At 68.9% G+C, this 108,247-nt stretch carries 111 protein-coding genes, 1 tRNA gene and 1 pseudogene (2 of these 113 running past the window's edge); 57 read left to right on the forward strand and 56 right to left on the reverse strand.

Annotation, left to right across the window (positions count from 1 at the left end):
- Positions 1-347 carry the 3' portion of a DEAD/DEAH box helicase gene (locus tag K0H49_RS22430; protein ID WP_219217220.1) on the forward strand. The gene continues 2,251 nt to the left of window position 1, outside the view, so only the last 347 of its 2,598 coding nucleotides appear in the window; its start codon lies off the left edge, out of view; its stop codon occupies positions 345-347.
- A gap of 366 nt (positions 348-713) precedes the next feature.
- Here the strand turns inward: K0H49_RS22430 and K0H49_RS22435 are convergent, their stop codons facing one another.
- The 8 genes from K0H49_RS22435 to K0H49_RS22470 are packed head-to-tail and all read right to left on the reverse strand — an operon-like array spanning position 714 to position 8,023.
- Positions 714-1,718 (reverse strand): tripartite tricarboxylate transporter substrate binding protein, encoded by a 1,005-nt coding sequence (locus K0H49_RS22435; protein WP_219217222.1) that lies wholly within the window; start codon positions 1,716-1,718, stop codon positions 714-716.
- Positions 1,719-1,738: 20 nt separating this feature from the next.
- A complete protein-coding gene (locus tag K0H49_RS22440) occupies positions 1,739-2,731 on the reverse strand; it encodes a Bug family tripartite tricarboxylate transporter substrate binding protein (RefSeq protein WP_374122400.1) in 993 nt (330 codons plus the stop codon).
- A 40-nt stretch (positions 2,732-2,771) separates the two neighbouring features.
- Positions 2,772-3,245: a hypothetical protein gene (locus tag K0H49_RS22445; RefSeq protein ID WP_219217231.1), complete on the reverse strand. Its 474-nt coding sequence runs from the start codon at positions 3,243-3,245 to the stop codon at positions 2,772-2,774.
- 5 nt (positions 3,246-3,250) lie between these two features.
- A complete protein-coding gene (locus K0H49_RS22450) occupies positions 3,251-3,829 on the reverse strand; it encodes an FAS1-like dehydratase domain-containing protein (RefSeq protein WP_219217233.1) in 579 nt (192 codons plus the stop codon).
- 2 nt (positions 3,830-3,831) lie between these two features.
- The gene (locus K0H49_RS22455) at positions 3,832-4,503 is read right to left on the reverse strand and encodes a nitroreductase (RefSeq protein WP_219217235.1); all 672 of its coding nucleotides are present in this window, start codon (positions 4,501-4,503) and stop codon (positions 3,832-3,834) included.
- Between the two features lie 28 nt (positions 4,504-4,531).
- Positions 4,532-5,713: a CaiB/BaiF CoA transferase family protein gene (locus tag K0H49_RS22460; protein WP_219217236.1), complete on the reverse strand. Its 1,182-nt coding sequence runs from the start codon at positions 5,711-5,713 to the stop codon at positions 4,532-4,534.
- Positions 5,710-6,813, reverse strand: a complete 1,104-nt coding sequence (locus K0H49_RS22465; protein ID WP_219217239.1) for an acyl-CoA dehydrogenase family protein — start codon at positions 6,811-6,813, stop codon at positions 5,710-5,712. Before K0H49_RS22465 ends, K0H49_RS22460 begins: the two co-directional genes overlap by 4 nt.
- A 19-nt stretch (positions 6,814-6,832) precedes the next feature.
- Positions 6,833-8,023, reverse strand: coding sequence for an acyl-CoA dehydrogenase family protein (locus tag K0H49_RS22470; RefSeq protein ID WP_219217248.1), 1,191 nt, complete (start codon positions 8,021-8,023; stop codon positions 6,833-6,835).
- Positions 8,024-8,208: 185 nt separating this feature from the next.
- Here K0H49_RS22470 and K0H49_RS22475 point away from each other — a divergent pair, with 185 nt between their 5' ends.
- The 6 genes from K0H49_RS22475 (at position 8,209) to K0H49_RS22500 (ending at position 15,352) form a co-directional block, all read left to right on the forward strand.
- Positions 8,209-9,435: an ABC transporter substrate-binding protein gene (locus K0H49_RS22475; protein ID WP_219217250.1), complete on the forward strand. Its 1,227-nt coding sequence runs from the start codon at positions 8,209-8,211 to the stop codon at positions 9,433-9,435.
- Positions 9,436-9,449: 14 nt separating this feature from the next.
- Entirely contained in the window at positions 9,450-10,682 is a 1,233-nt protein-coding gene (locus tag K0H49_RS22480; RefSeq protein ID WP_219217253.1) for an ABC transporter substrate-binding protein, read from the forward strand.
- 34 nt (positions 10,683-10,716) lie between these two features.
- Complete coding sequence (locus tag K0H49_RS22485) at positions 10,717-12,354, forward strand: 3-(methylthio)propionyl-CoA ligase (protein ID WP_219217255.1); 1,638 nt, start codon at positions 10,717-10,719, stop codon at positions 12,352-12,354.
- A gap of 160 nt (positions 12,355-12,514) precedes the next feature.
- Entirely contained in the window at positions 12,515-13,015 is a 501-nt protein-coding gene (locus tag K0H49_RS22490; protein ID WP_219217257.1) for a hypothetical protein, read from the forward strand.
- A 137-nt stretch (positions 13,016-13,152) separates the two neighbouring features.
- Complete coding sequence (locus K0H49_RS22495; RefSeq protein ID WP_219217259.1) at positions 13,153-15,021, forward strand: putative bifunctional diguanylate cyclase/phosphodiesterase; 1,869 nt, start codon at positions 13,153-13,155, stop codon at positions 15,019-15,021.
- Positions 15,022-15,148: 127 nt separating this feature from the next.
- Positions 15,149-15,352: a hypothetical protein gene (locus K0H49_RS22500; RefSeq protein WP_219217261.1), complete on the forward strand. Its 204-nt coding sequence runs from the start codon at positions 15,149-15,151 to the stop codon at positions 15,350-15,352.
- A 12-nt stretch (positions 15,353-15,364) separates the two neighbouring features.
- Here the strand turns inward: K0H49_RS22500 and K0H49_RS22505 are convergent, their stop codons facing one another.
- Positions 15,365-15,598 (reverse strand): hypothetical protein, encoded by a 234-nt coding sequence (locus K0H49_RS22505; RefSeq protein ID WP_219217263.1) that lies wholly within the window; start codon positions 15,596-15,598, stop codon positions 15,365-15,367.
- 526 nt (positions 15,599-16,124) lie between these two features.
- Here K0H49_RS22505 and K0H49_RS22510 point away from each other — a divergent pair.
- Positions 16,125-16,397 carry a hypothetical protein gene (locus K0H49_RS22510; protein ID WP_219217265.1) on the forward strand — a complete coding sequence of 91 codons (273 nt, stop codon included), beginning with the start codon at positions 16,125-16,127 and terminating at the stop codon, positions 16,395-16,397.
- Between the two features lie 120 nt (positions 16,398-16,517).
- On the opposite strand, the gene K0H49_RS22515 is transcribed toward K0H49_RS22510, so the two are convergent.
- A complete protein-coding gene (locus K0H49_RS22515) occupies positions 16,518-16,901 on the reverse strand; it encodes a hypothetical protein (protein WP_219217268.1) in 384 nt (127 codons plus the stop codon).
- 142 nt (positions 16,902-17,043) lie between these two features.
- Between K0H49_RS22515 and K0H49_RS22520 the strand changes: the two genes are divergently transcribed.
- The gene (locus tag K0H49_RS22520) at positions 17,044-17,412 is read left to right on the forward strand and encodes a hypothetical protein (RefSeq protein ID WP_219217270.1); all 369 of its coding nucleotides are present in this window, start codon (positions 17,044-17,046) and stop codon (positions 17,410-17,412) included.
- 56 nt (positions 17,413-17,468) lie between these two features.
- On the opposite strand, the gene K0H49_RS22525 is transcribed toward K0H49_RS22520, so the two are convergent.
- The 4 genes from K0H49_RS22525 to K0H49_RS22540 form a co-directional block, all read right to left on the reverse strand.
- A complete protein-coding gene (locus K0H49_RS22525) occupies positions 17,469-17,645 on the reverse strand; it encodes a hypothetical protein (RefSeq protein WP_219217272.1) in 177 nt (58 codons plus the stop codon).
- A gap of 155 nt (positions 17,646-17,800) precedes the next feature.
- Positions 17,801-18,223, reverse strand: coding sequence for an RNA-binding S4 domain-containing protein (locus K0H49_RS22530; RefSeq protein WP_219217274.1), 423 nt, complete (start codon positions 18,221-18,223; stop codon positions 17,801-17,803).
- A gap of 8 nt (positions 18,224-18,231) precedes the next feature.
- Positions 18,232-19,638 carry a sensor histidine kinase gene (locus K0H49_RS22535; RefSeq protein WP_219217276.1) on the reverse strand — a complete coding sequence of 469 codons (1,407 nt, stop codon included), beginning with the start codon at positions 19,636-19,638 and terminating at the stop codon, positions 18,232-18,234.
- Complete coding sequence (locus K0H49_RS22540) at positions 19,638-20,324, reverse strand: response regulator (protein WP_219217286.1); 687 nt, start codon at positions 20,322-20,324, stop codon at positions 19,638-19,640. The genes K0H49_RS22535 and K0H49_RS22540 overlap by 1 nt, the downstream gene beginning before the upstream one ends.
- A gap of 118 nt (positions 20,325-20,442) precedes the next feature.
- On the opposite strand from K0H49_RS22540, the gene K0H49_RS22545 reads away from it, so the two are divergent.
- The 3 genes from K0H49_RS22545 (at position 20,443) to K0H49_RS22555 (ending at position 23,639) form a co-directional block, all read left to right on the forward strand.
- Positions 20,443-21,402, forward strand: a complete 960-nt coding sequence (locus tag K0H49_RS22545; RefSeq protein WP_219217289.1) for a tripartite tricarboxylate transporter substrate binding protein — start codon at positions 20,443-20,445, stop codon at positions 21,400-21,402.
- Positions 21,403-21,586: 184 nt separating this feature from the next.
- Entirely contained in the window at positions 21,587-22,123 is a 537-nt protein-coding gene (locus tag K0H49_RS22550) for a tripartite tricarboxylate transporter TctB family protein (RefSeq protein ID WP_219217291.1), read from the forward strand.
- 1 nt (position 22,124) lies between these two features.
- Positions 22,125-23,639, forward strand: a complete 1,515-nt coding sequence (locus K0H49_RS22555) for a tripartite tricarboxylate transporter permease (protein ID WP_219217292.1) — start codon at positions 22,125-22,127, stop codon at positions 23,637-23,639.
- An 82-nt stretch (positions 23,640-23,721) separates the two neighbouring features.
- On the opposite strand, the gene K0H49_RS30760 is transcribed toward K0H49_RS22555, so the two are convergent.
- From K0H49_RS30760 to K0H49_RS22605, 11 genes are all read right to left on the reverse strand, one after another.
- Positions 23,722-24,597: a TonB-dependent receptor gene (locus tag K0H49_RS30760; RefSeq protein WP_374122401.1), complete on the reverse strand. Its 876-nt coding sequence runs from the start codon at positions 24,595-24,597 to the stop codon at positions 23,722-23,724.
- Between the two features lie 48 nt (positions 24,598-24,645).
- Complete coding sequence (locus tag K0H49_RS30765; RefSeq protein WP_257625076.1) at positions 24,646-25,836, reverse strand: TonB-dependent receptor; 1,191 nt, start codon at positions 25,834-25,836, stop codon at positions 24,646-24,648.
- 252 nt (positions 25,837-26,088) lie between these two features.
- The gene (locus tag K0H49_RS22565) at positions 26,089-27,627 is read right to left on the reverse strand and encodes a tripartite tricarboxylate transporter permease (protein ID WP_219217294.1); all 1,539 of its coding nucleotides are present in this window, start codon (positions 27,625-27,627) and stop codon (positions 26,089-26,091) included.
- Positions 27,627-28,049 (reverse strand): tripartite tricarboxylate transporter TctB family protein, encoded by a 423-nt coding sequence (locus tag K0H49_RS22570; RefSeq protein WP_219217295.1) that lies wholly within the window; start codon positions 28,047-28,049, stop codon positions 27,627-27,629. Before K0H49_RS22570 ends, K0H49_RS22565 begins: the two co-directional genes overlap by 1 nt.
- Positions 28,050-28,289: 240 nt before the next feature.
- Complete coding sequence (locus K0H49_RS22575) at positions 28,290-29,777, reverse strand: sensor histidine kinase (protein WP_219217297.1); 1,488 nt, start codon at positions 29,775-29,777, stop codon at positions 28,290-28,292.
- Positions 29,758-30,444 (reverse strand): response regulator, encoded by a 687-nt coding sequence (locus K0H49_RS22580; protein WP_219217298.1) that lies wholly within the window; start codon positions 30,442-30,444, stop codon positions 29,758-29,760. Before K0H49_RS22580 ends, K0H49_RS22575 begins: the two co-directional genes overlap by 20 nt.
- A gap of 29 nt (positions 30,445-30,473) precedes the next feature.
- Positions 30,474-33,587, reverse strand: a complete 3,114-nt coding sequence (locus tag K0H49_RS22585; RefSeq protein ID WP_219217301.1) for an efflux RND transporter permease subunit — start codon at positions 33,585-33,587, stop codon at positions 30,474-30,476.
- A 15-nt stretch (positions 33,588-33,602) separates the two neighbouring features.
- Positions 33,603-34,865, reverse strand: coding sequence for an efflux RND transporter periplasmic adaptor subunit (locus K0H49_RS22590; RefSeq protein WP_219217303.1), 1,263 nt, complete (start codon positions 34,863-34,865; stop codon positions 33,603-33,605).
- Complete coding sequence (locus K0H49_RS22595) at positions 34,862-36,409, reverse strand: efflux transporter outer membrane subunit (RefSeq protein WP_374122402.1); 1,548 nt, start codon at positions 36,407-36,409, stop codon at positions 34,862-34,864. Before K0H49_RS22595 ends, K0H49_RS22590 begins: the two co-directional genes overlap by 4 nt.
- On the reverse strand, positions 36,406-37,155 hold the full coding sequence (locus K0H49_RS22600; protein WP_219217305.1) for a TetR/AcrR family transcriptional regulator: 750 nt from the start codon (positions 37,153-37,155) through the stop codon (positions 36,406-36,408). Before K0H49_RS22600 ends, K0H49_RS22595 begins: the two co-directional genes overlap by 4 nt.
- Positions 37,156-37,294: 139 nt before the next feature.
- On the reverse strand, positions 37,295-38,194 hold the full coding sequence (locus K0H49_RS22605) for a LysR family transcriptional regulator (protein WP_219217307.1): 900 nt from the start codon (positions 38,192-38,194) through the stop codon (positions 37,295-37,297).
- A gap of 103 nt (positions 38,195-38,297) precedes the next feature.
- Between K0H49_RS22605 and K0H49_RS22610 the strand changes: the two genes are divergently transcribed.
- The gene (locus tag K0H49_RS22610; protein ID WP_219217309.1) at positions 38,298-39,182 is read left to right on the forward strand and encodes an aldo/keto reductase family oxidoreductase; all 885 of its coding nucleotides are present in this window, start codon (positions 38,298-38,300) and stop codon (positions 39,180-39,182) included.
- A gap of 404 nt (positions 39,183-39,586) precedes the next feature.
- Here the strand turns inward: K0H49_RS22610 and K0H49_RS22615 are convergent, their stop codons facing one another.
- The gene (locus tag K0H49_RS22615) at positions 39,587-40,069 is read right to left on the reverse strand and encodes a GreA/GreB family elongation factor (protein ID WP_219217311.1); all 483 of its coding nucleotides are present in this window, start codon (positions 40,067-40,069) and stop codon (positions 39,587-39,589) included.
- 533 nt (positions 40,070-40,602) lie between these two features.
- Positions 40,603-41,271 carry a glutathione S-transferase family protein gene (locus tag K0H49_RS22620; RefSeq protein WP_219219094.1) on the reverse strand — a complete coding sequence of 223 codons (669 nt, stop codon included), beginning with the start codon at positions 41,269-41,271 and terminating at the stop codon, positions 40,603-40,605.
- Positions 41,272-41,719: 448 nt separating this feature from the next.
- Between K0H49_RS22620 and K0H49_RS22625 the strand changes: the two genes are divergently transcribed.
- Positions 41,720-42,562 carry a dienelactone hydrolase family protein gene (locus K0H49_RS22625; RefSeq protein WP_219217313.1) on the forward strand — a complete coding sequence of 281 codons (843 nt, stop codon included), beginning with the start codon at positions 41,720-41,722 and terminating at the stop codon, positions 42,560-42,562.
- Between the two features lie 49 nt (positions 42,563-42,611).
- On the opposite strand, the gene K0H49_RS22630 is transcribed toward K0H49_RS22625, so the two are convergent.
- From K0H49_RS22630 to K0H49_RS22640, 3 genes are all read right to left on the reverse strand, one after another.
- Positions 42,612-43,838, reverse strand: coding sequence for a PQQ-dependent sugar dehydrogenase (locus K0H49_RS22630; protein ID WP_219217315.1), 1,227 nt, complete (start codon positions 43,836-43,838; stop codon positions 42,612-42,614).
- Between the two features lie 89 nt (positions 43,839-43,927).
- The gene (locus tag K0H49_RS22635) at positions 43,928-44,251 is read right to left on the reverse strand and encodes a hypothetical protein (protein WP_219217317.1); all 324 of its coding nucleotides are present in this window, start codon (positions 44,249-44,251) and stop codon (positions 43,928-43,930) included.
- Between the two features lie 104 nt (positions 44,252-44,355).
- On the reverse strand, positions 44,356-45,375 hold the full coding sequence (locus K0H49_RS22640) for an aldo/keto reductase (protein WP_219217319.1): 1,020 nt from the start codon (positions 45,373-45,375) through the stop codon (positions 44,356-44,358).
- A 104-nt stretch (positions 45,376-45,479) separates the two neighbouring features.
- On the opposite strand from K0H49_RS22640, the gene K0H49_RS22645 reads away from it, so the two are divergent.
- Together K0H49_RS22645 and K0H49_RS22650 are read left to right on the forward strand one after the other, a co-directional pair.
- On the forward strand, positions 45,480-46,439 hold the full coding sequence (locus tag K0H49_RS22645) for a LysR family transcriptional regulator (RefSeq protein WP_219217321.1): 960 nt from the start codon (positions 45,480-45,482) through the stop codon (positions 46,437-46,439).
- A 70-nt stretch (positions 46,440-46,509) separates the two neighbouring features.
- A complete protein-coding gene (locus K0H49_RS22650) occupies positions 46,510-48,045 on the forward strand; it encodes a sigma-54 interaction domain-containing protein (RefSeq protein WP_219217323.1) in 1,536 nt (511 codons plus the stop codon).
- Between the two features lie 264 nt (positions 48,046-48,309).
- Here K0H49_RS22650 and K0H49_RS22655 read toward each other — a convergent pair whose 3' ends face one another.
- Genes K0H49_RS22655 through K0H49_RS22690 form a run of 8 tightly spaced genes read right to left on the reverse strand, consistent with a single transcriptional unit; the run spans position 48,310 to position 55,897 of the window.
- Positions 48,310-49,380: a CaiB/BaiF CoA transferase family protein gene (locus tag K0H49_RS22655; protein WP_219217325.1), complete on the reverse strand. Its 1,071-nt coding sequence runs from the start codon at positions 49,378-49,380 to the stop codon at positions 48,310-48,312.
- A gap of 24 nt (positions 49,381-49,404) precedes the next feature.
- The gene (locus tag K0H49_RS22660; RefSeq protein WP_374122403.1) at positions 49,405-50,211 is read right to left on the reverse strand and encodes an enoyl-CoA hydratase/isomerase family protein; all 807 of its coding nucleotides are present in this window, start codon (positions 50,209-50,211) and stop codon (positions 49,405-49,407) included.
- Entirely contained in the window at positions 50,208-51,359 is a 1,152-nt protein-coding gene (locus K0H49_RS22665) for an acyl-CoA dehydrogenase family protein (protein WP_219217327.1), read from the reverse strand. The genes K0H49_RS22660 and K0H49_RS22665 overlap by 4 nt, the downstream gene beginning before the upstream one ends.
- A gap of 4 nt (positions 51,360-51,363) precedes the next feature.
- Entirely contained in the window at positions 51,364-52,194 is an 831-nt protein-coding gene (locus tag K0H49_RS22670) for an SDR family NAD(P)-dependent oxidoreductase (RefSeq protein WP_219217330.1), read from the reverse strand.
- A gap of 31 nt (positions 52,195-52,225) precedes the next feature.
- Positions 52,226-52,645 carry a MaoC family dehydratase gene (locus tag K0H49_RS22675; protein ID WP_219217333.1) on the reverse strand — a complete coding sequence of 140 codons (420 nt, stop codon included), beginning with the start codon at positions 52,643-52,645 and terminating at the stop codon, positions 52,226-52,228.
- 16 nt (positions 52,646-52,661) lie between these two features.
- Positions 52,662-53,102 (reverse strand): MaoC family dehydratase N-terminal domain-containing protein, encoded by a 441-nt coding sequence (locus K0H49_RS22680; protein WP_219217335.1) that lies wholly within the window; start codon positions 53,100-53,102, stop codon positions 52,662-52,664.
- 10 nt (positions 53,103-53,112) lie between these two features.
- Complete coding sequence (locus K0H49_RS22685) at positions 53,113-54,297, reverse strand: lipid-transfer protein (RefSeq protein ID WP_219217337.1); 1,185 nt, start codon at positions 54,295-54,297, stop codon at positions 53,113-53,115.
- A gap of 40 nt (positions 54,298-54,337) precedes the next feature.
- Positions 54,338-55,897 carry a long-chain-fatty-acid--CoA ligase gene (locus K0H49_RS22690; protein WP_219217339.1) on the reverse strand — a complete coding sequence of 520 codons (1,560 nt, stop codon included), beginning with the start codon at positions 55,895-55,897 and terminating at the stop codon, positions 54,338-54,340.
- Positions 55,898-56,167: 270 nt separating this feature from the next.
- Between K0H49_RS22690 and K0H49_RS22695 the strand changes: the two genes are divergently transcribed.
- Positions 56,168-57,178, forward strand: a complete 1,011-nt coding sequence (locus K0H49_RS22695) for an AraC family transcriptional regulator (protein ID WP_219217341.1) — start codon at positions 56,168-56,170, stop codon at positions 57,176-57,178.
- 140 nt (positions 57,179-57,318) lie between these two features.
- Here K0H49_RS22695 and K0H49_RS22700 read toward each other — a convergent pair.
- Both K0H49_RS22700 and K0H49_RS22705 read right to left on the reverse strand, forming a co-directional pair.
- Positions 57,319-58,448: pseudogene (locus K0H49_RS22700) on the reverse strand (porin).
- A 361-nt stretch (positions 58,449-58,809) separates the two neighbouring features.
- On the reverse strand, positions 58,810-59,769 hold the full coding sequence (locus tag K0H49_RS22705; protein ID WP_219217343.1) for an AraC family transcriptional regulator: 960 nt from the start codon (positions 59,767-59,769) through the stop codon (positions 58,810-58,812).
- Positions 59,770-59,993: 224 nt separating this feature from the next.
- Here K0H49_RS22705 and K0H49_RS22710 point away from each other — a divergent pair, with 224 nt between their 5' ends.
- Positions 59,994-60,827, forward strand: a complete 834-nt coding sequence (locus K0H49_RS22710; RefSeq protein WP_219217344.1) for an oxidoreductase — start codon at positions 59,994-59,996, stop codon at positions 60,825-60,827.
- A 9-nt stretch (positions 60,828-60,836) separates the two neighbouring features.
- On the opposite strand, the gene K0H49_RS22715 is transcribed toward K0H49_RS22710, so the two are convergent.
- A complete protein-coding gene (locus tag K0H49_RS22715) occupies positions 60,837-61,652 on the reverse strand; it encodes an SDR family oxidoreductase (protein WP_219217346.1) in 816 nt (271 codons plus the stop codon).
- Positions 61,653-61,710: 58 nt separating this feature from the next.
- On the opposite strand from K0H49_RS22715, the gene K0H49_RS22720 reads away from it, so the two are divergent.
- On the forward strand, positions 61,711-62,091 hold the full coding sequence (locus K0H49_RS22720; RefSeq protein ID WP_219217348.1) for a winged helix-turn-helix transcriptional regulator: 381 nt from the start codon (positions 61,711-61,713) through the stop codon (positions 62,089-62,091).
- Here the strand turns inward: K0H49_RS22720 and K0H49_RS22725 are convergent.
- Genes K0H49_RS22725 through K0H49_RS22735 form a run of 3 tightly spaced genes read right to left on the reverse strand, consistent with a single transcriptional unit; the run spans position 62,080 to position 64,358 of the window.
- Positions 62,080-62,511 (reverse strand): RidA family protein, encoded by a 432-nt coding sequence (locus K0H49_RS22725; protein WP_219217349.1) that lies wholly within the window; start codon positions 62,509-62,511, stop codon positions 62,080-62,082. The genes K0H49_RS22720 and K0H49_RS22725 overlap by 12 nt on opposite strands.
- The gene (locus K0H49_RS22730) at positions 62,498-63,376 is read right to left on the reverse strand and encodes a PhzF family phenazine biosynthesis protein (protein WP_219217352.1); all 879 of its coding nucleotides are present in this window, start codon (positions 63,374-63,376) and stop codon (positions 62,498-62,500) included. Before K0H49_RS22730 ends, K0H49_RS22725 begins: the two co-directional genes overlap by 14 nt.
- Before the next feature lie 4 nt (positions 63,377-63,380).
- Positions 63,381-64,358 (reverse strand): Bug family tripartite tricarboxylate transporter substrate binding protein, encoded by a 978-nt coding sequence (locus tag K0H49_RS22735; protein WP_219217354.1) that lies wholly within the window; start codon positions 64,356-64,358, stop codon positions 63,381-63,383.
- Positions 64,359-64,462: 104 nt separating this feature from the next.
- Between K0H49_RS22735 and K0H49_RS22740 the strand changes: the two genes are divergently transcribed.
- The gene (locus K0H49_RS22740) at positions 64,463-65,314 is read left to right on the forward strand and encodes a helix-turn-helix domain-containing protein (RefSeq protein ID WP_219217356.1); all 852 of its coding nucleotides are present in this window, start codon (positions 64,463-64,465) and stop codon (positions 65,312-65,314) included.
- A gap of 233 nt (positions 65,315-65,547) precedes the next feature.
- Here K0H49_RS22740 and K0H49_RS22745 read toward each other — a convergent pair whose 3' ends face one another.
- Positions 65,548-66,132: a BPSL1445 family SYLF domain-containing lipoprotein gene (locus K0H49_RS22745; protein ID WP_219217358.1), complete on the reverse strand. Its 585-nt coding sequence runs from the start codon at positions 66,130-66,132 to the stop codon at positions 65,548-65,550.
- A gap of 339 nt (positions 66,133-66,471) precedes the next feature.
- On the opposite strand from K0H49_RS22745, the gene K0H49_RS22750 reads away from it, so the two are divergent.
- From K0H49_RS22750 to K0H49_RS22780, 7 genes are all read left to right on the forward strand, one after another.
- On the forward strand, positions 66,472-67,659 hold the full coding sequence (locus tag K0H49_RS22750; RefSeq protein WP_219217360.1) for a substrate-binding domain-containing protein: 1,188 nt from the start codon (positions 66,472-66,474) through the stop codon (positions 67,657-67,659).
- 128 nt (positions 67,660-67,787) lie between these two features.
- Entirely contained in the window at positions 67,788-68,552 is a 765-nt protein-coding gene (locus tag K0H49_RS22755; protein ID WP_219217362.1) for an ABC transporter ATP-binding protein, read from the forward strand.
- 130 nt (positions 68,553-68,682) lie between these two features.
- On the forward strand, positions 68,683-69,414 hold the full coding sequence (locus K0H49_RS22760) for an ABC transporter ATP-binding protein (RefSeq protein WP_219217364.1): 732 nt from the start codon (positions 68,683-68,685) through the stop codon (positions 69,412-69,414).
- Between the two features lie 148 nt (positions 69,415-69,562).
- Complete coding sequence (locus K0H49_RS22765; RefSeq protein ID WP_219217365.1) at positions 69,563-70,549, forward strand: branched-chain amino acid ABC transporter permease; 987 nt, start codon at positions 69,563-69,565, stop codon at positions 70,547-70,549.
- Positions 70,550-70,559: 10 nt separating this feature from the next.
- Entirely contained in the window at positions 70,560-71,624 is a 1,065-nt protein-coding gene (locus K0H49_RS22770) for a branched-chain amino acid ABC transporter permease (protein WP_219217368.1), read from the forward strand.
- Entirely contained in the window at positions 71,621-72,502 is an 882-nt protein-coding gene (locus tag K0H49_RS22775) for an alpha/beta fold hydrolase (RefSeq protein WP_219217370.1), read from the forward strand. Before K0H49_RS22770 ends, K0H49_RS22775 begins: the two co-directional genes overlap by 4 nt.
- 93 nt (positions 72,503-72,595) lie before the next feature.
- On the forward strand, positions 72,596-72,925 hold the full coding sequence (locus K0H49_RS22780; RefSeq protein WP_183026787.1) for a DMT family transporter: 330 nt from the start codon (positions 72,596-72,598) through the stop codon (positions 72,923-72,925).
- A 15-nt stretch (positions 72,926-72,940) separates the two neighbouring features.
- On the opposite strand, the gene K0H49_RS22785 is transcribed toward K0H49_RS22780, so the two are convergent.
- Positions 72,941-74,461 (reverse strand): helicase HerA-like domain-containing protein, encoded by a 1,521-nt coding sequence (locus K0H49_RS22785; protein WP_219217373.1) that lies wholly within the window; start codon positions 74,459-74,461, stop codon positions 72,941-72,943.
- 101 nt (positions 74,462-74,562) lie between these two features.
- Here K0H49_RS22785 and K0H49_RS22790 point away from each other — a divergent pair, with 101 nt between their 5' ends.
- The 10 genes from K0H49_RS22790 to fabG all read left to right on the forward strand — a co-directional run bounded on the left by K0H49_RS22790 (position 74,563) and on the right by fabG (position 83,998).
- Complete coding sequence (locus K0H49_RS22790; protein WP_219217375.1) at positions 74,563-74,874, forward strand: phosphopantetheine-binding protein; 312 nt, start codon at positions 74,563-74,565, stop codon at positions 74,872-74,874.
- Between the two features lie 71 nt (positions 74,875-74,945).
- Positions 74,946-75,593 carry a hypothetical protein gene (locus tag K0H49_RS22795; protein WP_219217377.1) on the forward strand — a complete coding sequence of 216 codons (648 nt, stop codon included), beginning with the start codon at positions 74,946-74,948 and terminating at the stop codon, positions 75,591-75,593.
- A 23-nt stretch (positions 75,594-75,616) separates the two neighbouring features.
- Positions 75,617-77,323, forward strand: a complete 1,707-nt coding sequence (locus K0H49_RS22800; protein ID WP_219217379.1) for an AMP-binding protein — start codon at positions 75,617-75,619, stop codon at positions 77,321-77,323.
- Positions 77,323-78,294, forward strand: a complete 972-nt coding sequence (locus tag K0H49_RS22805; protein ID WP_219217381.1) for an acyl-CoA synthetase — start codon at positions 77,323-77,325, stop codon at positions 78,292-78,294. Before K0H49_RS22800 ends, K0H49_RS22805 begins: the two co-directional genes overlap by 1 nt.
- Positions 78,284-78,862 (forward strand): LolA-related protein, encoded by a 579-nt coding sequence (locus tag K0H49_RS22810; RefSeq protein WP_219219113.1) that lies wholly within the window; start codon positions 78,284-78,286, stop codon positions 78,860-78,862. The genes K0H49_RS22805 and K0H49_RS22810 overlap by 11 nt, the downstream gene beginning before the upstream one ends.
- The gene (locus tag K0H49_RS22815) at positions 78,859-81,222 is read left to right on the forward strand and encodes an MMPL family transporter (RefSeq protein WP_219217383.1); all 2,364 of its coding nucleotides are present in this window, start codon (positions 78,859-78,861) and stop codon (positions 81,220-81,222) included. Before K0H49_RS22810 ends, K0H49_RS22815 begins: the two co-directional genes overlap by 4 nt.
- 16 nt (positions 81,223-81,238) lie before the next feature.
- Positions 81,239-82,057: a polysaccharide deacetylase family protein gene (locus K0H49_RS22820; protein WP_219217385.1), complete on the forward strand. Its 819-nt coding sequence runs from the start codon at positions 81,239-81,241 to the stop codon at positions 82,055-82,057.
- The gene (locus K0H49_RS22825) at positions 82,054-82,800 is read left to right on the forward strand and encodes a methyltransferase domain-containing protein (RefSeq protein WP_219217388.1); all 747 of its coding nucleotides are present in this window, start codon (positions 82,054-82,056) and stop codon (positions 82,798-82,800) included. The genes K0H49_RS22820 and K0H49_RS22825 overlap by 4 nt, the downstream gene beginning before the upstream one ends.
- On the forward strand, positions 82,797-83,261 hold the full coding sequence (locus K0H49_RS22830) for a hydroxymyristoyl-ACP dehydratase (protein WP_219217390.1): 465 nt from the start codon (positions 82,797-82,799) through the stop codon (positions 83,259-83,261). Before K0H49_RS22825 ends, K0H49_RS22830 begins: the two co-directional genes overlap by 4 nt.
- Positions 83,262-83,266: 5 nt before the next feature.
- Complete coding sequence (fabG, locus tag K0H49_RS22835; RefSeq protein ID WP_219217392.1) at positions 83,267-83,998, forward strand: 3-oxoacyl-ACP reductase FabG; 732 nt, start codon at positions 83,267-83,269, stop codon at positions 83,996-83,998.
- On the opposite strand, the gene K0H49_RS22840 is transcribed toward fabG, so the two are convergent.
- From K0H49_RS22840 to K0H49_RS22870, 7 genes are all read right to left on the reverse strand, one after another.
- The gene (locus tag K0H49_RS22840) at positions 83,995-85,197 is read right to left on the reverse strand and encodes a beta-ketoacyl-[acyl-carrier-protein] synthase family protein (RefSeq protein WP_219219115.1); all 1,203 of its coding nucleotides are present in this window, start codon (positions 85,195-85,197) and stop codon (positions 83,995-83,997) included. The genes fabG and K0H49_RS22840 overlap by 4 nt on opposite strands.
- Positions 85,198-85,199: 2 nt before the next feature.
- Positions 85,200-85,439 carry an acyl carrier protein gene (locus K0H49_RS22845; RefSeq protein WP_219217393.1) on the reverse strand — a complete coding sequence of 80 codons (240 nt, stop codon included), beginning with the start codon at positions 85,437-85,439 and terminating at the stop codon, positions 85,200-85,202.
- Positions 85,436-86,140, reverse strand: coding sequence for a phosphatase PAP2 family protein (locus tag K0H49_RS22850; RefSeq protein WP_219217395.1), 705 nt, complete (start codon positions 86,138-86,140; stop codon positions 85,436-85,438). Before K0H49_RS22850 ends, K0H49_RS22845 begins: the two co-directional genes overlap by 4 nt.
- A 92-nt stretch (positions 86,141-86,232) precedes the next feature.
- Positions 86,233-87,009, reverse strand: coding sequence for a glycosyltransferase family 2 protein (locus K0H49_RS22855; protein ID WP_219217397.1), 777 nt, complete (start codon positions 87,007-87,009; stop codon positions 86,233-86,235).
- Positions 86,976-87,773: a lysophospholipid acyltransferase family protein gene (locus K0H49_RS22860; protein WP_219217398.1), complete on the reverse strand. Its 798-nt coding sequence runs from the start codon at positions 87,771-87,773 to the stop codon at positions 86,976-86,978. Before K0H49_RS22860 ends, K0H49_RS22855 begins: the two co-directional genes overlap by 34 nt.
- A gap of 16 nt (positions 87,774-87,789) precedes the next feature.
- Positions 87,790-88,821: a chorismate transformation enzyme, FkbO/Hyg5 family gene (locus K0H49_RS22865; protein ID WP_219217400.1), complete on the reverse strand. Its 1,032-nt coding sequence runs from the start codon at positions 88,819-88,821 to the stop codon at positions 87,790-87,792.
- 37 nt (positions 88,822-88,858) lie between these two features.
- Positions 88,859-89,629, reverse strand: coding sequence for a class I SAM-dependent methyltransferase (locus K0H49_RS22870; RefSeq protein ID WP_219217408.1), 771 nt, complete (start codon positions 89,627-89,629; stop codon positions 88,859-88,861).
- 108 nt (positions 89,630-89,737) lie between these two features.
- On the opposite strand from K0H49_RS22870, the gene K0H49_RS22875 reads away from it, so the two are divergent.
- The 8 genes from K0H49_RS22875 to rng all read left to right on the forward strand — a co-directional run bounded on the left by K0H49_RS22875 (position 89,738) and on the right by rng (position 96,722).
- Positions 89,738-90,463: a YebC/PmpR family DNA-binding transcriptional regulator gene (locus K0H49_RS22875; protein ID WP_219217410.1), complete on the forward strand. Its 726-nt coding sequence runs from the start codon at positions 89,738-89,740 to the stop codon at positions 90,461-90,463.
- Between the two features lie 82 nt (positions 90,464-90,545).
- Entirely contained in the window at positions 90,546-91,835 is a 1,290-nt protein-coding gene (gene purD, locus K0H49_RS22880) for a phosphoribosylamine--glycine ligase (RefSeq protein ID WP_219217413.1), read from the forward strand.
- On the forward strand, positions 91,835-92,749 hold the full coding sequence (hemF, locus tag K0H49_RS22885) for an oxygen-dependent coproporphyrinogen oxidase (protein ID WP_374122427.1): 915 nt from the start codon (positions 91,835-91,837) through the stop codon (positions 92,747-92,749). The genes purD and hemF overlap by 1 nt, the downstream gene beginning before the upstream one ends.
- Positions 92,740-93,372 carry a nicotinate (nicotinamide) nucleotide adenylyltransferase gene (nadD, locus tag K0H49_RS22890; RefSeq protein ID WP_219217416.1) on the forward strand — a complete coding sequence of 211 codons (633 nt, stop codon included), beginning with the start codon at positions 92,740-92,742 and terminating at the stop codon, positions 93,370-93,372. Before hemF ends, nadD begins: the two co-directional genes overlap by 10 nt.
- Positions 93,372-94,052 carry a ribosome silencing factor gene (gene rsfS / locus K0H49_RS22895; RefSeq protein WP_219217418.1) on the forward strand — a complete coding sequence of 227 codons (681 nt, stop codon included), beginning with the start codon at positions 93,372-93,374 and terminating at the stop codon, positions 94,050-94,052. Before nadD ends, rsfS begins: the two co-directional genes overlap by 1 nt.
- Positions 94,049-94,516, forward strand: coding sequence for a 23S rRNA (pseudouridine(1915)-N(3))-methyltransferase RlmH (gene rlmH, locus K0H49_RS22900; RefSeq protein WP_219217420.1), 468 nt, complete (start codon positions 94,049-94,051; stop codon positions 94,514-94,516). Before rsfS ends, rlmH begins: the two co-directional genes overlap by 4 nt.
- A gap of 56 nt (positions 94,517-94,572) precedes the next feature.
- The gene (locus tag K0H49_RS22905; protein WP_219217421.1) at positions 94,573-95,181 is read left to right on the forward strand and encodes a Maf family protein; all 609 of its coding nucleotides are present in this window, start codon (positions 94,573-94,575) and stop codon (positions 95,179-95,181) included.
- Between the two features lie 17 nt (positions 95,182-95,198).
- Positions 95,199-96,722, forward strand: coding sequence for a ribonuclease G (gene rng / locus K0H49_RS22910; protein ID WP_219217423.1), 1,524 nt, complete (start codon positions 95,199-95,201; stop codon positions 96,720-96,722).
- Positions 96,723-96,844: 122 nt separating this feature from the next.
- Here the strand turns inward: rng and msbA are convergent, their stop codons facing one another.
- Positions 96,845-98,629, reverse strand: coding sequence for a lipid A export permease/ATP-binding protein MsbA (gene msbA / locus K0H49_RS22915; RefSeq protein ID WP_219217425.1), 1,785 nt, complete (start codon positions 98,627-98,629; stop codon positions 96,845-96,847).
- 243 nt (positions 98,630-98,872) lie between these two features.
- On the opposite strand from msbA, the gene tolB reads away from it, so the two are divergent.
- From tolB to K0H49_RS22960, 9 genes are all read left to right on the forward strand, one after another.
- Positions 98,873-100,114, forward strand: coding sequence for a Tol-Pal system beta propeller repeat protein TolB (gene tolB / locus K0H49_RS22920; protein WP_257625078.1), 1,242 nt, complete (start codon positions 98,873-98,875; stop codon positions 100,112-100,114).
- Between the two features lie 19 nt (positions 100,115-100,133).
- Positions 100,134-100,658, forward strand: a complete 525-nt coding sequence (gene pal / locus K0H49_RS22925) for a peptidoglycan-associated lipoprotein Pal (protein WP_219217427.1) — start codon at positions 100,134-100,136, stop codon at positions 100,656-100,658.
- Complete coding sequence (ybgF, locus tag K0H49_RS22930) at positions 100,658-101,413, forward strand: tol-pal system protein YbgF (protein ID WP_374122404.1); 756 nt, start codon at positions 100,658-100,660, stop codon at positions 101,411-101,413. The genes pal and ybgF overlap by 1 nt, the downstream gene beginning before the upstream one ends.
- 15 nt (positions 101,414-101,428) lie before the next feature.
- Positions 101,429-102,244: a tRNA threonylcarbamoyladenosine dehydratase gene (locus K0H49_RS22935; protein WP_219217431.1), complete on the forward strand. Its 816-nt coding sequence runs from the start codon at positions 101,429-101,431 to the stop codon at positions 102,242-102,244.
- Between the two features lie 59 nt (positions 102,245-102,303).
- Positions 102,304-102,379: transfer RNA gene (locus tag K0H49_RS22940), tRNA-Lys, on the forward strand.
- Positions 102,380-103,066: 687 nt separating this feature from the next.
- A complete protein-coding gene (locus K0H49_RS22945; protein WP_219217433.1) occupies positions 103,067-104,029 on the forward strand; it encodes an OmpA family protein in 963 nt (320 codons plus the stop codon).
- 70 nt (positions 104,030-104,099) lie between these two features.
- Positions 104,100-104,486, forward strand: coding sequence for a hypothetical protein (locus K0H49_RS22950; RefSeq protein ID WP_219217435.1), 387 nt, complete (start codon positions 104,100-104,102; stop codon positions 104,484-104,486).
- A gap of 651 nt (positions 104,487-105,137) precedes the next feature.
- On the forward strand, positions 105,138-105,665 hold the full coding sequence (locus K0H49_RS22955; protein ID WP_219217436.1) for a GAF domain-containing protein: 528 nt from the start codon (positions 105,138-105,140) through the stop codon (positions 105,663-105,665).
- Between the two features lie 368 nt (positions 105,666-106,033).
- Positions 106,034-106,600 carry a GAF domain-containing protein gene (locus K0H49_RS22960; protein WP_219217438.1) on the forward strand — a complete coding sequence of 189 codons (567 nt, stop codon included), beginning with the start codon at positions 106,034-106,036 and terminating at the stop codon, positions 106,598-106,600.
- 47 nt (positions 106,601-106,647) lie between these two features.
- Here the strand turns inward: K0H49_RS22960 and K0H49_RS22965 are convergent, their stop codons facing one another.
- Both K0H49_RS22965 and K0H49_RS22970 read right to left on the reverse strand, forming a co-directional pair.
- A complete protein-coding gene (locus K0H49_RS22965) occupies positions 106,648-107,352 on the reverse strand; it encodes an alpha/beta hydrolase family protein (RefSeq protein WP_219217439.1) in 705 nt (234 codons plus the stop codon).
- Between the two features lie 15 nt (positions 107,353-107,367).
- On the reverse strand, positions 107,368-107,616 hold the full coding sequence (locus K0H49_RS22970; RefSeq protein WP_219217441.1) for a DUF2934 domain-containing protein: 249 nt from the start codon (positions 107,614-107,616) through the stop codon (positions 107,368-107,370).
- A 180-nt stretch (positions 107,617-107,796) separates the two neighbouring features.
- Between K0H49_RS22970 and K0H49_RS22975 the strand changes: the two genes are divergently transcribed.
- The 3 genes in view from K0H49_RS22975 to K0H49_RS22985 are tightly spaced (at most 38 nt apart) and all read left to right on the forward strand, a layout consistent with a single transcriptional unit that may run on beyond the window.
- On the forward strand, positions 107,797-107,964 hold the full coding sequence (locus tag K0H49_RS22975; RefSeq protein WP_219217443.1) for a hypothetical protein: 168 nt from the start codon (positions 107,797-107,799) through the stop codon (positions 107,962-107,964).
- Positions 107,964-108,158 carry a hypothetical protein gene (locus tag K0H49_RS22980; RefSeq protein WP_219217444.1) on the forward strand — a complete coding sequence of 65 codons (195 nt, stop codon included), beginning with the start codon at positions 107,964-107,966 and terminating at the stop codon, positions 108,156-108,158. The genes K0H49_RS22975 and K0H49_RS22980 overlap by 1 nt, the downstream gene beginning before the upstream one ends.
- Before the next feature lie 38 nt (positions 108,159-108,196).
- On the forward strand, positions 108,197-108,247 hold the 5' end (the start) of the coding sequence (locus K0H49_RS22985; RefSeq protein WP_219217446.1) for a hypothetical protein. It continues 180 nt past the right edge of the window; only the first 51 of its 231 coding nucleotides appear in the window; the start codon lies at positions 108,197-108,199; its stop codon lies beyond the right edge, outside the window.

Consider the following 108,247-nt stretch of genomic DNA (forward strand, 5'->3'; position numbering starts at 1 on the left):
AGGCGCGCCAAGCAGGGTCACACCCGGACTGGCTGCGCGCACATGTCCCCGCGTCGGTCGGCGCGGACATCCTGCCTGTGCTGGTCACGCCAGCGAAGAAAGCCAAAGAAGGCGCCATGCCGCATTTGGGGAAGGTTGCTCATTGGGACCTGGACGACTTTCGTCGGTGGGCCGAGGAAGCTCTGGTCGTCGTTCGGGATTTGCGTCGGGACTTCCAAGAGCCTGGAGACCTAGCATGGCGCGCGCAGGCAGCTCAAGCGCTCAGCGAGTGCCGTGCGGCCGCGCCCGGCCTAGCCGCTTGGCTGGTTGCACGACCTGCTCGTGACCACCTCGTTGCCGTTCCCTGAGCCCGACGAATTGTGAGGGGCGGCTGGCGGCCGAGGCCACAGGACTCGGCTGCGTTCGTGAGCAACGGTTGCCGCACTCAGCCGGCCGGCAGCAATCAGTCTTAAGCAGTCGTCCAACTCGACTTCGCTCCCCTAGGCCAATAGCCGTCATCTCCTGTTCTGTCCGCAGTTGAAATGGCGGTTTTGCATAGGTGGCGAGCAGAGATCGCGGCCTTTCTAGCGTCGGTCCTTGGTGAGGAAGAAATAGAGAATCGAGGTGGCGGCCCCGCTGCCGTCGGTGCTGCAACTCCGAACCGGTGCAGCCGGTCGTGAATGGCAGCGCCGACCGATGTTGAACTCGGCCGCGCCTTGAGATCCTCGACCCCCTCACTCCTCCACCCGAATCCCCGTCCTCTCAATCACCCGCCTCCAAGTCCCCGCATCATCCCGCAGCACCACCGAGAACTCCGCCGCTGTGCTCCCCACCGGCTCGATGTTCATCTCCCGCATCTTCTTCTGCATCTCCGGCTTGGCGATGATCGCGGCCACCGTGGTCGACATCTTGTCGATGCGGGCTTGCGGCGTGCCGGCGGGCAGGAAGAGGCCGATCCAGGCGTAGGGCTCGAAGCCTGCGTAGCCGGCCTGCTGGAAGGTGGGCACCTGGGGCAGGGCTTCGGAGCGGCGCGTGCCCAAAGCCGCGAGGGCGCGCAGCTTGCCGCTTTGCAGGTAGGGCAGCGCGGTGCCGGTGTCGAGCACCGCGACGCGGATGTGGCCGCCGAGCAGGTCCGTCACCATCGGCGCCGCGCCCTTGTAGGGCACGTGCGGCATGTCGACGCCGGCTTCCTTCTTGAACAGCTCGCCATAAATGTGCGAGGTGGTCGCGACGCCGGTCGAGCCGTAGGCGTATTTGCCAGGCTCGGCCTTGAGGACCGTGACCAGTTCCTTCAACGTGGTCGCGGGGAAATCAGGTGTCACGACCAGGGCCGAGGTCGACATGCCGATCTGCGAGACCGCCGCGAAATCTTTGACCGCGTCGTAGGGCAGGGCGCGCCGCAGTGCCGGCATCTGCACGTGCGTGGTGATGGTGAAGAGGGCCGTGTGGCCGTCCTTGGGGGCGCGGGCCACGGCTGCGGCGCCGATGGTGCCGCTGGCGCCGACGCGGTTGTCGACCACCACGGGCTTGCCCCAGGCCGTGCCCAGTTCCTGGGCGACCAGGCGAGCGATGTTGTCGGTGATGCCGCCGGCGGGGAAAGGCACGAGCAGCGTGACGGTCTGCGTGGGGTAGTCGGCGGCAGCGGTGGCCTGCGCGGCTGCGGGTAGGGCGGTGACGGCGGTCAGCGTGCCGAGGGCCAATGCCAGGCTGAGGCCAAGGGTGAGCGAGCGGTGTGCCATCGGATGCCTTTCTCGTTCTTTCATTCGAGCCGGATGTTCTTCGCCTGGATCACCTCGCGCCAACGCTCGTGATCCGCGCGCATGGTAGCGGTCAACTGCGCGGGCGTGCTGCCCACGGGGATCACGCCCATGGCCTCGAGCCGTGCCTTGGCGTCGGCGCTCTGCACAACCTCCGCGACATCGGTCGACAGGCGCCTCGCGATCTCGGGCGGCGCGCCCGCGGGCAGGTACAGGCCGAACCAGCCCACCGAATCCATGCCGGCGTAGCCCAGTTCCTTGAAGGTCGGCACCGTGGCGGCCAGCGGCGCGCGCGCCGTGCCGACGGCCGCCAGCGAGCGGGCTTTGCCAGCCGCCACCTGTTGGGCCATGCTCCGGGCCGAGACGAAGACCGCGTCGACGTTGCCGCCCAGCATGTCGGTGATGGCCGGTGCCTCGCCCTTGTACGGCACGTGCAGCAGGCGGATGCCGGCGGCGTCCTGCAGCACCTCGGCATAGAGGTGCGCGCTCGAACCGTTGCCGAAGGAGCCGTAGGAGTACTTGCCGGGCGCGGCCTTCGCCAGCTTGATGAAGCCATCGAGCGTGTCCACGCCGAGCTTCTCGTTCACGGTGAAGACGATCGGTAGGCGGCCGACCTCCGACACCGGCACGAAGTCCTTGAAGGGGTCGAAGCCCACGTTGGGGTAGAGCAGCGGGTTCTGGATGATCGAGGTCAGCGAGAACAGCAGGGTGTAGCCATCGGCCGGTGCGCGCTGCACGGCCGTGATGCCCAGCATGCCGTTGCCGCCGGGGCGGTTGTCGACGATCACGTTCTGGCCCAGCTTGCGACCCAGGCCCTCGGCCACGAGGCGCGCGAAGACGTCGGTCCCGCCGCCCGCGGCGTAGGGCACGATCATGCGGATCGGCTTGTTCGGCCAGGCGGCCGGCTGGGCCCATGCCGGCAACGCGGCGCTGGCGGCCAGGGCGATGCCGAGCGCGAGCATGCGGCGGCGGCTGAGGGTCTTGTGTTCTTGCACGGGATGTCTCCGGTTTTTTCTTGGGGTGTGGAACGGCAACTCAGGCGGGCAGGCTCACCTCGACCACGCCAGGCCCGACCGAGACACCGTGGCGGTTCTCGCTCCAGACCTGGAGTTCGAGCCGGTGCCGATGCGCTGGGTCGGCCGCCTCGTCGATCCATTTGCGCTCGACGCGGCCCTGCACCACCACGGTGTCGCCCGCGGTGTTGAAGGACCTCATGCGAAAGCCGCGGATGGCATGCAACGTGCCGGCCAGGCCGATGTACTCGCGCACCGTGCGCTCCCACATGCCCTGCAGGAACATCACGTTGGCGTACATCTCGGGCGCGCCGGTGGACTGCGCATGTTCGGTGTTGTGGTGGATCGCGTTGAAGTCGCGGTTCGCGCCCGCGGCCATCACCATGCGGTAGACCGTCAGCGGAAAGCGCAGCGGGGGCAGCGTGTCGCCGACCGCGACCTCGCCCCAGGTGCGTTGCAGGCGCCAGTCGATGACGGGGTTCTGTTCATGGCTCATGAGCTTCATGCGACGGCGTGCGGGTTGTAGTGGTACATGCTGAAGCGGCAGCGCGCCACGACCTCGGCGTGCTGGTCGACGATCTCGTATTCCCAGGTGGTGAAGGCGCCGCGGCCGACCTGGGTGGCCTTGGGCTGGCAGCGCACCAGGCGGTTGCCGCGCCGCATGAGCCGGTCGCCCACCTGCACCGGCCGCAGGTAGTCGACCTCGTAGTCGGTCGCCATGTAGGCGCTGGTCGGCGGCATGCCGGGCGGCCGCACGCCCTTGAGCGGGCTGCGCTCGGGCTCGGCGTCGCGCGCGTCGCTGGTGAAAATCGGCGGCTGGCCGGGCGACCACATGGGCGGCAGCGTCCAGCTCATGAGGCTGGTCGACGGCACGGTGGGCGCCGCATGGCCGTGTTCGCGTGCCACAGCCGCATCGGTGTGCAGCGGGCAGTCGAACTCCAGCACCTCGAGGTAGCGGCGCACCGCGCTCGGGTCGATGGCGTCGGCGCCGTGGAAGGTCTCGGCGCTGCCGAAGTCCTCGCCCACGCGGGCGACCAGGGGCTGCCAGGCGGCTTGCCAGTCGGTGTCGGGTGCGGTCATGGCTAGATTCCGATGAACTCGGCGACTTCGGACAAGGGCGCGCGCTCGGTCATGAAGCCCTCGAGCGCATGGTCCGGGTCCGCGTAGCCGATCGACATGCCGGTGAACAGCATGCGCTCGGCCGGCAGCGAGAGAAAGCTGCCGATGGTCTTCGGGTAGATCGCCCAGCACTCCTGCGCGCAGCTGTCCAGGCCCTCGCCGCGCAGCAGCAGCATCACGTTCTGCAGCAGCATGCCCAGGTCCGACCATTGGGGCGGCCCCATGCGGCGGTCGACGCTGCAGAACAGCGCGAGCGGCGCGCCGAAGAACTGGTAGTTGCGAGCAAACCATTGCAGCCGCGCGGACTTGTTCTCGCGCGGGATGTCGAGCCGTGCGTACATCTGCTCGCCCACCGCATAGCGCCGGTCGCGGTAGGGCGACACCAGCTCGCGCGGGTAGATGTCGTACTCGCTGCCTTCGCCGGTGGGGGCCTGCTGCACGCGCTCGCGCATCAGCGTCTTGAGTTCGGCCAGCCGCTCGCCGCCCACGACGTGCAGGTGCCAGGGCTGCAGGTTGCCGCCCGAAGGGGCGCGCAGCGCCTGTTCGAGCACGCGCCGGATGGCGTCGGCCGGCACCGGCCGGTCGAGGAAGTGGCGCACCGAGCGGCGGCTGGCGATCGCGTCCTGGATGTTCATGGGATGTCCGATGGTGGAAGAGGGGAGCTCAGTGTGCGTCGCGCTTCGGCATCACGACGCCCAGCTCGGCCGCGACCTCGGCGCTGTGCTGGCCCGAGGCGGCCGCATGGCCCAGCTCGGCGTAGTCGAAGGCCGAGAACTGCACCGGCGGGCGCACCTCGAGGTATTCGCCCTCGGTGGGATGGGTGCGCTGGCGGAACAGGCCGGTGGCCTGCAGGTGCGGATCGGTGGGCAGGTCGTCGATGTCGTTGACGCGCATGGCCGGGATGTTGGCCAGGCGCAGGATCTCCAGCCACTCGTCGGTGCCGCGCTCGGGCAGGATCGCGGCCGCGGCCTCGTACATGCGGCTGGTGTTCTTGCGGCGCAGCGCCTTGTCGGCGAACTGCGGCTGCTGCAGCACCTCGGGGTGGCCGGTGGCCTCGAAGAAGCGCACCCAGCGTTCGTCGAGGTAGGGCGCGAGCGCGAGGTAGCCGTCGCGGGTCTTCATCGGCTGGCGCGTGGGGTCGACCTGGCGCGGGTAGCACGAGGGGCCGGTGGGCGGCACGAAGGTCATGTCGCACAGGTGCTCGACCAGGTTGAAGCTGGTGACCGACTCGAACATCGGCACCTCGACCTTCTGGCCCTCGCCGGTGCGCAGCCGGTGGATCACCGCGGCCAGCACCGCATAGGCCGCGTGCAGGCCCGAGACCTTGTCGGCCATGGTCATCGGCACGTAGCGCGGCTGCGGGTTGCCGTCGACGCGCGGCGGCAGCGAGGCCACGCCCGAGGCGGCCTGGATGATGTCGTCGTAGGCCTGCAGCTTGGCGTAGGGGCCGCGCTGGTCGAAGCCGGTGCAGTGCACGTAGATCACGTCGGGCCGGATCGCACGCACCTCCTCGTACGACAGGCCGGCGCGCGCGATGGCGTCGCTGCGCACGTTGTGGATGAAGATGTCGCTGGTCTCGATCAGCCGGTGCATGGCGGCGCGGCCGGCCTCGCTCTTCAGATCCCAGTCGACCGAGCGCTTGCCGCGGTTGAGCCGCAGGTGCACCGGGCTCATGAGCGGCGTGTGCGGCGGCGTGCCGATGATGCGGATGCTGTCGCCCTCGGGCGGCTCGACCTTGATCACCTCGGCACCGAGGTCGGCCAGGATCTGCGTGCAGTAGGGGCCGAAGATCACCGTCGTGAGGTCGGTGACGCGCAGGCCTTCGAGCATGCGGGGCGATGTCATGTTGTCTCCTTCATTGCTGCTGAATCTTGGAGTTGCGCGGCGTGCTGCCGCAGGCGCTCGGGGCCGCCCAGGACCTGGCGGTTGAAGCCGATGCGCTTGAACCAGAAGTGCAGGCCCAGCAGGTCGGTGATGCCCATGCCGCCATGCACCTCGGTGGCGGTGCGCGCGACGAAGGTGCCGGCCTCCGACAGGTGGGCCTTGGCATGCGCCGACAGCAGCTCGGCCTCGTCGGGCAGCGCGTCGAAGGCATGGGCCGCGTACCAGACCAGCGCGCGGCCGGGTTCCAGGCCGGCGGCCATCTCGGCGCACAGGTGCTTCACCGCCTGGAAGGAGCCGATCACGCGGCCGAACTGGCGGCGCTCCTTCGCATAGGCGACGGCCTGGTCGATCATGGCCCAGCCCGCCCCCAGCGTGTCGGCCGCGAGCAGGGCCCAGGCGGCGCTGCGCAGCCGCGCCAGCGTGGCGGGCGTGGCGCCGGGCAGGGGCTGCGCGGGCACGTTCTCGAACACCAACTCGCCCAGCGGGCGGGTCGCGTCGATGCTGCGCAGGGCTGCGCGTTGCAAACCAGCTGCATCGGCGGCGACCAGGTGCAGGCCGCCGCTGCGGTCGGCCACGACGAACACATCGGCCTGCGCCGCGTCGAGCACGAACAGCGCGCTGCCGTTCAGCCGGCCAGCGTCGGCCTGCAAGCCCGCGCCGTCGCGCGCACCGGCCACGCGCTCGGCGATGGCCACGCCGGCGATGCAGTCGCCGCGGGCCAGGCGCGGCAGCCATTCGGCCTGTTGCGCCGCGCTGCCGGCCTCGCGCAGGGCCAGCGGCGCAAGCACCGCGCTGCCGAGGAAGGGCACGGGCGCCACATGGCGACCCAGTTCTTCGGCGACCAATGCGGCATCGAGCAGCGACAGGCCCAGGCCGCCGTGCGCCTCGGGCACCAGCAACGCGGGCACGCCGATCTCGCAGAGGGTCTGCCAGACCGCGCGGTCGAAGGGCTGGTCGGTGGCGGCCACGGCGCGCACGCGCTCGAGCGGGCAGGCGCGTTCGAGGCTGCGGCGCACGCTGTCCTGCAGGGCGCGCTGGTCGGGGGAAAGTGCGAATTCCATGAAGGGGTCTCCGTGCGCGTCAGGCGGCCAGGCGTGGCTCGCGCGGCATGTCGAGGCCGCGTTCCGCGATGATGTTTTTCTGGATCTGCGCGGTGCCACCGCCGATGATCAGTCCGAGGTCGAACATGTAGCGCTCCTGCCAGATCGCCTGCGCGCGCAGGTGCGGGCTGCCGTGCATCAACAGGCCGAGCTCGCCCAGCGCGTCGATGGCCAGCCCGGCCAGCTGGTGGCGCAACTCGCAGCCCTGCAGCTTGACCACCAGCGCGGCCAGGCCCAGGTCCTCGCCCGCGGCGGCCGCGGTGAGCAGGCGCAGGCCGTGGCACTTCTGCGCCAGCACCTGGCCCTGCAGCCGCATCAGGCGGTCGCGCAGCACCGGCAGGTCGATCAGCCGCGTGCCGTCGACGGTCTCGGCCTGCATCAGCTCGACCAGCTCCTGGTAGCGCTGGGTCGTGACCGCGGCATTGCCCAGCGAGCCGCGCTCGTGCTTGAGCGTGGCGTTGGCCACCTTCCAGCCTTCGCCACGCTGGCCGACGATCTGCTGCTGAGGCACGCGCACGTCGGTGAAGAAGACCTCGTTGAACTCGGCGTGGCCGGTCATGGTCTGGAGCGGGCGCACCTCGATGCCGGGCGTCTTCATCGAGAAGAGCAGGTAGCTGATGCCCGCGTGCTTGGCGGCGCCGGGCTCGGTGCGGACCAGGCAGAAGATCATGTCGGCCACGTGTGCGGTCGAGGTCCAGATCTTCTGGCCGTTGACCAGGAAGTCCTCGCCGTCCTCGGTGCCGCGGGTCTGCAGCGCCGCCAGGTCGGAGCCGGCGCCGGGCTCGGAGTAGCCCTGGCACCAGAGCACCTCGCCGCGCAAGGTGGGCGCGATCCATTCGCGCCGCTGCGCCTCGGTGCCCAGCTCGAGCAGCGTGGGCACCAGCATCGAGATGCCCTGGTTGCCCAGGGGCGGCGCGGCGCCGGCGCGGGTGAACTCCTCGGTGATCAGGTAGGCCTCCATCACATCGGGCGCAGCGCCGTAGCCACCGTACTCGCGCGGCACCGTGCGGCCCGCGTAGCCGTGCTCGAGCAGCAGGCGCTGCCAGGCCAGCGCGGCGGCGGGCGGGCGTTGCGCGGTCGGGGCGGTGGCCGAGCGATGGCCGTGGGTCTGGAGGAAGGCGCGGATCTCCTGGCGGAAGGCTTCGTAGCGCGGGGTCGAACTGAGGTTCATCGGCTGTGGCTGCCGGCAGGCGCGGGCCTGCGGCTTGTCTCCGGTCTGGCTGTTGTGCGGCCCATGCTAGGACCAAGGCCCGGGCCTCTCAATCGTCTCTTCCGACGATGCCGCCGGCCGGAGCGGCTGCCTACGATCCGTCCCGACGCCGACCGTGGCGCAACAGAAAAACCCAGGAGACCGTCATGCCCGTATTCCCCTCCCGCCCGTCGAAGGGCTTCCTGCGCACCGGTGCCGCGCTGCTGCTCGGCGTGGCCGCGGTGTTCGCCGCGCAAGCGCAGAAGCGCTACGACACCGGCGCCACCGACACCACGATCAAGATCGGCCATATCGTCCCGTACTCGGGCCCGGTCTCGGCCTACGGCACGATCGGCAAGACGGCCAGCGCCTGGTTTGCCAAGATCAATGCCGAAGGCGGCATCAACGGCCGCAAGGTGGAGTTCATCTCGCTCGACGACGCCTACACGCCCTCGAAGACCGTCGAGCAGGCGCGCAAGCTGGTCGAGCAGGACGAGGTGCTGGTGCTCTTCGGCCCGCTGGGCACGGCGCACAACATGGCGATCCGCCGCTACATGAATGCCAAGAAGGTGCCGCAGCTCTTCGTGGCCACCGGCGCCACGCGCTTCGGCGATCCCAAGGACTTCCCTTGGACCATGGGCTGGCAGCCGACCTACCAGACCGAAGGCCTGATCTACGCCGAGCACATCCTCAAGACCAAGCCCGACGCCAAGATCGCGATCCTGATGCAGAACGACGACTTCGGGAAGGACTTCCTCAAGGGCTTCATGGACGGGCTGGGCGACAAGGCCAAGCGCATGGTGGTGGCGCAGTCGACCTACGAGGTGACCGACCCGACCATCGACAGCCAGATGGTCAACCTCAAGGCCTCGGGCGCCGACACCTTCTTCAGCATCACCACGCCCAAGTTCGCGGCGCAGGCGATCCGCAAGGCGGCCGACATCGGCTGGAAGCCCACGCAGTACCTGTCGAGCGTGTCGGTGTCGGTCTCGGCCGTGATCAAGCCGGCCGGCTACGAGAACGCCCAGGGCGTGATCTCGGCCACCTACCTGCGCGACCCGGCCGACGATCGCTGGAAGAACACCAAGGAGTTCGACGACTACAAGGCCTTCATGGCCAAGTACTACCCGGGCGGCGACATGACGGATTCGCTCAACGTGCTGGGCTACTCCTCGGCGCAGACGCTCGAGTACGTGCTGCGCAAGGCGGGTGACAACCTCACGCGCGAGAACATCATGAAGATCTCGGCCAACCTGCAGCTCACGCTGCCCATGCTCTACCCGGGCATCGACATCAAGACCGCCGCCGACGACTTCTACCCGATCGAGCGCATGCAGCTGCTGCGCTTCACCGGCACGCACTACGAGCCCTTCGGCCCGGTGATGGGCCGTTGAGCCCGGAGCACGACATGACGCAACAGAACCACACCCTCCCTCGGCGCACCGCGCTGCTGCTGACCGGCGCGGCCCTCCTGCTGGGCAGCACCATGGCGCTCGCCCAGAAGAAGTACGACACCGGCGCCTCCGACACCGAGATCAAGCTCGGCATGGCCATGCCCTACAGCGGCCCGGTCTCGTCGTACGGCATCGTCGGCAAGGTCAACGAGGCCTACTTCAAGATGATCAACGAGAAGGGCGGCATCAACGGCCGCAAGGTCACGCTGATCAGCTACGACGACCAGTACACCCCGCCGCGCACCACCGAGGTGGTGCGCAAGCTGGTCGAGCAGGACGAGGTGCTGGCCGTCTACGGCAACCTCGGCTCGGCGTCCAACGCGGCCATCATGCGGTACATGAATGCGAAGAAGGTGCCGCACCTGCTGCTGGGCGTAGGCGCGGACCGCTTCAATGACCCGAAGAACAATCCCTGGACCACGCCCTACATGCCCAGCTACGAGGGCGAGGGCAGCCTCTACGCGAAGAACATCCTGAAGACGATGCCCGGCGCGAAGATCGCCGTGCTCTACCAGAACGACGATTTCGGCAAGGACCTGCTCAAGGGCCTCAAGAAGGGGCTGGGCGACAAGGCCGCGTCGATGATCGTGGGCGAGGCCTCGTTCGAGATCGCCGACCCGACGGTCGACTCGCAGATCATCAAGCTGCAGGCCTCGGGCGCCGACGTGTTCGTCAACTTCGCCACCGCGCGCTTCGCCGCGCAGGCCATCCGCAAGGTCTACGACATCGGCTGGCGCCCCAAGCAGCAGTACCTGACCTATGTGTCGGCCTACGTGAAGATGACGCTGGAGCCGGCCGGCCTGGACAAGTCCAACGGCATCATGGCCATGGCCTTCTTCAAGGACGCGACCCAGCCGCGCTGGGCCGACGACCCGGCGACCAAGGAATTCCTGGCCTTCATGAAGAAGTACGCCCCCGACCAGGACGTGACCAACGCCGCCGGCGTGTACGGCTACGGCGTGGCGCAGGCGATGGAGCAGGTGCTGCGGGCGTCGGGCGACAACCTGACGCGCGAGAACGTGCTGAAGCAGGCCACCAGCCTCAAGGCGGTGAGCACGGGCATGCTGCTGCCCGGCGTGGCGCTCAACACCTCGAGCACCGACTACTGGCCCTTCAGCACGCTGCAGCTGGTGCGTTTCAACGGCAAGGAATTCGAGCCCATGGGCCAGTCCATTGCCGTCAAATGAGCGCCATTTCCAAAGAACCACCGGAGACACAAGAATGCTCGGACTGATGCAGGACCGCCCGCTGATGATCTCGTCGCTGATCGATCACGCGGCCACCTTCCACCCGGAGACCGAGATCGTCGCGCGCACCGTCGAAGGCCCGGTGCACCGCACCAACTACCGCGAGGTGCAGCGCCGCGCCAAGCGCGTGGCCAACGCAATGCAGGCGCTGGGCATCACGCCCGGCCAGCGCGTGGGCACGCTGGCCTGGAACACGCACCGCCACCTCGAGCTGTACTACGGCGTCTCGGGCACGGGCGCGGTGCTGCACACGGTGAACCCGCGGCTGTTCCCGGAGCAGATCGACTACATCGTCAACCATGCCGAAGACCAGGTGCTGTTCTTCGACATCTCCTTCGCCGCGCTGGTGGCGCAGCTCGCACCTGCGCTCAAGACCGTGCACACCTTCGTGGCCATGACCGACCGCGCCCACATGCCCGCGATCGATGTGCCGAAGCTGCTGTGCTACGAGGAGCTGATCGCCGCGCAGAGCGAGGACTACACCTGGCCCGAGTTCGACGAGCGCACCGCCTCGTCGCTGTGCTACACCTCGGGCACCACCGGCAACCCCAAGGGCGTGCTGTACTCGCACCGCTCGACCGTGCTGCATTCGCTGATGGAATGCGCGCCCGACACCTTCAACGTCAACTCGGGCATGACGCTGCTGCTGGCCGTGCCCATGTTCCACGCCAACGCCTGGGGCATGCCGTACTCGGCCGCGATGGCGGGCGCCAAGCTGGTCATGCCCGGGCCCAAGCTCGACGGCCAGAGCCTCTACGAACTGATGCGCGACGAGAAGGTGACCTTCTCGCAGGCCGTGCCCACGGTCTGGCTGATGCAGTTCCAGTACTTCGATGCGCACCCCGAGATCGACACGCTGGCCCTGGGCCTGAAGCGCATCGGCGTGGGCGGCGCGGCCACGCCGCGCAGCATGATCGAGCGCTTCGAGCGCGACTTCGGCGCCGACTTCGTGCAGGGCTGGGGCATGACCGAGACCAGCCCCATCGGCGTGATCGGCAACCTGCTGCCCAAGCACCGCGGCCTGTCGAAGGAGGCGCAGACGACGGTCAAGATGAAGCAGGGCCGCGGCGTCTGGGGCGTGGAGCTCAAGATCGTCGACGAGGCCGGTCAGCGGCTGCCGCACGACGGCCAGGCCTTCGGCCACCTGCATGTGCGCGGCCCGTGGATCGCGAGCGGCTATTTCAAGAGCGAGGGCGGCCCGGTGCTCGACGCCGAGGGCTATTTTCCGACCGGCGACGTGGCGACCGTCGACACCGACGGCTACGTGCAGCTGGTGGACCGCGCCAAGGACGTGATCAAGTCCGGCGGCGAGTGGATCTCGTCGATCGACCTCGAGAACGCGGCCAACGCGCATCCGGCGGTGGCCGAGGCTGCGGTGATCGGCATCCCGCACCCCAAGTGGCAGGAGCGGCCGCTGCTGGTCATCGTCAGGCGCGCAGGCGCCGAGGTCACGGGCGCCGAGCTGCAGGCCTTTCTTGCGCAGAAGGTCGCGAAGTGGTGGCTGCCCGACCACGTCACCTTCGTCGATGCGCTGCCGCACACCGCGACCGGCAAGCTGCTCAAGACCAAGCTGCGCGAGCAGTTCAAGGACCGGGTGTTCGACGCCGCGTGAGGAGGGCGCCTCCGGCCCGGCGGGGTCGGCGCGCGCGCCTGTGTCTCTATAGAATCGTTCATCGTCCAGGCCTTGCGCTGGATGCGGGCGTGCAAACGATCTCTCCGCTTCCGGGGTTGCCGATGTATGGTGGCACCACGGACTTTTTCGGAGAACCACGATGATGAACTCTTTCAGTCGACGCGCCTTTCTCGCGGGATCTGCCGCGTTGGCGCTCGGCGTGTCGGGGCCATCGATCGCCGGCAATCCGATCCTGCTGGTGCGCGGCGCCATCGAGGGGGCCGATGCCGGCGGCAACCGACGTTTCGACCTCGAAGCGCTGCAGGCCATGCCGCAGACCTCTTTCAAGACGGCCACACCCTGGAACAAGACACCCGTCACCTACAGCGGCGTGGCGGTGGGCACCTTCCTGGCGGCGCTCAAGGCCAAGGGCACCCGGCTGCGGCTGATCGCGCTCAACGACTACGCGGTGGTCGCCGATGTCGAGGACCTGGCCGACAACGGCGCGATCCTGGCCATTGCCAAGGACGGCGCCCCCTTGCCGATCTCGGACAAGGGACCGATCTTCGTGGTCTTTCCCTTCGACCGCGATTCCAAGCTGCGCTCGGACAGCTTCTATCTCTATGCGGTCTGGCAGCTGTGCCAGATCGATGTTCTCTAGGGCCGCGCGGATGCTGTTGCCGCGTGCCTCGACGCCTGCTCCGCGGTCTTCGGGTCGGGTGATCGGCGCGCGGCCTGTCCTTGCGGAGGCGGCGCGCGCGCGACGCGTTCCGCGCCCGGTCTAGGCAGGGGTCCGTCTTGACAGCCCCGCGCCGCTTCCGAACCGTGTTGATGGTGGTGGTGGCGCTGGTGGTGACCGGCATCGCGGTGACGGTCACGCTGGCCAACTACCTGATGTGGACCTCGCAGTCCACGCGCTTCAACATCACGATCGAGAGCGGCCAGCTGTCGGCCGAGCTGTTCCGCTTCGAGGTGTCGGTGGCCGACCGCTTCCTCGCGGATTCGCAGACCACGCAGGCCGAGGTGGAGCTGCGCTACCAGATCCTGCTCAACCGTCTCGAGATCATCCGCAACAGCGAAACCTTCGCGGCGCTGACCCAGACGCCCGACGGGGCCCGCGAGTACGCCGCCGCCGTGGCGACGATCCGCGGCGTGGAGCCGCGGCTCGCGGACCTGGGCGATGCGGCGACCGCGCGCGCGGTGCTGGGCGAGCTGCTGCCGCTGAACGGCCGCATCCTGCGCCTGGCCTCCAGCGCACAGACCGTGCTGACCGACAACATCTCGCGCAAGCAGGAGAACCTGGGCCGCGTCATCGTCGGCGTGTCGGCCATCGTCGTGGTGCTGGTGCTGATCGGCCTGGCGCTGATCGGTTTCGTGCTGCGGCTCAACCGCCGTTCGGACCGCGATGCGCGGCACGATGCGCTGACCGGGGTGCTCAATCGGCATGGCTTCAACGTGGCGCTGGCGAGCCAGCCGCCGGGTGGGGCCTGCGCGATCGTGCTGCTCGATGTCGACCATTTCAAGGACATCAACGACCGCTTCGGGCATGACGCCGGCGACGTCTTCCTGATCCAGTTCGCGGCGCGCCTGGCGGGCGTGGTCGAAGGGGCGCAGCTCGTGGCACGGCTGGGCGGCGACGAGTTCGCGATCGTGTTCATGGGCAGCCATGCGGGCCGGCAGGCCGAGGCCTGCTGCGAGCGGATCGCACAGGCGCTGGCCGCACCTTTCGATGTGGGCGACGCGCACCTCATGGCCACGGCCAGCATGGGCATCGCCTTCAAGCAGGAGGGGCAGCTCGACGATGCCGGGGCGCTGATGAAGAGCGCCGACATCGCGCTCTATGCGGCCAAGGGCGCGGGGAGGGCGCGTCATCTGGTCTTCGATCCGGCGATGCGCGAGCGGGCCCTGCGCGAGCAGAAGCTGCGGCAGGGGCTGGCCGAGGCCGAGAAGCGCGCCGAATTCCATCTGCGCTTCCAGCCCATCGTCGACATCGACAGCGGCCGCACCGTCGGCTTCGAGGCGCTGCTGCGCTGGACGCATGCCGAGCTGGGCCATGTGTCGCCGGGCGATTTCATCCCGATCGCGGAGCGCAGCGGGCAGATCGTGTCCATCGGCCGCTGGGTCATCGAGGAGGCCTTCCGCGACGCCGCCACCTGGCCCGACGACGTCTTCATCTCGATCAACCTCTCGGCCCGGCAGTTCGCCGACACCACCCTCGGCACCTTCGTGGAACGCGCGCTGACGCGCTTCGCCATCCGGCCCGAGCGGGTGATCTTCGAGATCACCGAGAGCGTGCTGCTGCACAACGACGCGGCCGGCATCATCGCCCGCTTCCGGCGGCTGGGCGTGCAGGTCGCGCTCGACGATTTCGGGACCGGCTTTGCATCGCTGAGCTACCTGCGCCGCTTCGAGCTCGACAAGATCAAGATCGACCAGTCGTTCATGCAGACCGGCCACAGCGATCCGCGCAACGCGGTGGTGGTGCGCTCGATCTGCAGGCTGGCCGAGGAGCTCGAGCTGGAGATCATCGCGGAGGGCGTCGAGACGGCCGAGCATCTGGCCTTCGTGCGCTCCATCGGCTGCCGGCTGGTGCAGGGCTTCTACTTCAGCCGCCCGCTGCTGGCGCAGGACTGCGCCAGCCGGTGGCAGGCCGCGCCGGTCGCCTGAGCGCCTGCCGGCGGGCATATCGCAAAAGCTTGATCCAGCGCAATACAAGGCCTGAAAAGCCGCTCGGCCCTTGCTCGCGCGCCCGCTTTTGCGCGGACACTCGGCGACCTAGTTACGAGGAGATGCCATGCAGTTCGTGGTCAGCAAGGTCGAGGGGGATCAGTGGTTCTGGGAACTTCGCTCGCGGCTGGACGACGAGCTCTTCGCGCGCAGCGCGCAAGGGTTCGGCGACCATGCGGCCGCGGTGGCATCGGTGCTTGCCGTGCAGGCGGCGGCGGGCGTGGCGCCGGCCTATGACGAGGCCGGGCGCCTGATGCCTGCAGCCACCTGAGTTCGCACCGGCTCAGGCGGCCTGCGGCACGCCGGCGCCGCGCGGTTCCTGCGGGCTGTCGTGCGGCATGAGGTAGGGCCTGGCATGCGCGCGGTACAGCGCGGCCTGCTCGGCATCGAGGGCGCCCTCGCCGAGTTCGATCGCCTTCAGGGCAATGCCGAACACGGGGCTGCGCAGGCCGATCTCGCCACGGTCGACGGCTTCGTCCAGGCGCTCCAGCAGCTGGCTCTGCGCCAACGGGGTCATCGTCGGGTGCGGATGAAGGGCGGGTCCACCAGCCATTTGAAGCTCCTCAAGAGGGAAGGCCCCGCTCGGCGTTGCGGGAGGGCCTTCGTGATGGGTATTTGAATTTCAAATAATCGTAATACGAGAAATTGTAATTTCATCCTCCCGACCACGCCATTGAAAGAAGCCCGGTCTGCATCGGCCGGTGCCGATGCGGGACGTGCCCGCCCGAGGTCGCGCCGCCGTTTTGAGGCGCGCCGCTCGCGCCGATCGCCGCCCGATGCGTCCCTGGCCTTCCGAGGGAAGCCCGGCGGCGGCGGAAGATGGTTTTTCCCGATGGAAAGAGAACTAAGGTTTGTTAAAAAGCCGGAGATTTTTCACCAAACGGAGCGCAAGCTGCGCGCGAAAGCATGCAGTCCAGGTGAAAACGCGGCCTAATCGAGCCATCGACAGAATGTGACATTGATTTACAAACGTGTACCAAGCACCTCACTGAATCAAGCCGTCCTTTCCCCACCTGCCTACCGCGTTCCTGCTGGAAAAAGACATGACGACTGACCTGCGCCGCATTGCATTGACCGTCGACGAGCCGTGGCCCGGCATGTACTTCTGGGTGCTTCAGGAGGAAAACGACGACGCCGGCATCTACGAGCCCATCGACTCCGCGGACGCCCCCGCCACCAGCTACCACTCTGCCCTGGCCGCGGGCTACATCGCGCTGCAGGCGGTGTGCGGCCAGACCGGGCCGCGTCGCGGCGGCGCCGTCGCGCCCTTGTTCATCAGTCCGTCGATCGACCTGCAGCACACCACGCTGCAGTAGTCCCGCGGCATTCCGCACCGATTCACCGGCACACCGTCACGTGTCGGACCCCATCGAAAAGGCCGACCAACTCCTGAGAGTGGGTCGGCCTTTGTTCATGGGGCCTGGCGGGCAGGGCGTTCAGGCATTCGGCGGCGTGGGGGAGTGACCGTCGGGCGACTGCCGAACCGACACCGAGAGTTCACCGGCCGCGGACACTTCGCCGGTCGAGGTCTGTGCGAAGGCCCGGTTCTGGTACATCGTCTGGCGCCGCGCGCGCGTGTTGCGTACCGCGATGCTCTGGCGCCGGACCAGTTCACGCACGCCGTCTTCCGCCGCGATCAGTGCATTGCGTGCCTTGAGCATCAGGCCCACGCGGTCCGGTTCCGGCCACATCCATGTCGGCAGCAGCGCCCAGGACGCCTTCAGCGGGTCGCGCAGATCGTCATAGGCGCGCTGGTCGGCCTTGTACGCCGCTTCCAACTTCGCCACGGCCTCCGCAAATTCCAATTCCCACTGACTCATAAGATCTCCGGTTGACACACCAGTATGGATGCGCCGAACTGTTACCCAATGTTAACTTCTTCACGGGTACGCGCTTTGTTCACCGGAGGATTGCAGGCTTTTTTCGATGCGCCACGCGATGCGACGCGAGTAGGCGCAAAGGTTGAATGCTTTGGTATTCGTTGCTTCCGGCGGGGACGACAAGGAGGCCGTCAACCGGTGGAATTTGCCTCGGCGGCCGAGGATTCGTGGCGCTGCCGAGGCGCAGCGCACGTGGGCGCGGCGCGATACTCACCGCGTGTCACTTGCCTTGCTCCACCAACTCGCCCAGGCCGAACTGCCTGTCACGGTCTTCTCCGGAAAGGAGGTCGACAGCTTGCGTGTCCTCCTGCTCGCCGGCCACATCCAGGCCCATATTCCCTTGCCGGTACGGACCCTCTCGGGTCATGACCAGCCGCCGGCCACGGTGAAAGCCGTCACCTCGCTGGGACGGCAGATGGTGCACCGTTTCCCGCTGAGGCGCGCCGGCTGATCTCGCACGTCACGGCGTTGGCGGTGGGAGCGCGCGGTGCCGGCGCCGCGGCGGGTTCAGGGAGACGGCGTCGACGCACCTTCCTGCAGTGCGGCGATCGACTGCCTGACGCGTCGAGCCAAGGCGTCCGTCAGGGGGCCGTTCGGTCGCGCGAAAGCGATCACCGCGCCCAACCCCAGCACGGCCAATGCAAACCAGAGGGCCAGAAACTCTGCGTGCGTAAGCGATTGCATGGTGTATTCCTCCAACGACGCCCTGCATGGGGCCGGGAGCGCAGTCTGCGCTGGCTTTTTCCTCGCTTCAATACGCCGTTTGGCCTAACAAAAGAGACATTTGGTGACCATCGATCGCCGCGCATCCGGACTTGCGTCACGAATCGGCCCAAAGTTCAGGCGTCCTTGTCGTCGATGGCCGCGCTCCAGCGCGAGCCCCAGCTGCGCGAGGCGTCGTCGAGATGGCGCCGATCCTTTTTGGTCGGGCGGCCCTGCTCGATGCTCAGCGCCGGTTCGCTGCCCATGCGGCGCTGCTCGCGTGCGGCGGCCTGCGCCGCCAGGCTCTCGGGCGTTTCTTCGTAGAGCTGCTGCGCCACAGGCGCCGGTCCGCGCTGGCCGCTGATGCCGAGCACCCGCACAGTGCGCAGGGCGGGCCCCTGGCGGAAGGCCACGGTGTCGCCGGCCTTGACCTCACGCGAGGCCTTGGCCACGTCGCCATTGACCTGCACCCGGTTCTTGCCGATCTCGTCGGCCGCCAGCGAGCGGGTCTTGTAGAAGCGCGCGGCCCACAGCCATTTGTCGATGCGCAGACGGTCCATTCCTGTCCTTATCCTTTGTCCAGCGGCAGATGCACGATGGCATCCAGGCCGACGACGCGGCCGTCGGTGACCCGATTGTCCAGTGTGATCCGGCCGCCCAGCGCGTGCACGATTTCCCGGCAGATCGTCAGCCCCAATCCCGAACCGCTGGCCATGTCGCCGGCCGCGAAGGGCGCGAACAGGCGCTGGCGCAGTTCCGACGAGATGCCGGGCCCGGCATCGCGCACCCGCAGCACGGCATGCTCGCCGTCGGCGTGCACCCGCACCGAGAGTTCGCCGCCGGCCGGGCTGTGCTTGATGGCGTTGTGCAGCAGGTTGCGCGCGAGCTCCTGCAGCATCCATCGGTGCGCGTGCACCGGCACGGCCATGGCGTCGAGGTCGAAATCGAGCGCGCGGTCGGCGATCAGCGGCGAGATGTCGAGCGCCACCTGGCGCACCATGTCGCCGAAATCCAGCGTGCTCGACTCGGGCTGCTGGCGCAGCTGCTCCACCTTGGCCAGCGACAGCATCTGGTTGGCCAGCAGGGTGGCGCGGGTCACCGTGTCGGCGATCTCCCCCAGGGCCTGGTCGGCCGGCACGTCGCCGCGGCGCGCCGACTGCACCTGGGCCGTGAGCACCGCCAGCGGCGTGCGCAGCTGGTGGGCGCTGTCGCGCACGAAGCGCTTCTGGTGGTCGAGCAGCGCCTGCAGCCGGCCCATCACGCGGGTGGTGGCCTCGACCAGCGGGCGCAGCTCGCGCGGTGCGCCGGCCGCATCGATGGGCGAGAGGTCGTCGGCCGGCCGGGCCTCGATGGCCTCGCCCAGCGTGCGCACGGCGCGCGTGGCGCGCTGCACCACCAGCGCGGTCACCGCGGCGATCACGCCCATCAGCACGGCCTGGCGCCAGAGCGTGTCCAGCAGCAGCTTGCGCGCCAGCGTCTCGCGCAGCTCCAGGGTCTCGGCCACCTGCACCACCGCCATGCCGCGGCCGACCGAACTGGCCACCGGCTGCAGCAGCACCGCCACGCGCACCGGATGCGCGCGGAACTCGGCGTCGTAGAAATCGACCAGCGAGGCATAGGGTGGCCGGATCGGCAGCTCGCCGCGCCAGAAGGGCAGTTCCTCGAAGCCCGAGATGAGTTCGCCGCGCATGCTCGAGACGCGGTAGTACATGCGGCTCTGGTTGTCGACCTCGAAGGCCTCGAGCGCGGAGTAGGGCACCATCGCGCGCAGCACCGAAGCCTCGTCGTAGCCCACCACGTCGAGCTGCTCGCCGATGGTCTTGGCCGAGGCCAGCAGCGTGCGGTCGTAGGCCAGCGTGGCGGCGGCCAGGCTCTGGCGGTAGAGGCTCACGCTGTTGATGGCGATCACGACCGCCACCGGCACCAGGATGCCGAGCAGCAGGCGGGCGCGCAGCGAGGACGCGCGGTCGGCCATCAGGACGTCTCTTCGCGCAGCAGGTAGCCCAGCCCGCGCAGCGTCATGAGCGCGGCGCCGGTGCCGGCGAGCTTCTTGCGCAGGCGGTAGACCACCACCTCCACCGCCTCGTACTGCACGTCGGCCTCGCCCGGGAACACCAGTTCGAACAGCCTTTCCTTGGCCACCGCATGGCCCGGATTCGTCATCAGCGCCTTGAGCAGCGCGAGCTCGCGCGGCGTGAGTTCCAGCACTTCGGCGCGGTGGTAGATGGCGCCGCTGTCGGCCTCGTAGCGCAGGCCGCCCACCGGACGCGGGCCGTCGGGCGCCGCGCCCGCCTCGGCGCCCTGATGGCGCCGGCGCAGGGCGCGCAACCGCGCTTCCAGTTCGTCGAGGTCGAAGGGCTTGGGCAGGTAGTCGTCGGCCCCGGCATTGAGGCCGAGGATGCGGTCGCCCACGGTGCCGCGCGCGGTCAGCAGCAGCACGGGCGTGCGCAGGCCGGCGGCGCGTGCCCGCGCCAGCACCTGCAGGCCGTCGAGGTTGGGCAGGTTCAGGTCGAGCGCCACCACGTCGGGTTCCAGCGCCTGCCACTGCGCCACCGCGAGTGCGCCATCGCCGCACACGCGCACGTCGATGCGGCGGCGCCCCAGCGTGCGCTGGAGCGTGGTTTGCATCGTGGGGTCGTCTTCGACGAGCAGCAGCTTCATGGAGGAGGGGGGAGAGCGGTGTTTACCCCAGTGTGCCGGACAGCCAACTGACAGCGGGGCGGCGCATCATAGCGGCGTTCAGGTTCTACTCAGCTTCCATGGCATAAGGAGACATACGATGCGTCGCGATACCTTTTTGAAGTCACTGGCCGCACTGGCCGCGGCGGGCGCCTTGCCCCTGTCGGCCCATGCCGCACCCAACGTCAAGATGATGATCCCGGCCAACCCCGGCGGCGGCTGGGACACCACCGGGCGTGCACTGGGCAAGGCCCTGACCGATGCCAAGGCCGCCGACACCGTGACCTACGACAACAAGGGCGGCGCCGCCGGTGCACTGGGCCTGGCGCAGTTCGTCAACGGCTCCAAGGGCGACGCCCACGCGCTGATGGTCATGGGCTCGGTCATGCTGGGCGGCATCATCACCGGCAAGCCGCCGGTCAAGCTCGAGCAGGCCACGCCGCTCGCGCGCATCACCACCGAATACAACGTGTTCGTGCTGCCGGCCAATTCGCCGCTCAAGACCATGAAGGACGTGGTCGACCAGCTCAAGAAGGACCCGGGCAGCGTCAAGTGGGGCGGCGGTTCGCGCGGTTCCACCGAGCACATCGCCGCGGCCATGATCGCGCAGAAGGTCGGCGCCGACCCGTCGAAGATCAACTACGTGGCCTTCCGCGGCGGCGGCGAGGCCACGGCCGCCATCCTGGGCGGCAACGTCACGGTCGGCGGCAGCGGCTACAGCGAGTTCGCCGAATACATCGCGGCCGGCAAGATGAGGCCCATCGCCGTCACCTCGGCAAAGCGCCTGCCGGGCATCGACGTGCCCACGCTCAAGGAACTGGGCATCGACGTGGAGATCGGCAACTGGCGCGGCGTCTACGGCGCACCGGGCCTGACGGCCGACCAGCGCAAGGCGGCGATCGACATGCTGCAGGCGGCACTCAAGAGCACGGCCTGGGCCGAGGCGCTGAAGAAGAACGACTGGACCTCGTCGGTGCTGACCGGCGACGCGTTCTCCAAGTTCGTCGACGACGACTTCGCGAGCCTGCGGGCGATCATGGCCAAGTCCGGGATGATTTGACTCGCCCCCGAGGGGGCGCGCACTTCGTGTCGCTTCCCTTCCCCCATCCGGGGGCGACACCAGCGGCCCGGCAGAGCCGGTTCCGCGGTGTCCCTGGTGTTCTTCGGGCTCGCGCACTTCGTGCGCATTGCCTTGGCTTCTAGCGGGAGCCTTTCTATTTTTTCCACGACTGTGGGAGTAAAAAATGACAACTCCAGAATCCTCGGTCGCGTCGCATCCTGCGGCGCTGTGGCCGCAGACGCTGGTCGGCGCGGGTGTGCTGCTGACCGGCATGGCGCTGGCCTTCGGGGCCATCGACATTTCTTCCGAGGCCGGCTACGGCGGCGTCGGGCCCAACTTCCTGCCCTGGCTGGTCTCGATCGTGCTGATGCTGTGCGGCGGCTGGATCCTCTGGGAAGCGCGCACCGGCGGCTTCCGCGAGCTCGACGCGCCCACGGGCGCCGACCGTGGCAACTGGCCGGGCTTCGTCTGGGTGTCGGCGGGCCTGCTGCTCAATGCCGCGCTGATCACCTCGCTGGGCTTCATCCTGAGCTGCACGCTGTGCTACGTGATGGCCGTTCAGGGCCTGCGCCGCGCGAGCGGACAGCCGGGCGTGAATGCGCCGCGCACCTGGGCGATCGATGCCGTCACCGGCGTGCTGATCGCCACGCCCGTGTTCTGGACCTTCACGAAATTCCTGGCGATCAACCTGCCAGGCCTGACTTCCACCGGGTGGCTCTGACATGGACATCTTCAACGCCCTCATGGCGGGTTTCGCCACGGCGATCACCCCCGTCAATCTGCTCTGGTGCCTGGTCGGCTGTGCCCTTGGCACGGCCGTCGGCGTGCTGCCCGGCATCGGTCCGGCGGTCGCGGTGGCGATGCTGCTGCCGATCACCGGCAAGGTCGACATCACGGCCTCGATGATCTTCTTCTCGGGCATCTACTACGGCGCCATGTACGGCGGCTCGACCACCTCGATCCTGCTCAACACGCCCGGCGAAACCGCCAGCATGGTGACCGCCATGGAGGGCAACAAGATGGCCAAGAGCGGGAGGGCGGGCGCCGCGCTCGCCACCGCGGCCATCGGCTCCTTCGTGGCCGGCACCATCGCCACCGTGATCGTCACGCTGTTCGCGCCCTTCGTGGCGGAGTTCGCTGTCAAGCTGGGTCCGCCCGAGTATTTCCTGCTGATGCTGCTGGCCTTCACCACGGTGAGTGCGGTGCTGGGCAAGAGCACGCTGCGCGGCATGACGGCGCTGTTCATCGGCCTGGCCGCGGGCTGCGTCGGCCTCGACCAGATCTCGGGCCAGGGCCGCTACACCGGCGGCATCCCCGAGATGCTCGACGGCATCGAGATCGTGCTGGTCGCGGTCGGGCTGTTCGCGGTGGCCGAAGTGCTCTATGCGGTGTTGTTCGAAGGCAAGGTGGTCGAGGCGCAGAACAAGTTCAGCCGCGTGCACATGAGCAAGCGCGACTGGAAGCGTTCGATCCCGGCCTGGCTGCGCGGCACCGCCATCGGCACGCCCTTCGGCTGCATCCCGGCCGGCGGGACCGAGATCCCGACCTTCCTGAGCTATGCGATGGAAAAGAAGCTGGTCAAGAACCCCGAGGACAAGGCCGAGTTCGGCACCAGCGGTGCGATCGAGGGCGTGGCCGGCCCCGAGGCCGCCAACAACGCGACCGTGACCGCGGCGCTGATCCCGTTGCTTACCCTGGGCATCCCGACCAGCAACACCACGGCGATCCTGCTCGGCGCGTTCCAGAACTACGGCATCCAGCCCGGCCCGCAGCTGTTCACCACCTCGGCCGCCTTGGTGTGGGCGCTGATCGCCTCGCTCTACATCGGCAACGTGATGCTGCTGGTGCTGAACCTGCCGATGGTGGGCCTGTGGGTCAAGCTGCTGAAGATCCCCAAGCCCCAGCTCTATGCCGGCATCCTGATCTTCGCCACCGTCGGTGCCTACGGCATGCGCCAGAGCGCCTTCGACCTGTTCCTGCTGTACGCCATCGGCGTGATCGGCGTGATCATGCGGCGCTTCGATTTCCCGACCGCGCCGGTGGTGGTCGGCATGATCCTGGGTCCGCTGGCCGAGGCGCAGCTGCGCAACGCGATGTCGATCGGCGAGGGCAGCGCGCTGGTGTTCTTCCAGCGCCCGATGTCGATCACGCTGGTGGTGGTGATCGTGGCGGTGCTGACGCTGCCGCGCATCGCGAAGGCGATGGCAATGCGCAAGGAACGCGCGCAGTTCGCCTGAGGCGCGGCGCCGCCGGCCCTCTGCACAGGATCGGCCGTTCATCTCGGGGCAGCCCCATGGCTGCCCCGACGTCGTTGGGGCCTCAGAACACGTAGCTCCCGCTCAACAGCACCGCCCGCGGTGCGCCCGGCATCGAGGTGGCGCGCCAGTAGCGCTTGTCGCTCAGGTTGGTGACGGCCAGGGTCACGGTCCAGGGCATGGCGCGCCAGCCGACCGAGGCGTCCCAGCGGGTGTGGCCGGAGCGCTCGCTGAGGTTGTCGATGGCGTTGTAGATCGGGCCGCGGTAGGTCACGCCGAGCTCGCCGTACCAGGGGCTCTCGGGTGCGTAGCGCACGAAGACGCTGCCGTTCTTGCGCGCGAGGTTGGGCTTGAACTTGCCGACGTTGGCCGGCGTCGTGAGGTCCTGCGTGACCTTGGCCTGCTGCAGGCCCACGCCGCCGCGCACGTACCAGCTTTTCGCGAGTCTGCCGGTCATGCTGGCCTCCAGGCCGCGCGAGCGCTCGGCGCCGCGCACCGCCCAGCGGAAGGGGTCGTTGTCCGGGTCGGGCCGGTAGCGGATGTTGAGCAACTCCAGGCTGTAGAGCGACACCTGGGTCGAGAGCCGGCCGCCGAGCCAGTCGCTCTTGGTGCCGATCTCGAACTGGCGGGAGACCTGCGGCTCCTCGTCGTAGACCGCGTTGTCCTCGACCGCCACGCTGATCATGCCGCGCCCGCCGTAGGGCGAGAAGTTCTTCGAGTACGAGGCGTAGAAGCTGTGCGCGGGCACGGGTTGCCACACCACGCCGACGCGCGGGCTCAGGTGGCTGCCGTCGTAGCTGCGCGCCTTGTCGATGAGCGCGTTGCGGGTTGCGAACTCGAAGCTTTCCTGGCGCGCGCCGACCAGCAGCTTCCATTGCTCGCTCAGGCCGATCAGGTCCTGCAGGTACAGCGCGCGCGATTCGGCGCGGTGCCGGTTCACGGTGCGGGCCGCGCCATGCGGCAGCTTGGGCCCCCCCCAGATAGGGTTTTACGGATCGACCGACGCGGTGTACGCCATGGCCGGGTCGGTGAGGGAGGTGGACAGGCTGGGGTTGCGCTTCTCGGTTGCCAGCTCGAAGCCCAGCAGCAGGTCGTGCGTGATGGCGCCGGTCTTGAACTTGCCGCTCAGGTCCAGCGCGTTGGTGAAGGTGCTGTTGTCGGTCTGCTGCCAGGCGCGCGTGAAGGTCATGCGGCCAGGGGTGGTGCAGCGGCGGCCGTTGCTCATCAGGGTGCCGTTCGGGCGGCAGTAGCTGCCGCCATAGAGATGGTCGAAGTCCTGGCTGGCCTCGTGCAGCACGCTGGTCCACCGAAGGGACCAGTCGCTCGTGAAGTCGTAGCTCAGCACCGAGCGCCACATCTTCATCCTGTCCTCGATGAAGTCGTCGGGGTGCGCATAGGCGGTGCGGATCGACACGTCGGCCGGCAGGCTGTCGTAGGCGGGCGCGCGGTCGGGGCGGCGCCACACCGTGTCCTGCGTGTACTGGCCGAGCCAGCGCAGGCCGCGATGGTTGTCGTAGAGGATGCTGGGCGACACCATGGTGTTCTCGTTCTGGATGCCGCTGCGGAAGCTGTCGGCCTGTTCGCGGTCCAGCGTCAGGCGCACCACGGTGTTCGGATTGATCTCGCGGTTGAGGTCGATCGTGGCGCCCCGGTTGTGCCACGAGCCGGCCCGCAGGCCGATGCTGCTCACGGCGTCGAAACTGGCCTGCTTGCTCACCAGGTTGACGATGCCGCCGCCGCTGCCCCGGCCGTACAGCACCGAGGCCGGACCTTTCAGGATCTCGATGCGTTCGACGTTGGCCGTGCTGCGCCGGATCTGCCCGCCGGCGCGCACGCCGTCGCGGTAGATGTCGCCCGAGCTGGCGTCGAAGCCACGGATGGTGATGCCGTCGCCGCGCGCGTCGTAGGCGGTGTCGATGCCCGGCGTGCCGTCGAGCATCACGCTCAGGTCGTTGATGCCGTAGGTCTTGAACTTGCTGACCTCGATCACGTCGACCGTCTGCGGAATGTCCTTCAGGGGCAGGGCGGTCTTGGTGGCGGTCGAGACGCCGCCGCGCGGGCGGGCGTCGTCCGGGTCCAGCGCGTCGGCTGTGACCGTGACGGTGTCCAGGGCGCGTGCGTGCGTGCCGTTCAAATGCCCCGTGCTCTGCTGAGCGTGCGCCGCCCATACCGAAGCCATGGCGGCGAATCCGGCCGCGACGGGGCCGAGCGGGGGGGTGATGAAAGATCTGTAGCGCAACGGAAGGCCTCCTCATGGTTTTTAGGAGGGGCGAGTCTACAGATAAAAACGATTCCCATTTAGATTTGATGGGAACCTTGCAGCGGCCGGTGCTTGCAGTGTCGTTGCGACATGCAGGCCGCTGCGTGATTCGAGGCGTTGCCTCGAGGTCGGCGGCGAAGGGTTCGGCCTTGAACCCCTCGCCGCCGCGTTTCACTTGCCCAGGGGAATCGCGTCCACCGGCACGTCCACCGGCGCGGCGGGGATCGCCGGCTTCTTCACGGCGCGCCGGATGAAGACGACCACCTGCCACACGACCACAATGGCGATCACGCTGAGCAGCGTGGCGCTGATCGGGCGGGTCACGAAGGCGCTGAAGCTGCCGCGGCTCAGCAGCATCGCACGGCGGAAGTTCTCCTCCAGCATCGGGCCCAGGATGAAGCCCAGCATCAGCGGGGCCGCTTCCATGTCCAGTCGCAGGAACAGGTAGCCGATCAGGCCGAACACGGCCGTCGTGTAGATGTCGTCGAGGCTGTTGTTGATGCTGTAGGTACCGATGCAGCAGAAGAACAGGATCGCAGGGAACAGCACGGTGTACGGGATCTTGAACACCGACAGCCAGTAGCGCACCAGCGGCACGTTGAGCACCACCAGGAAGCAGTTGCCGACCCACATGCTGGCCACCAGGCCCCAGAACAGGTCCGGGTGCGTGGCGATCATGTTGGGACCCGGCTGGATGCCCTTGACGATGAAGGCCGCCATCATCAGGGCCATCACGGCGTTCTCGGGGATGCCGATGGCCATGAGCGGGATGAAGCTGGTGCGGGCGGCAGCCTCGTCGGCGGCGGCCTGGCCGGCCACGCCTTCGATGCAGCCGGTGCCGATCTCGTGCTTGTACTTGCTGAACTTCTTGTCGGCCGCATAGGCCGCGAACTGGGCGATGGTCGGGCCGCCGCCGGGCAGGATGCCCAGCACCGAGCCGATCACGCTGCCGCGCAGCGCGCTGGGGATGATGCGCTTGAACTCGGGCCAGGTCGGCATGAGCTTGATCTTGCCGTTGAAGGGCGTGAGCACGTTCTTGTTGTCGAGGTTCTTCACCACCTCGGCAATGCCGAAGCAGCCCAGCGCGATGCTGATGAGCCCGATGCCGTCCTGCAGGAAGGCCAGGTTCATGGTGTAGCGCGCCACGCCGCTGTTGACGTCGGTGCCGACCATGCCCAGCAGCACGCCGATCATGGCCATCGCCAGGCCGTTGAGCAGGCTGCCGCTGCTGACGAAGCTCACGCAGAAGAAGCCCAGCAGCATCAGCGCGCAGTAGTCGGCCGGGCCGAACAGGAAGCCGACTTCACCGAGCGCCGGTGCCATCGTCGACAGCACCACGATCGCCACGGTGCCGCCGATGAAGCTGGAGATGCCCGCGGTGAACAGCGCCAACCCGGTCTTTCCCTTGAGCGTCATCTGGTAGCCGTCGATGCAGGCCACGATGCTGCTGGCGTGCGGGATCTTCATGGTGATCGCACTCACGCTGTCGCCGTACTGCGCACCGTAATAGATGCCGGCCAGCATGATGAGTGCACCGCCGGTGGGGATCGAGTAGGTCAGCGGCAGCAGCAGGCTGATGGTCGAGAGCGGACCGAGGCCGGGCAGCAGGCCGACCAGCGTGCCGACGGTGCAGCCGAGCGCGCAGTAGAGCAGGTTCTGGATGGTCAGCGCGTGGCTGAATCCGAACGCGAGGTTGTTGAGGACTTCCATCAGTAGAGCGGCAGGTTCAGGCCGAGAAAATTCTTGAAGGCGAACGCGACGAGGACCAGGCCGATCGAGATCTTGATGTTGCGCACCACCGAGTACGAGGTGCCCGCGAAGGTCGAGCAGAACACCAGGAAGATGATCCCCAGGATCATGTTGATGTACTCGGAGATCACCGCGAAGCCGACCAGGCTCAGCAGGATCAGGACGATGTTCTTCACGCCGTAGTCCACCGGCAGCCGTTCGACGAAGAACGAACGCGCCGCGATGATCAGGCCGATCACGAACAGGAAGGAGCTCACCATGAGCGGGAACAGTCCGGGGCCGGAGCGGGCCAGGTTCCCGACGTTGTAGGTGAGTGCAACGAAGCCGAAGAGCAGGGCGATGGCCATGATGACCGACCCTCTCACGAAGTTGCGATTGTTCATGGCATCCCTCCTTCGGGCGAAGGCAGGGCGGGGCGGTGGCGGGGCATGAGAAGGTCTCCTAGTGGTTCACGCCTGGCCAGCGGCGCTCGTCTCGAGCGTCTTTGCAACCCAGGCGGCGAATCGTAGAAAACGATGCTTCCAATCGGCTTTCGTTTTGCCTTCCGCGCCCCAAAATACGTGTTATCACTCACACGCCCCTAAGGGCATTCACGGCGTCGACACGCCAAGGCCGTAGGCGGCTCAGTCGGCCTGTGGCGGTGCCGGCGGCAGCTGAAGGATGGCGCGCAGCCCGGTGCCGACCTCCGCATCGGCCAGCACGATGTCGCCGCCGTTGCGCTGCGCATAGGCGCGCGCGATGGCCAGGCCCAGCCCGGCGCCGCCGGTGGGCTTGCCGGCGCGATCGCCGGCCTGGCGAAAGCGCTCGAAGACCGCTGCGCGCCGCGCGGGCGCGATGCCGGGGCCGTCGTCGCTGACCTCGGCGCAGGCCACGCCGTCGACCACGCCGGCCGTGACCGTGATGCGGCCGCCGACCGGCGTGTAGGCGATGGCGTTGTGCACGAGGTTGGCCAGCGCCTCGTGCAGTTCGGCGGCGTCGGCCTGCACGGGCACGGCAGGCCGCGTCGCATCGCCCGTCGCGGCGTCCTCGCGCGCATCCACCCAGCCCAGGTCCTGCTCCTTCTCGTGCGCCAGCGTCAGGTATTGCAGCACCACGTCCTTGCTGATCGCATTGAGGTCCGCGCGCTGCGATGTCTGCGGCGGCTGCGTGCCGTCGTTCGCATGGGCCAGCGAGAGCAGCTGTTCGCACAGGCGCCGGCTGCGGGCGATCTGCGTGACCATCGCGCGCAGCGTGGCGTGCAGCTGCGTGCTGTCCTTCTCGCGCAGCGCCACGCCCGCTTGCGTGAGCATGATGGCCAGCGGCGTGCGCAGCTGGTGCGAGGCATCGGCGAGGAACTGCGACTGCTGGTCGAGCAGCCCGCGGTAGCTCGCGACGTTCTGGTTCACGGCCTCGACCAGCGGCGCCACCTCGTGCGGCACGCCGCCGGCATCGAGCGGCTCGGGCAACTGGCCCCGGCGCTGGACCACCGAGCGCCGCAGCCGCTCGAGCGGCCGCAGCGACCAGGTCACGCCCAGCCAGACCAGCAGGATCACCAGCACCACCATGCGCGCATCGCGGAAGAACTGCTGGCGCAGGGAGGCCGCCTCGGCATGCTGGCGCGGCTCGGTGCCTTCGGCGGTCTGCACCCGCAACTCGAAGCTCTGGCCATGGCCGTCGACCACGGTGCTGCGCAGCGCCACCATGCGCACCGGTTGCCCGCGGTAGCTGCCGTCGAACCAGACGGGCGATGCACCGTCGCTGCCTGCGGGCGGCGGCGGAAGGTCGGCGTCGCCCAGCAGCAACCGGCCCGCGGCGGGCGCCGCGCCCTGGGGCCGGAGCTCGACGCGCAGGTGCCCGGTCTTGCGGCTGGCCGCTTCGAACATGCGCTGCACCTGCGCGGCGCTCGCATCGAGCTGCAGCGCGCCGTCGGCCGCGGGCACCACACTGCGGCGCAGGGCATCGGCGGCCTCGAGCATCACGCTGTCGTAGGCGTCCTGGACCAGGCTGCGCAGGGCGCGGTAGTCGTTCCAGCTGTCGAGCGCCAGCAGCCCCAGGATGCAGGGCAGCAGCAGCGCGAGCAGGCGCGCGCGGATGCCGAAGCGGCTGCGCGGCTCAGTCGCCGGCGAGGTCATGCCCGATGCTCTCCAGCATGTAGCCCAGGCCGCGCACGGTGACGATGCGCACGTCGCCGCCGGCCAGCTTGCGGCGCAGGCGGTGCAGCACCAGTTCGATGGCGTCGGGGCCGGCGTCGCTGTCGGCAGGGAAGACCTTGGCCGACAGCTGCGATTTCTCGACCGGCGAGCCGGCGCGCGTGAGCAGCACCGCGAGCGCGGCGCTTTCGCGCGGTGTGAGCTGCAGCAGCGTGTCGCCCAGCGTGAAGGCGCGGCTGCCGTGGGCGCGTGACAGCGAACCGCAGCGCAGCGCGGCATGCGGGCTGCCGCGCGCGCGGCGCGCCAGGGCTTCGAGGCGGGCCTCGAGTTCCTCGATGGCGAAGGGCTTGCTCAGGAAATCGTCGGCCCCGGTGTTCAGGCCCTTGACCCGGTCCTTGACCGAGCCCTGGGCCGTGAGGATCAGCACCGGCGTGCGGTTGCCCGCGGCACGCAGGTCGGCCAGCACGGACAGGCCGTGCCGGTCGGGCAGCTGCAGGTCGAGCACGATCACATCGTGGTCGCCCGAAGCGAGCAAGGACGCGGCCATGGCCGCGTCGGGCGCATGGTCGGTCACATACCCGCTTTGCTTGAAGGCACGCAGGAGCCAGGCAGCCATCTCGGCTTCATCTTCGACCAGGAGCAGACGCATGCGCCGATCGTAGCCGGGACTTGTGCGCCTTACCGGGGCGCCGCGGGCTTCAGAGCGTTGTCGACGGGGGCGTCGGCAGGCGGCAGGCCGCGCAGCCGGCGCACGCTGCGGCGAATCCAGTGCTCGATGTCGTCGATGTAGGTGAACACGGCCGGCACCACCAGCAGGCTCAGCACGGTGGAGGTGATCAGCCCGCCGATCACGGCCATCGCCATCGGCGAGCGGAAGCTCGCGTCGGCCGCGCCCCAGCCGAAGGCGATCGGCATCATGCCCGCGCCCATCGCGATGGTGGTCATGATGATCGGGCGCGCGCGCTTGTGGCAGGCGTCGCGCAGCGCGTCCCAGCGGCTCATGCCCTGATCGCGGCGCGCCACGATCGCGTATTCGACCAGCAGGATCGAGTTCTTGGTCGCCACGCCCATCAGCATGATCAGCCCGATCAGCGAGGGCATCGACAAGGCCTTCTGGCCGATCAGCAACCCGACGAAGGCGCCGCCCAGTGCCAGCGGCAACGCGCACAGGATGGTCACGGGATGCAGGAAGTCCTTGAACAGCAGGACCAGCACGATGTAGATGCACAGCACGCCGGTCAGCATCGCCAGGCCGAAGCTGCCGAACAGCTCGGTCATGACCTCGGCGTCGCCGATCTCGGCCACGCGCACGCCCGGCGGCAGGCTGCGCATCGACGGCAGGGCGGCGACCATGGTCTTGGCATCGCCCAGGCCCACCTTCGACAGCTCGATCTCGAAGTTGACGTTGCGCGAGCGGTCGTAGCGGTCGATCACGGCCGGGCCGCCCTCGACCGTGATCTTCGCGACCTGGCCCAGCATCACCGGGCCGCGCGTGCCGGGCACGGTGAGCCGTTCGAGCAGGGCCTGGTCCTGGCGCGCGCTGTCCTCGAGCTTGACCACGATCGGCACCTGGCGCTGCGCGAGGTTGAGCTTGGGCAGCGACTGGTCGTAGTCGCCCAGCGTCGCGACGCGCAGCGTCTCGGCGATGGCGGTGCTGGTCACGCCGAGGTCGGCGGCGCGTGCGAAGTCCGGGCGCACCGCGATCTCGGGGCGCACCAGGCTGGCGGTGGAGGTGATGTTGCCCAGGCCGGGCACGGTGCGCAGGTCGCGTTCGACCGCGCGGGCCGCGGCCGTGAGCGCGACCGGGTCCTCGCCCGACAGCGCCAGGATGTACTTCTCGCCCGAGCCGCCCAGGCCCACGGTGCTGCGCACGCCGGGCAGCGATTCGAGCGCGGTGCGCATCTGGTCCTCGATCAGCTGCTTGCGCGGGCGCTCGCCGCGCGGGTCGAGCTGGATGGTCAGCGTGGCCTTGCGCGTCTCGGGCGTGCCCAGGCCGGCGAAGGGATCGCCGCCCGCGCTGCCGCCCGCCACCGTGGTGTAGACGCTCTTCACGTGCGCAATCTTCATCACGCGCAGCCGCGCTTCCTCGGCCGTGGCCGTGGTCTGCGACAGCGTGGCGCCGGGCGCGAGCGAGAGGTAGACCTGGGTCTGCGAGCCGTCGTCCGGCGGAATGAAGCCGGTCTTGAGCAGCGGGATCATCGCGATCGAGCCGAAGAAGAACAGCGTGGCCATCACCATGGTGGCGAAGCGGTGCGTCATGCACCACTCGGCCGCGCGCATGTAGAGCTTGAGCCAGCCGGCTTCCTTCTCCTGCGTGACGATGGGCTTCAGGATGTAGGCGGCCATCATGGGCGTGAGCACCCGTGCCACCACCAGCGATGCGAACACCGCCAGCGAAGCGGTCCAGCCGAACTGCTTGAAGAACTTGCCCGCCACGCCGCTCATGAAGGCGGTCGGCAGGAACACCGCGATCAGCGTGAAGGTGGTGGCGATCACCGCCAGCCCGATCTCGTCGGCGGCCTCCATGGCCGCCTCGTAGGGCGACTTGCCCATGCGCAGGTGGCGCACGATGTTCTCGACCTCCACGATCGCATCGTCGACCAGGATGCCGACCACCAGCGACAGCGCGAGCAGCGAGATGATGTTGATCGAGAAGCCCAGCAGGTGCATGCCGATGAAGGCCGGAATCACCGACATCGGCAGCGCGATGGCCGAGACGAAGGTGGCGCGCCAGTCGCGCAGGAACAGCCAGACCACGATCACGGCCAGGATCGCGCCTTCGTAGAGCAGGTGCAGCGAGCCGTCGTATTCCTCCTGCACCGGCTTGACGAAGTTGAAGGCCTCGTTGAGCTGGATGTCGGGGTGCTGGGTGCGCATCTCGGCCAGTGCGCCCTGGATCAGCTTGCCCACGGCCACTTCGCTCTCGCCGCGGCTGCGCGCGACCTCGAAGCCGACCACGGTCTTTCCATCGAGCAGCGCGGTGGCGCGCGGCTCGGCGATGGTGTCGCTGATGCGCGCCACCTGGTCGAGCCGGATGCGGCGGCCGTCCGACAGCGGGATCTGGATGTCGCGCAGCTCGTCGGCCGACTGCACCGTGGCCAGCGTGCGCACCGGCTGCTCGCTGCCCGAGAGGTCGAAGCGGCCGCCCGCGCTTTCGGTCTGCACCAGGCGCAGCTGGCGCGAGATGTCGGCCGCGCTGGCGCCGAGCGCCTGCAGCTTGGCCGGATCGAGGTCGACGTGCACCTGGCGCGTCACGCCGCCCACGCGGTTGACCGCGCCCACGCCGGGCAGGCTCAGCAGCTTCTTGGTCACGTCGTTGTCGACGAACCAGCTCAGTCCCTCGGCGTCCATCCGGGTCGAGGAGATGGTGTAGGCCAGCACCGGCTGCGCTGCGAAGTCGAGCTTGGTGACCACCGGGTCGCGCACGTCGGCCGGCAGGTCGGCGCGCACGCGCTGCACCGCGGAGCGCACGTCGTCGACCGCCTCCTGCACCGGCTTCTCGAGCCGGAACTCGATGATCAGCGTGGCGGCGCCGTCCTGCACCTTGGTCGTGATGTGCTTGAGGCCCTGGATGGTGGCGATCGCGTTCTCGAGCTTGCGCGCGACATCGGTCTCGAGCTGCGAGGGCGCGGCACCGGGCAAGGCCGCCGTGACCGTGACGGTCGGCAGGTCGATGTCCGGGAAGTTCTGCACCTTCATGGCGTTGAAGGACAGCAGCCCGCCGAAGGTGAGCAGCACGAACAGCATCACCGCGGGAATCGGGTTGCGTATGGACCAGGCGGAGACGTTCATGGTGAGCGAGGCTCCTTACTTGGCCGTGGCCGAGGCGGCCGGTGCGGCCGAACCCGGTGCAGGCACATCGACCACCTTGACCAGGTCGCCGTCGTTGAGGAAGCCCGCGCCTTGCACCACCACGCGCGCATCGGCCGGCAGCGGGGTCAGCACTTCCACGCGTTCGCCGACGCGGCGCCCGGTCTGGATCTTGAGCTGCGACACACGCTGGTCGGGCTGCAGCACCAGCAGGTGGTTGAAGCCGTCGCGCGGCACGATGGCCGACTGCGGCACCGTCAGCGCGCTGCTGCGTCCCAGCTGGAACTCGCCGTTGGCGAACATGCCCGCCTTGAAGGCCCCCACGCTTGTCGCTTCGCGTACTGCGCTGCCCCCCGAGGGGGCGCTCGCGCCTTCGGGCGGCCGTGCGGCGCTCGAGCCGGTGTTCTGCATCAAGGAGGGGATGTCGACATAGACCAGCGCATTGCGCGTCTGCGGGTCGACGGTCGGCGCGATGCTGCGCACCGTGCCCTGCACCTCGGCGCCGCTCGCGCTGACGACCACGGCCGGCGTGCCGACCACCACGCGGCCCAGTTCGGCCGAAGTGACTTCGGCGCGCCATTCGAGCCGGCCCTTGCGGATCAGCTTGAACAGCTCGGTGCCGGCCGCGACCACGCTGCCCACGGTGGCGGTGCGGGCCGAGATCACGCCGTCGTCGGGCGCCAGCACCTGCGTGTTGCGCCCGCGCACTTGCTGCGCGGCCAGCACCGCCTCGGCCGCCTCGACGCGCGCCTTGGCGGTCTGCTCGGTGGTCTGGTACTGGTTGATCTGCTGCTGGCTCAGCGCGCCGGTCTGGGCCAGCGTGCGGGCGCGGGCCGCATTGCCGGCCGCGTCGGCCGCGGTGGCCCTGGCTTCGGCCAGCGAGGCGCGGGCCTGCGCCACGTCGGCGTTGATGGTCTCGGGCGAGAACACGGCCAGCACCTGGCCCTTCTTCACCACGTCGCCGATGTTCACCCGCACCTCGGCCAGGCGCAGGCCGTTGGACTCGGAGCCGATGCTGGCCTCCTGCCAGGCCGCCACGTTGCCGTTGGCGCTGAGCGTGACCTTGAGCTCGCTGGGCTCGGCCCGTGCGACCGACACGGTCAGTGCCGGGCGCGCGGCGCTGTCGCTGCCGACGGCTGCGGCCTTGCCGGCCGGCGGCGCCTTGTCGTCGGGTTTGCGCAGCAGCCAGAAGGCCAGCACGGCGACGACCACGACGGCCAGCAGCACGGCGATGAGGGTGGAGCGGTTGAGTCTTTTCATGGCGTCGTCGAGGAAAGGGATGGGGTGTTCTGGGCCAGCGCGGCATCGGGCCGCGTCCAGCCGCCGCCGGTCGAGCGATAGAGCGCGACCCAGGCTTCGGCCCGCTCGCGCTGCAGTGCCACGCGGGCGGTCTGCGCGGCGAACAAGGTGCGGCGCGCGTCTTCGAGTTCGAACAGGCTGGCGAGCCCGCTCTCGTAGCGGGCCTGCGTCGCGTTGAACGAGGCCTGGTAGTTCTGCACCGCGATGTCGGCGTTGCCGGTGCGCTCGTCGGTGGCCTGCAGGTTGACCAGCGCCTCCTCGACCTCGCGCACGGCCGTGCGCACGTTGCCGCGATAGAGCGCCACGGCTTCGTCGTAGCGGGCCTTGGCCGATGCGGTGTTGGCCGCGCGCGTGCCGCCGTCGAAGATCGGCAGCGTCAGGGCCAGCGGGCCGATGGTCCAGGTCTGAAGGTTCTGGCTGGCGCCGCCGCTGCGCAGTTGCAGCGCCGCCACCGAGCCCTGCAACGTGAGCCGCGGGTAGCGATCGGCCTCGGCTGCGCCCACGTCGGCACTGGCCGCGGCCACCGCGAGTTCGGCGGCGAAGACGTCGGGCCGTTGCGCGAGCATCTGCGCCGGCACGCTGGCGACCGCATGCACCAGGGGCAGGGCACGGTCGGCCGGCACGGTGGCCAGTTGCTGGTCGAGCGCTTGTGCGTCGAGTCCGCTCAGCGCGACCAGTCCCTTGCGCAGCACCGCGCACTGGGCGCCCTGTTGGGTGAGCCGGCCTGCGGCGTCGGCGGCGCTGGCGCGCGCCAAGGCCGCATCGGCCGGTGCGGTGAAGCCGGCCTTGGCCGACAGGTCGGTGAGCCGCGCGGTCTCGCTGCGCGAGCGTGCGTCGGACTGGGCCACCGCGAGTTGCCGCTGGCAGGCGCGTTCGGCGAAATACTGGTTGGCCGTTTCGGCCGCCACCGACACGCGGGCGTCGTGCCACTTGGCGTTGGCGCTCTGCAGCCGCGATTGGGCCGCGTCGCGGCTGGCGCGTCGGCCGCCGAACAGGTCGATCTCCCAGCTCGATTGCAGGCCGGCCTGCAGCGTGGTCACACCGGGCAGCGAGGCCGTGGGCTCGGTCGCGCCGCCGCCCGTGCCGCCGACCGGCGAGTTGCTGCGCTGTGCCGACAGCGTGCCGTCGAGCGTGGGCAGCAGCGCCGCCCCCGACTGCACGCGCGTGGCACGCGCCTCGACGATGCGCGCCGAGGCGCTGGCCACGGTCGGGCTCACGGCCTGGGCCGATTCGATCAGCGCGAGCAGCACCGGGTCGTCGAGCTGCCGCCACCAGCCGCTCAGGCCCGGCAGCGAGCCGGCATGGGGCAGGGCGGCTGCCGGGGTCGGGGCCGCAGCCGTCGCCTTCGGCAGCGGTGCGTTCCATTGCGTCGGAATCGGCGCATCCGCGACCGCCGGCGGGCGCGTGATGCCGCAGGCGGCCAGGGCCAGCGGCAGGCACAGCAGGGCGATCCGCCGAGGGGTCGGGCCGAAGGTCGGGGTGGTCATCAGCAGGCGCAGCGTCATGTGCTTTTTTTCCTGGAAGTCTTGGGCGCAGCGGGCTTCGAGGCTGGCGGCGTGGCGCGGGCGGATGCCGCCGACGAGGTGCGGCGGGTCGCCTCGGCCTCGAGCATGGCCATCGCGTAGAGGTGCAGGCGCTCGGCCCAGGTGTCGATGCTCTGGGCCGACTTGAGCAGCGACGGACGCAGCGTGTCGACCAGGTCCTGCATCACGAACAGCTGCATCGCCAGGCCGCTCACGGCCAGCGCCAGCCGATGCACATCGTCGTCGGCCTTCTTGACGCCCAGGTGACGGCACAGGATGCCCACCAGGGCCTCGTGCGGACCGCGCACGTCGCGCTCGATCTCCTCGGCCCACTGGCTGGTCGGCTCGACCATTTCGCGCATGTGCAGGCGCATGCACTGGCGCACGATCTCGCCGCGCTTGAGCGGCTCGACGTAGGCATTCATGCACAGGCGCAGGGCCTCGCCGGTCGGCAGCGCCGGGTCTTCGAACAGCTTCACCAGGTCGTTGGCGCTGCCGCCCATCGGCTCGTTGAAGGTGGCCGCGTAGAGGCCCGCCTTGTCGCCGAAGTAGTAGCTAATGGCGGCGATGTTCACGCCGGCGGCCTTGGCGATCTCGCGCGTCGAGGTCTTGGCGAAACCGCCCTCGGCGAACAGGCGCAGGGCGGTGTAGAGGATGCGCGAGCGGGCCTCGATGCCATCGCTGCGCGGGCCGCGGGTCTGCGGCGGTGGGGCGGGGGGAGGGGTCATGCGGCTGGTATTACAGCATGGACATCAATCGATTGATTGACTTATTTGTTTCAGTGGCTGAAACATTCGGCGAAGACTGGTCGTCCGTTCGGCTTCGCGCGCCGTCCCGCTCCGCGGGCGGATCGCCTGGCGCCAACGCTCAGGGCGCCTGCTGGATGAAATCAACAAAGGCGCGCAGCGGTGCCGGCAGCAGGCGCCGGCCCGGGTAGTACAGGAACGGGCCGGAAAAGCGCGGCCACCATGGCTCGAGGATCGGCTCGAGCGCGCCGCTGTCCAGGTAAGGGCGCAGCCAGTCTTCAAACAGGTAGACCACGCCCGTGCCGGCCACCGCCGCGTCCACTGCAAGGTCGGTCGTGGCGCCGAGCCGCACGATCAGCTGTCCGGTCACGTCCAGGCGAAGCACCTCGCCGTCACGCTCGAACTCCCATGGCGGCATCGAGCCGCTGGCGAAGCGCCCGCGCAGGCATTCATGGCCGAGCAGGTCGCGCGGATGCTCCGGCCGGCCACGGCGCGCCAGGTAGGCGGGCGAGGCCGCTGCCGCGAAGCGCTGGGTGCGTGGGCCGATCGGCACGGCGATCATGTCCTGCTCGAGCCGCTCGTCGTAGCGGATGCCGGCGTCACAGCCGGCGGCCAGCACGTCGACGAACCCGTCCTCGGCGATCACTTCGAGCGCGATGTCGGGGTAGGCGGCCAGGAAGCGCGGCACGATCGAGGGCAGCACCAGCCGCGCCGCGCTGATCGGCACGTTCAGCCTGAGCGTGCCGGCCGGGCGGTCGCGAAAGCCGTTCACCACGTCCAGCGCCGCCTCGACCTCGGTGAGCGCAGGCCGCAGCCGCTCGAGCAGCCGCTGCCCCGCCTCCGTGGGCAGCACGCTGCGCGTCGTGCGATGCAGCAGCCGCACGCCGAGCTGCGTTTCCAGCCGACGCACCGCCTCGCTGAGGCTCGACGCGCTCACGCCGCTCAGGCGTGCGCCGTCGCGAAAGCCCTTGGCTCCCGCCACCGCCACGAAGGCATTCAGATCACCAAGGTCGACTTTCATTGTCTGGAATTCCGCACAGCCTGTGCCGATTGTGATGGCTTATCAAGCAGCGATGCACTGCCTAGACTGGCCTCGTCCCTCCAAGCTCACGGAAAGAAACACCATGTCCAGCACCCAAGTCCGCACCTCGTTCGCCCTCGGCGAGCACACCGTCCAGCGTCTCGGCTACGGCGCCATGCAGCTCGCCGGCCCCGGCGTGTTCGGCCCGCCCAAGGACCGCGTCGCTGCGCTGGCCGTGCTGCGCGCAGCGGTGGAAAGCGGCGTCGACCACATCGACACCAGCGACTTCTACGGCCCGCACGTCACCAACCAGCTCATTCGCGAGGCGCTCGCTCCGTATGCAAAAGAGCTGGTCATCGTGACCAAGGTCGGCGCGCGACGCGACGACAAGGGCGGCTGGCTGCCCGCGTTCTCGGCGCAGGAACTGGCGCAGGCTGTGCACGACAACCTGCGCAACCTGGGCCTGGACGTGCTGGAGGTCGTGAACCTGCGGGCCATGTTCGACACCCAAGGCCCGGCCGAAGGTTCGATCGAGGCGCCGCTCACGGCGCTGGCCGAACTGCAGCGCCAAGGCCTCGTGCGGCACATCGGCCTGAGCAACGTGACCTCCGCACAGGTCGCGCAAGGACGCGCCATCTGCCGCATCGCCTGCGTGCAGAACCAATACAACCTGGTGCATCGTCATGACGACGCACTCATCGACCAACTGGCGCGCGACGGCATCCCCTACGTGCCGTTCTTTCCCCTGGGCGGCTTCACCCCGCTGCAATCGTCCGCGCTCTCCGGCATCGCCGAGCGCCTTGGCGCCACCCCGATGCAGGTGGCGCTGGCCTGGCTGCTGCGCCGCTCGCCGAACATCCTGTTGATTCCCGGCACCTCGTCGGTGGACCACTTGCGCGAGAACCTGGCGGCCGGCACGCTCGACCTCCCGGCCGAGGCGATGGCCGCGCTGGATGGCGTGGCGGCATCAAAGGCCACCGACCGCTGAGTCGGGGCAGGGCCACATCACAAGCGGTTGGCGGCCGGCCCTTGTGGTGTCGTTGGCGCTCAATGCCGCAGACTGACTTCGGCTCCCGGACGGAAGCGGCCGTACTGGGTCGGTGCGTACCGTGCCGTCAAAGACGCAGACAAGTCTGATGACACGCAACGTCGCCACGTCTCTCACTCCCAGGATCCCTTGCTTTAAGAATGAGCAGGGCAGGGTTTTACGTGGGCCACGTCTTAGAAGGAAATTGCTGGGGGGCAATTCTCTGCAGCAATCAACAATGCGCCAGTGTCATCTCGACCCAGTGGCCGGTTTTGAGTACTGCTGACCTTGCGGGCCAGCCGGTACGCTCACGACGCCTGCACGTCTGCGGACCTCGGCCGGTTCGGCGTGCACTTGCTTGCGGCTCAAAGAACCCGCAGCACTTCAAACTGCTGCCGGATGGGAGCGACCTGAATCGACACCTCATCACCCTCGCACTTGCCCAGCATTGCACGACCCAGAGGGGCTCCGCTGCTGATGACCTGGACAAGCTGAGCGCCGCTGACCAACTGCATGCTGCCCCCATCCGGGCCGAGAAAGAGCTGTTGCTGCTTGTCGTCGGCGTCGACCAGGCAGACCAGCGATCCGAGCTGTATGCCTTGGAAGGGGTCGTAGGGACGCGGGTGGAATCGGCGCCAATTGACCATCGCCTGGCGTATGGCTTCGGCGCGCCGAGCCTGGCCGGTGGCCAGGTAGGCGGCTTCGAGTCCCAATGTGTCGTATTTGTTTTCGGCGATGTTTTCTTCGTGAGTCGCCGTTTCATGGGCTGCCTGCACGGCTTGCTCGACTTGCAGCAGGTCTTCGGCGAGACGTTCCAGCACCTGTCGTTGCAGCAAGAATTTATCCATGACAAAAGGTCGGCATCTCGAACACGCGGGGGGTAGGTTTGATTATGAAGGGCTCCAGAACCCTTCGATGTTTCTGTTGGCTGCAGCTTGGCTTCAGCCATGGGCCCGCCGCAGCCGATCGATGCCTGATCCGTCGCAGTTGCGTCAGGTCCGCAGAACGCGGGCGCTTGCCACTCGAAGGTTTCTGGCGTTGAGCCGGATGTACTGCTCCTCGGGATACTCGTCCACGAAGCCGTAGTTGTGCAGGCGCCGTGGAAGTCAGCTCCCGCCGAACGCCGACCGATCTCTAAATCAGCGGACGCGCCGAGGTCGGAAGCTCGAAGACATGCATTTCCTTCCATTGCCCCGTGGAGTTCTCAAGCAGAACCACTGACGTGCATCTTGCATGGGCATGGTGAGAAAAGAACTGGGTCGTCGGGCTGAACAACTGCATCCGTCCGCATTGTGGCGGTGGCGGCGACTGTCCGGTCCTGGCAGCCAGCCGCTGGCGGATGCTCCAGCCACCTCCAACGGAAAACGCGAACATCAGCCGTTCAAACGGAGAGGTGCGACTGGAGGAAACGCGGCACCGGCCGACCCTGTGAAGCCAGGAAGTTCATCATCGGTCCGACCACCTTGCGCACCGCGGCGCGCTGGCCGACGCGTTCACGCCAGGCGACGAGGCGCGGCGTGGCGTCGGTCATGCCGGCGCCTTTGCGGTCCGCGAACACGTGGGCCATGTACAGGGCGATGTCGGCGTACGAGTAGTCGCCCGCGAGGTGGTCCTGCTCGGCGAGCAGCCCATCCATGGCCTCGTAGTGCCGCGCGCAAGCCGCACAGGCGGCCATGGCGGCGGGGCTTTGCATCGCTTCCTGCAGGCCGAAGAGCCGAACGACGTTCGGAAAGAAGACCTCGTCGGACAGGTGCTCTAACTGGCGTGCCTTTGCACGCGCCGCCGCGCCGCTGGGCCAGAGGGCAGGGTGCGGCTTCAGGTCCTCGAAGTACTCGGAGATCTGCGTCGAGTCGAAGAGCTCGACGGCACCGTGGATCAGCACCGGCACCTGCTGCTTGGGGTTGATGCGCAGCACCTCGGGGTGGCGCGGCGCGTAGCGGTCGTCACGGTCGAAGGGCACCATCACGCGCTCGAATGCCAGCCCTTTTTCGAGCGCCGCGATCTCGGCCTTGGCGCCGAACATGCTGAGCGGGCCGGTCAACAATCGCATGGGGTCGGATGTCATCGAGTCGTCGTGCCGTGAGGCAAGGAAAGCGTGGCTGCCGGATCGTATCCGAGCGACGCGCGCGCACGGGCCGGTGTGGAGGAGGCCATCGGCCGCGCCTTCGGCGCCGTGGCCGAGCACCGGCTATTGGCCGACTGCAGTCGAAGGGAGACGGGCGCCGCGGGTCCTCGTGCCGTCATGCACCCCACCGCTGCGAACGTCGGCCATCGGCGGGTGTCCTCACGCGCAATGGCATCGCACGCGCGTCGGCCCGGCGCGTTACGTGCAATGGGGCGTCTGGCGCATCCATCTGGACCCGGCGGGTGGGTGCGCTCGGAATGCGTTTGAGCTGCCGGGGGTCGGGGCAGGACGTGCCGCTTGCTGGCCGTCCCGATTCGTGGCACAAGCTGACGTGTGACCTGACCTGACCTGACCTTGATGAGGAAAACCAACCATGTGTGATCTGGACGACCGGGAAGAGCTCAAGAAGTACACCCGCCGCGACTTCGGTGCATTGGCCGCATCCGCCGGCCTGCTGACGGCGTTGCCCGTCGTGGCCAACGCGGTGGCGGTGGCCGAACGCGAGGTGACCATCACCACCGCCGATGGCATCTGCGACGCCTACTTTGTCGCGCCGACATCGGGCCCGGCGCCCGGCGTGCTGGTATGGCCCGACGTGTTCGGCCTTCGCCCGGCCTTCAGGCAGATGGGGCGGCGGCTGGCCGAATCGGGCTACAGCGTGCTGGTAGTGAACCCCTTCTACCGGCAGAAGAAGGCGCCCACCGCGGCGCAGGGCGGCCAGACGCCCATCGCCGAGGTGATGCCGCTGATGCAGGCCCTGACGCCGGCCATGCACCTGAGCGACGGCAAGGCCTTCGTGGCCTGGCTCGATGCCCAACGCGAGGTGGACAAGGCGCGCAAGCTGGGGACCACCGGCTATTGCATGGGGGGCCCGATCGCGGTGCGCACGGCCACCGTGGCGCCCGAGCGCGTGGGCGCCGTCGGCACCTTCCACGGCGCCGCCATGGTGACTGCAGCGCCCGACAGCCCCCATCGCCTGGTGGGCCAAACGAAGGCGCGCTACCTGGTGGCCGTGGCCGAGAACGACGACAAGAAGGACCCCGAAGCCAAGCTCACGCTGCGCGCCGCCTTCGAGAGCGCGAAGCTGCCCGCCGAGGTGGAGGTGTATCCCGCAGCGCACGGCTGGTGCCCGCCCGACACCCAGGTCTACGACGCGGCCCAATCCGAACGCGCCTGGGCGCGCCTGCTGTCGACCTTCGGCACGGCACTGGCCTGATCGCGGCCTTTCCACGCGACCCGGCGTCGACGTGGATGCTGCGGCGTGATCACTTCGGCGTGAGCCGATAGAGGCCGCCCTCGTGGGCGTCCTCGATCAGCCACAGCGCGCCGTCTGGCGCCTGTTCGACGGCGCGGACGCGAAAGCCGACCGCCCAGTGCTCGGCAGGTGTCGCGATCGCGCCGTGCACCTCGATCCGGTGCAGGGCCCGGCTGACGAGGCCGGTCGTGAACGCCGAGTCTTTCCACTTCGGAAACATCTCGCCGCTGTAGAACATCAGGTTGCCGGGCGCGAGCACAGGCGTCCAGTAGATCGCTGGCTTGGCGAGGTCGGGGCGGGTGTCGGGGCTTGCAATGGGCACGCCGTCGTAGTTCACCGCATAGGAGACGAGCGGCCAGCCGTAGTTCTTGCCCGGCTCGATCAGGTTGAGTTCGTCGCCGCCGCGCGGGCCATGCTCGAGCTCCCACAGGCGGCCATCCGGCGCGAAGGCGAGGCCGTACGGCGTGCGATGTCCCGAGCTCCATGTCTCGGACGGCGTCAGATTGGGGCCGTCGAACACATGGGTGCGCACGACCGGCGCGGTGCTGGCGGCCTCGGTATCTCTTGGCGGATCGATCACCGGCACCGACCGTGCCCCGGTCTTGCCCTCCATCGGGTTGCCGGGCGCGGGTTTGCCGTCCAGGGTCAGGCGCAGGATCTTGCCCGCCGGCTGGTTCGGGTCTTGAGCGGGAGTGAAGCGCTGCCGATCGCCGGCCGTGAGAAAGAGAAACTTCTGGTCCGGCGAAAAGGCCACGGCGGCGCCGACCTGGCCCCCCTTGCCCTTGATCGGGTCGTGCCAGAGGACCTTCAGGCCCTCCAGCGAGGCGGTGCCCGTGCCGATCTTGAGCGTCGCGCGGGCAAGCGCCAGGCTCGAGGTGCCCGGGTCCTGTCCGGGCTCCGAATAAGTCAGGTAGATCGCCCCGTCGCGCGAATAGGACGGGGCCAGGTAGACACCCAGCAGGCCGTTCTGGCCTTCGTACAGCACCGGCGGCACGCCAGCGACTTCGAGCTTCTGCCCGGAGGCGGTCGTGAGGAAAAGCTTGCCGGTCTTCTCGGTGACCAGCATGCGCCCGTCCGGCAGGAAGGCGATGCGCCACGGCAGATCGAACTGAGCGACCTTCGTGAGCTCGAACGGAGGCGAGGGGGTGGGCGGCAGCAGGCCGGCGTTGATCTGCGCAAGGGCGGGCGTTGCACCGAGGAGCAACCAGGGGATGAATCCGAATCTCAGGCGTTGCATGCTTCGCTCCTCAGTGGGCAGTCCGACGAGTATCGGGCGACCGAGAAGGCAGTGCCCGGCACCGGGCCATCGGCGCGACGAGCCAACGCTCAATCCGCGCCGTGAAACACCTTCCAGGCTTCTTCTTCAAGCTGGCCGCAACCGGAAAGGACGTTGCCGTCCTCGTCATGGATGCGGAAGGTCTGCTGGTCCGGGCCGATGCTCGCAGCGCCGTCCAAGCCGAGGAGCAGGGTGAACATCGTGTCGCGCAGCGCGGCGTCGAGCACCTCGCGCAGCTGGGTCGACTGGGCGGCGGTCAAGGCCATGGCCTCGACCTTGCCAGCGACTTCTGACTGCCCGTGGTCGCCCATGAACGCGCCCAGCAGTTCCGATTTGAGGGCGCTCCAGTTCTTGACGAAGTGCGCTGCATCCATGTCCGTGCGGTCGTTCCGGTGTGAGGTCTGCCCCGACCTCGTGCGTCGGGTTCCAGGCGACTGTAGCCGGTGGCGATGGACGCGCGCGCGAGGCCCGGCGTCGATCAGTCCTGCCGTGGCGCGGGCAGCGGCGCATCCCGCGCCACCAGTTGCGCCTCGCGCATCTCGTCCCAGAAGGCCGCGGGAATCACCGCATTCAGTGCCGCCTGGTCTTCCGCGATGCGTTCCGGACGGCTGGCGCCCGGGATGACCGCGGCGACGGCCGGGTTCGCCAGCGAGAACTGCAGCGCTGCGGCCTTGATCGGCACGCCATGGCGCTGCGCGATCGCCTGGATGCGCGCCACCTTGGCGAGGATCTCGGGCGGTGCCTTCTGGTACTCGAAGTGCGTGCCGCCGGCCAGGATGCCGGAGCTGTAAGGGCCACCCACGACGATGTCGACGTTCTGCCGCGCGGCGGCAGGCATCAGGCGCTGCAGCGCGCGCGCATGGTCGAGCAGCGTGTAGCGACCGGCCAGCAGGAAGCCGTCGGGCTTCGACTCCGCGAGGTCCAGCGTGAGTTCGCAGGGCTCGACCCGGTTGACGCCCAGGCCCCAGGCCCGGATCACGCCTTCCTCGCGCAGGCGGGTCAGCACGCGGAAGGCGCCGGTGCGCGCGATCTCGAACTGCCGCAGCCAGTCGTCGCCGTGGAAGTCCTGGGCGATGTCGTGCACCCAGACGATGTCGATGCGATCGGTCTTCAGGCGCTTGAGGCTGTCCTCGATCGAGCGCAGCGTGGCGTCGGCCGAGTAGTCGTCGACCATCCTGTTCGGGCGACCGAACTCGAACAGCCCGCCCTTCTCGCCCAGTTCGCGCGCGGACGGGTCGACGACTTCATCGAGGATCAGGCGGCCGACCTTGGTGCTCAGCACGTAGTCGTCGCGCCGGTGTTTGGCCAGCGCCTCGCCCAGGCGAATCTCCGCCAGGCCGGCGCCGTAGAGCGGTGCGGCGTCGAAGTAGCGGATGCCGCTGTCCCAGGCGGCGTCGACGGTGGCGAGGGCTTCGGCCTCGGGGATGTTGCGGAACATGTTGCCCAGGGGGGCGGTGCCGAAACCGAGTCGGCCGGTCAGCAGGTCTTGGATGCGCATGGTGTGTCCAGAAGGAAAGTGGGGAACAGGGAGCGGAGTGTGGGCTGTGGGGTTGATGCTGTCCAAGACATAATTCGACCAACTTGAGTCACCTGAGGTCTTAAATGCTGGACATTCGCCAACTGGCCTATTTCGTCGCCGTCGCCGAGGAAGAACACGTCGGGCGCGCGGCCGAAAAACTGCACATTTCCCAGTCGCCGCTGAGCCGCCAGATCGCCCAGCTGGAGGAGAAGCTCGAACTGACCTTGTTCGAGCGCAGCCAGCAGCGCATCCGCCTGACGCGCGACGGTCGCACCTTCCTGGCCGAGGCGCGCGCCTTCCTGACCCATGGCCAGCGCCTGCAGGCGATGGCGAAACGGCTGGGCAAGGGCGACGAGGGTGGCCTGTGCATCGGCTACATCGAGAACGCCATGCACTCCGGCCTGCTGCCCACGGCCTTGCGCACGCTGCGCGCGGGCCGCCCCCAGGTGCATGTGGCGCTGTACAGCCTGCGTTCGCCCGAGCAGATCGAAGGCTTGCGCCAGCGCAGCCTCGACATCGCGCTGCTGTGCGACCCGCCGGCCCCCAACGACCCCGACCTGGATTTCGCGCAGGTGCTGAGCGACCCGATGCTGCTGGCCCTGCCCGCATCGCATCCGCTGGCCGGGCTGGCCGCGCTGACACCCGCCGACCTCGCCGGCCAGGAGTGGATCGCCGTGATGCACCAGGAGGACGCGCTTCGGCACGACCTGTTCGTGGCCGCCTGCGCGCGCGCCGGCTTCACGCCGGAGGTGCGCATGGAAGCCAGCGAGCCGCTGACCGCGCTCGGCCTGGTGGCGGCCAGCCTGGGCATCGCCATGGTCCAGAGCAGCCTGCGGCATCACGCACCGGCCGGCGTCGTGCTGCGCGAAGTGCCGTGGTTCAGCTACCGCACGCCGCTGTGGGCCGCTTGGCACAAGGTCAACCTGCGCCCGCTGGTGGGGATCTTTCGCGAGACGCTGCTTGCGAGCGTCGATCTCGGCCAGGCCAGGGCCTCTGCGGCGGATGCGGCGCTGCCGGCCAAGGCCCGGCGACGCCGGACCTGAGGCGAGGGCACCGCTGCGCCGTACCCGGCGTCGGTGAAGGGCCGGCGGCGCTCGCGCTACGATCCCGCGCATGCCTACCGTCCCGGCGCCGCCGCCCGCGCTCCCCCTCGATCCCCAGGGGATCCTCGCGCTCGCCGCGCGCTCGATGTTCCACCTGTTCTCCAGCATCAGCCAGGGCATGTTCCTGGTCGACCGCAGCGGCCGCATCGTCTGGGTCAACGAGGGCTACAAGCGCTTCCTGCCGGCGCTGGGCTTCAGCTCGGTCGACCAGTTCGTGGGCCGGCCGGTCGAGGAGGTGATCCACAACACGCAGATGCGCGAAGTGCTGGAAAGCGGCAAGCCGATCCTGATCGACCTGTTGACCAACAAGGCCGGCACCTTCGTCGTGAGCCGCATCCCGCTGCATGCCGAGGTGGCGGGCGCCGAGGGCGACGCGGCGCTGGGCGAGGTGATCGGCGCGATCGGCATCGTGCTGTTCGACCATCCGCAGACCACGCTGCAGCCGCTGATCAGCAAGTTCGCGATGCTGCAGCGCGACCTCGACGACGCGCGTCGCGAGCTCGCGACCCAGCGCAACCATCCGCTGTGGAAGCAGGCCGGTGCCGACGGCCAGCGGCGCGCCAAGCACACCTTTGCCAGCTTCATCGGCAGCAGCCCGGCGGCCGTCGACGTCAAGCGCCATGCGCGGCGCGCGGCGCAGTCCTCGAGCCCGGTGCTGCTGCTGGGCGAGACCGGCACCGGCAAGGAACTGCTGGCCCATGCGATCCACGCGGCCTCGGCGCGCGCCAACGGCCCCTTCGTGAGCCTCAACATCGCGGCCGTGCCCGACACGCTGCTCGAGGCCGAGTTCTTCGGCTTCGCGCCCGGCGCCTTCACCGGCGCCGACCGCAAGGGACGCGAGGGCAAGTTCAAGCTGGCCGACGGCGGCACGCTGTTCCTCGACGAGATCGGCGACATGCCGCTGGCGCTGCAGGCCAAGCTGCTGCGCGCGCTGCAGGAAGGCGAGATCGAGCCGCTGGGCTCGAACAAGCTGGTGCCCTTCGATGCGCGCGTGATCGCCGCCACCTCGCGCGACCTGCCGGCGCTGGTGCGCGACGGGCGCTTCCGCGAAGACCTGTACTACCGCCTCAACGTGCTGCCCTTGCGCGTGCCGCCCTTGCGCGAACGCCGCAGCGACATCCCCGCGCTGGTCGAAGCCCTGGGCGAAGACATGGCCCAGCGCAGCGGCGAGGCCCCGCCCGAGCTGCTGCCCGACGCACTGGCGCTGCTGGCCGCACAGCACTGGCGCGGCAACACGCGCGAACTGCGCAACGTGCTGGAGCAGCTGGCGATGCGCAGCGACGCGACCCGCATCGACGCGGCCGAGGTCAAGCGCGTGCTGGCCGAGACCGGCCTGGAGAAGATCGCCGCGCCCGAGCCGCTGGTCATGGTCAGCGACGACGCCGACCAGGCCCGCCTGCTGCGCCCGATGGCCGAGCAGATCGCCGAACTGGAGCGCCGTGCCATCGCGGCCGCGATGGCCACCACCGGCGGCAACAAGCTCGCGGCTTCGCGGCTGCTGGGGATCTCGCGCGCCACGCTGTACGACCGGATGACCGACGACTGAGCGGCGTCGGTCTCCATCCAGCGGGGCACGGCACCGACACCGCCAGGTCGTGCCGTGCAGGTGGTCTCGTCCAGGAAACCGCGCGTGCGACCCTGGCGATCGCCACGCCCGGGTCGTAGCGCCCCAATGCGCCAAGCTCGGCACAATGGCCGCGGAGATCTCGCGCAGGGAAGGGTGTCGGCCTCGACCGACTTCGCCTGAACGCCAGGCCGCTCGTGCAAGGTTTGCGCGACGGTCGTGCGCCGCCACGGCTTCACGGTGCGCCTATGACTGGAGTGGAAGCCCGCGCGGAGCGCCGTGCACCGTCACGCCGCGATCACCGGTAGTTTCGTAGAGGCCGCGCGCCACGTTGTGCGGATGCAGGCGCGCCTCCGCCATGCTGAGCACCGGCGCAAAGCAGACATCGCTGCCTTCGAGCAGATCGCACCAGTGAGCGCGTGATCGGCTGGCAAACAGCGCGGTGAAACGGGCCTTCAGTGCGGGCCAGGCGGCGCGGTCGTACTGCATCGCCGGGTCGATGTCGGTCAACGCCAGTTTTTCGAGCAACAGGGCATAGAACTGAGGCTCCAACGCGCCCAGCGTGATGAAGCCACCACCGCCGCACGCGTAGACGTCATAGAAAGGGGAGTCGTGAAAAGGGCTGGCCTCGGGGCCGTCCAACTGCCCGCTGGCGCACAACCATTGCGCAATGGTGCCGAGCTTCGCCAGCACGTCCACGATCGCGCCATCGACCACGCGGCCGCGGCCGCTTGTGCGCGCTTCCAGCAGCGCGCAGACCATGCCGAAGGCCAGGCCCAGGGCGCCGCTCGCATCGCCTACCACCGTGGGGGGCACGATCGGCATCTGCCCGCTCCGAGCAGAGAGCGACAGCAGTCCCGTCAGGGCGACGTAGTTGATGTCGTGTCCTGCCGACCGGGCCAGCGGTCCGATCTGGCCCCAGCCCGTCATTCGGCCATAGACCAATTTCGGGTTGTCGCTGGCGCAGTGGACCGGCCCGAGGCCCAGTCTTTCCATCACACCGGGCCGGTTGCCTTCGATCAAGGCGTCGGCCCCCGAGACCATCGCCAAAGCCTGCGCGAGGCCGGCCTTGTCCTTCAGGTCCAGGGCCACGACCGTCTTGCCCCGGCGCATCGGATCGGGTTGCCCGCCACCCAGCTGACGGGCGATCGAGCCCCTCTCGGGTCGAGTGATCACCGTGACTTCCGCACCCATGTCGACGAGCATGCTGCCAGCGAGCGGACCCGGGCCGATGCCTTCGAATTCGATGATGCGAAGGCCGGCCAGCGGCGGTCGAAGGCTTGCGGCTCGAGGGCTGTCGGGGCGGGCGTGATGCATGGGCATGTCTTTCCTGGTGATGCGTCAGAGACCGTCGAAACGCGGAGCGCGTCTCTCGGCGAACGCCCTGGGGCCTTCCTTGCCGTCGGCGCTGCCTGCGCGCGCCACCAGCAGGCGTTGCTCCAGCGCCAGATGCGCGTGCAGATCGCGCCCGGGCAGGCCGCCGCACAGCGTCTTGATGGCGGCGAGCGAGCCCGTGGCGGCGCCGGCCAATCGGGCGGCCAGCGCTTCTGCGGCGTCGGCGAGTTGCGCGTCGGGATGCAAGGCGTCGATGACGCCGCAGCGCAGGCATTCGTCGGCATCGATGGCCTCGCTCAGCATCAGCCAACGCTGTGCGCGCATCGCGCCTGCGCGCCGTGCCAGGAAGCAGGAGGCGCCGGCATCGGGCGAGAGTCCGAGCGCCGCGTAGCCGGTGCGCAACTTCATCGACGCACCGCCGAGCACGAAGTCCGCGCAGAGCGCCAGGCCGATGCCTGCACCGGCCACGGCGCCCTGGACGGCAGCGATCAGCGGAACCGGTGCAGTGGCCAGTCGATACAGGGCCGGATGCAGCGTGTTCAGGATCTCGTCGATCAGCGCATCGAGTCGCGCGCCGGCGGCGACGAAGGTGCCGATGTCGCCGCCGGCGCAGAAGGTGCGGCCCTCCGCCGTCATGAGTATCACGCGCGGTCCACCGGCCAGCACCTCGTCGATGGCACGCGCCAGGGCCCGGCTCGAGGCCGGCGTCAGCGTGTTCTGCTGCGCGGGCCGGCGCAGCACGATGCGCGCGATCCCGCTGCCGACCTGCCAGGCGATGCCCTCGACCTCCTGCAGCGTGGCGGTGCCGCTCACGTGCCCAGCTTTCGCGCGATCAGGTCCTTCATGATCTCGCTGGTGCCGCCGTAGATGCGTTGCACGCGTGCGTCGGCATACATCCGGGCGATCGGGTACTCGGCCATGTAGCCGTAACCGCCGAAGAGCTGCAGGCACTCGTCCGTGACCTTGCCCTGCTGCTCGGTGCACCACAGCTTGGCCATGTAGGCGGCTTCGGGGTCGAGCGTGCCGTCGAGCAGACGCTGGATGCAGTCGTTGACGAAACTGCGCACCACGTGCGCGAGGGTCGCGCATTCGGCCAGCTTGAAGCGCGTGTTCTGGAAATCGAACACCGTCTGGCCGAAGGCCTGGCGCTGCTGGGTGTACGCCACCGTGAGCTCGACCGCGCGCTCGATCACCGCTGCGGCCGGCACGCACAGGAACAGCCGCTCGTACGCCAGCTGGCTCATCAGCTGCGCGAAGCCCCGGCCTTCCACTTCTCCCAGCAGCCGGTCGGCCGGCACGCGCACGCCGTCGAAGAACAGTTCGGCCGTGTCCGAGGCGTGCTGCCCGATCTTCTCGAGGCGGCGCCCGACGCGGAAGCCGGGCAGGTCCTCGGTCTCCAGCACGACCAGCGAGACGCCGCGGCTGCCGGCCTCGCCAGTGCGCACCGCGACCACCAGCAGGCTGGCGGTGAAGCCGTTGGTGATGAAGGTCTTGGCGCCGTCGATCACATAGCCGTCGCCGTCGCGGCGCGCCCGCGTGCGCAAGGCCTTCAGGTCCGAGCCGCAGCCGGGTTCGGTCAGGGCGATGCCGGCCAGCAGTTCGCCGCTGGCGAGTCTCGGCAGCCAGCGCTGCTTCTGCGCCGCGCTGCCGTAGTCGAGGATGTAGTGCGCGGCGAGGTTGTGCACGCCGGTGTTGGCGGGGATCTCGGCCTTGGCGAGTTCGTCCTGCACCACGAGCTGGTAGGCCAGCGAGGCCCCGGCGCCGCCATAGGTTTCGTCCAGTTCGGGCAGCAGGAAGCCCAGGGCACCGAAGGCGCGCCAGGTCTCGCGCGGGATGAAGCCCTGGCGGCGCCAGCCGTCGAGCTGCGGCGACAGCTCGGCCGCGACATAGCGGCGCACCTGGTCCCTGAAGGCCTCGATGTCTTCGTCCATCCACCGATGGCGGTACAGCTGGGGAAGCATGGCCTCAGATCCCCGTCAGGCCGCCGCTGCACATCAGCGTCTGGCCGCTCACGTAGTCCGACTCGGGCGTGCACAGCAGGTACACCGCGCCGGCCGCCTCTTCGGGCGTGCCGCCGCGGCCCAACGGGATCGACTGCTCCATCATCGCCAGCAGGCCGGGGTTGACGCCGACCTTGATCTCGCGGCCCTCGATGTTCGCGGTGGCCGCATCGGCGGTGCTGGCGGTCAGGCGGGTCTGGATGAAGCCGAAGGCCACGCAGTTGACCGTGACGTTCATGCGGCCCCATTCCTTGGCCAGCGTCTGCGTCATGCCGACGATGCCGGCCTTGGCGGTCGAATAGTTGGTCTGCCCCGCGTTGCCGAACAGGCCGGCCACGGAGGAGATGTTGACCACCTTGCGCACCACGCGCCGGCCTGCGTCGGTCTCGGCCTTGGCGAGCGCGCGGATCACGGGCTGCGCGGCGCGCAGGATGCGGAACGGCGCCGTCAGGTGCACGTCGATCATCGCGTACCACTGCTCGTCGGTGGTCTTCTGCAGCACGCTGTCCCAGGTGTAGCCGGCGTTGTTGACGATGATGTCCAGGCCCTGGTATCGGCTCACCGCGGTGCCGACGAAGCGCTCGGCGAAGTCGGGTGCCGAGACGCTGCCGACGCAGGCCACGGCCTCGCCGCCGCTCGCGCGGATGGCCTGCACCGTGTCCTCGGCCGGCTCGGCATCGAGGTCGTTGACGACGACGCGTGCGCCTTCGGCGGCCAGCTTGAGCGCGATCGCGCGGCCGATGCCGCGGCCCGAGCCGGTGATGAGGGCGACCTTGCCTTCGAGTTTGCGTGTCATGTGGGGGGTCTCTGTGGTTGCAGTGGAAGATTCAGCCCAGCGCCACCAGCGCTTCGCCCGCGATCCGGGCCTGGCCGTACTGGTTGGCGCTCAGCAGTTCGACGCGCACGCAGCGCTCGCCATCGTGTTCGAGCTTCTCGACCACGCGGCCGGTGCAGCGCACCGCATGGCCCAGGTGCGTGATGCCCTGGAAGCGCACGTCGAAGCGCCGCAGCTGCGATGGCGGCGCCCACTGTGTGAGCAGCCGGCCGAGCCAGGCCATGCCCAGCATGCCCTGCGCGAACACGTCGGGCATGCCGGCCCTGCGCGCGAAGTCGGTGTCGATGTGGATGGGGTTGTGGTCTCCCGAGGCACCCGCGAAGAGCGCGAGCGTGGTGCGGGTAACAGGGGACAGCTGCAGAGCGGGCAGTTCATCGCCGACCTGAATGCTGTCGTAGGTGGGAGGAGTCATGGTGCGTCCTTTCGCCTCAATGGCGGCATACGAGTACCGTGCGCAGCTCGGCCACGAGCTCGTCACGCTGGTTGGTGGCGCGCGAGGTCTTCACGACGAACTCGAGCGCGCCGTTCTTCTTGTCGTAGATGTCGCTGAGGGTGGAGCGCACCGTCACCGTGTCGCCCGCGCAGGCCGGGCGGTGGTAGCTGAAGCTCTGCTCGCCGTGCAGCAGCTTCGCAAGCGGGATCTGCAGGTCGTCGAGCAACCGGTTCGACGCGCCCGAATCCAGCTCGGCCGCGAACAGGAAGGTCGGCGGCGCCGGCAGGTCGGGGTAGCCGGCATCGCGTGCGGCAGCCACATCGGTGTAGACCGGATCGGTTTCGCCGATGGCCTTGGCGAAGAACTGCAGCCGGGTGCGTTCGATGGGCAGCACCGAGGCGGGCAACGCATGCCCGATCCATTTCTTGTCGATCATGGTGGTCTCCTCAGACGCGTTCGTAGAGCGTGACCACGCAGGCGCCACCCAGGCCGAGGTTGTGCTGCAGGGCCAGCCGCGCACCTTCGACCTGGCGCTTGTCGGCCGTGCCGCGCAACTGCTGGACCAGCTCGGTGCACTGCGCGACGCCCGTCGCGCCCAGCGGGTGGCCCTTCGACAGCAGGCCGCCCGAAGGGTTGGTGACCACCTTGCCGCCGTAGCTGTTGTCGCCATCGAGCACGAACTGCTCGGCACCGCCCACCGGGCACAGGCCCAGCGCCTCATAGCTCAGCAGCTCGTTGTGGGCGAAGCAGTCGTGCAGCTCCACCACGTCGATGTCCTGCGGGCCGACACCGGCCGCCTCGTACACCTGCTGTGCGGCATCCCGGGCCATGCTGAAGCCGACCACCTCGCGCATGTCGCGGCTCTCGAAGCTCACGGCGCGGTCGGTGGTCATGGCCTGGGCCTTGATGCGCACGCGGCGGTCGAGTCCGTGGCGTTCGGCGAACGCGCTCGAGCAGACGATGGCCGCGGCCGCGCCGCAGGTGGGCGGGCAGGCCATGAGCCGCGTCATCACGCCGGGCCACATGAGCGGCGAGGCCATCACCTCGTCTTCGGTGACGACGGTGCGGAACAGCGCGAGCGGGTTGTTCGACGCATGGCGGCTGGCCTTGGCACGGATCTTCGCGAAGGTCGACAGCTGCGTGCCGTACTGTTCCATGTGGGCCAGGCCGGCGCCGCCGAAATAGCGCAGCGCGAGCGGCACCTGCGCGTCGCCGACCAGCGCGTCGGTGAGGGTCTCGAAGCGGTCGAAGGGGCTGGGACGGTCGGTGAACATGGCCCCGAGCGCGCCCGGGCTCATGTGCTCGAAGCCCAGGGCCAGCACGCAATCGGCGGCCCCGCTGGCCACCGCCTGCCGGGCCAGGAACAGCGCGGTCGAGCCGGTCGAGCAGTTGTTGTTGACGTTAACCACCGGGATGCCGGTCATGCCGACTTCGTAGAGGGCGCGCTGGCCGGCGGTCGAGTCGCCGTAGACGTAGCCCACATAGGCCTGCTGCACCTGTGCGTAGTCGATGCCGGCGTCCTGCAGCGCGATGCGTGTGGCTTCAGCGGCCATCTCGGGATAGGGCCGGTTCGCACCGGGCTTGGTGAAGGGGATCATGCCGACCCCCGTGACGTAGACGTCCTGGCTCATGAGAGGCTCCTGGAAATGAAAGGAAGAAAGGGATGGGGATTCATGCGACGCTGCGCTGGCGCCCCTCCCAGAAGGGCTCGCGCAGTCGGGTCTTGAGCACCTTGCCGGCACCCGACAGCGGCAGCGCGTCGAGGAAGGCCATGCTGCGCGGGCACTTGTAGCCGGCGATGAGCGTCTTGCAGTGCGCGATCAGCACCTCGGCCGGCGTGTCGTCGCCCGGCCTGCGCACCACCACCGCATGGACCGACTCGCCCCACGCGTCGCTCGGAATGCCGATCACCGCGCAGGCGGCCACGGCGGGGTGCTGGGTGATCGCGTTCTCGACCTCGGCCGAGTAGATGTTCTCGCCGCCGCTGATGATCATGTCCTTGAGGCGGTCGACCACGAAGATGTAGCCCTCGTCGTCCATGTAGGCGCCGTCGCCGGTGTGCATCCAGCCGTCGCGCACGGCGGCGGCGGTCTGCTCGGGCATGTTCCAGTAGCCCTGCATCACGTTGGGCCCGCGCACCGCCACTTCGCCCACGGTGCCGCGTGGCACCTCGACGTCCTCGGCATCGACGATGCGCACCTGGGTGCAGTAGCTCGCGCGGCCGGCCGAGCGCAGCTTGCCGGATTGGCGGCCCTCGGCGGTGTGGTTGCGGGCCGGATTGACGGTAGCCAGCGGCGACAGCTCGGTCATGCCGTAGGCCTGCACGAAGTCCACGCCCGGAAACGCGTCCATCGCGCGGTTCAGCACGGCCTCCGAGATGGGCGAGGCACCGTAGGTGATGCACTGCAGGCTGCCGAGGTCGCGCGGCTCGCGCATCGCGGGGTGGTCGACCAGCATCTGGATCATCGTGGGCACCAGCAGGATGTGGGTGACGCGGTCACGGGCGATGGCGTCGAGCACGCCCTCGGGGCTGAACATCGGCACGATCGAATGCGTGTTGCCCTCGAGCCAGTGCGGCGAGGCCAGTCCCATGTCGGCCAGATGGAACATCGGCGCGGCATGCAGGTAGCAGCCCGCGGGCGGTGCCAGGTGCTCGGCATGCAGCGCCAGGCCGGAGCTGCACAGGTTGGTGTGGCTCAGCATCACGCCCTTGGGAAAGCCGGTGGTGCCGCCGGTGTAGAAGATGCCGGCGAGGTCTTCGTCGCAACGGCCGGCATCGGGCACCGGCGCGGCGGCGTCGAGCAGGCCTTCGTAACTGTGCATGCCGGCCGGCGTGGCGCCATCGCCGCAATAGATCACTTCGCGCAGGCTCCGGCACTGGCTGCGCATGCCCTCGACCATCGGGCGGAAGGTCTCGTCGACCAGCAGGATCGACGAGCCCGAGTCCTCCAGCGAGTAGAGGATCTCGGCGGCCGACCAGCGGATGTTGCAGGGATTGAGCACACCGCCGCCCCAGGGCACGGCCATCTGGTACTCGAGGTAGCGGTCGGAGTTCATCGACAGCATGGCCACGCGGTCGCCGGTGCGCATGCCCAGCTGCTGCAGGGCCGATGCGAGGCGGGCGACGCGTTCGGCGTAGTCGCGGAAGGTGCGCGCTCGGCCGGCAAAACGCACGGCCACCTTGTCAGGGTTCTGCTGCACCGCACGGTGCAATGCCTGGGTCATGTACATGGTGTTGTCTCTTGTTGGTCTTGGGGTCGCAGGCTCCTGCCCACGCTGCAGATGGTAGGAATCGATACCCCTTTGCGCGATGCCGTATTGCGTCGTTCGGATGGCAGAAAACCGCAAACTGCCGGTGCCCATGCAGACATGGCGCGCGAAGCAAGGGTTTTCGCCAACCCACGTTTTTTGGGCGCGGCCAGGCCCGCAGGCTCGCTATGCTTCGACCGCGGCCGGCGGACCCGCTGCAGGCCTTCACACCGGCAAAGACCTTCGTCCACGATGCTTCATCCTCCCCAGACGGTTTCCATCCGCTTCGTGCACAGCATCCTCACGGGCGTGAAGTCGCGCGGCCTGTGCTGCGAACCGTTTCTGGTCGACGTCGGCATCGCGCCCGAACTGCTGGAGCAGCTCGATGCGCGCGTGACGCTGGACCAGTACGCGGCACTCTTCAAGGCGCTCACGAACAGCCTCGACGACGACCTGCTCGGCTTGCTCGGCCGACCGCTGCGGCGCGGCAGCTTCGCGTTGATCGCACGCTCGGCGCTGGGCGCGGAAACACTGGAGGTGGCCATTCGCCGCGTGGCGCGGACCTTTCGCCTGTTGCAGGACGATGTGGCCTTCGAGTCGGTGCGCCAGGGCGAGCTGGCCGGCCTGGTCCTGCGCTTCGACCGGCCCGCCGAGATGCAGGCGGTGTTTCTGCACGAGCTGCTGCTGCGCACGACCTGGCGCTTCCTGGCCTGGCTGGTGGGCGGGCAGTTGCCCGCGCGGCGCTTCGACTTCGCCTTCGCGCCCCCGCCGCATGCCGAAGGCTACGAGAAGGTGTTTCCCGCCGCGCGCCACTTCCATTGCGCGCAGTCCGGCTTCTGGTTCGACGTCGGCCATCTGAAGAATGCGGTGCGGCGCGACGAAGCCGCCTTGCGGACCTTCCTGGCCGACGGGCAGGTCAACATCCTCATTCCGCCGCGCAGGGAGGACGCCTTCGGCACCCGTGTGCGCGCCTGGCTGCAACAGGCGCAGCCCGCATGGCCGGACCTGGTCGCCACCGCCGGCGCGCTGCATGTCACCGTCTCCACGCTGCAGCGGCGGCTGGCGCTCGAGGGCACGTCCTTCCAGACGCTCAAGGACGAGCTGCGGCGCGACACGGCCATCGTCCGGCTGAGTACCAGCACGGTGTCGCTGGCGGCGCTGTCCGAAGAACTCGGCTTCGCCGACAGCTCGGCCTTCCAGCGCGCCTTCAAGAGTTGGACCGGGAGTGCGCCGGGCATCTACCGGCGCAGCGGTCGACGGTGATGCCGCGCCGACGAGGACGCCGTGCGACCCGCATGCGGCACGCTTGGCGACCGGATGGCGGAGGACCGAACGGCTGTCCGCGTCCAGCGCCATGACGCAGCGCAGCCATCGCTTTCGTCATGGCGCGGGAGGCGTCGGCCTCAGAAGGCGTAACGGATGCCCAGGTCGTAGCCGGTCGACGTGCGCGGCGTGAAGCTCGCGTTGTTGACCAGCGCCGGGCCGCCTGTGCTCAGCGCCGCACCGTTCCTGTTGCGGACCTGTGCCACGGTGGCGTAGAGCGCGGTGCGCTTCGACAGGTTGTACACATAGCCCAGCGCGAGCTTGCGGGCCTTGGGGTCCGGCAGTGCGGCCATCCCCGGGGGCGTGACCCGGTTCAGGTCATAGTCGACCTGCGACCAGGAGGCCCGGAGCAGGCCGGCACCGATGGGCGCCGTCAGGCCCAGCAGAAAGCCGGTCGTGTCGACGTCGGGCGCTCGCACCGGCGGCGCGGCATCGTAGGCGCGGCGCGTCCGCAGCCTGGAGACCTCTCCCAGCAGCTTGACGACGCCGAAGTCGTAGGACGCCCCCAGGTTCACGGTCTTGACCGAATCCGTGGTGCCGGCATCGTGGTTGTCTCCGATGGCGCTGTTGCCGTAGGCGATCGCGACATCGAGCGGTCCACTCGCGTACCCGATGCGGCCGCCGACATAGCGGCCCGTGCGCGTGCTGTTCGCGGCCACGGGCGTCGACGACGGCTGAGACGATCCGACGTTCTCGGGCAGGGCGTACTGGAGTTCGCCATAGACGCCGCCCAGGTTCGGCGGCAGGAAGTAGCCGACGCTGTTGCTGGTGCGCACGTAGTTGGGATTGCCGCCGAAGGTGCGCGTGCCGGTCGGCAGCGGATAGAGCTGCGCCGCCATGAGCAGCGTGGCGCCGGCCCCCACGGTACCGAAGGGGTCGTACACCGTGTCGTTCCAGAAGGTGGCGGCGTAGTCCCGCCCCAGGCGCACTTCGCCCCAGGGGCCCGAGAGGCTGACGGTCGAGCGACGCGTGAAGCTCAGGCCGCCGACGTTGCCGTCGTCGTTGGTGAGCTGTCCTTCGAGCCAGAAGCCGGCGGCCATTCCGCCCCCAGGTCTTCGGTGCCGCGGAATCCCAATCGGCTCGAGTTGTAGCCCGAGTTGGTCAAGGCCGTCTGGCTCGTCCTGACGCTGCCCTGGTTGACGGCGCCGGGGCGCTCGTCCCTCGAGCGGTTGCTGTAGCCGCTGAGCGCGGCATCGACGACGCCGAACAGCGTGACGTTCGATTGCGCCGATGCCAGCCCCGTGGCCGCCAGTGCGGCGCACGCCACCCAGGCGCGCCGCGCCGGGCGCTTCGGGCGTGTGGAGATGACGATGCCTCCGAGGTGTCGAAGCCATGGGAACGGCCGCTGGGCCTCTTGCCGGCGCGCGTGAATTCTTTCCATCTGAACTTTCTCCCTGTGCAGCCCCGGGACATCCGAGGCCTTCTTTTTCTGGAGGCCGATGGTAGGAAAGGAGCGCCGTCCCGGCGATGGTCGAGTGCAGCGAAGTGATAGCGAAAGAACTCAGTTTCTTTTCAGTTCACTTTTCTTATTCATGTTGCGTGTGCCGGTGACGCTTTCGATCACATTTCGTTCAGTGCGAGGCCACATAGGCCGAGCCCGGTCCCGGGTGCGGCAGCGCGAAGGCCTTCTTCATGCGCTCGGCTTCCTCGACCGGGCTGAGCCCGAACATGCGCTTGAACTCGCGGCTGAACTGCGAGGCGCTCTCGTAGCCGACCTGGCCGCTGGCGTCGGATGCCGTCATGCCGCTGCGCACCATCAGCAGCCGCGCCTGGTGCAGGCGCGTGGACTTCAGGTACTGCATGGGCGAGGTGTGGGTCACGGCCTTGAAGTGGCTGTGGAAGGAGGGCACGCTCATGCCGGCCTCGTTCGCCAGCTGGTCGACGTCGAGCGCCTGCGGGTAGTCGCCGTGGATCCGGCGGATCGCCTTGGCCACCTTGCCGAACTGGCCCCTGGCCGCGAGCGCGGCGCGCATCGACGGCCCCTGGGCGCCGGTGAGCACGCGGAAGTAGATCTCGCGCACCAGCGCGGGCCCGAGGATCGCGGCCTCGAGCGGCGAGCCCATGGCGCGCAGGAAGCGCAGCACGACTTCCTGCAGGGCGACGTCCATCGGCGTCGACATCAGGCCCTGGGGCGGCGCATCGGCCGCGATGCCGGCCGCGTCGAGCTGCAACGCCAGGGCGCTGGCGACGGTGAAGTCCAGCCGCAGGTAGATCGCCAGCAACGGTTCTTGCGCGCTGGCGTCGGTCTCCATCGAAAAGGGCACGGGCACCGACACCGCCAGATAGTGCTGCGCGTCGTAGAGGTAGGTGGTCTCGCCCAGGAAGCCGCGTTTGCGGCCCTGGCAGACGATCACCACGCCCGGGTCGTAGAGCACCGGCGCGCGGCGCAGCGGGCGGTTCGAGCGCAGGAAGCGCACGTCGGGCAGGGCCGTGAGGTTGTAGCCCTCGTCCGGCGCCAGGGCCGCGAGCAGGCGCGCCATCTGTCGGGCGACGGGATCGGATGCGGAACGCAGTGCGCCGGGGGCGTTCATGGTGGTCAGGCTTTCAGGCAGGGCATGCCGATCTTTTAACCGATGAGCGACAGGTGGATGCCGGCCGCATTCATAGTTTTGGGCAAGCTTTCAAGATGGCCGGGCATTCGCGTTCCCGCCTCGGAAGCCTAGCATCGATGCACTCCCTCGAGGAATGCATGCCCTCCGCAATTCCGCGGTGCCGGCCGACGCATCGACCTCGGCGACCCCACAAGGACATCGACATGAACACCCGTACTTTCCTGATCACTGGCGTGAGTTCCGGTTTCGGCCAGGCCCTGGCCTCGGCCGCGCTGGCCGCCGGCCACACTGTCGTCGGCACGGTGCGCAACGACGAAGCGCGTGCGGCCTTCGAATCGCATGCCAGCGGCCGGGCGCATGCGCTGTGGCTCGACGTGACCGACTTCGAAGCCATCGCGCCGGCCTTGGCGGCCGTCACGCAGCGCCTCGGCCCCATCGACGTGCTGGTCAACAACGCGGGCTACGGCCACGAGGGTGTGCTGGAAGAATCCGGGCTCGACGCGATGCGGCACCAGTTCGACGTCAACGTCTTCGGCGCCGTGGCGATGATCAAGGCGGTGCTGCCCGCGATGCGCGAACGCCGCGCGGGCCACATCCTCAACATCACCTCGATGGGCGGCTTCATCACCATGCCGGGCATCGCCTATTACTGCGGCAGCAAGTTCGCGCTCGAAGGCATCTCGGAGGTGCTGGCGCAGGAGGTCAAGGGCTTCGGCATCAAGGTCACGGCCGTGGCGCCGGGCTCCTTCCGCACCGACTGGGCCGGGCGCTCGATGGTGCGTGCCGAGCGCAGCATCGCCGACTACGACGCGCTGATGGACCCGATCCGCGCGGCACGCCAGGCCAAGAGCGGCCAGCAGGCCGGCGATCCGGCCAAGGCCGCGCAGGTGCTGCTGGACCTGGTCGAGCAGCGCGATCCGCCCGTGCATCTTCTGCTGGGCACCGACGCGCTTGCGCTGGTGCGCGCCAAGCTCGGCACGATGGCCGCGGAGATCACGCGCTGGGAAGGGGTGTCGGCCTCGACCGACTTCGCCTGAACCTGAGCCTCACGCCGTCGGCACCGTTCCGCCGTCGATCACGTACTCGGCACCGGTGATGGCGCCGGCGCGCGAGGACACCAGGAAGCCGACCAGCTCGGCCACTTCCTCCGGCCGCGCCGGGCGGCCCAGCGGGATGCCGCCCAGCGAGGCCATCAGCGCCTGCTTCGCGCCGTCGTAGTCGGTGCCGCTGTTGCGCGCGATCTCGGTGACCAGGCCGACCGCCGCCTCGGTCTCGACCCAGCCCGGCGACACGCGCACCACGCGCACGCCCTGGGGTCCGACTTCCTTCGACAGGCTCTTGCTGTAGGTCGACAACGCCGCCTTGGCCGCGGCGTAGGCAGTGGTGGCTTCGTGCAAGGGCAACTGCCGCTGGATCGAGGTCACGTGCACGATCACGCCGCTGCGTTGCGCGAGCAGGCCGGGCAGCAGCGCGCGGTCGAGGCGCACCGCGGGCATCAGGTTCTGGTCGAGCGCCCGCTGCCATTCGCGGTCGCCGAGCACGGCGAAGCCGCCGGCCGGGGCGGACGAACCGCCCACCACATGCACCACGATGTCGAGGCCGCCGAGCTGCGCCTGCACCGCCGCGGCCACGCTGGCGCAGCCGTCGGCGCTGGACACATCGGCTTCGATGAAGCGCACGCCTTCGGGCAGCGCGCCGGCCGGTGGCCGTTGGCGTGCAGTCGTCAGCACCTCGGCGCCGGTACGCGCCAGATGGGCCACGACGGCCTGGCCGATGCCCTTGCTGCCACCGGTGACGAGGGCGCGGCGGCCTTGCAGATCGTTATTGAACGAGGGGGATGAAAAGGAGGAAGAGGGCGTCATGCGGGGTCGCTTTCAAGGCTGGATGGCAAGGCCTCGATGCTCGCGATACCCTCGTGCCATGACAAGAACGCACCTCGAAGTAAGCGCGCCGGAAAAGGGCAAGCAACGCCCGCGCTACACGCCGCTGTCGGCCGCCATCGACGTCGAGGCGGCGCTGGGATTGCTCGAAGGACGATGGAAGCTGGTCATCCTGTTCCAGCTGTTCGACGGGAAGGTGCAGCGCTTCTCCGACCTCGAGAAACGCATCGACGGCATCTCGCAGAAGATGCTGGCGCAGCAGCTGCGCCAGCTCGAGGCCGATGGCCTGGTGGAGCGCACGGTCTACGACGAACTGCCGCCGCGCGTCGACTACCGCCTGACGCCCTGGGGCCAGGCGCTGTGTCCGGCGCTGGATGCGATCCTGTTGTGGACCGAGGCGCGGGAGACGTCAGCCGGCTGAAGCCAGGGCCAGCACCATCGACACCTCGACCACGCCGCCGCCCGGCAGCGAAGCCACGCCGATGGTGGTGCGCGCAGGCAGCGGCGCATCGGGGAAGGCGCGCTGCAGCACGGCCGAGGCAGCGTTCATCACCGCGGCGTGCTGCGTGAAGTCGGCGGTGGCCTGCAGGTAGCCGGTCAGCGTGACCACCTTGCTCACCGCGGCGAGGCTGCCGAACTCGTCTTCCACGGCCCGCAGGATCGCGCCGACCGCGGCCACCGCGGCGACCTCGCCGCGTGCGACATCGTCGGGGCCGGCCAGCACGCCGGTGATCGGCTTGCCCTCGTGGCGTCCGACCACGCCGCTGGAATGCAGCAGGCCGCCGGCCTGGGAAAAACTGGCGTAGAGGCCCGCGGGCCGGGCACGTTCAATGGCTGTCATGGCTTTCTTTCGAAGGATGAGATGGCATCGCCTGGGCTTCGCCCCGCAGCCAGCAGCCTTCCGTGGTCGCGGTGGCCGCCGGCAGCCGCACGAAGATGGCCGAGGGCGAACCCATGGCCTCGCCCTGGCGCACGGTGACCAGTGTCGCAGCCTCGCCGACCAGCCCCGCTTCGCGCAGGCCCCAGGCCAGCGCCGCGGCCGCGATGCCGGTGGCCGCGTCCTCGGGGTAGCCCGAGGACTTGGGGAACTGGCGCGCGCTGACCGTGGCTTCGGCACCGTCCGCCAGCGCGTAGGGATAGAGACCGGTCGAGCCCAGGCGCTCGCACAGCGCCTCGACGGCGCCGAAATCGGGCTGCAGCGCATGCAGCGCCTCGACGTCCGGCAACCGGACCAGCGTCTTGACCCGGCTGGTCGATGCATTGAGCACCGGGCCGACGATCTGCGCGGGCGCGATGCGCAGGCAATGCGCGATCGCATCGCGCAAGGCATCGCTCACCGTCTGCGTCGTCGCGCGCGGTTGGCTGATCTCGACCATGCCGTCGACATGGCGGCCCTGCACCGTGCCGCTCAGCGTCTCGACGGTGACGGGCTGGCCGCGCCATTGGCCGTGGCGGTGCAACAGCCACAGCGCGCCGATGGTGGCGTGGCCGCACATCTCCATTTCGTGGCGCGGCACGAAGTAGCGCATGCGCCAGTCGTGTGCCGCGGCGTCGGACGCGCGCAGCACGAAGACCGACTCGTGGCCGCTGTCGCGGGTGCGCTCGAGCATCTGCGTCGAGGAGAGGGCATCGGCCGCGAGCCACACCGGGGCCGGGTTGCCGCCGCGCTCGCTGCCGGGGCTGGGGAATACGCGAATCAGTTCCATGGGCTCAGTCTGCCTTGGCGTTGACGGCGCGCGCGATGCCGCCCCACAGTGCGATGTCGGCCTTGATCTGCGCGGCGAACTGCGCCGGGCTCAGCGAGAGCGGCGCCACGCCCTTGGCCAGCATGTCGGCGCGCAGCGCGCGGTCCTGCAGCGCACGGTCCAGGGCGGTGCGCACGCGCAGCACCAGGTCCGGGGGCGTGGCGGCCGGCGCCATCAGGCCGTACCAGAGCGCGGGCTTGAAGTCCTTCACGCCGCCGGCCTCGAAGGTCGGCAGGTCCTGGAACACCGCCGAGGCTTCGCTGATGGCCAGCGCGCGCATGCGGCCGGCGCGCACCTGCGGCACCAGTGCGGTCGGGTTGTCGAACAGCACCTGGATCTGGCCGCCCATCAGGTCCGACTGCGCGGGCGCTGCGCCGCGGTAGGGGATGTGCGTCATCTCGATGCCGGTGCGCTGCTTGAACAGCTCGGCCGCCAGGTGGCTGGAGGTGCCGTTGCCGATGCTGCCGTAGTTGAGCGCGCCCGGATGCTTCTTGGCATGGGCGATGAACTCGGCCAGGGTGCGCACCGGCAGCGCGGGCGTCACCACCAGCACGAAGGGCGTGGTGCCGATGGTGCCGACGGGCGTCAGGTCGGCCAGCGGGTCGTAGGGCAGCTTGGGGTAGACGGCCTGGGCCGACGCGATGGTGGTGGTGGTCGCAGCCACCAGCGTGTAGCCGTCGGCCGGCGCCTTGGCGCCGTAGCCCGTGCCCACCGTGCCGCCCGCACCCGCGCGGTTGTCGATGATCACCGGCACGCCGAGTTCGGCCTGCAGCCGCACCTGCACCGAGCGGAAGATCACGTCGGTGCCGCCGCCGGCCGGGAAGGGCACGACGATGGTGATCGGCTTGGCCGGGTAGGGTGCGGCCGACCAGGCGATGGCCGGGCCCAGCAGCGTGGCGGCCGTGGCGGCGAGCCAGGTCCGGCGAAGGATTCTCGAGGTCATTGCATGTTCCTTGCATGTGCGATGCGACGGCTTTCGATTCTGTCGAGCGCACCACGGCGCATGCACCCGATCGCGACGCCGGCGCCACCAATTGCGACAATCCCATGACCATGCAACGCCCGCCACCGCCCGCGCCGCCGCCGCCGATGTCGCTCTTCGCAGAAGGGGCGGCCCGACGCGCGACCATGGTCGCCAGCGCGCGCGAGGGCTACGCGACCACGCTGCATGCACACGACTGCGACATGCTCTTCGTGCCGGTCGCGGGTCGCTTCGACGTGATCGGCGCGCAGGGCGAGACGATGCAGCCTGCGCCTGGCGACTTCGTGTGGTTCGCGGCCGGCGCCGCGCATGCGACGGCCGCGCAGACGCTGCGCCAGACCCATGTGGCGGTCTACATCGATCCCGATTTCTGGAGCACGGCCCTGCGAGCGCAGGGCGTGCAGCAGCCGTTGCAGGGTATGCGCGCGGGCAGCGCGGCGCTCGCCATGCTGTCGCAGAAGATGCTGGAGGTGGCCCGCTCGGGTCCGGGCATCGACAGCCAAAACGGCGCGGTCTACTGCGGCGCGCTGATCATGGAAGCCGCGCGCCTGAGCGCCAACCCGCTGCTGCAGGAACGGCGCACGCCGGCGCGCATGGTGGCGCAGTCCCTGGCCGAGTCGATCTCGGCGGACCTGTCGCAGTCGCTCTCGCTCGATGCCTTCGCCGCGCGCCACTGGCTTTCGCGCCGGCAGGTCGAGCGCAGCTTCCGTGCCGAGTTCGGCATGTCGCCGCTGGCCTTCCAGCAGATCCAGCGCGCCGACCGTGCACGCTACCTGCTGGCCACCACATCGGACTCGGTGCTGTCGGTGGCGCAGCAGGTGGGCTGGGAATCGGGCTCCTACCTGGCCCGCGTGCTGCAGAAGACCTGGGCCCTCACCGCCGCGGAAATCAGAGCCGCCAAGCACGATCGGCCCTGAACGAAAAAGGCCCCGCAAAGCGGGGCCGATGTTCGTGAGACACCGCGGAACCGGCTTTGCCGGGCCGCTGGTGTCGCCCCCGGAGGGGGAGGGCGAAGCGACACGAAGTGCGCGAGACTTCGGGGGAGAGTCAAGTGCTACCGCGGAACCGGCTTTGCCGGGCCGCTGGTGTCGCCCCCGGAGGGGGAGGGCGAAGCGACACGCAGTGCGCGCCGCCCTCGGGGGCGAGCCGATCAGAGGCTGATTTCGGTGATCTTCGCGCCGTTGATCGACACGCCGGCTTCCAGGCCCACGTTGGTCAGCACGAAGCCGACCACCGGTTGACGGACGGTGTTGGTGTCGACCGAGCCATTGGCACCGATGTTGGCGACGGCCACGGTGGCGTCGGCGCCGGCGGTCCAGCCCTTGCTGGCGCGGAACTTGGCCAGGGCGTCCTGGGTGTTGAACAGGAAGATCACAGCCTTGGATTGCGCACCGGCCTGGAAGCCGATCGAGCCAGCGGTCGTGCTGTAGTAGGCCTGGGTGCGGCCACCGGTGCGCAGCGCGCCGCGTCCGTATTCGGCGCCGACGCCGAAGCTGGCGCCGACCACGGCCGGGAACACCAGCACACCGGCCGACTTGGCCACCATTTCACGCGAGCCCGGCACGGTGTCGTACAGCTTGGACAGCGATGCATTGACCTGCGCATCGATCGAGGCACGCGACGACGTGTTGGTGCCGGTGTCGCCCGGACGGGTCGTGGTGCAGCCGACGAAGGCCACGCTGCAGGCCGCGATCGCGGCGGTGGTGACGAGAGTGCGGATCTTGAAGGTTTGCATGGTTCGAATTCCTTATATGAATCGGGCCTGCCGGTCCCGCATCTGCGGCGAGAAATTTAGCGACCCGGACGGATGCTAAGTCGGCTGGAGAGGGGGAAAACGCACTGAGGGAGACGGCCTACGCGAAGTCGGGCGGTTTTGGACGCCATGCGACGGCCCATGCCGCACCTCTGGAAAACCCTGATCAAAATTCAGACAAATGTCTGAAACAAGAACAATGCGATTGACTGAAAGAACATCGATCGGTTCAGTGCCAAGTGAAAAGTCGTTTGCAATCAAGTGTTTCCGGGTTGGCACGACATGTGCAATATTCAGTCATTCCAACCAGGAGACATCCACATGAACCGTCGCCATCTCGTCGCGCTGGCCGCCTTGGCCGCTTGCACCACCGCCCTCACGGCGCACGCGCAGTCCAACGAAATCCGCATCGCCCACGTCTACAGCAAGACCGGCGCCCTCGAGGCCTACGGCAAGCAGACGCAGACCGGCCTGATGATGGGCCTGGACTACGCCACCGGCGGCACCATGATGGTCAACGGCAAGAAGCTGGTCGTGATCGAGAAGGACGACCAGGGCAAGCCCGACCTCGGCAAGTCGCTGCTGGCCGCCGCGTATTCCGACGACAAGGCCGCGCTGGCCGTCGGCCCGACCGCTTCGGGCGTGGCGCTGGCCATGCTGCCGGTGGCCGAGGAGTACAAGAAGATCCTGATCGTCGAGCCCGCGGTGGCCGACTCGATCACCGGCGACAAGTGGAACAAGTACATCTTCCGCACCGGCCGCAACAGCTCGCAGGACGCGATCTCGAACGCAGTCGCGGTCGACAAGGCCGGCGTCACCGTCGCCACGCTGGCCCAGGACAACGCCTTCGGCCGCGATGGCGTGAAGGCCTTTGCCGGCGCGCTCAAGAAGGCCAAGCTGGCGCACGAGGAGTACCTGCCGCCCGCCACCACCGACTTCACCGCCGGTGCGCAACGCCTGATCGACAAGCTCAAGGACGTGCCCGGCCGCAAGATCATCTGGATCGTCTGGGCCGGCGCGGGCAACCCCTTCAAGATCGTCGATCTCGACCTCAAGCGCTACGGCATCGAGATCGCCACCGGCGGCAACATCCTGCCGGCCATGGCGGCCTACAAGAGCCTGCCGGGCATGGAAGGCGCGGCCTACTACTACTTCGGCATCCCGAAGAACCCGGTCAACGAGGCCATGGTCGCGGCCCACTACAAGCAGTTCAAGGCACCGCCGGACTTCTTCACGGCCGGCGGTTTCTCGGCCGCGATGGCGGTGGTGACGGCGCTCAAGAAGACCAACGGCGACACCAACACCAACAAGCTCATCGGCACCATGGAAGGCATGAGCTTCGACACGCCCAAGGGCAAGATGACCTTCCGCAAGGAAGACCACCAGGCGATGCAGTCGATGTACCACTTCAAGATCAAGGTCGACCCGGCCTTTGCCTGGGGCGTGCCGGAACTGGTCCACGAGATCAAGCCGGAAGAAATGGACATCCCGATCAAGAACAAGCGCTGATCGGTCTTTCTCCCTCCCCCGCTGGGGGAGGGCAGGGGTGGGGGCCCGCGGCGCCACCCTCCGCGCGTCGCATGCCCCCATCCCGACCTTCCCCCAGTGGGGGAAGGAGCCATCCCCCTTACCTTCCCATGCTCGTCACCCAAGACCTGACCATTCGTTTCGGCGGCCATGTGGCCGTCAACGCGGTGTCCTGCGCCTTCGCTCCCGGCACCCTGACGGCCATCGTCGGGCCCAACGGCGCGGGCAAGACCACCTACTTCAACCTGATCTCGGGCCAGCTCAAGGCCAGCGCCGGCACGGTGTCGCTCAATGGGCGCGACCTGTCGGGCCTGTCGCCCTCGGCACGCACGCACGCCGGGTTGGGCCGCGCCTTCCAGCTGACCAACCTGTTCCCCAACCTCACGGTGCTGGAGAACGTGCGCCTCGCGGTGCAGGCCACGCGCGCGGGCGCGCACCGGCGCGGGCTCAACCTCTGGAGCATCTGGAGCGACCACCGCGCGCTGACCGAGCGCGCCGACGAGCTGCTGCGGGAGATCAACCTCAAGGCCAAGGAACACGCCACCGTGGCCAGCCTGCCGCACGGCGACCAGCGCAAGCTCGAGGTCGCGCTGCTGATGGCGCTCGAACCGCAGGTCTTCATGTTCGACGAACCCACGGCCGGCATGAACGCCGCCGAGGCGCCGGTGATCCTCGACCTGATCCGCCGGCTCAAGCAGGACAAGACCAAGACCATCCTGCTGGTCGAACACAAGATGGACGTGGTGCGCGAATTGGCCGACCGGATCATCGTGCTGCACAACGGCACGCTGGTGGCCGACGGCGAACCGGCCGAGGTCATCGCCTCGCCGATCGTGCAAGAGGCCTACCTGGGCGTGGCGAAGGAAACCGCATGACGACACTGACGCGTTTCTCCCACCCCCGCCAGGGGAGGGCTGGGGCCGAAGGCCTTCGCACCTTTGCGGCGTCACCAACGCCGCCGGCCCCCATCCCAACCTTCCCCCAGGGGGGCAGGGAGCAATACCGATGACCACTTCCAACCATCTTCTGACGCTCGAAGGCGTGCAGACGCACATCGGCGCGTACCACATCCTCCACGGCGTCGACCTCGTGGTGCCCAAGGGCCAGCTCACCATGCTGCTCGGGCGCAACGGCGCGGGCAAGACCACCACGCTGCGGACCATCATGGGCCTGTGGCAGGCGTCGAAGGGCAGAGTGCATTTCAACGGCAAGGACATCACCGCGCTGCGCACGCCCGAGATCGCCGCGCTGGGCATCGCCTACGTGCCCGAGACCATGGGCATCTTCGCCGACCTCACGGTCAAGGAGAACATGCTGCTGGCCGCGCGCGCCGCGAAGAACGCCGACGCGATCGACGACACGCGGCTGAAGTGGATCTTCCAGCTGTTCCCGGCCGTCGAGAAGTTCTGGAACCACCCGGCCGGCAAGCTGTCGGGCGGGCAGAAGCAGATGCTGGCCGTCTCGCGCGCCATCGTCGAGCCGCGCGAGCTGCTGATCATCGACGAGCCCAGCAAGGGCCTGGCGCCCGTGATGATCAACAACATGATCGACGCCTTCGCGGAGCTCAAGCGCAGCGGCGTGACGCTGCTGCTGGTCGAACAGAACATCCACTTCGCCCAGCGCCTGGGCGACAGCGTGGCGGTGATGGACAACGGCCGCGTGGTGCACAGCGGCGCGATGGCCGCGTTCTCCGCGGACACGCAACTGCAGCAGTCGCTGCTGGGACTCGCCTTATGAAGTACTCGATGTCTTGTCCCCTCTCCCTCCGGGAGAGGGCTAGGGTGAGGGCCGGCGGCCTGTGCAACGGGCATGCCCTCATCTCGACGCTGTCGGCCCTCACCCCAACCCTCTCCCAAAGGGAGAGGGAGCAGGAAGGCGTGCAGCCATGAAAGCATCCGATCTCGACTGGAAGCCCCTGCTGCTGGTCCCCGTGCTCGCGCTCGTCGCACTGCCGCTCACCGGCTCGTTCTCGACCTGGCTCACGCTCACGGTCGCGGGCCTGGCGATGGGCATGATCATCTTCATCATCGCCTCGGGCCTGACGCTGATCTTCGGCCTGATGGACGTGCTGAACTTCGGCCACGGCGTGTTCATCGCGCTGGGCGCCTTCGTCGCGAGCAGCGTGCTCGGCCTGATGGGCGACTGGACCGGCTCGGGCGAGCTCTGGCGCAACCTGGTCGCGGTGTTCCCGGCCATGCTGGTCGCGATGCTCGTGGCCGGCGCGGTCGGCCTGGCTTTCGAGCGCTTCATCGTGCGGCCGGTCTACGGCCAGCACCTCAAGCAGATCCTGATCACCATGGGCGGCATGATCATCGGCGAGGAGTTGATCAAGGTGATCTGGGGCCCGGCGCAGATCCCGCTGCCGCTGCCCGAGGCGCTGCGCGGCTCGGTCTTCGTGGCCGAGGCCGCCATCAGCAAGTACCGGCTGCTGGCCGTCGCGGTGGGCCTGGTGGTGTTCGGCCTGCTGGCCTGGACACTGGGCCGCACCAAGATCGGCCTCCTGATCCGCGCCGGCGTGCAGGACCGCGAGATGGTCGAGTCGCTGGGCTACCGCATCGGCCGGCTGTTCGTCGGCGTGTTCGTGGTCGGCAGCGCATTGGCCGGCCTGGGCGGCGTGATGTGGGGCCTGTTCCAGCAGAACCTGATCCCGCAGATGGGCGCGCAGGTCAACGTGCTGATCTTCATCGTGATCATCATCGGCGGCCTGGGCTCGACGGGCGGCGCGCTGATCGGTGCGCTGCTGGTCGGCCTGATGACCAACTACATCGGCTTCCTGGTGCCCACGCTCACGCAGTTCGCGAGCATCTTCCTGATGGTCGCCGTGCTCCTGTGGCGGCCGCAGGGTGTGTATCCGGTGGCCAGCAGCCGCTGAGGATGAAGCCATGTTGAAACGTCTTCTCTCCAACGACATGCCGCGCAGCCGCGTGCTCGCCGTGCTGCTGCTCGCGGTGCTGCTGGGCCTGGCCTTCGCGCCCTTCGCGTTCCCGGGCGTCAAGGCGCTCAGCGTCGCGGCCAAGATCCTGGTCTTCGTGGTGCTGGTCGCCAGCTTCGACCTGCTGCTGGGCTACACCGGCATCGTGAGCTTCGCGCACACCATGTTCTTCGGCATCGGCGCCTACGGCATCGCGATCGCGGCCAGCCGCATGGGCCCGAGCTGGGGCGCGGTGGCCGTCGGGCTGGGCGGCGCGCTGGCGCTGTCGCTGGTGCTGGCCCTGGCGATCGGCCTGTTCTCGCTGCGGGTGCGCGCGATCTTCTTCGCCATGATCACGCTGGCGGTGGCCGCGGCCTTCCAGACGCTGGCCTCGCAGCTGTCGGAGTTCACCGGCGGCGAGGACGGCCTGACCTTCAAGCTGCCCGAGCTGATCTCGCCCAGCTTCGAGTTCGCCGAGGAACCCTTCTTCGGCGTCTCGCTCGACGGCCGGCTGCTGTGCTACTACCTGCTGTTCGTGGTGGCGGTGGTGCTGGTGCTGGCTCTGCTGCGCATCGTGAACTCGCCCTTCGGCCGCGTGCTGCAGGCGATCCGCGAGAACGAGTTCCGCGCCGAAGCCATCGGCTACCGCGTGGTGGTCTATCGCACCACGGCCGCGGTGCTGTCGGCATTGTTCGCCACGCTGGCCGGCGCGATGCTCGCGATCTGGCTGCGCTACAACGGGCCCGAGACCTCGCTGAGCTTCGAGATCATGGTCGACGTGCTGCTGATCGTGGTGATCGGCGGCATGGGCACCATCTACGGCGCGGCCATCGGCGCGGTGCTGTTCGTGATCGCACAGAGCTACCTGCAGGACCTGCTGCGCCTGGGCAGCGAAGCCGCGAGCGGCCTGCCATGGCTGGCCGCGCTGCTGTCTCCCGACCGCTGGCTGCTGTGGCTGGGCGTGCTGTTCGTGCTGTCGGTCTATTACTTCCCGACGGGCATCGTCGGCAAACTGCGTACGCGTGCTGCACGATGAACCCGATCCTCCCTTCGTCTCACTACGCACAACTGCTCGGCCGCGAGATCCACTGGATGGACTGGGGCCCGAAGGAGGGCGCCGCCGTGATCGCCTGGCACGGCCTGGCGCGCACCGGCCGCGACATGGACGAGCTGGCCGCGCACCTCGCGGGCCAGGGCTTTCGCGTGGTCTGCCCCGACACCCTTGGCCGCGGCCTGAGCCAATGGAGCCCGGCGCCCGACGAGGAGTACCAGCTCTCGTTCTACGCCCGGCTGGCCGAGGCGCTGTGCGACGAACTGCAACTCGACCGCGTGCACTGGGTCGGCACCTCGATGGGCGGCGCCATCGGCACGGTCTGCGCGTCGGGCTTGTTCGCACCGCGCATGAAGCAGCGCATCGCGAGCCTGGTGCTCAACGACAACGCACCCGAGCTGGCCTCGGCGGCCATCGAACGCATCAAGGCCTATGCGGGCAACCCGCCGGCCTTCGACACGGTCGCCGAGCTCGAGGCCTTTTTCCGTACCGTCTACAAGCCCTACGGCTGGCTCAGCGACGCGCAATGGCGCCGGCTCACCGAGACCTCGACGCGCCGCCTGGCCGACGGCCGCGTGACGCCGCACTACGACCCGCAGATGGTGCGCCAGTTCACCGCGCACGACGACGACTACGGCATCTGGCCGCACTGGGACGCGATCGAGGCGCCTGTGCTGTGCCTGCGCGGCGCCGATTCCGACCTGGTGCTGCGCGAGACGGTGGTCGAGATGCGCGGCCGCGGCCCCGGCGCGGCGGGCCGGCTGCAGGTGATCGAGGTGCCCGATTGCGGCCATGCGCCGGCGCTCAATGTGCCGTCGCATCTCGACCCGATCGAGGCCTTCATCCGCGCCGCGCAGACCTGATCCGGGGAATGTGCGCACGGCCGCGCGGACCGTGCACGCCGCGGGTCTTTGGCCGACAGGGCACAGTGCTGCCTTTTCGTTGAAAGGATCTGCATGACCTGGCTCTACCTTGCCTTCGCGATCGTGGCCGAAGTGGCTGCGACTTCGGCGCTCAAGGCCTCGGAAGGCTTCACCCGCCTCGGGCCCTCGGTGCTGGTGGTCGTGGGCTATGGCATCGCCTTCTTCCTGCTCTCGCTGACGCTGCGCACCATCAGCGTGGGCGTGGCCTATGCGATCTGGTCGGGCGCCGGCATCGTGCTGGTGTCGGTGGTCGGCCTGGTGCTGTTCAAGCAGCGGCTCGACGGCCCGGCGATGCTCGGCATGGGCCTGATCGTGGCCGGCGTGGCGGTGATCCAGCTGTTCTCGAAGACGGCCTCGCACTGAGGCCGGGGCCGCCGTTCAGCGCTTCTTGGCGCCGAAGATGCTGCCCAGCACCCCGCGCAGGATCTCCTTGCCCAGGCCCGTCCCCGCGGTGCGTACGGCCGACTTGGCCATGGTCTGCACCAGGCCGTCGCGCTTGCCGCCGCGCGGGCCGGTGGTGCCGAACAGCAGGTCGTTCAGGCCGCCCATCATCCCGCCGTGGTCGTCGGCCGCGGGCGCGCCGGGCTTGCCGCCGGCCACGACCGGCGGCGCGTCGGGCGCCGTGGCGGTGCGCGCCTTGAGCTTCTCGTAGGCCGACTCGCGATCGACCGTCTTCTCGTAGACGCCGGCGACCAGCGAGTTCGCGATCAGCTGCTGGCGCTGCGCGGGCGTGATCGGGCCGAGCTGGCTGCCCGGCGGCAGCACGAACACGCGTTCGGTCACGCTGGGCCGGCCTTTCTCGTCGAGCAGGCTCACCAGCGCTTCGCCCACCGCGAGCTCGGTGATCGCGGCCTCGATGTCCAGGCCCGGCTTCGGGCGCATGGTGGTGGCCGTGGCCTTCACCGCCTTCTGGTCGCGCGGCGTGAAGGCGCGCAGCGCATGCTGCACCCGGTTGCCCAGTTGGGCGAGCACGGTGTCGGGGATGTCCAGCGGGTTCTGCGTGACGAAGAACACGCCCACGCCCTTGGAGCGCACCAGCCGCACCACCAGCTCGATGCGTTCGACCAGCGCCTTGGGCGCGTCCTTGAACAGCAGGTGCGCCTCGTCGAAGAAGAACACCAGCTTGGGCTGCTCGGGGTCGCCGATCTCGGGCAACTGCTCGAACAGTTCGGACAGCAGCCACAGCAGGAAAGTGGCGTAGAGCCGCGGCGCGTTCATGAGCTTGTCGGCCGCCAGCACGTTGACCACACCCTTGCCGCCCACGGTCTGCATGAAGTCCTGGATGTTGAGCATCGGCTCGCCGAAGAACTTGTCGCCGCCCTGGCTCTCGATCTGCACCAGGCCGCGCTGGATGGCCCCCACGCTGGCCGCGCTGATGTTGCCGTAGGCGGTGGTGAACTGGCTGGCGTTCTCGCCCACGTGCTGCAACATCGCACGCAGGTCTTTCAGGTCGAGCAGCAGCAGGCCGTTGTCGTCGGCGATCTTGAACACCAGGTTCAGCACGCCCGACTGCGTTTCGTTGAGGTCGAGCATGCGGCCCAGCAGCAGCGGGCCCATGTCGGAGATGGTGGCGCGCACCGGATGGCCCTGCTCGCCGAACACGTCCCACAGCGTGACGGGGCAGGCCAGCGGGGCAGGGGGCTCGATGCCGCGTTCCTTGAGCGTGGCCGCGAGCTTCGCGCCGATGCTGCCGGGCTGGCTGATGCCGGTCAGGTCGCCCTTCACGTCGGCCATGAACACCGGCACGCCGATGCCCGACAGCTGCTCGGCCAGGGTCTGCAACGTGACGGTTTTTCCGGTGCCTGTCGCGCCGGTGACGAGGCCGTGGCGGTTGGTCAGGCCGGGCAGCAGGAAGCACTCGGTGCTGTCGTGGCGGGCAATCAGAAGCGGGTCGGCCATGGGGGGCTCCGGTCGGGTCGAAAACGGGCAGTCTATCCAAGGCGCGCTTCTATAATTCGCCGATTAACGCCTTTGTTTCGTGAAATCGTTCAGGAGTCTCCGTGTCATCGACCCCCATCCCCTCCGTTTCCGCCGAAGGCGCCAGCCCTGAACAGACGCCGCTCGAGCTCGAGCTGGCCACGCTGCTGGTCGAATCCCTGAACCTCGAAGTCGCACCTGCCGAGGTCGACCCCAACGCACCGCTGTACGGCGAAGGCCTGGGCCTGGACTCCATCGACATCCTGGAAGTGGCTCTCGAAGTGTCGCGCCGCTACGGCTTCCAGTTGCGCTCCGACGACGAGCGCAACCAGCAGATCTTCACGTCGCTGCGCACGCTGGCCACGCACGTGGAACAGAACAAGACCACCGCCTGATGACAGGGCAGGGCGCCGCGAATCTCGAGAGCGGTCCGCCGACGGACCGCCGCACGGCGCGGGCCTGAGCGATGTCGCGTTGGCGCCTGGCGCTCCTGCTGACGGCAGGGGCGGCGTATGCCGGCCTGTCGCACTGGCTGATGCTGTTCCACCCGCATGCGCCCTGGGCCATGGCGGTGCTGCTGGGCCCTTTGTGGCTCACCGCGCTGGGCCTGGGCGGTTCGCGCTTCGGTGGCTGGGGCCTGGTGGGCGCGACGGTTGTCGGCGCGCTGGTCTTCGTGCTGCTGTGGCGCGGCGGCGCGGGCGATCCCAACCGGCTCTATGTGCTGCAGCACGTCGGCATCAATGCGGTGCTGGGCTGCTGGTTCGGCGGCACGCTGCGCGGCGGCGGGCTGTCGCTGATTGGCCAGTTCGCGCAGCGCGTCCACACGCTGGGCCCGGGCATGCCCGAGTACACGCGCCAGGTCACCTGGGTCTGGACCGTGTACTTCGCGGTCACGGCCGGCATCTCGATCCCGGTCTACCTGTGGCTGCCGTTCTCCGCGTGGTCGCTGCTGGCCAACGTGCTGAGCCCCGTGATGGTGGTGGGGCTGTTCGTCGGCGAACACCTGCTGCGCTACCGCCTGCATCCCGAATTCGAGCGCACCCGCATGATCGATGCGGTGCGTGCCTTCTACGGCACCCACAGCGCCGCGGCCGATCCGGTCGCCAAGCGCTAGGCGTGTCGCCCACCGGACCGCGCATGTCGAAGAACGAATCCCTTTCCCTGGCGCTGCTGACGCCACGTGACCTGGCCGCGCCGCTGGCCTGGCGTGCCGGCGTGCCGGTGTCGGGCCACGCCTTTCTCGCCGACGTGGCGCGGCAGGCCGAGCGCATGCCCGCCACCGGGCCGGTGGTCAACCTGTGCAACGACCGCTACGCCTTCTCGGTGGCGCTGGGTGCCGCGCTGCTGCGCGGGCAGGCCAGCCTGCTGCCGCCCGATGCGCGGCCCGAGACCATGGCGCGCCTGGTCGAGACGCACGGCGCCCTCGTGGCGGTGACCGACGAGCCCTCGCTGCCCACGCCGGGCATGCCCAAGGTGCTGGTCGAGGTCGGCGGCGATGCGCCGCGCGAAGGTGACGACGTCGCGGTGCCGGCCATCGACGGCGGCCTGCATGCGGTGAGCCTGCTCACCTCGGGCTCGACCGGCACGCCGCAGCCGCATGCCAAGCGCTGGGAGACGCTGGTCGGCGACGTGGCGGCCGCGGTCGGGCGCCTGGCCGACTACCTCGAGCGCCCCTCGCTGGCCGGCGTGACGCTGGTCGCGACGGTGCCGGTGCAGCACAGCTACGGCCTGGAGTCCTCGGCGCTGCTCGCGCTGCTGGGCGGTGCGGCCTTCGATGCAGGGCGGCCCTTCTTTCCGGCCGACATCGTTGCCGCGCTGGCCGCGGTGCCACGTCCGCGTGCGCTGGTCACCACGCCGTTTCACTTGAAGACGCTGCTGCTGTCGGGCCTCGAAATTCCGCCGGTGGACCTGATCCTGTCGGCCACCGCGCCGCTGTCGCCGCAGCTCGCCGCGCAGGCCGAGCAGGCGAGCGGCGGCGTGCTGATCGAGATCTACGGCAGCACCGAATCGGGCCAGGTCGCGACGCGCCGGCCCACGCAGAGCGAGGTCTGGGAGACCTTCGGCGAGATCCGCGTGACGGCGCAGACCACAGCCGATGGCACCGAGCAGTTCGTCTTCGGCGGCGACTTCATCCCCGAGCCCACGCCCATGGCCGACGTGCTCGAGCTGCTCGACGACCGGCGCTTCCGCCTGTTCGGCCGCGCCAACGACCTGATCCACGTGGCCGGCAAGCGCAGCTCGCTGGGCCACCTCAACTACCACCTCAACAGCATCCCCGGCATCGAGGACGGCGCCTTCTGGCTGCCCGACGAGGTCAGCGACGGCGTGGTGCGGCCGGTGGCTTTCGTGGTGGCGCCTTCGCTTTCGACCGCCGAGATCGTCGCGGACCTGCGCCATCGGCTGGAATCGGTCTTCGTGCCGCGCCGCGTGGTGCACGTGAGCGCATTGCCGCGCGAGGGCACGGGCAAGCTCACGGTGCGCTCGCTGCGCGAGTTCGCGCTGTCGCAGCTGGCGTCCGACGACACCCCGGTGCAGCTCAGCCACGAGGTGCCGGCCGACCATCCGGTGTTCGCGGGCCACTTTCCCGGCCAGCCGCTGGTGCCCGGCGCATTGCTGGTGTCGGAGGTGATGGAGGCCATGCAGCGCGTGCCGGCGATGGCCGCGCGACTCGGGCCGCATCCGACCCTGGCGGCGGTCAAGTTCCTGTCGCCGGTGCGGCCCGGCGCACGCATCGACATCGCACTGCAACCCGAGAGCGGCGCGGCGCGCGGCGTGAAGTTCGAGCTGCGCTGCGGCGACGTGATCGCGGCCAGCGGCCGCTGGACCGCATCGGACCCGGCCTGATGGCGCACGAGGACGCCGCCACCAGGAAGCCCGAGGCCGGCGACTGGGCCCATCGACCGGAGCGCAGCAACATGCTTGCGCTGCGCTTCATCTGCTGGCTGGCACTGCGTTGCGGGCGGCGGGCCACGCGGCTGATCCTGCCGCCGATCTGCCTCTATTTCCTGCTGCTCGACCCGACGCCGCGGCGCCACATCAAGCGCTACCTGCTGCGCGCGATCGGCCCGAAGGCCGGCTGGGCCGATGGCTACCGGCTGCTCCACACCTTCGCCTCGACCGTGCTCGACCGCGTCTATTTCCTGCGCGGGCGCATGGACCTGTTCGACGTGCGGGTCAGCGGGCAGCAGGCGGTGCACGCCGAGATCGACGCGGGCCGTGGCGCCTTCATGCTCGGGGCCCACATGGGCAGCTTCGAGGCGATGGGCGCCTGCCGCCAGCACAGCAACGACCAGTCGCAACTGCGGCTCGCGATGCTGATGTTCACCGACAACGCACAACGCATCTCGGCGATCCTCGACGCCATCAGCCTGCCCGAACTGCGTCCCCACATCATCGCGCTGGGGCGACCGCATTCGATGCTCGACCTGCGCGACTGGCTCGACAGCGGCGGACTGGGCGGCCTGCTGGCCGACCGCACGCTGCCGGCCGGCGAGGAAGCGGCGCAGCGCAGCAACAACGTCGTGCTGCCTTTTCTCGGGCAGCCCGCAACCTTCAGCGACGGGCCCTTCCGGTTGGCCGCGCTGCTGCGCCGCAAGGTCTTCTTCATGGCCGGCCTCTACCTGGGGGGCGCGAGCTACGATGTCCGCTTCGAGCCTCTGGCCGATTTCAGCGAACGCCTGGCCGACCCGGCCGAACGGGAACGCCGCATCCGCGCCGCGGTCGAAGCCTATGTGCTGCGGCTCGAGGCCCTGTGCCGCGAGCACCCCTACAACTGGTTCAACTTCCATGATTTCTGGCTTGAAGATGCGCATTGACGGCGGCCTGCGCCGCGTCCGATGGGTCGTGGCGCTGCTGCTGTGCGCCGCCGCGCCGGCCTGGGCCTTCGACTTCAACGAGCTGATGGGCCTGCTGGCCCGGCAGAAGCAGGGCGAAGCCACCTTCACCGAACAGCGCTACGTGCGCGGTGTCGACGGTCCGCTCGCGGCCAGCGGCACCCTGAGCTTCACCGCCCCCGACCAGCTGGTGCGGCGCACGCTGACGCCCCGGCCCGAGACCATGGCGGTCGACGGCAACAATCTGGTGCTGTCGCGCAGCGGCCGCACCCGCAACATGACGCTCGACAGCGTGCCCGAGATCCAGGGCCTGGTCGAGGCCATGCGCGCCACGCTGGCCGGCAACCCGCAGGTGCTGCAGCGCTACTTCACGCCCACCGTGACCGGCAACGCCGACGCCTGGGCGCTCGACCTGGCGCCGCTCGATGCGCGCCTGTCGTCCCAGATCGCGGCGCTGCGCCTGAGCGGCAAGGCCGGCGAGGTGCTGGGCGTGGAGATGGAGTTCCGCGGCGGCGACCGCTCGATCATGACCATCTCGCCCAAGCGATGAACGCCGGACCGAGCCGCGCTCGTCGCATCGGGGTGCTGCTGCTGTGGCTGGCCGCGGTGCTGGCCGGCGTGGCCGTGATCTCGCGCACGCAATTCAGCGCCGACCTCTCGGCCTTCCTGCCCGCCAGCCCCGACGCGCGCCAGCGCGTGCTGATCGAGCAGCTGCAGAGCGGCGTGGCCTCGCGCACGCTGATGGTCGGGCTCGAAGGCGGCAAGGACGCGGCGCAGCGCGCCGAGGTCTCGCGCGCGCTGGGCAAGGGCATGCGCGCCAGCGGCCTGTTCGAGCAGGTGCAGAACGGCGACCACAGCGAGTGGAAGGAGGCCGGCACCTTCGTGTTCGACCGCCGCTACCAGCTCTCGCCCGAGGTTTCGCCCGAACGCTTCAGCGTCGACGGCCTGCGCGACGCGATCACCGACACGCTGTCGATGCTCGGCACGCCGGCCGGCAACATGGTCCGGCCGCTGTTCGAGCGCGACCCGACCGGCGAGACCCAGCGCATCGCCGAAGAGATGATCCCGGCCACCTCGCCGCGCACGGAGGAGGGCGTGTGGGTCTCGCGCAGCGCGCCGCGTGCCATGCTGCTGGCCACCACCACCGCTTCGGGCAGCGACCTCGACGCGCAGGCCGCGGGCATCGCGGCGATCGAGGCCGAGTACGCGAAGGCCACCCAGGGCATGGGCGCCGAGGCGCCGAAGCTGCAGTTGAGCGGCGCGCCGGTGTTCTCGGTGCAGAGCCGCGACAAGATCAAGGGCGAGGCGATCCACCTCGCGATCGTGGGCGCCATCGTCATGGGCTGCCTGCTGCTCGCGGCCTTCGCGTCGCCCAAGGCGCTGGTGATCGCGGTGCTGCCGGTGCTGACCGGCGTGGTCGCCGGCACGGCCGCCGTGGCGCTGGTGTTCGGCTCGGTGCACGGGCTCACCATGGGCTTCGGCAGCACGCTGATCGGCGAGACCGTCGACTACGCGATCTACTACCTGATCCAGGCGCGTGGCGCGGCCGTGCGCGGCACCGGCTGGCAGCGCTGGCGCGACCTCAACTGGCCGACCGTGCGGCTGGGTCTGCTGACCTCGGTCTGCGGCTTCGCGGCGCTGCTGTTCTCGGGCTTCCCGGGCCTGGCGCAGCTGGGCGTGTTCTCGATTGCCGGCCTGGTGGCCGCGGCTCTGGTCACGCGCCACGGCCTGCCCATGCTCGCGCCCGACGGCGCCACCGGCATGGGCATGCGCCGCCAGATGGCGCGCCTGGCCGGCGGCATCGTCGACGCCATGCCGCGCCTGCGCATGACCTTCATCGTGCTGGGCGTCGCGGCGGTGGCCTTGATGGCCTGGCAGGGCGGCGAGCTGTGGCGCGCCAGCCTGTCGTCGATGAGCCCGATCTCCAAGGCCTCGCAGGAACTCGATGCCTCCTTGCGCGCCGACATCGGCGCGAGCGACGGCGGCACGCTGGTGGTGATCCAGGCGGCCGACGAGCAGGCCGCACTGCGCGCCACCGAAGCCGCCGGCGCGAAGCTCGACACCTTGGTGGGCGAAGGCCAGTTGAGCGGTTTCGAGACCGTGACCCGCATGCTGCCCAGCATCGCCACGCAGCAGGCGCGCCTGGCGAGCCTGCCCGACGCTGCGACCTTGCGCGCCCGGTTGGCCGAGGCCACGACCGGCATGCCGCTGAAGCCCGAGCGCTTCGAGCCCTTCATCGCCGCGGTCGACACGGCGCGCGCGCTGGCGCCGATCACGCGCCAGGATCTGGACAAGGGCCCGATGGCGCCGGTGGTGCGTGCGCTGCTGTTCGAGCGCCCGGGCGGTGGATGGTCGGCGCTGATCGCGCTGCACCCGACCGATCGCTTCGACAAGACCAAGCTCGCGGCCGCGCTGGCGCCGCTGCCCGAAGTGCAGGTGGTCGACATCGGCGACGAGCTCGGCAGCCTCTATGCGCGCTACCTGCACGAAGCCTTCGTGCAGGTCATGCTGGGCGCGCTCGCGGTGGTCGTGCTGCTGGGCCTCTACCTGCGCTCGCTGCGCCGCCTGGTGGCGGTCTGCCAGCCGCTGCTGCTGGCGGTGGTGCTCACGCTGGGCGGCATGGCCGTGCTGCAGGTGCCGCTGGGCATCCTGCACCTGGTCGGCCTGCTGCTGATCGTGGCGGTAGGTTCCAACTACGCGCTGTTCTTCGACCAGCTGCAGGAGACCGGTCGCGCCGACGAGGACACGCTGGCCTCGCTGATGCTGGCCAACCTCACGACCGTGGTGTCCTTTGGGCTGATCGCGATCTCCGACATTCCGGCGCTCTCGGCCATCGGCCGGGTGGTGGCGCCGGGCGCGCTCTTGGCCTTGCTGTTGTCGGCGGCATTCGGCAAACGCCGCGCGCGCTGAGGTACAAAGGCGCGTCATGTCTTCCGCCACCGACACGCCCCTCGCACCGCTGCCGCCCGTGTTCACGGCCAGCGCGGTGGTCCACCTCGCCGCACTGGGTGCAGGACTGTGGCTGCCCGGTGCCTGGCCGTGGGCGATCGGCGCAGTGGTGCTCAACCATGCGCTGGTCACGGGCGCCGGCCTCACGCCGCGCAGCCGGCTGCTGGGGCCCAACGTCACGCGCCTGCCGGCCGCGGCCGTGGCGCGCCGCGAAGTGGCACTGACCATCGACGACGGCCCCGACCCCGAGGTCACGCCGCAGGTGCTGGACCTGCTCGACGCCCACGGCCAGCGCGCCACCTTCTTCTGCATCGCCGAGCGCGTCGCGGCCCATCCTGCGCTGGCGCGCGAGATCGTCGCGCGCGGCCACGGCATCGAGAACCACACGGCGCGGCACCGGCACAACTTCTCGCTGCTCGGGCCGCGCGGCTATGCGGCCGAAATTTCACGCGCGCAGGATCTGCTGACCGAGGTCACGGGCCGGCGGCCCCAGTGCTTTCGCGCGCCGGCCGGCCTGCGCAACCCTTTTCTCGCGCCGGTGCTGCGTCGGCTCGGCCTGTCGCTGGTGAGCTGGACCCGGCGCGGCTTCGACACCCGCGAGCACGATCCGGCCAAGGTGCTGGCGCGGCTCACGCGCGGCCTCGCGGCCGGTGACATCCTGCTGCTGCACGACGGCAATGCCGCGCGCACGGCCACCGGCCGGCCGGTGCTGCTCGAGGTGCTGCCGCCGCTGCTGGCGCGCTTCGAGGCCGAGGGCCTGCGGGCCGTGACGCTGGCCGACGGGTTGGCCGGATGAGCGGGGCATCGACCGACGCGGCCTGGCGCCGCCTGCACGAGACCGCCTCGGCACCGTACCGACAGTCCGGGCGCTTTGCCTGGCATTTCGCGCGCGGCAAGCTGGGGCGCGACCCGATCTTTCGCAGCGTGATCGAACACGGCCTGATCGATGCCGCGCGCGGCCGCGTGGTCGACATCGGCAGCGGCCAGAGCCTGCTCGCAAGCCTGTTGTCGGCCATGGCCGGCATGCAGGCCCAGGGGCACTGGCCCGCGAGCTGGGCCCCGACGCCCGAGCGCGCGCAGTACACCGGCATCGAACTCATGCCCAACGACGTGGCGCGTGCGCGCGCGTCGATCGCGCATCTGGAACCGGCGCCGCAGCTGCTGTGCGCCGACATGCGGACCGCCACGCTGCCGGCTTGCGACCTGGTCGCGATCTTCGACGTGCTGCACTATGTCGACCTGCACGCGCAGGAGGCCGTGCTGCACCGTGTGCGCGATGCGCTGGCGCCCGGCGGGCGGCTGCTGCTGCGCGTCTGCGATGCCGCCAGCGGGCGCGCCTTCGCCGTCACGCAGTGGGTGGACCGCGCCGTGCTGTTCGTGCGTGGCCATGGCACCGCGCGCACCTGGGGCCGGCCGCTGGCCGAGTGGACCGCACTGCTGGCCCGGCTGGGCTTCAGCGTCCAGATTGTTCCCATGAGCCAGGGCACGCCGTTTGCGAACGTGCTGCTGGTGGCAGACCTTCCGACCGTTCATCCATGACCCCTCAGACCCTCGACCGTGCCGGCATCGCCCGGCGCATTCCCCACAGCGGCACCATGTGCCTGCTCGACCGCCTCGACGCCTGGGACGCGGAAGCGATCCATTGCAGCACCGAGAGCCATCGCTTGCCCGACAACCCGCTGCGCACCGCCAGCGGCTTGATGACGCCCAACCTGATCGAGTACGCCGCGCAGGCCATGGCGCTGCACGGCGGCCTGCTGGCGCCCGAGGGCGCCGAACCCTCGGCCGGCTTCCTGGCCAGCGCGCGCGGCGTGCGCTTCGCGATCGATCGCTTCGACGATGTGGAGGGCGCGCTGCAGGTGCAGGCGCGCCGGCTGTCGGGCGATGCGCGCCAGGTGCTCTACGAATTCGCGGTGAAGAACGCGGCGAATGAACTGCTGGCCGAAGGCCGCGCCGTCGTCGTGCTCAACACACCGCTCGCTCCCGCCCCCAACGAATGACCCCCATGAGCCTTTCCGGAAAACGTGCATTGATCACCGGCGCCAGCGGCGCCCTGGGCGCGGCCATCGCGCAACGCCTGGCGCGCGACGGCGCCACCGTGCTGCTGCATGCGAGCTCGCGCCCGCAAGCCATCGAGGAACTGGCCGCCACCATCACCGCGGCCGGCGGCAGCGCCGAATGCCATGTGTTCGACCTGCGCAGCGACGAGGGCACGGCCGCCGGCTGCGCCGCCATGCTCGCGGGTGGCCCCGTGCAGATCGTCGTGAACAACGCCGGCGTGCACGACGACGCGGTGCTGCCGGGCATGCGGCCCGAGCAATGGCACAAGGTGATCGACGTCTCGCTCAACGGCTTCTTCCGCGTCACCCAGCCGCTGCTGCTGCCGATGCTGCGCACGCGCTGGGGCCGGATCCTCAACATCTCCTCGGTCGCCTCGCTGACCGGCAACCGCGGCCAGGTCAACTACGCCGCGGCCAAGGGCGCGCTCAACAGCGCCACCAAGGCCTTGTCGCTGGAAGTCGCGGCACGCGGCGTGACGGTCAACGCCATCGCGCCCGGGATCATCGCCTCGCCGATGGCCGACGCGGTGTTCGATCCGGCGCTGATCCAGCAGATGGTGCCGGCCAAGCGCGCGGGCACGCCCGAGGAAGTGGCGTCGCTCGCGGGCTTCCTGGCCAGCGCGGAAGCGGCCTACATCACGGGCCAGGTCATTTCCATCAACGGTGGAATGATCTAACGCGTGAACAGCAGCGCCGAGTTGGTGCCACCGAAGGCGAAGGAACTGCTGATCGCCGCCTCGAGCGCCGGCGCCTGAGCGTCGGCCTCGCGCACCAGGTTCAGCGCGCAGGCCGGGTCGGGCGAGGTGCCATGCGCATTCGGCGGCAGCTGCCGCTCGCGCAGCGCCATCACCGTGATCACGGCTTCGAGCGCACCGGCGGCACCCAGCAGGTGGCCGTGCAGGGCCTTGGTGGAGCTCACGCGCAGCCCGTCGAGCTGCTCGCCCCAGACGAGCGCCAGCGCATCGCGCTCCACGACATCGCCGATGCGCGTCGCCGTACCGTGGGCGTTGCAGTAGCCGACATCCCGCGGCGCCAGTCCGGCCAGCTTCAAGGCCTGGCGCAGGGCGCGGGCCTGGCCTTCGGCATCGGGCTTGGTGAGGTGGGTGGCATCGCAGCTGCTGCCCCAACCGGCCAGCGTGGCGTGCAGGCGCGCACCGCGCCGGCGCGCATGCTCGGCCGATTCCAGCACCAGGAAGGCCGCGCCTTCGCCCAGCGCGAAGCCGCTGCGGTCGACCGAAAAAGGGCGCACCGCCGTGGCGGCTGCGCCGGGCTCGAAGCCCGCGAGCGTCTGCATGGCCTGCCAGGCCAGCACCACGCCGGGCACGATCAGCGCTTCGCTGCCGCCCGCGATCGCGATGTCGACCTCGCCGCGCTGCACCGCCTTGGCCGCCTCGGCGATGGCCAGCGAGGACGAGGCACAGGCCACCGAATAGGTCAGCACCGGCCCTTGTGCGCGCTGGCGCATCGCGACATGCGAGGCCGGCGCGTTCGGCATGAAGGCGGGAATGGTCAGCGGCGGCACGCGCCCGTTGCCGCGGTAGGCGGCTTCGAGCGCGGCCGCGCCGCCCATGCCGCAGCCCGCGAAGACGCCGATGCGCTCGGGGTCGACGGCGCCGGCTTCGAGGCCGGCATCGCGCATCGCCAAGTCGGCCGCGGCCACGGCCAGCTGGCTCACGCGGTCGACGCCCGCGAGTTGCAGCTTGGTGAACCAGCGCGACGCATCGAAGTCGACCGTCGCGGCGGCCGCGAGCTTGGGCAGCTCGGCGAAGACCGGGTGGATCGCGGACTCGGCGCGCAGCAGCGCGGCGAACAGGGCCTCGGGCGTGTCGCCATGCGGCGCCACCACGCCGAGGCCGGTGACGGCCACGGAATGCATGCTCACGCGACCTTCGCGGCCCGGACCTTGTCCACGAGGACCGCGAGCTCGGCCAGGGTGTCGATGTTCGGGTTGTCGTCGGGCACTTCGATGCCGAACTTGTCCTCGATCTCGAAGATGAATTCGGCCAGCGCCAGCGAGTCCAGGCCTTTCTCCCTCATGGAGGCCTGCGGATCGAGTTCGGACGCCGGGATGCCGTACTTCTCCTGGATCAGATCCTGCAATTCCTTCAACGAACTCATGGTGATATGTGCCCCCCAATGCGATGCTCGTTCGATGATAGCGGCTGCGGCGCGGGTCTCCAGCGCAGCGAGGGGAGGGCAAACGCGATGCCCAGCAGCGCGCCGGCCAGCGCATCGAGCGCCACATGCTGCTTCACGGCCAGCGTCGACCAGGCGATGGCGACGAACCAGAGCAGGTTGATGCCGCGCAGCCAGCGTGGTGCGGCGGCGTCGCGCAGCACCTGTTCGACACGGATCACGGTGAACATGGCCGTGGCCACATGCAGCGAGGGGCAGGCATTGCCCGCCGCATCGACGCCCTGCAGCATCGCGAAACCCGCAAAACCGGAGACGTCCATGCCCAGCGGCGGCACGGCGGTCGGCCAGAAGCGGAAGAAGGCCAGACCGGCCAGGCACATCGCGCCGAGCCAGAGGCCGTAGACGTTGAGCTCGGCCAGGCTGCGCTGCAGCCCCGGCCCGACGCCGATGTAGAGCCACAGCGTGAGGTAGATGAACAGCGCCTCGGGCTGGAAGCCGATCCAGCGGTCGAGGGCGGTCAGCGGCATCTCGAACACCGGGTAGGCCGGATTGCGCAGCACATAGAAATAGCCGACGAAGAACAGCGAGGTGATCGCCGTGGTGCCGATGAGCTTGAGCCAGAACAGCTTGCGCATGCGCAGGCCGATCTCGGCGGTCCAGGGGGAAAGGGCGTGGGGCGACATCGGCGGGGGGTGTGAGGGCGATCAGGGGGCCGCGAACGCGCCAGGGCGGGCGCTGCGGACGACGGTGCGGCGGAGCGCGAAACCAGCCCGCCTCACGGCTGGAAGGGCGGCAGGCGCCGCAGCCGCTTCCAGGCCAGCCAGGGCAGCCGCAGCACGAACTCGGCCATCAGACGCGTGTGCATCCACGACAGCAGGAGGTTGTCGCGCACGTAGTTGAAGTGCGAGACACCGCCTTCGGCCGTGCTCAGGTACTTCACCGGCGCATCGATGTTGATCGGCTTGACGCCGCCCCAGGCCAGGCGCACCACGGCCTCGGTGTCGAAGTCGAAGCGGCGCATCCAGGGCTGGCGTTCCATCACCTCGATCAATGGCACGACAGGATAGATCCGGAAACCGTAGAGCGAATCGCCCACGCCCGCGCACAGCGTCTCGATGTGGGTCCAGCCGTTGGACAGCTTGCGCCCGCGCACGCGCAGCAGCGGCGCGCTGGCGTCGAAGATCGGGCGGCCCAGCACCATGGTGTCGGGGCGCGCCTGCGAGGCCTGCATGAAGGCCGGGATCAGGTCGGCCGGATGCTGGCCGTCGGAATCCATGGTCAGCGCATGCGTGAAGCCGGCCTGCTGCGCGGCATGGAGCCCGTGCAGCACGGCCGCGCCCTTGCCCTGGTTCTGAGGCAGCACCCAGACCCGCAGACCCGGGTCCTCGGCCGCCATTCGCTGCAGGCGTTCGCCGGTGCCGTCCGTGCTGCCGTCGATCACCACCCACACGGGGCTCCATTGGGCACGTGCCGCGCTGACCGTGGAAAAGAGTCGTTCTCCGGTGTTGTAGCTGGGGATCAGGACGAGATGGGTGCGCGAAGGGTCTGACATGCGGGCGGCGCATCGGAGGCGCTCTGTTCCAGGGAATGGCGGAAGTACTGTTCTAACTGCTGAAGCAGCGCGGCGCTGTCGGGCGAAGGCGCGAATCGCTCGCCCAGGCGCAACGTGAAGACCAGCGGCAGCGGCGGCACGCGCCACAGGGGCCATCCCTTGCCGAGGTAGGGCGAGTCGGTGTCGATGAAGACGGTCTGGATCGGCGCCGGCGCGAGCTTGGCGATCAGCGTGACGCCGGGCCGGAAGGCATCGAGCGGCGGCGTGACGGTGCGCGTGCCTTCGGGAAAGATCACCAGCTGCCCGCCACGGCGCAGGTCCTGCACCGCCAGCCGCACCATGGTGTGGGCCGAGTCGTTGCGGATGTAGTGCGCGAGCCGGGCGCCGGCGCCCAGGAACACGTTCTTCATCAGCCCGGCCTTCATGATGCAGGCGCTGCGCGGCAGCCGTGCCACCAGCAGCAGCGCGTCGAGCATGCTGGGGTGGTTGGCCGCGATGATCAGCCCGGGCTCGTCGCGCAGCGCATCGAGGCAGCGCGCGTCGATGCGCATCATCCCGGTCAGCGAAGCCAGGCACCAGAAGCTGCGGTAGGCGCCCGCGATCACGCGGCGGCCCAGCGGACGTGCCACATGCGGCGGCAACAGCGGCTGCAGCAGCATCGCCACCAGATTCCAGCCCAGCGACATCAGGCCCAGGCCGAGCAACAGGCCGTAGAGCGGCGGCGCGAGGGCGATCGATCGGCCCTGGCGCAACAGCTTTTTCATCGCGCCGTCCTGTGTCTCATGCCCGGATGGCGCCCGTCGCCACGGCGTGCGCCTCGATCTCGACCAGCAGATCCTGGCGGCAGATGTCCGCCTCGAGATACACCCCATGGCGCACGGTGGGGGCATCGGCGCCCAGCGCCGCCTCGAGCACAGCACGCACGACCGGCGCGTCGGCCACGTGGCGCACGTAGACCACGGTTTCCAGTTCGGGCAGCGCGAAGCGCGCATCGGTGCGCTCGTTCGCGGCGCCGATCACGGCCGCGAGATTGCGCAGCGTTTCTTCAGTCTGCGCGCGCACGTCGCCGAGATGGACGGTCTCGTGCCCCACGATGCTGGCCGTGCCCGAGATGAACAGCGCGACCTGGACATCGCCGAGGTCGGCCAGGGCCGCCCGCGAGAAGGTCGGCGAGCGCGGCCCGTAGGTCTCGGGGTAGCGGTAGGCCGACACCTGGCGCGGGTTCTCGATCGGCAGCGGTGCGATCTGGCCGGCCAGGAAGCGGATGCACAGCGCGCCCTGCCGGATGCCCAGCGCGCAGGCGGCCGGCGCCCCCTCGAAGGCCGCCTGGCCCGCGTCGAGGAAGGCCTGCTGGCGGCCCATGTTGAACTGGCGGTAGCGCTCCAGCCCGCCGCCGTCGCCGTTGATCTGGGGCAGGTAGTTCCAGATGCGCTGCAGGTGCGGGCAGCCGCTTTGCTGCAGGGCCAGGAACAGGTCGGTGTAGGCGCGCTCGGCCAGCCGGGCGACGCCTTGCTGCTCGGCCGCCTCGTCGAGGTCGATGGCGCCCAGCAGCCAGTGGCCGTCGGTGCGCCAGCGCACCACGCCGGTGGTGCCCGAGCGCACTTCGCCGCTCGCCTGCCAGACGTCGGCCATCGGGCCGCCCTCGGACAGCACGCGGGCGTCGACGCCGGGCATCCAGGGCAGGTTCTCGTGCATGCCGTAACCCAGGCCGCCGAAGGGCGGGTGGCCGCTGCCGGCCATGGCCAGGCCCTGGGCGAGCGAGAGTCGCTCGAGCCGCAGGGGCGGCACCTTGACGGGTTCGCGCGCGCTCATCGGGTGCGGTCCTTCATGGGAGTAGGGGCTGGCATGGTCATTCGGGTTTGATGGCTGTGTATTCGGAGAAGATGCCGAGTTCGACATGGCGCTGCACATCGCGGAAGCCGGCGGCGCGCAGCGCCTCCATCACCTGCGCGGGCGGGATGCAGGCCTCAATGGTGTCCCAGTAGTAGCGCCAGAGCTCGGCCGTGTCGCTGCGCTTGCCGATGAAGCGCGCGATCAGCGGCACCACGGCGCGCATGTAGCTCTTGAGCAGTTGCGTGCCGAGCCGGCTCTCGGGCTTGCTGATCTCGAGCACCAGCACCCGGCCACCCGGGCGCAGCACGCGGTGGAATTCGCCGAAGGCGGCCGCCACGTCGCTGATGTGGCGCAGCGCGTAGCCCATGCTGAGGAAATCGCTGCTGGCGTCGGCGCGCGGCAGGGCCTCGGCCTTGCCCTCGACCAGTTCGACGCCGGGCAGGTCGATCTGCTTCATCATCCCGGCGCTGGGGTCGACCCCGACCAGCCGGCCCGCCGGGCCGATCAGCGTCAGCGCCTCGCGAGCCACCAGGCCGGTGCCGATGCCGACGTCGAGCACCTGGGCGCCCGCGGCCAGCCCGGCGCGTTTCAGCGCGCTGCGGCGGTACCAGGGGCCCGAGCCGAAGGCCAGCACGCGCTCGATGCGGTCGTAGTCGGGGGCGGTGTCGTCGAAGATGCGACGCAGGAAAGCCTGGTGCTCGTCCTCGTCTCCGTAGTAGAGCGGCAGCGGCGCATGCGGGGGCAGCAGGGCCGCGTCGGCGGGCACGGGAGAGGGCGATGGCGTCATCGGCGGATTATGACCAAAAGCGTTGCTTGCCCCGTCGCGTGTGCGGCAGGGGCGCGGACAGTAAACTCGCAGCTGCTTTGACAACACACGACAGCGAGAGAGAAAGCCATGGCCGGACACAGCAAATGGGCGAATATTCAGCATCGAAAAGGCCGGCAGGACGAGAAGCGGGGCAAGCTCTGGACCCGTGCCATCCGTGAAATCACCGTGGCCGCGCGCGCCGGTGGCGGCGACCTGAGCGCCAATCCCCGGCTGCGGCTGGCGGTCGAGAAGGCCAAGGCGGTCAACCTGCCGATCGACACGGTCAAGCGCAACATCGACAAGGCCACCGGCAACCTCGAAGGCGTGAACTACGAGGAAATCCGCTACGAGGGCTACGGCATCGGTGGCGCGGCGATCATCGTCGACACCATGACCGACAACCGCGTGCGCACCGTGGCAGAAGTCCGCCACGCCTTTTCCAAATACGGCGGCAACATGGGCACCGAAAACTCGGTGTCCTTCCAGTTCAAGCATTGCGGACAGTTCGTGTTCGCGCCCGGCACCAGCGAGGACAAGGTCATGGAAGTGGCGCTCGAGGCCGGCGCCGAGGACGTGCTGACCGACGAGGACGGCGCCATCGAGGTGCTGACCGCGGTCGCCGATTTCGAAGCCGTGAAGAACGCGCTCGAAGCCGCCGGCCTGAAGCCCGAGATCGCCGAAGTGACGATGCGGGCCGAGAACACCATCGAGCTGGCGGGCGAGGAGGGCGCGAAGATGCAGAAACTGCTCGACGTGCTCGAGGACCTGGACGACGTCCAGGACGTGTTCCACAACGCGGCGATCGAACAATGAGCCCCCACGCTTCTCACTTCGTGTATTCGCTGCCCCCCGAGGGGGCGCGCGCCCGCCTTGAGGCGGCTCTGCGGAGGGCGCAATGAAGGTCTTAGTCATCGGCGGCGGCGGCCGCGAACATGCACTCGCCTGGCGTCTGGCGCAATCGGAGCGCGTGTCCAAGCTCTACGTGGCCCCCGGCAATGGCGGCACCGCCACCGACCGGCGCTTCGAGAACATCGACATCACCGACCCCGTGGCGCTGCGCCAATGGGCCCAACAGGAAAAGATCGCGCTGAGCGTGGTCGGCCCCGAGGGCCCGCTGGCGGCCGGCGTGGTCGACGAGTTCCGCGCGCACGGCCTGCGCATCTTCGGCCCGACCCAGGCCGCGGCGCAGCTGGAGAGCTCCAAGGCCTTCTCCAAGGCCTTCATGCAGCGCCACAAGATCCCGACGGCCGAGTACCAGGCCTTCACCGACGCCGCGCTGGCCCATGCCTACATCGACGCCAAGGGCGCGCCGATCGTGGTCAAGGCCGACGGCCTGGCCGCCGGCAAGGGCGTGGTGGTCGCCATGACGGCGGCCGAGGCGCACGAGGCGGTCGACTTCATGCTGGTCGACAACAAGTTCGGCGTGACCCACAACGACGGCGGCGCGCGCGTCGTGATCGAGGAATTCCTGCAGGGCGAGGAAGCCAGCTTCATCGTGCTGTGCGACGGCAAGAACGTCACGGCCCTGGCCACCAGCCAGGACCACAAGCGCCTGCTCGACGGCGACGAGGGCCCGAACACCGGCGGCATGGGCGCCTATTCGCCCGCGCCCGTGGTCACGGCCGAGGTGCATGCGCGCGCGATGCGCGAGATCATCCTGCCGACCATCCGCGGCATGGAAAAGGACGGCATCCCCTTCACCGGCTTCCTCTACGCCGGCCTGATGATCGACGGCGCGGGCCGGCCCAAGACGCTGGAATTCAACTGCCGCATGGGTGACCCGGAGACGCAGCCGATCATGATGCGGCTCAAGTCCGACCTGTTCGAGGTCTTCTGGCACGCCACCGACGGCACGCTCGACCAGGTCGAACTGCAATGGGACCGCCGCGTGGCGCTGGGCGTGGTGCTCGCGGCCCACGGCTACCCGCTGTCGCCGCGCAAAGGCGACCGCATCGACGGCATCCCGGCCGAGACGCCTGACGCCATGGTGTTCCATGCCGGCACCACGCTGGACAACGGCGAGCTCAAGACCAGCGGCGGCCGCGTGCTCTGCGTGACCGTGCTGGCCGACAACGTGAAGCTGGCGCAGCAGCGGGTCTACGAAGTGGCGGCGCAGGTGCGTTTCAGCGGCGTGCAGTACCGCCGGGACATCGGCTACCGCGCGCTGCAGGCGCGCAACCCTTGATGCAGGCCGATCCCACCGCGGTCGGCGACTACCTGCGCGGGCTGCAGCAGCGCATCGTGAGCGCGGTCGAAGCGGCCGATGGCGGCGTGGCGGTGCGCGATGCCTGGGAAAAAGCGCCGGGCGAGCCCTTGCAGGGGCGCGGCCTGACCTGCATCCTCGAAGGCGGCGAACTGTTCGAGCGCGCCGGCTGCGGTTTTTCCGAAGTGCGCGGCCCGAAGCTGCCGCCCTCGGCCACGCAGCACCGGCCCGAACTGGCCGGCGCACCCTTCGAGGCCATGGGCGTGTCGCTGGTGTTCCATCCGCGCAACCCCTACTTGCCGACCGTGCACATGAACGTGCGCATGCTGGCCGCCTTGCCCGAAGGCGGCGCGCCGGTCTGCTGGTTCGGCGGCGGCATCGACCTCACGCCGTACTACGGCTTCGAGGACGACGCGGTGCATTTCCACCGCAGCTGCCGCGATGCGCTCGCGCCCTTCGGCGACGACAAGTACCCGCGCTTCAAGACCTGGTGCGACGACTATTTCTTCCTCAAGCACCGCAACGAGCAGCGCGGCGTGGGCGGCATCTTCTTCGACGATTTCTCCGAACTCGGCTTCGAGGACAGCTTCGCGATGCTGCGCTCGGTGGGCGATGCCTTCCTGCCGGCCTACATGCCCATCGTCGAGCGCCGGCGCGGCACCGCCTATGGCGAGCGCGAGCGGGCCTTCCAGCTCTACCGCCGGGGCCGCTATGCCGAATTCAACCTGGTCTGGGACCGCGGCACGCATTTCGGCCTGCAGTCTGGCGGCCGCACCGAGTCGATCCTGCTGTCGATGCCGCCGCTGGCCAGCTGGGCCTACCGGCAGACGCCCGAAGCAGGCACGCCCGAGGCCGCGCTCTACAGCGATTTCATCGTGCGCCGCGAATGGCTGTGACCGCCGCCCCGCGCATCGGCGTCTTCGGCGGGGCCTTCGATCCACCGCACAACACCCACGTGGCGCTGGCGTCGGCGGCCCTGATGCAGTTGGGCCTGGCCGAACTGCGCATCTTCCCCACGGGCGACGCCTGGCACAAGGCACGGACGCTGAGCCCGGCGGCCGACCGCCTCGCGATGGCGCGCCTGGCCTTCGGCGGCCTGCCGAGCGTGGTGGTCGATGGGCGCGAAACGCTGCGCGCCGGCCCCACCTACACGCTCGACACGCTGCGCGAACTGCGGCGCGAATTCCCGAGTGCCCAACCCGTGCTGATCATGGGCAGCGACCAGGCTGCGGCCCTGCCGCAATGGCATGGCTGGCAGGAGATCCTGTCCATTGCTATTGTTTCCATAGCTGAGCGGTTAGAATCCGCCGGCTCCGATGGATCGGCAACCCGCTTCGATCCACGGACGCTGCCCGGCCTCCCCGCCGATGCGCGTTTCGAAACCCTCGAATTGCCCCCGGTCGACACCAGTGCCACCGACATTCGCGCCCGTGCCACACGCGGTGAGAACATCGCCGCGCTGGTTCCTGCCGCCGTTGCGCGCTATATTGACCAACACCACCTCTACGCCCCTGCCTGATGACCACTGAAGCCGCCGCCAAGAAAGACACCCAGAAACTCCAGCGAGCCATCGTCGACGGGCTCGAAGACGTCAAGGCGCAGGACATCCAGGTTTTCGATACCGAGCATCTGTCGCCGCTGTTCGAGCGCGTGATCATTGCCTCGGGCACCTCCAACCGCCAGACCAAAGCGCTGGCCGCCAGCGTGCGCGATGCGGTGCGTGAAGCCGGCTTCCCCAAGCCGCGCGTGGAGGGTGAAGGCAACGGCGAATGGATCATCGTGGACTGCGGCGCCGCCGTGGCGCACATCATGCAGCCGGCCATCCGCCAGTACTACCACCTCGAAGAGATCTGGGGCGACAAGCCCGTGCGCACCAAGCTCGGCGCAGCCAAGCCTGCCGCTGCCGCGAGCACCGAAGCCGTCGAAGAGAAGAAGCCGGCCGCCGCCAAGACGCTGCGCCGCGCCAGCGCCGCCAAGACCGCGATCCGCGCCGCCGAGCAGGCCGCCAAGGCCGAGAAGGAAAAGGCCAAGCCGGCACGCAAGACCACGAGCCGCAAGCCGGCTGGCGCCAGCGCTGCACCGGCCAAGAAGATCCCGGTGAAGAAGATCGGCAAGCCGCCGGCGAAGAAGGCCGCTGCCAAGAAGGCGGCACCGGCCAAGAAGGCGCCCGCGCGCAAGACTGCCCCGCGCAGCAAATGAAGCTGCTGGTGGTCGCGGTCGGGCAACGCATGCCCGACTGGGCGCAGACCGCCTGGGACGACTACGCCAAACGCTTCCCGCCCGAGATCAAGCTCGAGCTGCGCGCCGTCAAGACCGAGCCGCGCGGCTCCAAGACGCTCGAGACGCTCTACGCCGCCGAGCGCGAGCGCATCGAGGGTGCCATCGCGCGCGGCATGCGCATCGTGGTGCTCGACGAGCGCGGCACCGCGCTCACCACCAAGGCCCTGGCCACGCGCCTGCGCACCTGGCAGGAGGAGAGCGACGACGTCGCGCTGGTGATCGGCGGCCCCGACGGGCTCGATCCGGCCTTCAAGGCCGCGGCCCATGAACGCATCCGGCTGTCCGACCTGACGCTGCCGCACGCCATGGCGCGCGTGCTGCTGGTCGAGCAGCTCTACCGTGCCTGGTCGGTCAATGCCGGCCATCCCTACCATCGCGAATAGGCACCGCGCCGGGCGTGCTTCGGTGCACGCTCGCGTTGCCGTGCGGAAGTGATCGAATGAGCGACGCCTTTCTCTACCTCGCCTCGCAGAGCCCGCGCCGCGCCCAGTTGCTGGGCCAGCTCGGCGTGCGCCATGAACTGCTGCTCGCGGCGCCCGACGAGGACGCCGAAGCGCTCGAAGCCGTGCTGCCGGGCGAGTCGCCGACCGCCTATGTGCAGCGCGTGACCGCCCTCAAGCTCGATGCGGCCGTGGCGCGGCACCGACGCCTGGGTCTGCCGAATGCGCCCATCCTGTGTGCCGACACCACGGTCGCGCTGGGCCGCGACATCCTGGGCAAGCCTGCGGACGCCAAGGATGCCGAGCGCATGCTGGCCCGGCTGGCCGGCACCACCCACCGTGTGCTCACGGCTGTGGCGGTGCAGAAGGGCCGCAGCCGGCATGCGGCGCTCAACGTGTCGCGGGTGCGCTTCGCGCCCATGACGCGCGCGCAGATCGCGCGCTACGCCGCCAGCGGCGAGCCGCTGGGCAAGGCCGGGGCCTACGGGATCCAGGGCGCGGCCGCGGCCTATGTCGAACACATCGGCGGCTCCTATTCGGGCATCATGGGACTGCCCATGTTCGAGACCGCCGCGCTGCTGCGCAGCGTCGGTCTGCTCAAGAACTGATCGCGGGAGCTCTCGTCATGCAGGATATTTTGATCAACTGGTCGCCGCAGGAAACCCGCGTTGCGCTGGTCGAGCACGGCGCGGTGCAGGAGCTGCACATCGAGCGCACGCTCGAACGTGGCCTGGTCGGCAACGTCTACCTGGGCAAGGTCTCGCGCGTGCTGCCGGGCATGCAGTCGGCCTTCATCGACATCGGCCTGGACCGCACGGCCTTCCTGCACGTGGCCGACATCGTGGCGCCGTTCACGCCGGGCTCGCGGCCCAGCGCGCAGATGCCCGAGCGCGACCACCGCGGCGGGGCGATCGTGCCCATCGAGAAACAGGTGTTCGAAGGCCAGTCGCTGCTGGTGCAGGTCATCAAGGACCCGATCGGCACCAAGGGTGCGCGACTGTCGACGCAGATCAGCATCGCCGGGCGCCTGCTGGTCTTCCTGCCGCAGGACAACCACGTCGGCGTGTCGCAGAAGATCCCGCTGGAGCAGCGCGAGAAGCTGCGCAACCGCATGCAGGCGCTGATCGATGCCGCGGCTGCGGCCGACAGCGGTGGCGTGGTGCCGGCCAACACTGGCGGCTTCATCCTGCGCACCAACGGCGAGGACTCGAGCGACGCCGAGCTGGCCGAGGACATCGCCTACCTGCGCAAGACCTGGTCGCGCATCCGCGAGCTCTCGGGCAAGCTGCCCGCGATGTCGCTGCTGCACCAGGACCTGAGCCTGCTGCAGCGCGTGCTGCGCGACATGACGGGCGAGGACACCCAGACCATCCGCATCGACTCGCGCGAGCAGTTCGAGTCGATGCGCAAGTTCGGCCTCGAGTTCATGCCGCAGGCCGCCGACAAGCTGCAGCACTACAAGGGCGAGCGGCCGATCTTCGACCTGTATTCGGTCGACGAGGAGATCGCCAAGGCCCTGGGCCGGCGCGTGGACCTCAAGTCGGGCGGCTACCTGGTGGTCGACCAGACCGAGGCGCTGACCACGGTCGACGTGAACACCGGCGGCTTCGTCGGTGCGCGCAACTTCGACGACACCATCTTCAAGACCAACCTCGAGGCGGCCCAGGCGATCGCGCGGCAATTGCGACTGCGCAACCTGGGCGGCATCGTGATCGTCGACTTCATCGACATGGGCCGCGACGAGCACCGCGAGCAGGTGCTGGGCGAGTTCCGCAAGCAGCTGGCGCGCGACCGCGTGAAGACCAGCGCGGGCGGCTTCTCGCCGCTGGGCCTGGTCGAGATGACGCGCAAGCGCACGCGCGAATCGCTGGCCCACATGCTGTGCGAACCCTGCGCGGCCTGCGGCGGCCAGGGCATCGTGAAGACCGCCCGCAGCGCCGCCTACGACGTGATGCGCGAGATCCTGCGCGAGGCGAGGCAGTTCACCCCACGCGAGTTCCGCATCGTGGCCGCGCCGCAGGTGATCGAGCTGCTGCTCGACGAGGAGAGCCAGCATCTGGCCAGCCTGAGCGACTTCATCGGCAAGACGATCTCGCTGCAGTCGGAGCCGGCCATGGGGCAAGGGCAGTTCGACATCGTCTTGCTATGACCAGCGCCGTGGCGGCTCGCCTCGTGTAGCCGCCATCCCCTGCGGGACAACACCCCGGCGACCCGGCAAAGCCGGTTCCGCGGTGCTTCGCGAACGGGCGCGGCTCTTCGCCCGCCGCGCGGTCAGATCGTGGGCGCCTGGCCGGGCGGGGTCGTGCTGACCGCGCGCGTCTGCAGTCGCGCATACAGCCCATCGAGCGCCATGAGCTGGTCGTGGCTGCCCTGCTCGGCGATGCGGCCGTGCTCCATCACGACAATGCGGTCGGCATGCTGGATGGTCGACAGGCGGTGCGCGACGATCAGCGTGGTGCGGCCCTGCATCAGGCGCTGCAGGGCTTCCTGCACCAGGCGCTCGGAGCCGGTGTCGAGCGCCGAGGTGGCTTCGTCGAGCAGCAGGATGGGAGCATCCTTGTAGAGCGCGCGGGCGATCGCCAGGCGCTGGCGTTGGCCGCCCGAGAGCTGCGTCGCGTTGTGGCCCAGCACGGTGTCGATGCCGTGGGGCAGGCCGGCGACATGCTCGCTCAGGTTGGCCGCGGCCACGCAATGCGCGACGCGCTCGCGGTCGACCTCGGCACCCAGCGCCACGTTGGCGGCCAGCGTGTCGTTGAACATCACCACGTCCTGGCTCACCATCGCGAACTGCGTGCGCAGGCTGCTCAGTTGCCATTCATCGAGGTCCTGCCCATCGAGCAGCACCTGACCCCCGCTGGGCAGCACGAAGCGCGGCAGCAGGTTGACCAGCGTGGTCTTGCCCGAGCCCGACGGGCCGACGAAGGCCACGATCTCGCCGGGCGCGATCGACAGGTCGATGCCGTCGAGCGCCGCGGCTTCTTCGGCACCGCGGTAGCGCACCTGCACCTTGCGCAGCTCGATCCGGCCTTCGGCACGCGGCAGCGCAAAGCGACCGCCGGTCTCGGAGGCGACGTCGTCGATCAGCTTCACGCCGCGTTCGAGCGCCGCCAGGCCGCGCGTGATCGGGTTGGCCATGTCGGCGAGCCGGCGGATCGGCGCGATCAGCATCAGCATGGCCGTGATGTAGGCCACGAAGCCGCCCACCGTCAGCGCCTGTTCGTTGCTCTGCCACAGCGCGATCATCACCACCACCGACAGCGCCACCGACGCCAGCAGCTGCGTCAGCGGCGTCATGGCGGCCGAGGCGATGGTCGATTTCACGGCCAGCCGGTTGAGCGTCTGGCTCAGCCGTTCGAAACGCGTGATCTGGTTGGCCTGCGCGCCGTGCAGACGCACCATGCGATGCGCCAGCACATTTTCTTCCACCACGTAGGCCAGGTCATCGGTAGCCGTCTGGCCCAGGCGCGTGAGGTGGTACAGGCGCTTGGAGAGCACCTTCATGATCCAGGCCACGCCGGGCACCAGCACGCCCACGATCAGCGTGAGCTTCCAGTTGAGGTAGACCAGGTAGAAGAGCAGGGCGATCAGCGTGAAGCCGTCCCGTGTGAGGCCCAGCAAGGCCTGCACCAGCAGCATCGAGCCGGTCTGCACTTCGTAGACCACGGTGTTCGACAGCGCACTGGCCGACTGCCGCGAGAACAGCGCGAGTTCGGCCGTGAGCAGCCGCTCGAACAGCACCCGGCGCAGGCGCTGCATGCCGTCGTTGGCGATGCGCGCCAGCGCGTATTGCGAGACGAACTGGGCCAGTCCGCGCACCGCGAACAGCAGGATGATGGCGGCCGGCACGGTCCACAGTGCCAGCTGGCCGCGACTGAAGCCGCGGTCGAGCAGGGGCTTGAGAAGGGCCGGCATCAGGGGTTCGGTGAGGGCGGCCAGGATCGCGGCACCAATGGCCAGCGACCACCAGCGGCGCGAGCCCCCGAACCAGCTCATCAGTCGGGCGAGGCGTCGCGTCAAGGGGGGACGCACGGTGTCACCGGTAGGGGAAGGCTGCATGGCGGCGGATTCTACGGGCGCGGTCCAAGCCATCTTTTTTGTAGGAGCAAGCAGATGGCTTGCCCCGATTCCCGAGGAATGGCCGGCGCAATGTGTACCATCGCGGTTTGCCGACGCCCGGTAGAAACCCTCGGTGAAACTTTGTCGCCGAAAACCTCTCCGAACTGCATGAAAAAGCTGTTGCCCGTTCTCGCCCTGCCTCCTTCTTCATCATTCAATGCCCGTCGCGCCCTGGTTGCGGCCATGGCTGCCTCCCCCCTGGTTCCCGCATTGGCCCAGTTCCGGGTCGAGGTGTCGGGCGTGGGCCTGACGCAATTGCCGATCGCGCTGGTGCCGTTCAAGGGCCAGGACGCGTCGCCGCAGAAGATTTCCGCCATCGTGCAGGCCGACCTCGAGCGCAGCGGCCAGTTCCGCGGTGTCGATGCCTCGGGCCAGGCGCTCGACGAAGCCTCGCGCCCCGACCTGACGCTGTGGCGTCAGCGCACCGCCGATTCGCTGGTCGTGGGCAGCGTGAGCAAGCTCGCCGATGGCCGCTTCGACGTGCGCTTTCGCCTCTGGGACGTGGTGCGCGGCCAGGACCTGGGTGGCCAGAGCTACACCGTGCCGCAGGGCGACCTGCGGCTTGCCTCGCACCGCATCGCCGACTACGTCTATGAAAAGCTGACCGGCGAGAAGGGCATCTTCTCGACCCGCATCGCCTACGTGACCAAGAGCGGCAGCCGCTACAACCTGTGGGTGGCCGATGCCGACGGCGAGAACTCCCAGGCCGCGCTGGCCAGCCCCGAGCCCATCATCTCGCCCGTCTGGTCGTCCAACGGCACGCAGCTGGCTTACGTGTCCTTCGAGTCGCGCAAGCCGGTGGTGTACGTGCACAACGTCTCGACCGGCCAGCGCCGGCTGCTGGCCAATTTCCGCGGCTCCAACAGCGCGCCGGCCTGGGCGCCCGATGGCAACTCGCTGGCCGTCACGCTGAGCCGCGATGGCGGCTCGCAGCTCTACACGATCCCGGCCAGCGGTGGCGAGCCGCGCCGGCTCACGCAGAGCAACAGCATCGACACCGAGCCGGTGTTCTCGGCCGACGGCAGCACGATCTACTTCGTGAGCGACCGCGGCGGTGCCCCGCAGATCTACAAGATGGGCGCCAGCGGAGGCGCGCCGACGCGCGTCACCTTCAGCGGCACTTACAACATTTCACCTTCTGTCAGCGGGGATGGCCGGTGGTTGGCCTACATTTCCCGCGTAGGCGGTGCCTTCAAACTCCACGTGATGGAGTTGGCAACCGGCAACGTGACAGCCATCACCGATACCTCGGCCGACGAAAGCCCGAGCTTTGCCCCCAACAGCAAACTCCTCGTCTATGCGACGCAGCTGCAAGGCCGCGAAGCACTGATGACGACCACGTTGGACGGGAAAATCAAGGCACGGCTTGCTGGCCAGGCAGGCGACATCCGGGAACCGGACTGGGGTCCGTTCCAAAAGCAATGATTCACTTGAGGAGTTCGAAATGTTGAAACGTACGCTCTATTCGCTGGCCATCGTGGCCCTGATTGCTGGTTGCTCTTCGGGCACCAAGCTGAACGACACCCCCGTGGTGGACAGCACTGGCGGGGCCGGCCAAGGCTCCGGCAGCGGCGGTGCCGCCAGCGGTGTGGCGCCTGTCACCATCGATCCGAACGCGCAGAACGCGGCCGGCCCGGTGGGTGTCGCACGCATCGTGTTCTTCGACTACGACAGCTACACGGTCAAGCCCGAGTACCAGGCGCTGATCGACGGCCATGCGCGCTTCCTGAAGGCCAATGCCCAACGCCGCATCTCGATCGAAGGTCATACCGACGAACGCGGCGGCCGCGAGTACAACCTGGCCCTGGGCCAGAAGCGCTCGGAAGCCGTGCGTCGCGCGCTGAACCTGCTGGGTGTCAACGACAACCAGGTCGAGGCCGTGAGCTTCGGCAAGGAAAAGCCCGCTGCGCAAGGTTCCGGTGAGTCGGTCTGGGCGCAGAACCGCCGCGCCGAGATCACCTACCGTTGATGATGCGCAGTCGTCTAGGCTTGCGCAGCGCCGCGCTGGCGGCTGCGTTGGTCTGCATGTCCTTCGGTGCCAACGCTGCGTTGTTTGAGGATGACGAGGCGCGCCGCGCCATCCTCGATTTGCGCCAGCGGGTGGAAGCCATGCGCACGCAGACCGACCAGCGGCTCACCGAGGACAACGCGCAGCTGCGCCGCAGCCTGCTCGACCTGCAGAACCAGATCGAAGCCATGCGCGGCGACATGCAACGCATGACCGGGCAGAACGAGCAACTGGCGCGCACCATCTCCGAACTCCAGCAGCGCCAGACCGACATCGACGACCGCATCAAGAAGAGCGAGCCGGCGAAGGTCGCGGTGGACGGGCGCGAGTTCACGGCCGACCCCAAGGAAAAGGCCGACTTCGATGCGGCGCTCGGCGTGTTCCGCGGCGGGCAGTTTGCCCAGGCGCAGACTGCCTTTGCCGAGTTCGTGAAGCGTTATCCGCAGAGCGGCTACAACCCGTCGGCATTGTTCTGGCTGGGCAACGCCCAATACGCGACCCGCAACTACAACGAAGCGATCGCCAATTTCCGCTCGATGCTGTCGCTGGCGCCCGATCATGCGAAGGCCCCCGAGGCCGTGCTGTCGATCGCCAACTGCCAGATCGAACTGAAGGACACGCGCGCCGCACGGCGCACGCTGGAAGACCTCACCAAGGCCTATCCGCAGTCCGAAGCCGCCCAGGCAGGCCGCGAGCGGCTGTCGCGCCTGAAGTAGGGCGGACTGCTGCCCATGGACCACGCCGGGCCGGTGCTCGCCCCTGTCGATGACGTCGATGCGGCGCGCCGCTTCGGCGGGCTCGAGCGCCTCTACGGCGTGCAGGGTGCACGCCGCATTCGCGAGGCGCACGTCCTGGTGGCCGGCATCGGCGGCGTGGGCTCCTGGACCGTCGAGGCCCTGGCGCGCAGCGGTGTCGGCCGGCTGACGCTGGTCGACCTCGACCACATCGCCGAATCCAACATCAATCGCCAGATCCACGCCCTGGCCTCGACCGTCGGCCAGGCCAAGGTGACGGCCATGCGCGAGCGCATCGCGCAGATCAACCCGGACTGCCAGGTGCTGGCGCTCGACGACTTCGTCGAGCCCGACAATTGGCTCCAACTGGTGGCTGCCGCCGAGCAGGCCAGCGGCCCCTTGAGCGCGGTCATCGATGCCTGCGACCAGGTGCGCGCGAAGGTGGCGATGGCCGCCTGGGCACGCGTCACGCGCACGCCCTTCGTCACGGTCGGTGCGGCCGGCGGCAAGCGGCATGCGCACCGTGTCGAGATCGAGGATCTGTCGCTGACCACGCACGACCCCTTGCTGGCCCAGCTGCGCAATCGCCTCCGCAAGGAGCACGGTGCGCCGCGCGAAGGCAAGAAGATCGGCGTCGCCTGCGTGTTCAGCCGCGAGAGCGTGGCGCCCCCCGATGCGTCCTGCGCGATCGTCGACGGCGACGGTTCGCTCAACTGCCACGGCTACGGTTCGGTGGTCAGCGTGACCGCGACCTTCGGTCAATGCGCAGCTGGATGGGTGATGGACAAAATCGCCTCAAACCTCGCGCTATAATCGCAGGCTTTGCTGGATACGAAGCCTGCAAAAATACCAAGATCGATGCGAATCGATCCGGGACGTTAGCTCAGTTGGTAGAGCAGCGGACTTTTAATCCGTTTGTCGTGGGTTCGACCCCCGCACGTCCCACCATCATTTTCTCGTTGCGCTGCTTGACTTCCTTTGCTACGGACTCAAGAGCGCAACTTGCGGAACGCACCTAATTCCGCAATTCCCGGCTCGTAACGCAACGGCCGGACTTTTCTCTCACCCTTGTGACGCATTCGGTTCGCTGTCATGCCTTCGGTCGCATGACCGAGCAGTGACTGCGCGCCGGGTGTTGTGCACTCATCGTCGAGTTCGGTCGCGGCCTTCGCGCGCAAGTCAGGAAACGGGAAGTCCGCCTTTGGATTGCGCGCGCGAGTGGGTTGTCTGGCATGAGTGGCTGGACGGAGCGGCCGAACAGGGCAAGGCGCCGATTCGCCTCGCGCCGGTCGAGATATTCAACGCTGGGCGGGGGGAGCCTGAACGAGACCCGCATTGCCGACTGCGCCGTAGCGGCTTGCTGTGGCCTGCAATCTTGCAGGGATGGCCTGTCTCGCTGAAGCACCGCCGCACGCGGAGCCCGACGGTCTCGACGCCCCGATCCAAAACCGAGCTTTCAAACTGGCCCCCCTTTCGCGGGACGCCGATGTCGCGAGGCAACTTGGATCTCACGCCCCAAGGGATCCTGGTTGGAGTGACTAAAGTCATCCCGCCCCTTTCCCCTCGCCCCTAGAATTTTCGTAGAGCGCCGCACCTGCGACGACAGCCACAGCCTTCACGAAACCCTCAGGACACATGCATCCGATCCATCGCCTCATCCTCTCGGCCTGTGCGGCCCACGCACTGTTCGCCAGCCCATGGGCGGTCGCAGCGGACGCGGCCGGCGCGAAGGACCATCCCTTGCTCAGCCGCTTCAAGGGCGCGGCGATCCTGGACTACAAGGTCAGTGCGTTCGATGAAGCCGTCTTGCCCGCCAAGGCGATTCTTGCGGTCGACAAGATCGGCGCGGGCGAGCTCGCGAAGGTCGAGGGGAAGATCACCCGCATCGGCTACGCCATCGAGGGCGAGAAGACCGCGCTGGAGGTGATGCGCAACTACGAGCAGGCGTTGAGCCGCGGCGGCTTCCAGACGGTGTTCCAGTGCGCAGCGGACGCGTGCGGCCGGGACATGGGCGGCTATCTCGCCAACAGCGCAAGGGTGATGCCGGCGGGCTTCGCGGCGAGCTTCGACGAGAAGAATCGCTACCTGCTCGCTCGGCGGTCGGGCCCCGAGGGCGATGTGCATGTGCTGCTGTGGGTGGTGGAAGACCCCGCCAACAAGCGGACACTCGTCTACCAGCAGATCGTCGAGGGTCGACCCATGGCCACTGGGCAGGTGAGCGTGCTCAGCGCGTCGGAGTTGAAGAAGGGCCTCGATGCCGACGGCCGGGTCGCCATCTACGGCGTCTACTTCGACACGGCCAAGGCCGATGTGAAGCCGGAGTCCCGGCCGTCGCTCGACGAGATGGCCCGGCTGCTCGCGGCAAACCCCGCGCTGCGCGTCTACGTTGTCGGCCACACGGACAACCAGGGCGGGCTCGCCGCCAACCTCGAACTCTCGCAACGGCGCGCCGACGCGGTGATCAAGGCGCTGGCGGCGCTGAAGATCGATCCACAGCGCATGGTGGCCAAGGGCGTTGCATCGCTCGCGCCGCTCGGCAGCAACATGAACGATGCCGGGCGCGCGCGCAATCGACGGGTCGAATTGGTGCAGCAGTAGATGCCGCGGTGAAGAACGTTGGCGAGAGGGGTGTCGGGCCCATGGCTGCCCTTGTTCAGGCCCCCCCGCGATGCGCCTGGCGCCGGTCGAGGCGTTCGAAACGGCGCCAGGTGAGGGCGCGTGGCCCTCAACGTCAGGCAACGTGCCGGCGTTCCACTCGCAACAGGCGGTCGCCTCCCTCTCTGCTGGTGAAAAACTTCACGCCGCGTGGCTGCGGCCGAAGGAGGATGAAACCGTTTTCAAGGCGACTGCGTACAGCAGGGTCCAGGAAGAACAGATGACCTATACCCAAATTTTCGCAACCTTGGCTTTGGTTGCCTTGTTCATTGCAGGCATTCGCTTGCGAAGGCGGCAGGCAAAGCGCCTGAACGCCAGACTGTCCGAGCGGGTCGAGCTCACCCAATCGGTGCTCGATGCATTGAATCAAAGCCAGCCATCCGGACGGCGAAGACGCTGACGGCTTCCTTCACACGGCCCACAGCGTGGCACGCGCAATGAACAGCCGGCTCGCTCAGAATGCCAGCAGGGGAAATCGCCCAAGGATGGCCGACAGCCGCGTCACGCCGACCGACCGCACGCGCATTCGATGTTTCCGGTCCTGTTCCTGGAGCCACGCCGCCGCGGTCGGTTGCCGGGTGCCTTCCTCTGCGGACAGGGCTTGGATGCGGGCAATCTTCTCTAGGCGGCGTGACATCTGCGCAGTGTGTTGTAAGAAGACACGCGTCCGTGTAAGGGAAAGGCCCGGCGACAGCAGGACTCTTGCGTGGTCGCTGCCACAGGGCCTTCGTCGGTGCGCATCGGCGAGAGGCTACGCGGGATGGGGTGACGACACTAGAGCCGAAAAACGAAACCCATCACCAGCGTTGCGATGAAAGCCGCCAGAAATACCCTTCGCTCCCTGGCAAGCTGAGCGGGCGAGTCTTGTGTGAATGAACCTCTCTCCGCCTCCAAGAACCGCATCCCGTATCCCCTTTTTGATACTGAAGAGTGCCTCAGCGTGCGGCCGCCAGATGTAGGCGCTTTTCCAGTGCGACCGTCCTGCTGTCCACGCCCTCGTCGAGGAAGAGGGCGCAAGTGATTTGTCGCTGGTCTCGGGATACCATGGCCCATGCCCACTGCCTCAACGCCCTCGACGGCGCCTTCGACACCGCCCCCACTGAGCCCCGAAGCGCGCGCAGCCTTCGCTGATTTTGTGGTCACGCTGAGGAGCGACGGCCTGCGTCCAGCGCTCGCGAAGCTGGCGAGACGCTCCGACTTTCGCTTCATCGGCATTTGGCGTTTCAAGGACGGGAAGGCCAACGCAGCCGTGCACTATGACCGCGAGGACCCGTCGGTCGAGACGGCGTCCGAGGTTGCGGACACCGCGACGTACTGCTGCTACGTCCGCGAAAGCGGTGAACCGTTCAAGACCCCCAACGCGATGGTGGACGAGCGCCTCGCTCGGCATCCTGCTCGGCAGGCCGTGCTGAGCTACTCGGGGGTTCCGGTGCTGGACAACGCGGGGCAGGTGGTTGGCACGCTCTGCCACTACGACCTGGTTCCCCGTGACACCAGCCAGGTCGACATTCCCCTGATGCTGAGCGTTGCGAGCTATCTCTCCTTGGGTGGACACGTGCCGCCCTATCCCGAGGGCTGAGTTCCCGGAAGTGCTGCGCGCACGGTGCCGGCTTGAACCAGGCACAAACGATTTCGCAAATCCCCGAGTGGAAGGCCGCTGGCAGTGCGATGCCGGTGGATTGAGGCTGGCGGCCGCTGAAGACGGCCGTCGACCATCTCGACATGAACGGCGACACCTGCGAGGCAGATCGGGTGGCCCTGCCTGGCCGATGCCTGCGCCGGCCGTGGCGCTGCTGATTGCGTCGATGGACCGACAGCCTGGGTCATAGAGAGAACTATTGCGTGACAACGATGTGATGACTTCCTTGAAAGTCACCTAGAAAGACCTTTTTCGGCAGCGAAAGCATGCATCGGACGTCTTCCAACGCTTACGATCCGCGCCTGCCCATGACCACCGCCGCGCCCGCCCACCCCGCACCAGCGCCCGAACACGGCCGCGATGCGGGCGTGCACCTGGTCTCCGCCGATGCCGCTTTTCTTGCGGGAGAAGTCTCGGTGGCGCGTGCGGTCGGCGAACTGCTGCAGGTCGTGCGCGAATCGATGCAGCTGGAAGTCGTCTTCGTGGGGAAGATCGCCCAGGGGCGACGGTTCTTCAGCTATGTCAGCTCGTCGCTGGCCAAGCCGCCCATCGAACACGGCGCCTCGAACGCGCTCGAAGAGACCATCTGCCAGCGCATTCTGGACGGCCGCTTGCCGGCATGGATTCCCAGCGTCCAGGCCATCGCGGAAGGGCAGGGGCTGTCGGCCGACCACAAGGCGCTGGCCGCGCATATCGGCGTCCCCGTGCACCTGCCCGACGGTCGGCTCTATGGAATGCTGTGCGGCTTCAACCTCCAGGCGAACACGACCCTCGATGCGCGCGACGTCAAGCGCCTGGAGATTGCCGCAACCGCTGCGGCCCGGCTGCTGTCGCAAGCCGATGGCAGGGAAGAAGGCACCGAGACCCGGCGCTGACCGGACGCGCCCAGGAACAGCGGCGGTCCAGCGCCAGCACGGCGCGCTCAGGCCGGCGAAGGGCGGATGCGCCAGGCCTGCGTCCAGAGGGCCCATCCATCCAGGACCTCGTCGAGGACGTCCTCGTCGTTCCGCCCGCTGCGCTTGAGCACGTGGAACGTGTGATCCGCCTCTGCGATGTCGAAACGGGACGCCATGGCGCCCAGCTGCGCCATCACCGGATCGAACTGCGGGGCCTCCGCCAACGCGTCACGCGTCCCACGGATGAAGAGCATCGGGATGTCGATCGAGGCCAGGTGCTGCGCACGTACCGTGCCGGGTTGGCCCGAGGGGTGCAGCGGGAAACCAAGAAAGATCAGGCCGGCGACACCAGGCAAGGGCGCGATGGCCTGCGCCTGCGAGGTCATGCGCCCGCCGTACGACTTGCCCCCGGCAAACAGCGGCAGCGGCCCCCAGAGCGAAGCCGCTGCGGCAACGGCCGCGCGCACGGCGGCGTGGGCGACGGGGGCGGCATCGACGCGCCGTCGGGCCGCCTGCATGTAGGGGAACTGGTATCTCAGGCACGCGATGTGCCGCTCGGCCAGGCCTTGTGCGACCGCCGTCATGAAGGGATGGGCCATGCCCGCGCCTGCGCCGTGTGCGAACACGAAGGCCGCCTCGGCCCGAGGCGGCCGTGTCGCCTCCGCGGAAACGGTGTCACCTGCGTCGGTGGTGATCTCCAGTCTTTCAACGCTGCTCGTCCGGGCTTGCATGCCGCTCCTGTCTGCTCACGTACGCTTTCCGTCAGATGCGGCCTCCGCCGCCTCGATCTCTGCCTCCGCGGCAAGCCAATCCTCGACCTCATGGCCGCTTTCCGCGCCACGGTCCTGGTAGCGGGCATAGGCGGCGTCCCGTATCAGCGCTTCGCGGCCTGCCGATTCATGCGCGCGCGGGGGCGCCGCGGGTCGATTTTCCCCGGTCGGGGGAGGGGCTTCTGCATCACCCGCTTCGTTGCCTTCGTTGCGCTTTTCGCTCATGGGCTTCTCCTGGAGTTGAAGCCAAACCCTATGCCTGCGCCGTAAAGATGCAAGAGGAGGGCGCGCCGCCTTGGTCGCTGCACCTCCTCGAACGTGGCGACACGGCAGGCGCGCGCAATTCCTACAGGGTCGGCGCAGTCGACCGAGGTAGCGTGAGCCATCAACCAGGAGACGCACACCATGCCATTGACAACCCCGCAAGACGAGAACGCCGTGACCGAAGAACGGGTGGCGCAGGCGCGCACCGAGGCAGAACTTCGATTGGAGCAGATCGACCTCGAAGAAGCGCATGCCGCCGGAAACACCGAACCGGTCGCGTCCACCGTGGCCGCGGAGAAGGTGCATTGATGCCGACCCCCGACAAGCTGACCGAGGCCCACGAGGCCTGGAAGCGCGCGAACGACGAACACGCCGAGATGATGCGCAGCGTCACGTCGGGCGCCAGGCTCGACGCCGAGGCGATGACGCTGAAGGTCGGTGAACTCGACGTGCTGCATGCCACCTGGATGGACATGGCGATGCGGCGCGACGGGAGCGCCTAGTGGCCTCGCCAGATGCAGAAGGTCATCCCTTCGACGCCATGGACGAGTTCCGGCATGACGGGTGGGTTTTCCTGTGCAGCGCCGAACAG

Origin of the sequence: Variovorax boronicumulans (genome assembly GCF_019352895.1) — a bacterium.
Taxonomy (GTDB): Bacteria; Pseudomonadota; Gammaproteobacteria; order Burkholderiales; family Burkholderiaceae_C; genus Variovorax; species Variovorax boronicumulans_A.

Excerpts from the sequence above, each read along its gene's own strand:
- K0H49_RS22730 (WP_219217352.1), bottom strand. The coding sequence starts at position 63,376 with ATGGAACTGATTCGCGTATTCCCCAGCCCCGGCAGCGAGCGCGGCGGC.
- K0H49_RS22950 (WP_219217435.1), top strand. The coding sequence starts at position 104,100 with ATGCGCCTGGCGCCGGTCGAGGCGTTCGAAACGGCGCCAGGTGAGGGC.
- K0H49_RS22575 (WP_219217297.1), bottom strand. The coding sequence starts at position 29,777 with ATGACCTCGCCGGCGACTGAGCCGCGCAGCCGCTTCGGCATCCGCGCG.
- K0H49_RS22525 (WP_219217272.1), bottom strand. The coding sequence starts at position 17,645 with ATGCAATCGCTTACGCACGCAGAGTTTCTGGCCCTCTGGTTTGCATTG.
- K0H49_RS22935 (WP_219217431.1), top strand. The coding sequence starts at position 101,429 with ATGGACCACGCCGGGCCGGTGCTCGCCCCTGTCGATGACGTCGATGCG.
- K0H49_RS22595 (WP_374122402.1), bottom strand. The coding sequence starts at position 36,409 with ATGACGCTGCGCCTGCTGATGACCACCCCGACCTTCGGCCCGACCCCT.
- K0H49_RS22945 (WP_219217433.1), top strand. The coding sequence starts at position 103,067 with ATGCATCCGATCCATCGCCTCATCCTCTCGGCCTGTGCGGCCCACGCA.
- K0H49_RS22570 (WP_219217295.1), bottom strand. The coding sequence starts at position 28,049 with ATGAACAATCGCAACTTCGTGAGAGGGTCGGTCATCATGGCCATCGCC.
- K0H49_RS22565 (WP_219217294.1), bottom strand. The coding sequence starts at position 27,627 with ATGGAAGTCCTCAACAACCTCGCGTTCGGATTCAGCCACGCGCTGACC.
- K0H49_RS22670 (WP_219217330.1), bottom strand. The coding sequence starts at position 52,194 with ATGACACGCAAACTCGAAGGCAAGGTCGCCCTCATCACCGGCTCGGGC.
- K0H49_RS22845 (WP_219217393.1), bottom strand. The coding sequence starts at position 85,439 with ATGAGTTCGTTGAAGGAATTGCAGGATCTGATCCAGGAGAAGTACGGC.
- K0H49_RS22625 (WP_219217313.1), top strand. The coding sequence starts at position 41,720 with ATGTGTGATCTGGACGACCGGGAAGAGCTCAAGAAGTACACCCGCCGC.
- K0H49_RS22600 (WP_219217305.1), bottom strand. The coding sequence starts at position 37,155 with ATGACCCCTCCCCCCGCCCCACCGCCGCAGACCCGCGGCCCGCGCAGC.
- K0H49_RS22620 (WP_219219094.1), bottom strand. The coding sequence starts at position 41,271 with ATGCGATTGTTGACCGGCCCGCTCAGCATGTTCGGCGCCAAGGCCGAG.
- K0H49_RS22720 (WP_219217348.1), top strand. The coding sequence starts at position 61,711 with ATGACAAGAACGCACCTCGAAGTAAGCGCGCCGGAAAAGGGCAAGCAA.
- K0H49_RS22840 (WP_219219115.1), bottom strand. The coding sequence starts at position 85,197 with ATGCATTCCGTGGCCGTCACCGGCCTCGGCGTGGTGGCGCCGCATGGC.
- K0H49_RS22435 (WP_219217222.1), bottom strand. The coding sequence starts at position 1,718 with ATGGCACACCGCTCGCTCACCCTTGGCCTCAGCCTGGCATTGGCCCTC.
- K0H49_RS22865 (WP_219217400.1), bottom strand. The coding sequence starts at position 88,821 with ATGAGCGCGCGCGAACCCGTCAAGGTGCCGCCCCTGCGGCTCGAGCGA.
- K0H49_RS22505 (WP_219217263.1), bottom strand. The coding sequence starts at position 15,598 with ATGACCCCGTTGGCGCAGAGCCAGCTGCTGGAGCGCCTGGACGAAGCC.
- K0H49_RS22820 (WP_219217385.1), top strand. The coding sequence starts at position 81,239 with ATGTCTTCCGCCACCGACACGCCCCTCGCACCGCTGCCGCCCGTGTTC.
- K0H49_RS22690 (WP_219217339.1), bottom strand. The coding sequence starts at position 55,897 with ATGTACATGACCCAGGCATTGCACCGTGCGGTGCAGCAGAACCCTGAC.
- K0H49_RS22675 (WP_219217333.1), bottom strand. The coding sequence starts at position 52,645 with ATGACTCCTCCCACCTACGACAGCATTCAGGTCGGCGATGAACTGCCC.
- K0H49_RS22515 (WP_219217268.1), bottom strand. The coding sequence starts at position 16,901 with ATGAGTCAGTGGGAATTGGAATTTGCGGAGGCCGTGGCGAAGTTGGAA.
- K0H49_RS22805 (WP_219217381.1), top strand. The coding sequence starts at position 77,323 with ATGGCGCACGAGGACGCCGCCACCAGGAAGCCCGAGGCCGGCGACTGG.
- K0H49_RS22745 (WP_219217358.1), bottom strand. The coding sequence starts at position 66,132 with ATGCAAACCTTCAAGATCCGCACTCTCGTCACCACCGCCGCGATCGCG.
- K0H49_RS22825 (WP_219217388.1), top strand. The coding sequence starts at position 82,054 with ATGAGCGGGGCATCGACCGACGCGGCCTGGCGCCGCCTGCACGAGACC.
- K0H49_RS22875 (WP_219217410.1), top strand. The coding sequence starts at position 89,738 with ATGGCCGGACACAGCAAATGGGCGAATATTCAGCATCGAAAAGGCCGG.
- K0H49_RS22630 (WP_219217315.1), bottom strand. The coding sequence starts at position 43,838 with ATGCAACGCCTGAGATTCGGATTCATCCCCTGGTTGCTCCTCGGTGCA.
- K0H49_RS22610 (WP_219217309.1), top strand. The coding sequence starts at position 38,298 with ATGTCCAGCACCCAAGTCCGCACCTCGTTCGCCCTCGGCGAGCACACC.
- K0H49_RS22795 (WP_219217377.1), top strand. The coding sequence starts at position 74,946 with ATGTCGCGTTGGCGCCTGGCGCTCCTGCTGACGGCAGGGGCGGCGTAT.
- K0H49_RS22485 (WP_219217255.1), top strand. The coding sequence starts at position 10,717 with ATGCTCGGACTGATGCAGGACCGCCCGCTGATGATCTCGTCGCTGATC.
- K0H49_RS22695 (WP_219217341.1), top strand. The coding sequence starts at position 56,168 with ATGCTTCATCCTCCCCAGACGGTTTCCATCCGCTTCGTGCACAGCATC.
- K0H49_RS22655 (WP_219217325.1), bottom strand. The coding sequence starts at position 49,380 with ATGCATCACGCCCGCCCCGACAGCCCTCGAGCCGCAAGCCTTCGACCG.
- fabG (WP_219217392.1), top strand. The coding sequence starts at position 83,267 with ATGAGCCTTTCCGGAAAACGTGCATTGATCACCGGCGCCAGCGGCGCC.
- K0H49_RS22770 (WP_219217368.1), top strand. The coding sequence starts at position 70,560 with ATGTTGAAACGTCTTCTCTCCAACGACATGCCGCGCAGCCGCGTGCTC.
- K0H49_RS22735 (WP_219217354.1), bottom strand. The coding sequence starts at position 64,358 with ATGACCTCGAGAATCCTTCGCCGGACCTGGCTCGCCGCCACGGCCGCC.
- K0H49_RS22740 (WP_219217356.1), top strand. The coding sequence starts at position 64,463 with ATGACCATGCAACGCCCGCCACCGCCCGCGCCGCCGCCGCCGATGTCG.
- K0H49_RS22685 (WP_219217337.1), bottom strand. The coding sequence starts at position 54,297 with ATGAGCCAGGACGTCTACGTCACGGGGGTCGGCATGATCCCCTTCACC.
- K0H49_RS30765 (WP_257625076.1), bottom strand. The coding sequence starts at position 25,836 with ATGGCTTCGGTATGGGCGGCGCACGCTCAGCAGAGCACGGGGCATTTG.
- K0H49_RS22530 (WP_219217274.1), bottom strand. The coding sequence starts at position 18,223 with ATGGACCGTCTGCGCATCGACAAATGGCTGTGGGCCGCGCGCTTCTAC.
- K0H49_RS22815 (WP_219217383.1), top strand. The coding sequence starts at position 78,859 with ATGAACGCCGGACCGAGCCGCGCTCGTCGCATCGGGGTGCTGCTGCTG.
- K0H49_RS22725 (WP_219217349.1), bottom strand. The coding sequence starts at position 62,511 with ATGACAGCCATTGAACGTGCCCGGCCCGCGGGCCTCTACGCCAGTTTT.
- K0H49_RS22470 (WP_219217248.1), bottom strand. The coding sequence starts at position 8,023 with ATGAACCTCAGTTCGACCCCGCGCTACGAAGCCTTCCGCCAGGAGATC.
- tolB (WP_257625078.1), top strand. The coding sequence starts at position 98,873 with ATGGCTGCCTCCCCCCTGGTTCCCGCATTGGCCCAGTTCCGGGTCGAG.
- K0H49_RS22545 (WP_219217289.1), top strand. The coding sequence starts at position 20,443 with ATGCGTCGCGATACCTTTTTGAAGTCACTGGCCGCACTGGCCGCGGCG.
- K0H49_RS22475 (WP_219217250.1), top strand. The coding sequence starts at position 8,209 with ATGCCCGTATTCCCCTCCCGCCCGTCGAAGGGCTTCCTGCGCACCGGT.
- K0H49_RS22750 (WP_219217360.1), top strand. The coding sequence starts at position 66,472 with ATGAACCGTCGCCATCTCGTCGCGCTGGCCGCCTTGGCCGCTTGCACC.
- K0H49_RS22710 (WP_219217344.1), top strand. The coding sequence starts at position 59,994 with ATGAACACCCGTACTTTCCTGATCACTGGCGTGAGTTCCGGTTTCGGC.
- K0H49_RS22540 (WP_219217286.1), bottom strand. The coding sequence starts at position 20,324 with ATGAAGCTGCTGCTCGTCGAAGACGACCCCACGATGCAAACCACGCTC.
- rlmH (WP_219217420.1), top strand. The coding sequence starts at position 94,049 with ATGAAGCTGCTGGTGGTCGCGGTCGGGCAACGCATGCCCGACTGGGCG.
- K0H49_RS22960 (WP_219217438.1), top strand. The coding sequence starts at position 106,034 with ATGACCACCGCCGCGCCCGCCCACCCCGCACCAGCGCCCGAACACGGC.
- K0H49_RS22455 (WP_219217235.1), bottom strand. The coding sequence starts at position 4,503 with ATGAACATCCAGGACGCGATCGCCAGCCGCCGCTCGGTGCGCCACTTC.
- K0H49_RS22605 (WP_219217307.1), bottom strand. The coding sequence starts at position 38,194 with ATGAAAGTCGACCTTGGTGATCTGAATGCCTTCGTGGCGGTGGCGGGA.
- rsfS (WP_219217418.1), top strand. The coding sequence starts at position 93,372 with ATGACCACTGAAGCCGCCGCCAAGAAAGACACCCAGAAACTCCAGCGA.
- K0H49_RS22755 (WP_219217362.1), top strand. The coding sequence starts at position 67,788 with ATGCTCGTCACCCAAGACCTGACCATTCGTTTCGGCGGCCATGTGGCC.
- K0H49_RS22580 (WP_219217298.1), bottom strand. The coding sequence starts at position 30,444 with ATGCGTCTGCTCCTGGTCGAAGATGAAGCCGAGATGGCTGCCTGGCTC.
- nadD (WP_219217416.1), top strand. The coding sequence starts at position 92,740 with ATGGCTGTGACCGCCGCCCCGCGCATCGGCGTCTTCGGCGGGGCCTTC.
- K0H49_RS22640 (WP_219217319.1), bottom strand. The coding sequence starts at position 45,375 with ATGCGCATCCAAGACCTGCTGACCGGCCGACTCGGTTTCGGCACCGCC.
- K0H49_RS22705 (WP_219217343.1), bottom strand. The coding sequence starts at position 59,769 with ATGAACGCCCCCGGCGCACTGCGTTCCGCATCCGATCCCGTCGCCCGA.
- K0H49_RS22905 (WP_219217421.1), top strand. The coding sequence starts at position 94,573 with ATGAGCGACGCCTTTCTCTACCTCGCCTCGCAGAGCCCGCGCCGCGCC.
- pal (WP_219217427.1), top strand. The coding sequence starts at position 100,134 with ATGTTGAAACGTACGCTCTATTCGCTGGCCATCGTGGCCCTGATTGCT.
- K0H49_RS22680 (WP_219217335.1), bottom strand. The coding sequence starts at position 53,102 with ATGATCGACAAGAAATGGATCGGGCATGCGTTGCCCGCCTCGGTGCTG.
- K0H49_RS22830 (WP_219217390.1), top strand. The coding sequence starts at position 82,797 with ATGACCCCTCAGACCCTCGACCGTGCCGGCATCGCCCGGCGCATTCCC.
- K0H49_RS22500 (WP_219217261.1), top strand. The coding sequence starts at position 15,149 with ATGCAGTTCGTGGTCAGCAAGGTCGAGGGGGATCAGTGGTTCTGGGAA.
- K0H49_RS22715 (WP_219217346.1), bottom strand. The coding sequence starts at position 61,652 with ATGACGCCCTCTTCCTCCTTTTCATCCCCCTCGTTCAATAACGATCTG.
- K0H49_RS22975 (WP_219217443.1), top strand. The coding sequence starts at position 107,797 with ATGCCATTGACAACCCCGCAAGACGAGAACGCCGTGACCGAAGAACGG.
- ybgF (WP_374122404.1), top strand. The coding sequence starts at position 100,658 with ATGATGCGCAGTCGTCTAGGCTTGCGCAGCGCCGCGCTGGCGGCTGCG.
- K0H49_RS22785 (WP_219217373.1), bottom strand. The coding sequence starts at position 74,461 with ATGGCCGACCCGCTTCTGATTGCCCGCCACGACAGCACCGAGTGCTTC.
- K0H49_RS22590 (WP_219217303.1), bottom strand. The coding sequence starts at position 34,865 with ATGAAAAGACTCAACCGCTCCACCCTCATCGCCGTGCTGCTGGCCGTC.
- K0H49_RS22665 (WP_219217327.1), bottom strand. The coding sequence starts at position 51,359 with ATGCTTCCCCAGCTGTACCGCCATCGGTGGATGGACGAAGACATCGAG.
- K0H49_RS22965 (WP_219217439.1), bottom strand. The coding sequence starts at position 107,352 with ATGCAAGCCCGGACGAGCAGCGTTGAAAGACTGGAGATCACCACCGAC.
- K0H49_RS22450 (WP_219217233.1), bottom strand. The coding sequence starts at position 3,829 with ATGACCGCACCCGACACCGACTGGCAAGCCGCCTGGCAGCCCCTGGTC.
- K0H49_RS22970 (WP_219217441.1), bottom strand. The coding sequence starts at position 107,616 with ATGAGCGAAAAGCGCAACGAAGGCAACGAAGCGGGTGATGCAGAAGCC.
- K0H49_RS22445 (WP_219217231.1), bottom strand. The coding sequence starts at position 3,245 with ATGAGCCATGAACAGAACCCCGTCATCGACTGGCGCCTGCAACGCACC.
- K0H49_RS22810 (WP_219219113.1), top strand. The coding sequence starts at position 78,284 with ATGCGCATTGACGGCGGCCTGCGCCGCGTCCGATGGGTCGTGGCGCTG.
- K0H49_RS22760 (WP_219217364.1), top strand. The coding sequence starts at position 68,683 with ATGACCACTTCCAACCATCTTCTGACGCTCGAAGGCGTGCAGACGCAC.
- K0H49_RS22510 (WP_219217265.1), top strand. The coding sequence starts at position 16,125 with ATGACGACTGACCTGCGCCGCATTGCATTGACCGTCGACGAGCCGTGG.
- K0H49_RS22850 (WP_219217395.1), bottom strand. The coding sequence starts at position 86,140 with ATGTCGCCCCACGCCCTTTCCCCCTGGACCGCCGAGATCGGCCTGCGC.
- K0H49_RS22800 (WP_219217379.1), top strand. The coding sequence starts at position 75,617 with ATGTCGAAGAACGAATCCCTTTCCCTGGCGCTGCTGACGCCACGTGAC.
- K0H49_RS22860 (WP_219217398.1), bottom strand. The coding sequence starts at position 87,773 with ATGAAAAAGCTGTTGCGCCAGGGCCGATCGATCGCCCTCGCGCCGCCG.
- K0H49_RS22585 (WP_219217301.1), bottom strand. The coding sequence starts at position 33,587 with ATGAACGTCTCCGCCTGGTCCATACGCAACCCGATTCCCGCGGTGATG.
- msbA (WP_219217425.1), bottom strand. The coding sequence starts at position 98,629 with ATGCAGCCTTCCCCTACCGGTGACACCGTGCGTCCCCCCTTGACGCGA.
- hemF (WP_374122427.1), top strand. The coding sequence starts at position 91,835 with ATGCAGGCCGATCCCACCGCGGTCGGCGACTACCTGCGCGGGCTGCAG.
- K0H49_RS22465 (WP_219217239.1), bottom strand. The coding sequence starts at position 6,813 with ATGGAATTCGCACTTTCCCCCGACCAGCGCGCCCTGCAGGACAGCGTG.
- K0H49_RS22490 (WP_219217257.1), top strand. The coding sequence starts at position 12,515 with ATGATGAACTCTTTCAGTCGACGCGCCTTTCTCGCGGGATCTGCCGCG.
- purD (WP_219217413.1), top strand. The coding sequence starts at position 90,546 with ATGAAGGTCTTAGTCATCGGCGGCGGCGGCCGCGAACATGCACTCGCC.
- K0H49_RS22635 (WP_219217317.1), bottom strand. The coding sequence starts at position 44,251 with ATGGATGCAGCGCACTTCGTCAAGAACTGGAGCGCCCTCAAATCGGAA.
- K0H49_RS22855 (WP_219217397.1), bottom strand. The coding sequence starts at position 87,009 with ATGTCAGACCCTTCGCGCACCCATCTCGTCCTGATCCCCAGCTACAAC.
- K0H49_RS22550 (WP_219217291.1), top strand. The coding sequence starts at position 21,587 with ATGACAACTCCAGAATCCTCGGTCGCGTCGCATCCTGCGGCGCTGTGG.
- rng (WP_219217423.1), top strand. The coding sequence starts at position 95,199 with ATGCAGGATATTTTGATCAACTGGTCGCCGCAGGAAACCCGCGTTGCG.
- K0H49_RS22535 (WP_219217276.1), bottom strand. The coding sequence starts at position 19,638 with ATGGCCGACCGCGCGTCCTCGCTGCGCGCCCGCCTGCTGCTCGGCATC.
- K0H49_RS22780 (WP_183026787.1), top strand. The coding sequence starts at position 72,596 with ATGACCTGGCTCTACCTTGCCTTCGCGATCGTGGCCGAAGTGGCTGCG.
- K0H49_RS22870 (WP_219217408.1), bottom strand. The coding sequence starts at position 89,629 with ATGACGCCATCGCCCTCTCCCGTGCCCGCCGACGCGGCCCTGCTGCCC.
- K0H49_RS22775 (WP_219217370.1), top strand. The coding sequence starts at position 71,621 with ATGAACCCGATCCTCCCTTCGTCTCACTACGCACAACTGCTCGGCCGC.
- K0H49_RS22980 (WP_219217444.1), top strand. The coding sequence starts at position 107,964 with ATGCCGACCCCCGACAAGCTGACCGAGGCCCACGAGGCCTGGAAGCGC.
- K0H49_RS22480 (WP_219217253.1), top strand. The coding sequence starts at position 9,450 with ATGACGCAACAGAACCACACCCTCCCTCGGCGCACCGCGCTGCTGCTG.
- K0H49_RS22645 (WP_219217321.1), top strand. The coding sequence starts at position 45,480 with ATGCTGGACATTCGCCAACTGGCCTATTTCGTCGCCGTCGCCGAGGAA.
- K0H49_RS22765 (WP_219217365.1), top strand. The coding sequence starts at position 69,563 with ATGAAAGCATCCGATCTCGACTGGAAGCCCCTGCTGCTGGTCCCCGTG.
- K0H49_RS22955 (WP_219217436.1), top strand. The coding sequence starts at position 105,138 with ATGCCCACTGCCTCAACGCCCTCGACGGCGCCTTCGACACCGCCCCCA.
- K0H49_RS22460 (WP_219217236.1), bottom strand. The coding sequence starts at position 5,713 with ATGACATCGCCCCGCATGCTCGAAGGCCTGCGCGTCACCGACCTCACG.
- K0H49_RS22555 (WP_219217292.1), top strand. The coding sequence starts at position 22,125 with ATGGACATCTTCAACGCCCTCATGGCGGGTTTCGCCACGGCGATCACC.
- K0H49_RS22650 (WP_219217323.1), top strand. The coding sequence starts at position 46,510 with ATGCCTACCGTCCCGGCGCCGCCGCCCGCGCTCCCCCTCGATCCCCAG.
- K0H49_RS22615 (WP_219217311.1), bottom strand. The coding sequence starts at position 40,069 with ATGGATAAATTCTTGCTGCAACGACAGGTGCTGGAACGTCTCGCCGAA.